General features: G+C 70.4%; 102 protein-coding genes, 1 other RNA gene, 3 pseudogenes and 1 riboswitch (2 of these 107 running past the window's edge). Of the genes and pseudogenes, 50 read left to right on the forward strand and 56 right to left on the reverse strand.

The window, feature by feature from the left end; translation table 11 throughout:
- Positions 1-1,218 carry the 3' portion of a bifunctional glycosyltransferase 87/phosphatase PAP2 family protein gene (locus CP983_RS30405; protein ID WP_150503085.1) on the forward strand. 834 nt of this gene lie to the left of the window's left edge, so the window shows 1,218 of its 2,052 coding nt (coding positions 835-2,052); its start codon lies beyond the left edge, outside the window; its stop codon occupies positions 1,216-1,218.
- On the opposite strand, the gene CP983_RS30410 is transcribed toward CP983_RS30405, so the two are convergent.
- Entirely contained in the window at positions 1,172-2,806 is a 1,635-nt protein-coding gene (locus CP983_RS30410; RefSeq protein ID WP_373309810.1) for a hypothetical protein, read from the reverse strand. The genes CP983_RS30405 and CP983_RS30410 overlap by 47 nt on opposite strands.
- Before the next feature lie 324 nt (positions 2,807-3,130).
- Here CP983_RS30410 and CP983_RS30415 point away from each other — a divergent pair, with 324 nt between their 5' ends.
- From CP983_RS30415 to CP983_RS30445, 7 genes are all read left to right on the forward strand, one after another.
- Positions 3,131-4,288, forward strand: coding sequence for an ATP-binding protein (locus tag CP983_RS30415; RefSeq protein ID WP_150503089.1), 1,158 nt, complete (start codon positions 3,131-3,133; stop codon positions 4,286-4,288).
- Positions 4,285-4,686 carry a roadblock/LC7 domain-containing protein gene (locus tag CP983_RS30420; RefSeq protein WP_107906817.1) on the forward strand — a complete coding sequence of 134 codons (402 nt, stop codon included), beginning with the start codon at positions 4,285-4,287 and terminating at the stop codon, positions 4,684-4,686. Before CP983_RS30415 ends, CP983_RS30420 begins: the two co-directional genes overlap by 4 nt.
- Entirely contained in the window at positions 4,683-5,060 is a 378-nt protein-coding gene (locus CP983_RS30425; protein ID WP_107906818.1) for a DUF742 domain-containing protein, read from the forward strand. The genes CP983_RS30420 and CP983_RS30425 overlap by 4 nt, the downstream gene beginning before the upstream one ends.
- The gene (locus tag CP983_RS30430) at positions 5,035-5,640 is read left to right on the forward strand and encodes a GTP-binding protein (protein ID WP_030949427.1); all 606 of its coding nucleotides are present in this window, start codon (positions 5,035-5,037) and stop codon (positions 5,638-5,640) included. Before CP983_RS30425 ends, CP983_RS30430 begins: the two co-directional genes overlap by 26 nt.
- Positions 5,637-6,971: a cytochrome P450 gene (locus CP983_RS30435; RefSeq protein ID WP_150503091.1), complete on the forward strand. Its 1,335-nt coding sequence runs from the start codon at positions 5,637-5,639 to the stop codon at positions 6,969-6,971. The genes CP983_RS30430 and CP983_RS30435 overlap by 4 nt, the downstream gene beginning before the upstream one ends.
- A 294-nt stretch (positions 6,972-7,265) precedes the next feature.
- Positions 7,266-8,402: a tryptophan dimethylallyltransferase family protein gene (locus CP983_RS30440; protein WP_229914739.1), complete on the forward strand. Its 1,137-nt coding sequence runs from the start codon at positions 7,266-7,268 to the stop codon at positions 8,400-8,402.
- An 89-nt stretch (positions 8,403-8,491) separates the two neighbouring features.
- The gene (locus CP983_RS30445; RefSeq protein WP_125527951.1) at positions 8,492-9,859 is read left to right on the forward strand and encodes a tryptophanase; all 1,368 of its coding nucleotides are present in this window, start codon (positions 8,492-8,494) and stop codon (positions 9,857-9,859) included.
- Here CP983_RS30445 and CP983_RS30450 read toward each other — a convergent pair.
- Positions 9,809-10,273, reverse strand: coding sequence for an ATP-binding protein (locus tag CP983_RS30450; RefSeq protein ID WP_167537784.1), 465 nt, complete (start codon positions 10,271-10,273; stop codon positions 9,809-9,811). The genes CP983_RS30445 and CP983_RS30450 overlap by 51 nt on opposite strands.
- A 92-nt stretch (positions 10,274-10,365) precedes the next feature.
- Between CP983_RS30450 and CP983_RS30455 the strand changes: the two genes are divergently transcribed.
- Together CP983_RS30455 and CP983_RS30460 are read left to right on the forward strand one after the other, a co-directional pair.
- A complete protein-coding gene (locus CP983_RS30455) occupies positions 10,366-11,214 on the forward strand; it encodes a helix-turn-helix domain-containing protein (RefSeq protein WP_150503095.1) in 849 nt (282 codons plus the stop codon).
- A complete protein-coding gene (locus CP983_RS30460; RefSeq protein WP_150503097.1) occupies positions 11,174-11,374 on the forward strand; it encodes a DUF397 domain-containing protein in 201 nt (66 codons plus the stop codon). Before CP983_RS30455 ends, CP983_RS30460 begins: the two co-directional genes overlap by 41 nt.
- Here the strand turns inward: CP983_RS30460 and CP983_RS30465 are convergent.
- Positions 11,358-12,527, reverse strand: coding sequence for a steroid 3-ketoacyl-CoA thiolase (locus CP983_RS30465; protein ID WP_126902369.1), 1,170 nt, complete (start codon positions 12,525-12,527; stop codon positions 11,358-11,360). The genes CP983_RS30460 and CP983_RS30465 overlap by 17 nt on opposite strands.
- Positions 12,528-12,777: 250 nt before the next feature.
- Between CP983_RS30465 and CP983_RS30470 the strand changes: the two genes are divergently transcribed.
- Positions 12,778-14,013 carry a cytochrome P450 gene (locus CP983_RS30470; protein ID WP_150503099.1) on the forward strand — a complete coding sequence of 412 codons (1,236 nt, stop codon included), beginning with the start codon at positions 12,778-12,780 and terminating at the stop codon, positions 14,011-14,013.
- 152 nt (positions 14,014-14,165) lie between these two features.
- On the opposite strand, the gene CP983_RS30475 is transcribed toward CP983_RS30470, so the two are convergent.
- From CP983_RS30475 to CP983_RS30500, 6 genes are all read right to left on the reverse strand, one after another.
- A complete protein-coding gene (locus CP983_RS30475; protein ID WP_189748638.1) occupies positions 14,166-14,582 on the reverse strand; it encodes an aggregation-promoting factor C-terminal-like domain-containing protein in 417 nt (138 codons plus the stop codon).
- Between the two features lie 335 nt (positions 14,583-14,917).
- Positions 14,918-15,751: an ECF transporter S component gene (locus CP983_RS30480; protein WP_107906825.1), complete on the reverse strand. Its 834-nt coding sequence runs from the start codon at positions 15,749-15,751 to the stop codon at positions 14,918-14,920.
- Positions 15,748-17,463, reverse strand: a complete 1,716-nt coding sequence (locus CP983_RS30485; protein ID WP_150503102.1) for an ABC transporter ATP-binding protein — start codon at positions 17,461-17,463, stop codon at positions 15,748-15,750. The genes CP983_RS30480 and CP983_RS30485 overlap by 4 nt, the downstream gene beginning before the upstream one ends.
- A complete protein-coding gene (locus CP983_RS30490; RefSeq protein WP_150503104.1) occupies positions 17,460-18,638 on the reverse strand; it encodes an energy-coupling factor transporter transmembrane component T in 1,179 nt (392 codons plus the stop codon). The genes CP983_RS30485 and CP983_RS30490 overlap by 4 nt, the downstream gene beginning before the upstream one ends.
- Complete coding sequence (locus CP983_RS30495) at positions 18,631-19,296, reverse strand: SCO2322 family protein (protein ID WP_150503106.1); 666 nt, start codon at positions 19,294-19,296, stop codon at positions 18,631-18,633. Before CP983_RS30495 ends, CP983_RS30490 begins: the two co-directional genes overlap by 8 nt.
- Positions 19,293-20,537, reverse strand: a complete 1,245-nt coding sequence (locus CP983_RS30500; RefSeq protein ID WP_150503108.1) for an SCO2321 family membrane protein — start codon at positions 20,535-20,537, stop codon at positions 19,293-19,295. Before CP983_RS30500 ends, CP983_RS30495 begins: the two co-directional genes overlap by 4 nt.
- Positions 20,538-20,661: 124 nt before the next feature.
- A riboswitch (adenosylcobalamin-variant (AdoCbl-variant) riboswitch) is annotated at positions 20,662-20,756 on the reverse strand.
- 583 nt (positions 20,757-21,339) lie between these two features.
- Here CP983_RS30500 and CP983_RS30505 point away from each other — a divergent pair.
- Complete coding sequence (locus CP983_RS30505) at positions 21,340-22,260, forward strand: alpha/beta fold hydrolase (RefSeq protein WP_189748635.1); 921 nt, start codon at positions 21,340-21,342, stop codon at positions 22,258-22,260.
- A gap of 74 nt (positions 22,261-22,334) precedes the next feature.
- On the opposite strand, the gene fxsT is transcribed toward CP983_RS30505, so the two are convergent.
- The 6 genes from fxsT to CP983_RS30535 all read right to left on the reverse strand — a co-directional run bounded on the left by fxsT (position 22,335) and on the right by CP983_RS30535 (position 32,809).
- Complete coding sequence (gene fxsT, locus CP983_RS30510; protein ID WP_150503110.1) at positions 22,335-26,360, reverse strand: FxSxx-COOH system tetratricopeptide repeat protein; 4,026 nt, start codon at positions 26,358-26,360, stop codon at positions 22,335-22,337.
- A 28-nt stretch (positions 26,361-26,388) separates the two neighbouring features.
- Positions 26,389-27,645: a TIR-like protein FxsC gene (locus CP983_RS30515; protein ID WP_150503112.1), complete on the reverse strand. Its 1,257-nt coding sequence runs from the start codon at positions 27,643-27,645 to the stop codon at positions 26,389-26,391.
- Positions 27,642-28,298 (reverse strand): TIR-like protein FxsC, encoded by a 657-nt coding sequence (locus CP983_RS30520; protein ID WP_150503114.1) that lies wholly within the window; start codon positions 28,296-28,298, stop codon positions 27,642-27,644. The genes CP983_RS30515 and CP983_RS30520 overlap by 4 nt, the downstream gene beginning before the upstream one ends.
- Positions 28,264-29,139 (reverse strand): AAC(3) family N-acetyltransferase, encoded by an 876-nt coding sequence (locus CP983_RS30525; protein ID WP_150503116.1) that lies wholly within the window; start codon positions 29,137-29,139, stop codon positions 28,264-28,266. The genes CP983_RS30520 and CP983_RS30525 overlap by 35 nt, the downstream gene beginning before the upstream one ends.
- The gene (locus CP983_RS30530) at positions 29,136-31,322 is read right to left on the reverse strand and encodes an FxsB family cyclophane-forming radical SAM/SPASM peptide maturase (protein WP_150503118.1); all 2,187 of its coding nucleotides are present in this window, start codon (positions 31,320-31,322) and stop codon (positions 29,136-29,138) included. Before CP983_RS30530 ends, CP983_RS30525 begins: the two co-directional genes overlap by 4 nt.
- A 458-nt stretch (positions 31,323-31,780) precedes the next feature.
- On the reverse strand, positions 31,781-32,809 hold the full coding sequence (locus CP983_RS30535) for a Strvi_7410 family MBL fold metallo-hydrolase (protein WP_150503120.1): 1,029 nt from the start codon (positions 32,807-32,809) through the stop codon (positions 31,781-31,783).
- A 175-nt stretch (positions 32,810-32,984) separates the two neighbouring features.
- On the opposite strand from CP983_RS30535, the gene CP983_RS30540 reads away from it, so the two are divergent.
- Both CP983_RS30540 and CP983_RS30545 read left to right on the forward strand, forming a co-directional pair.
- The gene (locus CP983_RS30540) at positions 32,985-34,442 is read left to right on the forward strand and encodes an aldehyde dehydrogenase (RefSeq protein WP_150503122.1); all 1,458 of its coding nucleotides are present in this window, start codon (positions 32,985-32,987) and stop codon (positions 34,440-34,442) included.
- 3 nt (positions 34,443-34,445) lie between these two features.
- Positions 34,446-34,679: a ferredoxin gene (locus CP983_RS30545; RefSeq protein ID WP_125528684.1), complete on the forward strand. Its 234-nt coding sequence runs from the start codon at positions 34,446-34,448 to the stop codon at positions 34,677-34,679.
- Between the two features lie 284 nt (positions 34,680-34,963).
- On the opposite strand, the gene CP983_RS30550 is transcribed toward CP983_RS30545, so the two are convergent.
- Positions 34,964-35,584 carry a TetR family transcriptional regulator gene (locus CP983_RS30550; protein ID WP_150503124.1) on the reverse strand — a complete coding sequence of 207 codons (621 nt, stop codon included), beginning with the start codon at positions 35,582-35,584 and terminating at the stop codon, positions 34,964-34,966.
- A gap of 210 nt (positions 35,585-35,794) precedes the next feature.
- On the opposite strand from CP983_RS30550, the gene CP983_RS30555 reads away from it, so the two are divergent.
- The 3 genes from CP983_RS30555 to CP983_RS30565 are packed head-to-tail and all read left to right on the forward strand — an operon-like array spanning position 35,795 to position 39,026.
- Entirely contained in the window at positions 35,795-37,195 is a 1,401-nt protein-coding gene (locus tag CP983_RS30555; RefSeq protein WP_150503126.1) for a glycosyltransferase family 4 protein, read from the forward strand.
- Positions 37,189-37,959, forward strand: a complete 771-nt coding sequence (locus CP983_RS30560) for a class I SAM-dependent methyltransferase (protein WP_150503128.1) — start codon at positions 37,189-37,191, stop codon at positions 37,957-37,959. Before CP983_RS30555 ends, CP983_RS30560 begins: the two co-directional genes overlap by 7 nt.
- Positions 37,956-39,026 (forward strand): prenyltransferase/squalene oxidase repeat-containing protein, encoded by a 1,071-nt coding sequence (locus CP983_RS30565; protein WP_150503130.1) that lies wholly within the window; start codon positions 37,956-37,958, stop codon positions 39,024-39,026. The genes CP983_RS30560 and CP983_RS30565 overlap by 4 nt, the downstream gene beginning before the upstream one ends.
- Before the next feature lie 14 nt (positions 39,027-39,040).
- Here the strand turns inward: CP983_RS30565 and CP983_RS30570 are convergent, their stop codons facing one another.
- Positions 39,041-39,328, reverse strand: coding sequence for a hypothetical protein (locus tag CP983_RS30570; RefSeq protein WP_107906837.1), 288 nt, complete (start codon positions 39,326-39,328; stop codon positions 39,041-39,043).
- A 160-nt stretch (positions 39,329-39,488) separates the two neighbouring features.
- Here CP983_RS30570 and CP983_RS30575 point away from each other — a divergent pair, with 160 nt between their 5' ends.
- Genes CP983_RS30575 through CP983_RS30585 form a run of 3 tightly spaced genes read left to right on the forward strand, consistent with a single transcriptional unit; the run spans position 39,489 to position 43,145 of the window.
- Entirely contained in the window at positions 39,489-40,826 is a 1,338-nt protein-coding gene (locus CP983_RS30575; protein WP_229914738.1) for a hypothetical protein, read from the forward strand.
- Entirely contained in the window at positions 40,823-42,385 is a 1,563-nt protein-coding gene (locus CP983_RS30580; RefSeq protein ID WP_150503132.1) for a VWA domain-containing protein, read from the forward strand. The genes CP983_RS30575 and CP983_RS30580 overlap by 4 nt, the downstream gene beginning before the upstream one ends.
- Complete coding sequence (locus CP983_RS30585) at positions 42,372-43,145, forward strand: hypothetical protein (protein WP_125528679.1); 774 nt, start codon at positions 42,372-42,374, stop codon at positions 43,143-43,145. Before CP983_RS30580 ends, CP983_RS30585 begins: the two co-directional genes overlap by 14 nt.
- Positions 43,146-43,160: 15 nt before the next feature.
- Here the strand turns inward: CP983_RS30585 and CP983_RS30590 are convergent, their stop codons facing one another.
- From CP983_RS30590 to CP983_RS30625, 8 genes and pseudogenes are all read right to left on the reverse strand, one after another.
- Positions 43,161-44,171, reverse strand: coding sequence for an LLM class F420-dependent oxidoreductase (locus tag CP983_RS30590; RefSeq protein WP_150503134.1), 1,011 nt, complete (start codon positions 44,169-44,171; stop codon positions 43,161-43,163).
- Positions 44,172-44,282: 111 nt separating this feature from the next.
- Complete coding sequence (locus CP983_RS30595) at positions 44,283-45,065, reverse strand: hypothetical protein (protein WP_189748632.1); 783 nt, start codon at positions 45,063-45,065, stop codon at positions 44,283-44,285.
- Between the two features lie 160 nt (positions 45,066-45,225).
- A pseudogene (locus CP983_RS45255) lies at positions 45,226-45,324 on the reverse strand (N-acetylmuramoyl-L-alanine amidase); the annotation flags it as partial.
- A gap of 56 nt (positions 45,325-45,380) precedes the next feature.
- Positions 45,381-46,799: an RNA-guided endonuclease IscB gene (gene iscB / locus CP983_RS30605; protein WP_229914737.1), complete on the reverse strand. Its 1,419-nt coding sequence runs from the start codon at positions 46,797-46,799 to the stop codon at positions 45,381-45,383.
- A 487-nt stretch (positions 46,800-47,286) separates the two neighbouring features.
- Entirely contained in the window at positions 47,287-47,820 is a 534-nt protein-coding gene (locus CP983_RS30610) for a hypothetical protein (RefSeq protein ID WP_150503138.1), read from the reverse strand.
- A 118-nt stretch (positions 47,821-47,938) separates the two neighbouring features.
- Complete coding sequence (locus CP983_RS30615; protein ID WP_150503140.1) at positions 47,939-48,892, reverse strand: N-acetylmuramoyl-L-alanine amidase; 954 nt, start codon at positions 48,890-48,892, stop codon at positions 47,939-47,941.
- A 64-nt stretch (positions 48,893-48,956) separates the two neighbouring features.
- The gene (locus CP983_RS30620; protein WP_030956222.1) at positions 48,957-49,607 is read right to left on the reverse strand and encodes a class I SAM-dependent methyltransferase; all 651 of its coding nucleotides are present in this window, start codon (positions 49,605-49,607) and stop codon (positions 48,957-48,959) included.
- Between the two features lie 123 nt (positions 49,608-49,730).
- Positions 49,731-51,491 carry an MFS transporter gene (locus tag CP983_RS30625; RefSeq protein ID WP_150503142.1) on the reverse strand — a complete coding sequence of 587 codons (1,761 nt, stop codon included), beginning with the start codon at positions 51,489-51,491 and terminating at the stop codon, positions 49,731-49,733.
- Positions 51,492-51,712: 221 nt separating this feature from the next.
- On the opposite strand from CP983_RS30625, the gene CP983_RS30630 reads away from it, so the two are divergent.
- The 3 genes from CP983_RS30630 to CP983_RS30640 are packed head-to-tail and all read left to right on the forward strand — an operon-like array spanning position 51,713 to position 54,598.
- Positions 51,713-53,167: an MFS transporter gene (locus CP983_RS30630; RefSeq protein ID WP_373309808.1), complete on the forward strand. Its 1,455-nt coding sequence runs from the start codon at positions 51,713-51,715 to the stop codon at positions 53,165-53,167.
- Between the two features lie 52 nt (positions 53,168-53,219).
- Positions 53,220-53,762 (forward strand): SigE family RNA polymerase sigma factor, encoded by a 543-nt coding sequence (locus tag CP983_RS30635; protein WP_126904192.1) that lies wholly within the window; start codon positions 53,220-53,222, stop codon positions 53,760-53,762.
- Complete coding sequence (locus CP983_RS30640; RefSeq protein WP_150503146.1) at positions 53,759-54,598, forward strand: hypothetical protein; 840 nt, start codon at positions 53,759-53,761, stop codon at positions 54,596-54,598. The genes CP983_RS30635 and CP983_RS30640 overlap by 4 nt, the downstream gene beginning before the upstream one ends.
- 62 nt (positions 54,599-54,660) lie before the next feature.
- On the opposite strand, the gene CP983_RS30645 is transcribed toward CP983_RS30640, so the two are convergent.
- The gene (locus CP983_RS30645) at positions 54,661-55,293 is read right to left on the reverse strand and encodes a response regulator transcription factor (RefSeq protein ID WP_107907366.1); all 633 of its coding nucleotides are present in this window, start codon (positions 55,291-55,293) and stop codon (positions 54,661-54,663) included.
- 443 nt (positions 55,294-55,736) lie between these two features.
- On the opposite strand from CP983_RS30645, the gene CP983_RS30650 reads away from it, so the two are divergent.
- A complete protein-coding gene (locus CP983_RS30650; protein WP_229914736.1) occupies positions 55,737-56,195 on the forward strand; it encodes an SRPBCC family protein in 459 nt (152 codons plus the stop codon).
- Between the two features lie 226 nt (positions 56,196-56,421).
- Here CP983_RS30650 and CP983_RS30655 read toward each other — a convergent pair whose 3' ends face one another.
- On the reverse strand, positions 56,422-57,642 hold the full coding sequence (locus CP983_RS30655; protein ID WP_150503150.1) for a sensor histidine kinase: 1,221 nt from the start codon (positions 57,640-57,642) through the stop codon (positions 56,422-56,424).
- Positions 57,643-57,944: 302 nt separating this feature from the next.
- On the opposite strand from CP983_RS30655, the gene CP983_RS30660 reads away from it, so the two are divergent.
- The 3 genes from CP983_RS30660 to CP983_RS30670 are packed head-to-tail and all read left to right on the forward strand — an operon-like array spanning position 57,945 to position 60,859.
- The gene (locus tag CP983_RS30660; protein ID WP_150503152.1) at positions 57,945-58,802 is read left to right on the forward strand and encodes a MaoC/PaaZ C-terminal domain-containing protein; all 858 of its coding nucleotides are present in this window, start codon (positions 57,945-57,947) and stop codon (positions 58,800-58,802) included.
- A 29-nt stretch (positions 58,803-58,831) separates the two neighbouring features.
- Positions 58,832-59,908: a Zn-dependent alcohol dehydrogenase gene (locus CP983_RS30665; RefSeq protein ID WP_150503153.1), complete on the forward strand. Its 1,077-nt coding sequence runs from the start codon at positions 58,832-58,834 to the stop codon at positions 59,906-59,908.
- Between the two features lie 12 nt (positions 59,909-59,920).
- Entirely contained in the window at positions 59,921-60,859 is a 939-nt protein-coding gene (locus CP983_RS30670) for a 3-oxoacyl-ACP reductase (protein WP_125528870.1), read from the forward strand.
- Positions 60,860-60,919: 60 nt separating this feature from the next.
- Here CP983_RS30670 and CP983_RS44125 read toward each other — a convergent pair whose 3' ends face one another.
- Both CP983_RS44125 and CP983_RS30675 read right to left on the reverse strand, forming a co-directional pair.
- Positions 60,920-61,072, reverse strand: coding sequence for a hypothetical protein (locus CP983_RS44125; protein WP_167537785.1), 153 nt, complete (start codon positions 61,070-61,072; stop codon positions 60,920-60,922).
- A gap of 96 nt (positions 61,073-61,168) precedes the next feature.
- Positions 61,169-62,383, reverse strand: a complete 1,215-nt coding sequence (locus CP983_RS30675; RefSeq protein ID WP_150503155.1) for a hypothetical protein — start codon at positions 62,381-62,383, stop codon at positions 61,169-61,171.
- A gap of 222 nt (positions 62,384-62,605) precedes the next feature.
- Here CP983_RS30675 and CP983_RS30680 point away from each other — a divergent pair, with 222 nt between their 5' ends.
- The 3 genes from CP983_RS30680 to CP983_RS30690 are packed head-to-tail and all read left to right on the forward strand — an operon-like array spanning position 62,606 to position 65,555.
- Complete coding sequence (locus CP983_RS30680; protein WP_150503157.1) at positions 62,606-63,463, forward strand: Nif3-like dinuclear metal center hexameric protein; 858 nt, start codon at positions 62,606-62,608, stop codon at positions 63,461-63,463.
- On the forward strand, positions 63,460-64,203 hold the full coding sequence (locus CP983_RS30685) for a zinc ribbon domain-containing protein (RefSeq protein ID WP_125528875.1): 744 nt from the start codon (positions 63,460-63,462) through the stop codon (positions 64,201-64,203). Before CP983_RS30680 ends, CP983_RS30685 begins: the two co-directional genes overlap by 4 nt.
- A 38-nt stretch (positions 64,204-64,241) precedes the next feature.
- Positions 64,242-65,555, forward strand: coding sequence for a bifunctional RNase H/acid phosphatase (locus CP983_RS30690; protein WP_150503159.1), 1,314 nt, complete (start codon positions 64,242-64,244; stop codon positions 65,553-65,555).
- Here CP983_RS30690 and eda read toward each other — a convergent pair.
- Positions 65,538-66,161 carry a bifunctional 4-hydroxy-2-oxoglutarate aldolase/2-dehydro-3-deoxy-phosphogluconate aldolase gene (eda, locus tag CP983_RS30695; protein ID WP_150503161.1) on the reverse strand — a complete coding sequence of 208 codons (624 nt, stop codon included), beginning with the start codon at positions 66,159-66,161 and terminating at the stop codon, positions 65,538-65,540. The two genes, CP983_RS30690 and eda, sit on opposite strands and share 18 nt — an antisense overlap.
- A 73-nt stretch (positions 66,162-66,234) precedes the next feature.
- Positions 66,235-67,017 carry a peroxide stress protein YaaA gene (yaaA, locus tag CP983_RS30700; protein WP_150503163.1) on the reverse strand — a complete coding sequence of 261 codons (783 nt, stop codon included), beginning with the start codon at positions 67,015-67,017 and terminating at the stop codon, positions 66,235-66,237.
- A gap of 73 nt (positions 67,018-67,090) precedes the next feature.
- Here yaaA and CP983_RS30705 point away from each other — a divergent pair, with 73 nt between their 5' ends.
- Positions 67,091-68,542 (forward strand): RNB domain-containing ribonuclease, encoded by a 1,452-nt coding sequence (locus tag CP983_RS30705; protein ID WP_150503165.1) that lies wholly within the window; start codon positions 67,091-67,093, stop codon positions 68,540-68,542.
- Here the strand turns inward: CP983_RS30705 and CP983_RS30710 are convergent.
- Complete coding sequence (locus CP983_RS30710) at positions 68,484-69,086, reverse strand: hypothetical protein (protein ID WP_150503167.1); 603 nt, start codon at positions 69,084-69,086, stop codon at positions 68,484-68,486. The two genes, CP983_RS30705 and CP983_RS30710, sit on opposite strands and share 59 nt — an antisense overlap.
- A complete protein-coding gene (locus CP983_RS30715) occupies positions 69,086-69,844 on the reverse strand; it encodes a MerR family transcriptional regulator (RefSeq protein ID WP_150503169.1) in 759 nt (252 codons plus the stop codon). Before CP983_RS30715 ends, CP983_RS30710 begins: the two co-directional genes overlap by 1 nt.
- Positions 69,845-69,949: 105 nt before the next feature.
- On the opposite strand from CP983_RS30715, the gene CP983_RS30720 reads away from it, so the two are divergent.
- The 6 genes and pseudogenes from CP983_RS30720 to CP983_RS30745 all read left to right on the forward strand — a co-directional run bounded on the left by CP983_RS30720 (position 69,950) and on the right by CP983_RS30745 (position 77,657).
- A complete protein-coding gene (locus CP983_RS30720) occupies positions 69,950-70,774 on the forward strand; it encodes an AraC family transcriptional regulator (RefSeq protein WP_150503171.1) in 825 nt (274 codons plus the stop codon).
- A 19-nt stretch (positions 70,775-70,793) separates the two neighbouring features.
- Positions 70,794-71,642: pseudogene (locus CP983_RS30725) on the forward strand (DMT family transporter); the annotation flags it as partial.
- Positions 71,643-71,820: 178 nt separating this feature from the next.
- Positions 71,821-72,224, forward strand: an RNA gene (gene rnpB, locus CP983_RS30730) — RNase P RNA component class A.
- A gap of 376 nt (positions 72,225-72,600) precedes the next feature.
- On the forward strand, positions 72,601-73,134 hold the full coding sequence (locus tag CP983_RS30735; protein ID WP_167537786.1) for a DUF3320 domain-containing protein: 534 nt from the start codon (positions 72,601-72,603) through the stop codon (positions 73,132-73,134).
- A 309-nt stretch (positions 73,135-73,443) separates the two neighbouring features.
- Entirely contained in the window at positions 73,444-75,330 is a 1,887-nt protein-coding gene (locus CP983_RS30740; RefSeq protein WP_150503175.1) for a DUF2075 domain-containing protein, read from the forward strand.
- Between the two features lie 194 nt (positions 75,331-75,524).
- Positions 75,525-77,657 carry a DUF2075 domain-containing protein gene (locus CP983_RS30745; RefSeq protein WP_229914756.1) on the forward strand — a complete coding sequence of 711 codons (2,133 nt, stop codon included), beginning with the start codon at positions 75,525-75,527 and terminating at the stop codon, positions 77,655-77,657.
- 45 nt (positions 77,658-77,702) lie between these two features.
- On the opposite strand, the gene CP983_RS44840 is transcribed toward CP983_RS30745, so the two are convergent.
- Positions 77,703-77,831, reverse strand: coding sequence for a DUF6408 family protein (locus tag CP983_RS44840; RefSeq protein ID WP_229914734.1), 129 nt, complete (start codon positions 77,829-77,831; stop codon positions 77,703-77,705).
- A 476-nt stretch (positions 77,832-78,307) separates the two neighbouring features.
- On the opposite strand from CP983_RS44840, the pseudogene CP983_RS30750 reads away from it, so the two are divergent.
- A pseudogene (locus CP983_RS30750) lies at positions 78,308-79,036 on the forward strand (NERD domain-containing protein); the annotation flags it as partial.
- An 87-nt stretch (positions 79,037-79,123) separates the two neighbouring features.
- Here CP983_RS30750 and CP983_RS30755 read toward each other — a convergent pair.
- The 13 genes from CP983_RS30755 to CP983_RS30815 form a co-directional block, all read right to left on the reverse strand.
- Complete coding sequence (locus CP983_RS30755) at positions 79,124-79,861, reverse strand: hypothetical protein (protein ID WP_150503177.1); 738 nt, start codon at positions 79,859-79,861, stop codon at positions 79,124-79,126.
- 45 nt (positions 79,862-79,906) lie between these two features.
- Positions 79,907-80,422: a hypothetical protein gene (locus tag CP983_RS30760; RefSeq protein ID WP_167537788.1), complete on the reverse strand. Its 516-nt coding sequence runs from the start codon at positions 80,420-80,422 to the stop codon at positions 79,907-79,909.
- The gene (locus tag CP983_RS30765; protein ID WP_150503179.1) at positions 80,395-81,663 is read right to left on the reverse strand and encodes an MCE family protein; all 1,269 of its coding nucleotides are present in this window, start codon (positions 81,661-81,663) and stop codon (positions 80,395-80,397) included. The genes CP983_RS30760 and CP983_RS30765 overlap by 28 nt, the downstream gene beginning before the upstream one ends.
- Entirely contained in the window at positions 81,660-82,985 is a 1,326-nt protein-coding gene (locus tag CP983_RS30770; RefSeq protein ID WP_150503181.1) for an MCE family protein, read from the reverse strand. The genes CP983_RS30765 and CP983_RS30770 overlap by 4 nt, the downstream gene beginning before the upstream one ends.
- Complete coding sequence (locus tag CP983_RS30775; RefSeq protein WP_150506984.1) at positions 82,982-84,085, reverse strand: MCE family protein; 1,104 nt, start codon at positions 84,083-84,085, stop codon at positions 82,982-82,984. Before CP983_RS30775 ends, CP983_RS30770 begins: the two co-directional genes overlap by 4 nt.
- A 26-nt stretch (positions 84,086-84,111) precedes the next feature.
- Positions 84,112-85,272 carry an MCE family protein gene (locus CP983_RS30780; protein WP_150503183.1) on the reverse strand — a complete coding sequence of 387 codons (1,161 nt, stop codon included), beginning with the start codon at positions 85,270-85,272 and terminating at the stop codon, positions 84,112-84,114.
- Positions 85,269-86,309 carry an MCE family protein gene (locus CP983_RS30785; RefSeq protein WP_150503185.1) on the reverse strand — a complete coding sequence of 347 codons (1,041 nt, stop codon included), beginning with the start codon at positions 86,307-86,309 and terminating at the stop codon, positions 85,269-85,271. The genes CP983_RS30780 and CP983_RS30785 overlap by 4 nt, the downstream gene beginning before the upstream one ends.
- Complete coding sequence (locus CP983_RS30790) at positions 86,306-87,547, reverse strand: MCE family protein (RefSeq protein WP_150503187.1); 1,242 nt, start codon at positions 87,545-87,547, stop codon at positions 86,306-86,308. Before CP983_RS30790 ends, CP983_RS30785 begins: the two co-directional genes overlap by 4 nt.
- Positions 87,548-87,555: 8 nt before the next feature.
- Positions 87,556-88,371, reverse strand: coding sequence for an MlaE family ABC transporter permease (locus tag CP983_RS30795; RefSeq protein WP_107906887.1), 816 nt, complete (start codon positions 88,369-88,371; stop codon positions 87,556-87,558).
- Positions 88,372-88,374: 3 nt separating this feature from the next.
- Positions 88,375-89,145 (reverse strand): MlaE family ABC transporter permease, encoded by a 771-nt coding sequence (locus tag CP983_RS30800; RefSeq protein WP_150503189.1) that lies wholly within the window; start codon positions 89,143-89,145, stop codon positions 88,375-88,377.
- Positions 89,142-90,089, reverse strand: a complete 948-nt coding sequence (locus CP983_RS30805; RefSeq protein WP_150503191.1) for an ABC transporter ATP-binding protein — start codon at positions 90,087-90,089, stop codon at positions 89,142-89,144. The genes CP983_RS30800 and CP983_RS30805 overlap by 4 nt, the downstream gene beginning before the upstream one ends.
- An 87-nt stretch (positions 90,090-90,176) precedes the next feature.
- Positions 90,177-91,241, reverse strand: coding sequence for an RNA polymerase sigma factor (locus CP983_RS30810; RefSeq protein WP_150503193.1), 1,065 nt, complete (start codon positions 91,239-91,241; stop codon positions 90,177-90,179).
- 54 nt (positions 91,242-91,295) lie between these two features.
- Positions 91,296-92,366, reverse strand: coding sequence for a lytic transglycosylase domain-containing protein (locus CP983_RS30815; protein WP_229914733.1), 1,071 nt, complete (start codon positions 92,364-92,366; stop codon positions 91,296-91,298).
- A gap of 193 nt (positions 92,367-92,559) precedes the next feature.
- Between CP983_RS30815 and CP983_RS30820 the strand changes: the two genes are divergently transcribed.
- From CP983_RS30820 to CP983_RS30835, 4 genes are all read left to right on the forward strand, one after another.
- Positions 92,560-94,071: an esterase/lipase family protein gene (locus CP983_RS30820; RefSeq protein WP_150503197.1), complete on the forward strand. Its 1,512-nt coding sequence runs from the start codon at positions 92,560-92,562 to the stop codon at positions 94,069-94,071.
- Positions 94,072-94,147: 76 nt separating this feature from the next.
- Positions 94,148-94,888: a response regulator transcription factor gene (locus CP983_RS30825; RefSeq protein WP_150503199.1), complete on the forward strand. Its 741-nt coding sequence runs from the start codon at positions 94,148-94,150 to the stop codon at positions 94,886-94,888.
- Positions 94,889-95,063: 175 nt separating this feature from the next.
- Entirely contained in the window at positions 95,064-96,881 is a 1,818-nt protein-coding gene (locus tag CP983_RS30830) for a flavin-containing monooxygenase (RefSeq protein WP_150503201.1), read from the forward strand.
- Positions 96,878-98,494, forward strand: a complete 1,617-nt coding sequence (locus CP983_RS30835) for a hypothetical protein (protein WP_150503203.1) — start codon at positions 96,878-96,880, stop codon at positions 98,492-98,494. Before CP983_RS30830 ends, CP983_RS30835 begins: the two co-directional genes overlap by 4 nt.
- A gap of 46 nt (positions 98,495-98,540) precedes the next feature.
- Here CP983_RS30835 and CP983_RS30840 read toward each other — a convergent pair whose 3' ends face one another.
- Both CP983_RS30840 and CP983_RS30845 read right to left on the reverse strand, forming a co-directional pair.
- Entirely contained in the window at positions 98,541-98,924 is a 384-nt protein-coding gene (locus CP983_RS30840) for a MazG-like family protein (protein WP_150503205.1), read from the reverse strand.
- Between the two features lie 45 nt (positions 98,925-98,969).
- Positions 98,970-99,527, reverse strand: a complete 558-nt coding sequence (locus CP983_RS30845) for a DoxX family membrane protein (protein WP_107906895.1) — start codon at positions 99,525-99,527, stop codon at positions 98,970-98,972.
- Between the two features lie 133 nt (positions 99,528-99,660).
- Between CP983_RS30845 and CP983_RS30850 the strand changes: the two genes are divergently transcribed.
- Both CP983_RS30850 and CP983_RS30855 read left to right on the forward strand, forming a co-directional pair.
- Positions 99,661-99,987 carry a hypothetical protein gene (locus CP983_RS30850; protein WP_107906896.1) on the forward strand — a complete coding sequence of 109 codons (327 nt, stop codon included), beginning with the start codon at positions 99,661-99,663 and terminating at the stop codon, positions 99,985-99,987.
- 96 nt (positions 99,988-100,083) lie between these two features.
- Positions 100,084-101,067: an aldo/keto reductase gene (locus CP983_RS30855; protein WP_150503207.1), complete on the forward strand. Its 984-nt coding sequence runs from the start codon at positions 100,084-100,086 to the stop codon at positions 101,065-101,067.
- Positions 101,068-101,444: 377 nt separating this feature from the next.
- Here CP983_RS30855 and CP983_RS30860 read toward each other — a convergent pair whose 3' ends face one another.
- Positions 101,445-102,209: an SDR family oxidoreductase gene (locus CP983_RS30860; RefSeq protein WP_150503209.1), complete on the reverse strand. Its 765-nt coding sequence runs from the start codon at positions 102,207-102,209 to the stop codon at positions 101,445-101,447.
- 134 nt (positions 102,210-102,343) lie between these two features.
- On the opposite strand from CP983_RS30860, the gene CP983_RS30865 reads away from it, so the two are divergent.
- On the forward strand, positions 102,344-103,984 hold the full coding sequence (locus tag CP983_RS30865; RefSeq protein WP_150503211.1) for an alkaline phosphatase D family protein: 1,641 nt from the start codon (positions 102,344-102,346) through the stop codon (positions 103,982-103,984).
- On the opposite strand, the gene CP983_RS30870 is transcribed toward CP983_RS30865, so the two are convergent.
- Positions 103,971-105,002: a Gfo/Idh/MocA family protein gene (locus tag CP983_RS30870; protein WP_150506986.1), complete on the reverse strand. Its 1,032-nt coding sequence runs from the start codon at positions 105,000-105,002 to the stop codon at positions 103,971-103,973. The two genes, CP983_RS30865 and CP983_RS30870, sit on opposite strands and share 14 nt — an antisense overlap.
- An 87-nt stretch (positions 105,003-105,089) precedes the next feature.
- Between CP983_RS30870 and CP983_RS30875 the strand changes: the two genes are divergently transcribed.
- The 3 genes from CP983_RS30875 to CP983_RS30885 all read left to right on the forward strand — a co-directional run bounded on the left by CP983_RS30875 (position 105,090) and on the right by CP983_RS30885 (position 108,761).
- Entirely contained in the window at positions 105,090-106,400 is a 1,311-nt protein-coding gene (locus tag CP983_RS30875; protein WP_150503213.1) for a multidrug effflux MFS transporter, read from the forward strand.
- Entirely contained in the window at positions 106,340-107,527 is a 1,188-nt protein-coding gene (locus tag CP983_RS30880) for a serine hydrolase domain-containing protein (protein ID WP_150503215.1), read from the forward strand. Before CP983_RS30875 ends, CP983_RS30880 begins: the two co-directional genes overlap by 61 nt.
- 241 nt (positions 107,528-107,768) lie before the next feature.
- A complete protein-coding gene (locus CP983_RS30885) occupies positions 107,769-108,761 on the forward strand; it encodes a small ribosomal subunit Rsm22 family protein (RefSeq protein WP_150503217.1) in 993 nt (330 codons plus the stop codon).
- 19 nt (positions 108,762-108,780) lie between these two features.
- Here CP983_RS30885 and CP983_RS30890 read toward each other — a convergent pair whose 3' ends face one another.
- Entirely contained in the window at positions 108,781-108,972 is a 192-nt protein-coding gene (locus CP983_RS30890) for a DUF6243 family protein (RefSeq protein WP_150503219.1), read from the reverse strand.
- A 111-nt stretch (positions 108,973-109,083) separates the two neighbouring features.
- Here CP983_RS30890 and CP983_RS30895 point away from each other — a divergent pair, with 111 nt between their 5' ends.
- Positions 109,084-109,728, forward strand: coding sequence for a TetR/AcrR family transcriptional regulator (locus CP983_RS30895; protein ID WP_150503221.1), 645 nt, complete (start codon positions 109,084-109,086; stop codon positions 109,726-109,728).
- Between the two features lie 165 nt (positions 109,729-109,893).
- Positions 109,894-110,628 carry a bifunctional DNA primase/polymerase gene (locus CP983_RS30900; RefSeq protein WP_150503223.1) on the forward strand — a complete coding sequence of 245 codons (735 nt, stop codon included), beginning with the start codon at positions 109,894-109,896 and terminating at the stop codon, positions 110,626-110,628.
- A 13-nt stretch (positions 110,629-110,641) separates the two neighbouring features.
- On the opposite strand, the gene CP983_RS30905 is transcribed toward CP983_RS30900, so the two are convergent.
- The 4 genes in view from CP983_RS30905 to efeO are tightly spaced (at most 10 nt apart) and all read right to left on the reverse strand, a layout consistent with a single transcriptional unit that may run on beyond the window.
- A complete protein-coding gene (locus CP983_RS30905; protein ID WP_150503225.1) occupies positions 110,642-111,634 on the reverse strand; it encodes an SCO2278 family lipoprotein in 993 nt (330 codons plus the stop codon).
- Entirely contained in the window at positions 111,594-112,466 is an 873-nt protein-coding gene (gene efeU, locus CP983_RS30910; RefSeq protein WP_150503227.1) for an iron uptake transporter permease EfeU, read from the reverse strand. Before efeU ends, CP983_RS30905 begins: the two co-directional genes overlap by 41 nt.
- A gap of 3 nt (positions 112,467-112,469) precedes the next feature.
- Complete coding sequence (gene efeB / locus CP983_RS30915) at positions 112,470-113,723, reverse strand: iron uptake transporter deferrochelatase/peroxidase subunit (protein WP_150503229.1); 1,254 nt, start codon at positions 113,721-113,723, stop codon at positions 112,470-112,472.
- 10 nt (positions 113,724-113,733) lie between these two features.
- Positions 113,734-114,777, reverse strand: partial view of an iron uptake system protein EfeO gene (gene efeO, locus CP983_RS30920; RefSeq protein WP_150503231.1) — the 3' portion only. It continues 114 nt past the right edge of the window; 1,044 of the gene's 1,158 nt are visible here — the last part of the coding sequence; the start codon falls outside the window, past its right edge; it ends in the stop codon at positions 113,734-113,736.

Below are 114,777 nucleotides of genomic sequence, written 5' to 3' on the forward strand. Positions count from 1 at the left end.
CTGGGCGCCGGCGTCGCCGCGCTCGCGGTGCGCCGCGCCGTGCGCTACGCCCACGACGGGCAGCTCCTCCTGGCCGTCGCCATCACCGGCTGCGCGGCGATCGTCGTGTCGCCCACCGCCTGGCAGCACCAGCTGCTGTGGGTGCTGCTTGCGGTCGTCGGCCAGGTCGGCAGACGGGCCTCCGACCGGTACGTCTGGCCGGTCGCGATCGTGCTGGTGATGACACTGCCGGCGAAGATGATGGTGCCGGACAAGCTGATCCTGCACCCGCTGCGCGCCGACCTCGTGCTGCTCGCCGCCATCGCCGCGGCGGCCGTCGTGCCGTTCCTCTCACGCGCCTCGCCGTACTGGCAGACACCGGTCCCGACCCGGTACGCCGACAAGGTCCCCGCACGCTTCCGGCACATCCCGCTGGTGCCGTTCCTGCGCCGGGTGATCAGCCGCCCGAACCTGCTCTTCGAGCTGCTGCTGATCCGGGTCACCTACTACGCCTACGCCCAGATCCGGCTGGCCGCGGCCGGTGGCTCCAACTCGGCCGGCCGGATCACCGCCGAGGAGCACGGCGAGGAGATCCACTCCGTCGAACGCGCCCTGGGCATCGACATCGAGCACTGGGCGAATCACGCGGTCGTGCAGGTCGACTGGCTGCGAGGTTTCTTCGACTTCTACTACGAGTCGTTCCACTTCGGCGTCCCGCTGGCGATCCTCGCCGTCCTGTACTGGCGCCGCCCCGTCGACTACCGCTGGGCCCGCACCGCGATCGGCTTCGCCACCGTCTTCGCCCTGATCGGCTTCTGGCTCTACCCGCTCGCCCCGCCGCGCCTGATGCCCGGCCTCGGCTTCATCGACACCGTGCACGGCCCGCAGGACTTCACGCAGCCCGACTACGGCACGCTGACCGAGCTCACCAACCAGTACGCGGCGATGCCCTCGCTGCACTTCGGCTGGTCCCTGTGGTGCGGCCTGGTCATCCTGATCCTCGCCCCGCGATGGTGGATGAAGGCCCTCGGCCTGCTGCACCCGCTGTTCACGGTCACCGCGATCGTCGTCACCGGCAACCACTGGGTGCTGGACGCGGTCGGCGGCGCGGCCGTGGTGGGCGCCGGCTTCGCGGTGACGTATCTGTTCCAGGGCCCGCGCGCCAAGACGGTGACGGCGCGGGCCGAGAAGGTCAGCAGCGACTCCCGGGCTCCGGTGAAGGACCGTACTCCGAGCTGATCCGGTACTCGCCGGGCGCGGACACGGTGAGCCGGGTGAACTCGCCCTGCGGCTTCAGGCAACCGCCGCCGTCGGTGCGCAGCCACTGCGAGTAGGCGATGCGTACGGTGGCGCTGCCCGGCCGTGACATGCGGACGACGACGTCGACGCTGGACGTCGACACGACGGTCGCCGGTTCGCTCACCAGCGGCTGTGCGTCGCGCACCCGGAACACCTTCCAGTGGGCGTCCTGCCACACCGGCTCCAGCCACGCGGGACGGTTCTCGCGCACCAGCTGCGCCTCGACCTTGGCGTACCCGTCGGGCTTGCCCAGCGGCAGCACCACGAACCCGACGGCCCAGCGGTCCAGCCACGCCCGGTAGGTGGTGGCCGAGAAGGACCCGTCGTAGAACAGCCGGGCCCGCTCCATGTCGAGCTGGCGGTTCCAGCCGCGGGCCATGTTCACGTGCGGGGCGAGTCCGCTGGCCTCACGGTGGTTGCGGGCGGGAACGACCTCGACGCGGGTGCGGTCGGCGCCGAGGTGGTCCAGGGCGCGGACCACGCCGTCGGTCTCGGCGGCCCACGCCGGCACGGTGGTGGAGACGTACAGGTCGTCGGCGGTCTTCTTGCCGACCCAGGCGACGGACAGGACCAGGGCGGTGACCAGCAGGTTGCGGCGGACCTTCGCGAGCTGCGGCTGGGCAAGCAGGACGGCGAGGAGCGCGGCGGGCGCGAACAGCTCGGCGAAGCGCTCGACGTTGGTGCCTATGGGGGAGGCGATGAGGTACGTCAGGACGGTCCCCGCCGCGTACACGGCACCGCTGATCCGGGCGACGCGCCAGGAGCGCGGGGCGAGGAAGGTGACGGCCAGGCCGAAGAGGAACGGCGGCCATATTCGTCCGGCGAACATCAGCTGCTCGCCCTTGAAGGGGAACAGCAGGGTGGTCAGGCCGACGGTGAGGGCGGGCGGCAGGAGCAGGGCGAGGGCGCGGGGCCAGTCGCGGGTGACGAGGAAGGCGGCGCCTACGACGACCAGGAACAGCCCGGCCACGGGGCTCGCCATGGTCGCGAGGGCGGCGTAGGCGGCGGCGAGGACGATCCGCCGGTCGCGGGTGAGCATCAGGCAGGCGGCGAGCCCGAAGGCGACGCCGAGCGCGAAGGTGGTGCGGCCGGAGGCCACGTTGCACCACAGGGCGAACGACGCGAGCAGGGCCGGGCCGAGGGGTCTTCGCAGGCCCGCGCGTTCCATGAGCACGGCCGCGAGCCAGGTGGCGGCGATGCCGGAGACGACGGTGAGGGCCCGCACACCGACGGCGGCCATCAAGTAGGGGGATATGAGGCTGTAGTTGGCGGTGTGAGTGCCTCCGTACCAGAAAAGGTTGTAAGCGGAATCACCGTGCCGGGCCGCGAAGCCGGCCCAGGCGTACTGCGCCGCGAGGTCTCCGCCGCCGGTGGCGAGGAACGCCCACCAGATCGCGTACAGGGGGAGCGCGGGGAGCGTGGCGAGCAACGGCACCCTGTGGCGGTGCCACAGGGTGCGCGGGAGCGACTGCCCGGCTTCGGACGCCGGGGGCGCGGGTCTGGTACGCGTGAGTTCGGCAGGGACCATGTGAGCCAAGACGCGGTTTCGGGTCGGGACGTTCATTGGCGGTATCGGCCGCGGGTTACCAGACGCGACAGGCGAGTACACGAATTCTTCATCTCCCGGCACCCGAATCTCCGCCAACTGAGGGCATTGACCAGGTATTTGACGAAGCGTCAGTCAACTCCGGTGATATGCTCCGTGCACTTGCCAGGCAGGCCACGAGCTCCGGGGCGAAACGTCTCGGCGGCAAGGGCGAGCCCCTGTCGGCAAGCCCGTGTGTACTGCCGCCCCCCGGGTCGACCGGGCGGGTTTCCAGCAACGGGGCTTCTGTCGCTCGAAGAGAGTCTTATGACGCAATACGTGATGGATCCGGCGATCTGGGGGCTCGTAGTCGGCGCCCCTGCAGCGGCCACGATCATTGTTCGCCAGCAGAAGGCGATACGAAAGTTACGCAAGCGGAACGACGAGCTCAAGTCCTCGTACGTCGATCTCGAGGGCGGATACGACGCGATCGTCCGGCAGACCGAGGAACGGGCCGGCGAAGAGACCAAAACCGTGCTGAAGTCCGCGATGCGGACACTTCAGGGCCTTGCGGCCGAACAGCAGCTGGTCATCTCCAAGTTGCAGAGCAAATACGGAGATTCACCGATTCTCCGGGATCTGCTGGAGATCGACCACATGAACTCGCAGTTCGGCCGGCGGGCGCAGTCCATCGCCGTTCTGTGCCAGGGCTGGCTCGGCCGGCAGCGTGATCCCGCCTCGGTCTACGACGTGATCCGCAGCGCGCAGGGAAGGATCCGCCACTACCAGCGGGTCGAGATCCTGTCGCAGGTGGACTACGGCGTCACCAGCAGGGCGGTCGAATCGATCGCGCTCGCGGTCGCGGAGCTGCTCGACAACGCCACCAGCTACTCGGCGCCCGAGACCGTGGTCGAGATCAACGTCCGGTCCGTGCCCAAGGGCATCTGCATCGTGGTCGACGACGCGGGTGTCGGCATGAACGAGGAGGAGAAGGCCAGGGCGGCGGAGCTGCTGTCCGGGGAACGCGCGGCGAGCGTCTCCGACCTGGGCAACCCCCCGCAGTTCGGTTTCGCGGTGATCGGCGCGCTCTGCGAGCGCTACGGCTTCACCGTCTCCGTCGACTCCACCTCCCCCTACGGAGGTGTCCGTGCGGTCGTACTCGTTCCGGAGGAACTGTTGACCAGCATGCCGGAGCCCAAGATCCCGAACGCGGCCGTCCACGCCGACGCACAGGCGGACGAACTCGGTGGCGACGCTCCGGCGACGACCTCCGACGGGCTGCCCAAGCGCCGGCGCAAGCAGCGTCCCATGGCCGTCGTCCCGAGCAGTGGCGGTACCGCGCGATCACCGGGTCGCTCCACCGAGGAGACGGCGTCGATCATGAGCGCCTTTCAACGGGGGACCCAGACCGGCCGCGCCGCGCCCCTGGACGCGATGCGCGGGAGCCACGCTGACGGACGCAAGGGACCGGAGACCACCTCGTGAAGAACGACCTGTCATGGATGCTGGACAGTGCCCTGGAGATTCCCGGGGCGCTGCACGCGGTCCTGGTCTCGGCCGACGGTCTGCTGATGGCCCGCACGAAGGACCTCGGGCGGGACTCGGCGGACACGGTGGCGGCCGCGATGAGCGGTGTGCAGTCGCTCAGCCGGTCCCTGGGCTTCTTCGTCGACGGCGAGCACATGCAGTGGCGCCAGACGCTGGTGGAGTTCGACGGCGGCTGGGTCTTCCTGATCTCCGCAGGCGAGGGCGCCTACCTCGCGGTCTCGGCGGCCCCCGAGATCGACATGGCGGACATCACCTTCCGAATGCAGCAACTGGTCGGCCAGTTGGGCAAGGAACTGGCCACATCACCCCGTGAGGACATCGGCCACCGCTCATGACTGACTACACCCCCGAAGAGTCAGAAGCCGCTGAGTTAGTACGGCCGTACGTCATCACACGCGGGCGCCAGCTGCCCGCCGAGGACAAGTTCTCCCTCATCACCCTTGTGACGACGGTCAGCGACGAGCGGCAGCGTCCCACCCGGCTCTCCCCCGAGGAGCAGCACGTCCTGGACATGTGCTCCGGCGGCTACCTCTCGGTCGCAGAGCTCGCCGGGCACACCCAACTCCCCCTGGGTGTGCTCAAGATCCTCCTCAGCTCGCTGGCAGAGGGGGGATACCTGATCACCCGAGCGCCCGTGCCGCGGGCGCGTCTCGTCGACCAACAACTTCTCCAGGAGGTGCTGGATGGACTCCAAGCGCGTTTTGGATGAGGACGCCTATGTCCGGGGCGGCGAGGCGCAGACAGCGGTGAAGATCCTTGTCGTCGGGCACTTCGCCGTCGGCAAGACCACCTTCATCGGCACCATCTCCGAGATCCCCCCGCTGTCCACCGAGGAGGACATGACGCGGGTGGCGGAGGCGGTCGACGACCTCAAGGGCGTGCGGAGCAAGACCACCACCACGGTCGCCATGGACTTCGGGCGGCTGACGATCAGCGACCACGTGGTGCTCTACCTGTTCGGCACGCCCGGTCAGCAGCGGTTCATCCAGATCTGGGAGGACATGGCCCGCGGTGCCCTCGGCGCCCTGGTCCTGGTGGACCCCGAACGGCTGGCGGACTCCTTCGCCGTGATCGACCTGATCGAGCAGTACGGCCTGTCCTACGCCATCGCCGTCAACCGTTTCGACCACACGCCCGAACGCACCGAAGCGGCCCTGCGGGAAGCGCTCGACCTGCTGCCGGACACCCCCGTCGTCGTAATGGACGCACGTGACGAGAACTCATCGGCGCAGGCGCTGATCACTCTCGTTCGCTACCTACAGGAACGCGCCGCTCTGGAGCACGCATGACCAGCGAAGACTTCCCCGCACCGCCGCCCGGTTGCCCGGCGCACGGCAGCGGGCAACGGATACCCATGTACACGGCGGAGTTCGCCGCCGACCCCCAGGCCTACTTCGACTACATGCGCCACCACGGCGCGACGGCCCCCGTCGAGCTGGCCCCGGGCGTGCCCGCGACCCTCGTGACGGACTACGCGGCGGCGCTGGACCTGCTCCAGAACCCGGGGGACTTCCGCAAGGACCCCCGCCGCTGGCGTGACCTCAACGAGGGCCGCATCAGCCCGGACAGCCCGGTCCTTCCCCTGCTCGGCCCCCGGCCCACCTGCATGTTCACCGACGGAGCCGAGCACCTGCGGCTGCGTCAGGCCGTCACCGAGAGCTTCGCCCGGGTCGACAGCCACCGGCTGAGCGTGAACGTCGACCGGATCGCGCACTACCTCCTCGCCCAGTTCAGCACCCGCGGCTCCGCGGACCTGCTCAACGACTACGCCAAGCAGCTCCCGCTGTTCGTCTTCAACGAACTGTTCGGCTGCCCGGCGGAGATCGGCGACCGGGTCATGTTCGGCGTCTCCGGCATCTTCGACGGCATCAACGCCGAGCGGGCCAACGAGGTCCTCATCCAGGCGGTCGGCGAGCTGGTCGCGCTGAAGCGGGCGCGGCCCGGCGACGACGTCACCTCGTGGCTGATGCAGCACCCGGCCAAGCTGGACGACGCGGAGATGATCCACCAGCTGGTGCTGCTGATCGGCGCCGGCGCGGAACCGCTGCGCAACCTCATCGCCAACACCGTGCACCTGCTGCTGACCAACGACCGGTACGCGCAGAACGGGCTGTTGGAGGAGGCGCTCGACGACACCCTGTGGCACAACCCGCCCATCTCCAACTACGCGCCCCACTACCCGGCCAGGGACATGGAGTTCGCGGGCGGCAAGCTCAGCGCCGGCGATCTGGTGCTGGTCGGCTTCCAGGCCGCCAACGCCGCCTCGGCGCGCGCCTCGGCAGGGCAGACCAGCAACCGGGCCCACCTCGCCTGGAGCGCGGGCCCGCACGCCTGCCCCTCCAAGGAGCCGGCCCGCCTCATCACCCTGGCGGCGATCGAGCACCTCTTCAACGAGCTGCCCGACGTCGAACTCGCCGTCCCCGAGGAGAGCCTGACCTGGCGGCCCGGCCCGTTCAACCGCGCCCTGGCGCAGCTGCCGGCCCGCTTCACCCCGACCACCCCGCGCCGCGCGGTGCAGCCCCAGCCGGCCCAGACGGCACAGGGATCGGCCGCCGACACGGACACCAACAAGGAGCGCGGAGGGCTCTGGAGTTCCTTCCTGAAGTGGGTCAGGGCGTAACCCCTGGTTCCGGATCGTGACACAGGTAACAGGCAACTGCCCCTGGCAACTGCATGAACGTTAAAGCGCCGGGGTATGACTGCGCAGGGTATCTGAGTCGTCACATGATGAAGGAGGGGCTGTGGAGTTCAACCCCGCTGCCACTCGTGCCCTGCGCCCCGTCACCCGGACCCACACGTTCATTCAGGAGAAGGACTTCCTCATAGGCCTCATAGGCGTCCAAGCAGAATGGCCCTACGGCCGGATACCCGCCTTCACCGGCGGGTATCTTTTTGCCCCTGCCGGGGAGGTCCGGTGAGCACGGCGAGCACCGCGCCGGTCACCGAGGCACCGGTCACCTACGAGTACACCCCCACTCTCGCCGATCACGTCGTCGGCCAACTGCTGCGTCTGGGCTCGGTCGTGGGCTCCTCGCCGGCGGAGTCGGCGCTGTACGCGCACATCGTCCTGGAGTCCCTCGGGGACGCGTGCGGCCGCTCGCTCTCCGAGCCGCCGGCCACACCCAGTTTCATTTCCGACGATCACACGCCGGTCGAGTTCTCCCTGGCCTTCCGCCCGGGAGCGGCCCCCGGCCTGCGTGTCCTGGTCGAACCCGGCTGCACGGCGGGCGACTTGGCGGGCAACGGCCGCCAAGGGCTCGACGCCATCCGGGAGATGGCCCGCCGCTGGGACTTCTCCACCGCCCAGCTCGACCGCCTCGAGGACCTGTTCCTGCCCTCGAACCCACAAGGCCACCTGGCCCTCTGGTACGCGCTGGAATTACGTCCCGGCGGCGTACCCGGCGTAAAAGTCTACCTCAACCCCGCCGCCACCGGCTCCGAACGGGCCACGGCCACCGTGCGGGAGGCGCTTCACCGACTCGGTCACCGGCAGGCTTTCGAGAACCTGCCCGACACGACCGGGTATCCCTTCGTCGCACTGGACCTCGGCACCTGGGACACCCCCCGGGTCAAGGTCTACACCGCGCATCCGCGCCTCGCGGCATCCGAGGCGTACGCACTGAACCGCGCGCAGCCCGGCCCGGCACGCGAGGACGTGGAAGCCTTCTTCCACCTCGCCGCCGAAGGGCGCCCGCCCACCGTGGCGGGAGGCGGGCCGGAGCAACGACTGGACCGGCGGCCCGTGCTGACCTGCCACTCCTTCACCGACACCGCGTCCGGCCGGCCCAGCGGGTTCACCCTGCACGTCCCGGTCCGTGACTACGTCAGGGACGACGAGGAGGCGCTCGCCCGCGCCACCGCCGTGCTGACCCACTTCGGCATGGACCCCTCGATGCTGCGCCGCGCCCTCGCCGCCCTCAGTACGCGGCAACTCTCCGACGGCGTCGGCCTGATCGCGTACCTGGCACTGGCGCACGAGCGCGACCGCCGACCCCGCATCACCGCGTACGTCTCCTCGGAGGCCTACGCCGTGCGTCCCCCCGCGCAGTGATCCGCGCGTCGTAAGAAAAGCCCGCGCAGCGTCACAAGGCCGCCCGCGCAGTATCGGAATGCCCCGAGCAACATCAGAAAGAAGGAGCCGTGGAGCCCTACCGCATCAAGGTCGTCGAGCCCATCCCGCTCACCACCCCCCAGCAGCGTGAGGAAGCCCTGCGACGGGTCTCCTACAACCTGTTCGACCTGCGTGCCGACGAGGTCACCATCGACTTGCTGAGCGACTCCGGCACCGGCGCGATCTCCGCCGCCCAGCTCTCCGCCGGCATGAACGGCGACGAGTCGTACGCAGGCTCCCGGTCGTTCTACCGCTGGCACGAGACCGTCAGCGAACTCACCGGCTATCCGCACCTCCTGCCCGCCCACCAGGGACGCGCGGCCGAGCGCATCCTGTTCACCTCGCTGCTCACCCCGGGCAGCACCGTGGTGTCCAACACGCACTTCGACACCACCCGCGCCAATGTGGAACTGGTCGGCTGCCAGGCCCGGGACATTCCCTGCCCCGAGGCCAAGGACCTGGACAGCCCGCACCGCTTCAAGGGCAACATCGACCTGAAGGCGCTGGAGCAGATCCTCCAGAACCAGCAGGACTCCCCGGTGGCCGCTGTGGTGATGACCATCACCAACAACGGCGGCGGCGGACAGCCGGTCTCCATGGACAACCTCCGCAGGACCGCCGACCTCTGCCGGCGCCACAGCGTCCCCATGATCCTCGACGCCGCACGGTTCGCGGAGAACGCCTGGCTGGTGACCCGTCACGAGCCCGGCTACCAGGACCGCACCCCGCGCCAGGTCGCCGAGGAGGCCTTCCGCCTCGCGGACGGCTGCATCATGAGCGCCAAGAAGGACGGCATCGTCCACATCGGCGGCTTCATCGGCCTCAAGGACCCCGAGCTCGCCCAGAAGTGCGAGCGCCTCCTCATCGCGACCGAGGGATTCGCCACCTACGGCGGCCTCGCCGGGCGCGACCTGGACATGATGGCCCAGGGCCTGGTGGAGGTCACCGAGCCCTCCTACCTGGCGGAGCGCGCCGACATCGCCGCCCACCTCGCCCAGCGCATCCGGGACGCGGGCGTCGACATCGTCGAGCCGGCCGGCCTGCACGCCCTATACCTCAACGCCGGGCGGCTGCTGCCCCACATCCCGCCCCACCAGTACCCCGGCCACTCGCTGGCCTGCCAGCTCTACCTGCGCGGCGGCATCCGCTCGGCCGAGCTGGGATCCCTCTACCTCGGCGAGGAGGACGAGCACGGCAACCCGATCAAGTCGGCGCCCTACGAACTCGTACGGCTGGCCCTGCCCCGCCGGGTCTACACCCGCAGCCACTACGACCACGTGGCCCAGACCCTGGCGGACATAGCCAAGGACCCCAGCTCGGTGCACGGTTACCGCATCACCGAGCAGTCACCGATCCTCCGCCACTTCAGCATCAAGCTGGAGCCCGCCAAGGGCTGACGGCGAGCCGGTGAATCCCGACCGTGTGGTTCCGCACTCGAACCACACGGTCTTGCCGTCCCGTCGCCCGGCGGTGTCCACGCCCCACTTGTCGGCCACGGCGTCCAGCAGCACGAGCCCCCGCCCGTTCTCGGAATCCAGGTCCAACTCCGCCACAGCGGCCGGTAGTCGGGGGCACCCGTCCGACACCTCGATCCGCACCCTGTCCCGCTGCCGCAGCACCAGCACCTCGCAGCGCCGGTCCGGAACATGCCGTACGACATTGGCGACCAGCTCGGTCACGCCCAGTTCCACGGCGTCGGTCAGTTCACGCATCTCCCACTCGCCGAGCAGCGAGCGCACGACGGCGCGGATGTGCCGGGCCGAGTGGTCACCGGCGGTCAGGCGCAGCCGGTACTGAATGTATCCGTTCACGGTACGAGCCTGACCTCGCACGACTACTTTGGGCTACGGAACGGATACAACGGGTCCCTAAGTGGGCCCAGTTGCGTGAGAGGGAGCTCTGCGTGACCCACATCAACACCCTGGACCCGGGCGCCTCGCCACTCGACTACTACGGCTTCGAACTGCGCCGGTACCGCGAGGAGGCCGGGCTGACGCAGAAGAAGCTGGGGGACATCGTCTACTGCACCGGCTCCCTGGTCGGCCAGATCGAAACGGCGAGAAAGTTGCCGACGCTGCCGTTCAGCGAGCGGGCGGACATCGCACTGGGCACGGGCGGACTGCTGTCCCGCCTGCACGAGCTGGTGATGCGCAGCCAACTTCCGGCGTGGTTCCAGCAGGTGACGGAGCTGCAGGCGCGGGCCATCGAGATCTGTTCGTTCGAGACGCAGATGGTGCACGGCCTGCTCCAGACCAGGGCATACGCGAGTGCTGTGCTGGGCGTACTCGACAAGACCGACCTCGATGACCGGACCGCCGTACGGCTGGCTCGTCAGCGCATCCTCGGAAAGACGGGATCCCCGGTCTTCTGGGCCATCCTCAGTGAAGCCGCACTGTGTCAGGAGATGGGCGGCCGGGCGGCCATGCGGGAGCAACTCGCCCACCTTTTGTCGTTCGAGGGCAATCCCCGGATCAACATCCAGGTGCTGCCGTTCTCGGCCGGAGCGCATGCCGGACTGCAAGGCTCGTTCGACGTCTACCGCTTTGAGAGCGACCCGACCATCGTCTACACGGAGGGCTACGGCAGCGGGCATCCGACCGCCAACCCGGACACCGTCAGGGACTGCTCGCTCCGTTACGATCATCTGCAAGCCGCCGCCCTGCCCATCAAGGACTCGGCGGATCTGATTCGGCGCGTGATGGAGGAACGTTATGGAGAGCACCGAGATGCTGACGGCGATCCAGTGGCGTAAGTCCAGCTACAGCGGTGACCAGGGCGGCAACTGCGTCGAGATCGCCGAAGCGACCGCCTCCGTCGCGATCCGCGACTCAAAGAACACGGCGGGCCCGATCCTCGCCTTCGAGCCCACCGCGTTCACCGCGTTCCTGGACTGGACTACAGCCGCTGAATGATCGTGCCGGTGGCCAGTCCGCCGCCCGCGCACATCGTGATCAGCGCGAACTCCTTGTCCGCGCGCTCCAGTTCATGAAGTGCGGTCGTGATCAGCCGGGCCCCGGTGGCTCCCACCGGGTGCCCGAGGGCGATCGCGCCGCCGTTGACGTTGACCTTCTCCAGGTCCTGCTCGAAGACCTGCGCCCAGCTCAACACCACCGACGCGAAGGCCTCGTTGATCTCGACCAGGTCGATGTCCTTCAGGGACATCCCGGCCTTGCCCAGCACGGCCTTGGTCGCGTCGATCGGCCCGTCGAGATGGAAGTGCGGGTCGGAGCCGACGAGGGCCTGCGCCACGATGCGGGCCCTCGGCCGCAGCTTCAGCGCGCGGGCCATCCGTTTCGACGCCCACATGATCGCCGAGGCGCCGTCGCTGATCTGTGAGGAGTTGCCCGCCGTGTGAACGGCCGTCGGCATGACGGACTTCAGGCCCGCCAGTGCCTCCATGGACGTGTCGCGCAGCCCCTCGTCCTTGTCGACCAGCCGCCACATGCCCTGCCCGGCCCGCTGCTCCTCCTCGGTCGTCGGGACCTGGACGGCGAACGTCTCCCGCTTGAACCGCTCCTCGGCCCAGGCGGCGGCGGCCCGCTCCTGCGAGACGAGCCCGAGCGAGTCGACGTTCTCGCGGGTCAGCCCCCGGTGCCGGGCGATGCGCTCGGCAGCCTCGAACTGGTTGGGCAGGTCGACGTTCCACTCGTCGGGGAACGGCTTGCCGGGCCCGTGCTTGGAGCCCGACCCCAGTGGCACCCGGGACATCGCCTCGACGCCGCAGCTGATGCCGACGTCGATGACGCCCGCGGCGATCATGTTGGCCGTCATGTGCGACGCCTGCTGGGAGGAGCCGCACTGGCAGTCGACGGTCGTCGCCGCCGTCTCGTAGGGCAGGCCCATGGTCAGCCAGGCCGTGCGCGCGGGGTTCATGGACTGTTCGCCGGCGTGGGTCACCGTGCCGCCGACGATCTGCTCGACGCAGTCGGCGGGGATGCCCGTACGGCCCAGGAGTTCGCGGTAGGTCTCGCCCAGGAGATAGGCGGGGTGGAGGTTGGCGAGCGCGCCACCGCGCTTGCCGATGGGGGTGCGCACTGCTTCGACGATCACGGGTTCGGCAGCCATGGGTGCGGGGTCCTCTCGGCTCTCCTCGGCTTTCCGCCAAGAACTAGTACGTGTTCTAGTTCCCCTTGCAGTCTGCTGACGTGATGTCGGTCACCGCAAGGGTCGTGCACGCTCCGGAGTCTTGATCTGCGGAGATCTGCACGAATTCCGCACCGGATTGGGGGTGCCGCGCCTCTTGCCACTTGTAGAACCCGTTACTACCTTCGCGGCAACCCTGTTCTGATGGACCGTCAGATGGCTGGAGCTGCCGATGTCCTGTCCAGCGCTTCCCGACGGGTTCGACTTCACCGACCCCGATGTGCTGCACCACCGCGTACCCCTCCCGGAGTTCGCCGAGCTGCGCCGGGCCGAACCGGTCCGCTGGATCCCGCAGCCGGTCAACGTGGCCGGATTCCAGGACGAGGGCTACTGGGCGGTGACCCGGCACGCGGACGTCAAGTACGTATCGACGCACCCGGAGTTGTTCTCGTCGACCCTCAACACCGCGATCATCCGCTTCAACGAGCACATCGAGCGCGACGCCATCGACGCGCAACGACTGATCCTGTTGAACATGGACCCGCCCGAGCACACCCGGGTCCGCCAGATCGTCCAGCGCGTCTTCACCCCCCGGGCCATCCGCGCCCTGGAGGAGCGCCTGCGGACGCGGGCGCTCAACATCGCCGCGAACGCCCGTGAGCACGCGGGTCCCTTCGACTTCGTGACCGAGGTCGCCTGCGAACTGCCCCTCCAGGCCATCGCCGAGCTGATCGGCATCCCGCAGGACGACCGGGCCAAGATCTTCGACTGGTCCAACAAGATGATCTCGTACGACGACCCCGAGTACGCCATCACCGAGGAGGTCGGCGCCGAGTCGGCCACCGAGCTGATCGCCTATGCGATGAACATGGCCGCGGACCGCAAGGCGTGCCCGGCGAAGGACATCGTCACCACGCTGGTGGCGGCCGAGGACGAAGGCAACCTGGGCTCGGACGAGTTCGGCTTCTTCGTGCTGATGCTGGCCGTCGCGGGCAACGAGACCACCCGCAACGCCATCACCCACGGCATGCACGCCTTCCTCACCCACCCCGAACAGTGGGAGCTGTACAAGAGGGAGCGCCCCGGGACGGCCGCGGAGGAGATCGTCCGCTGGGCGACGCCGGTGGTGTCCTTCCAGCGAACTGCCACCCAGGACACCGATTTGGGCGGGAAGCGCATAAAGAAGGGTGACCGGGTAGGAATCTTCTATGCCTCGGCGAACCACGACCCCGAGGTCTTCGAGAATCCGGACACCTTCGACATCACCCGCGACCCCAACCCCCACCTCGGCTTCGGCGGCGGAGGCCCGCACTACTGCCTGGGCAAGTCCCTGGCGGTGCTGGAGATCGACCTGATCTTCAACGCGGTGGCCGACGCGATGCCCGACCTGCGCCTGGTCGGCGACCCCCGCCGCCTTCGCTCCGCCTGGATCAACGGAGTGAAGGAACTCCGGGTCAGCAGCGGCTGACCCGTCCCGAGGGAGGCAGGAGCACCCCTGTCCCTACGCCCCGTTCCTGCCTCCCCCGCGACGGGGTCAGGCCGTGCGCGGACACGACGAAGACGGCGACCCCGGGGATCGGAGGTCGCCGCCTTCGGTTCAGGTGCGGGGTTCGGCTCGGCTCAGTACCAGCCGTTGGACTGCCAGAAGCCCCAGGCGCCGCACGGGCTGCCGTAGCGGTCCTTCATGTAGTCCAGGCCCCACTTGATCTGGGTGGCCGGGTTGGTCTTCCAGTCGGAGCCGGCGGAAGCCATCTTGTTGCCCGGCAAGGCCTGGACCAGGCCGTAGGCGCCGGACGAGGAGTTCGTGGCGTTGACGTTCCAGTCGCTCTCGTGGTCGACGATCTTGGAGAAGCACTGGTACTCGCTGGAGTCCGAGATCATCTTCTTCGCCGTGGCCTGCGCGGAGGAGGACCCGGTCGTCGCGGCCTGCGAGGGCGCGGCGGCGAACAGCGTGCAGGCGGCGGCAGCGGCCAGCGTGACACCGGCGAGGGCCTTCTTCGGGGCGGAGGCGCGGCGGAGGAGAGAAACAGCGGACACGGGGAGCCTTTCTTCGGGGACAGGGCGTCGTGTGCGTGCCGGAGCCATGCGATGCGAGGCGGTGGCATGCGTCGGCGCCGAGGCCCTGAGGGCACGTCGGCGCCGTGCGACGTCATCCAGAGAAACAGGCCGGGAGGGTGTCCGCAATGAGCCCTTTTGCTAGTTGTGGTCGTATGCGGGGGTCGGGCGACTCGTGTGACGTGGCTCTCTATCCGCAGGTCAGGACACGTGCGGACGCGTGCATGACATCCGATTTGTCCGACTAGGGTGGATCGTAGGTGACGTGGGTCATGTGGGGTGCTTCACCGCGCGAGTGACGGTCCGCGCGTGCGCCCTCACCGTGCGGGTGCGTCGAACGTGACGGGGCTCTCGAAAGCGGCCCGCCGAGTGGCCCGGCGCAGTGCCCGGAGGATCACCGGGCCGAGGAACAGGGTCAGTACGACGGTGGTGACGGCCCGGCCCAGGTCCCAGCCCAGGGAGGTGGCCAGGCAGTACGCGACGAAGCGGGCCAGGTTGACGGACACGGGGGAGTCCGCGGAGAAGGCGATGGACGAGGCCTGCCCCTTCATGAAGGTCCAGCCCGCCAGATTCGTGACGACGCCGTAGGCGAACGCCGCCGGGAAGCCGTACGCGCTCAGGAGCAGGAGTTCCCCCCGGCCGCGCAGCCGGTCGCGGTCCGGGAGCAGCCCGGCCCCCATGGTGAACCAGCCCATCGCGAGCATCTGGAACGGCATCCACGGGCCCACCCCGCCCGTGAGCAGCGCAGACGCGAACATCGTGACCGAGCCGAGCACGAACCCGAAGCCGGGGCCGAGGACGCGGCCGCTCAGCACCATGAGGAAGAACATCGGCTCCAGACCGGCGGTGCCGGCGCCGATCGGGCGCAGCGCAGCGCCGGTCGCGGCCAGCACCCCGAGCATCGCGACCGCCTTCGGCCCGAGCCCCGACTCCGAGATCGTCGCCCCGACGACCGCGACGAGCAGCACGAGCAGGCAGGCGAAGAACCAGGGGGCGTCCTCGCTGTGCGCGATGACGGCCGACTCGGGTGGCGCGAGGAAGGGCCACATCAGGGCGGCGACCCCTACGGCACTGACGAGGGCGAGGGCGGCGATGGAGCGGGGGCCGAGGTCGACGGGGCGGGTTCGGCGCGGGCTCTTCGTGGCGCTCATGCCAGTGCCTTTCGCACCTGCGTGACCGTGAGCCACTCCTGCGGGGCGAGGATCTTGGTGACCTGCGGTGCGAAGGAGGGGGAGGAGACGACGACGTCCGCGGTCGGGCCGTCGGCGATCACTTCGCCCTCGGCCAGCAGGACGACCCGGTCGGCGAGCTCGGCGGCGAGCTCCACGTCATGGGTGGCCAGCACGATGGCGTGGCCGCGGCCGGCCAGGTCGCGCAGCAGGGTCACGAGGCGTTCCTTCGCCGCGTAGTCCAGGCCGCGGGTCGGCTCGTCGAGGAGGAGCAGCGGGGGGCGGGCGGTCAGGACGACGGCCAGGGCGAGCGTCAGCCGCTGGCCCTCGGAGAGGTCGCGGGGGTGGGTGTCGTCGGCGATGCCCGGGAGGAGCTCCGAGACGAGGGCGCGGCAGGTGCCGGGTCCGGCGCCGGCGTCGGCGGCCGTGCACTCGGCGGCGACCGTGTCGGCGTAGAGGAGGTCGCGGGGTTCCTGCGGGACGAGTCCGACTCGGCGGACGAGGTCCCGGGGCGGGGTGCGGTGGGGGACGGTGCCGCCCACGGCCACCGAGCCGGTGGTGGGTTCCACCAGTCCGACGAGGGCGTTGAGCAGGGTGGACTTGCCGGCCCCGTTGCGGCCCATGATGGCGACGGTCTCGCCGGGGGTCACGGTGAGGTCGATGTGGCGGAGGGCTCGGATGTGGTCGCGGGTTACGGAGAGGGCCTTTACCTCGGCGGCATGGGGAGATGCCGGGGCGGTGGGGGTCTGTTTGCGGCGGAACCAGCGGTGGGGGGTGGGGGCGCCGGATGGGGTGGGTGGTGCGGGCTGCCGGCGGCCGCGGGTCGGTTGTGGCTGGTCGCGCAGTTCCCCGCGCCCCTCAGCGGCGATGCTGTCCTGTCCGTCGAGCTGTTGGCGTAGGTCTGCTGCCCTTCGGCGGGCGTCTCTCACCGTCAGGGGAAGCGGGTTCCAGCCTGCCAGGCGGCCGAGGGCCACCACCGGGGGGTAGACCGGGGAGACGGCCATGATCTCCGCCGGGGTGCCCAGGAGCGGGGCCTGGCCGGGGGAGGGCAGGAGGGCGATCCGGTCGGCGTACTGGACCACGCGTTCCAGGCGGTGTTCGGCCATCAGGACCGTCGTGCCGAGGTCGTGGACCAGGCGTTGGAGGACTGCCAGGACCTCTTCCGCGGCGGCCGGGTCCAGCGCCGACGTCGGCTCGTCGAGGACCAGGACGCTCGGGTGCGGGGTGAGGACCGAGCCGATCGCCACCCGCTGCTGCTGGCCGCCGGAGAGGGTGGCGATGGAACGGTCGCGCAGATCGGCGAGGCCGAGGAGGTCGAGGGTCTCCTCGACGCGGCGGCGCATCACGGCCGGGGCCAGACCGAGCGACTCCATGCCGTAGGCCAGCTCGTCCTCGACCGTGTCCGTGACGAAGTGGGACAGGGGGTCCTGGCCCACCGTGCCGACCACGTCGGCGAGTTCGCGCGGCTTGTGCGTACGGGTGTCCCGGCCGGCCACCGTGACGCGGCCGCGCAGGGTGCCTCCGGTGAAGTGCGGCACGAGCCCGCTCACCGCGCCGAGCACGGTGGACTTGCCGACGCCGGACGGGCCGGCCAGCAGCACCAGTTCGCCCTCCGGGACCTCGAAGTCCACTCCCTGGACGGTTGGTTCGGCGGCACCGTCGTACGTCACGGAGACGTTCTCGAAGCGGATCACGACGGCTCCTTGGGGGCGGCGGGAGTGCGAGGCGTGGGGCTGATGAAGGCCGGGAGGAGGCCGAGGAGGACCGCTGCCGCGGGCCACAGGGGGAGAGTGGGGGCGACCAGGGGGATCACGCCGGGGTTCAGGGCTTCCGGGGTGCGGTCCGCGGCCAGCGTCAGCAGGGCGGCGACCGCCGCGCCGGAACCGGCGACCAGCCAGGCGCGGGCGTCCCAGCGGTCGGGGCGGTAACGGGTGCGCGGGGAACGCCGGCTGCCAAGGCGCAGGCCCGCGAGGGCGGCGACGACCCCGGCGAGGAGGACCGGGAGTCCGTAGGTGCCGCCGTCGGCGGTGAGCAGCCCGTACGTCCCGGCGCAGATGCCCAGCAGGCCGCCGAGGGTGAGCGCGGTGGTCGTACGGCGGACGCGGGGCGGGACGTCGGCGGTACGGCCGTAGCCGCGCGCGTCCATCGCGGCGGCGAGGGCGACCGACCGCTCCAACGCGCCCTCCAGGACCGGGAGCGCCACCTGGAGGAGGCCGCGGACGCCGGTGTCGGGCCGGCCGCGCAGCCGGCGGGCGGCACGCAGCCGCTGGACGTCGGCGATGAGATTGGGGGCGTAGGTGAGGGCGACGACGACCGCCACGCCGATCTCGTAGAGCGCGCCGGGCAGGGACTTGAGCAGGCGGGTGGGGTTGGCGAGGGAGTTCGCCGCGCCCACGCAGATGAGGAGCGTCGCCAGGCGCAGGCCGTCGTAGAAGGCGATGAGGACGGTCTCGACGGTGACCTTGCCGCCCAGGCGGATCCCCTGCGCCCAGTCGGGAAGGGGGATCTCGGGGAGGGTGACGATCACGTGCGTGCCGGGGAGCGGGGAGCCGAGGAGCACGGCGAAGACGAGCCGGATGAGGAGGACGGCCAGGGCCAGCTTGAAGAAGACGGAGTAGGAGCGGGCCCAGGGGGCGTTCGGGCGGCAGGTCGCCACGACGTACGCGGAGGTCACGATGAGGAGGGCGAGGAGGAGCGGGTTGGTGGTGCGGGTGGCGGCGGTACCGAGGGCGAGGGCCCAGAGCCACCAGGCGCCGGGGTGCAAGGGAGGGGCGGTAGCGCCCCGAAGGGGCGCGGGGAACTGCGCGATCAGCCACGACGGCGCCGCGGAGGACCAGCCCCCCGTCCGGGGCGCGGTGCGCTCAAGCATCCCCGCGCCGCCGTGCCTGCCAGACCGCCGCCGCCCCCAGCACCACCACCACGGCGATGCCCGCGACCAGGCCGAGCGAGAGCCCGCCGTCCGAGTCGCCCTCGGCCGCGCCGGCACTCCGCCCGGCCGCGGTCGGCTGCCCGGTCTCCCGGCCGCCGCCCGACACCTGATCGCCGCAGCCCTTCTGCGGATACCCGGTGATCGCGCACAACAGGGCGTTGGTGTCGTAGCGCAGGGGCTTGGCTACGGCCGCGAGGGCCTCGGCCGTGGTCGCGTCTGGAGCCACCCGGGCACAGGCCGTACGGCGGGCGGGGGGCGTCTCGCCGGACGGGGCGTCGGCCGCCGTACCGAAGTCGATGACCAGGGCGATCCGCTTCCTGCCGTCCTCGGCGGGCGTCCTGGCGCAGATCACCGCGAACTCGGCCGCGCCCCTGGGCCGTGTCGCGTCCTTCGAGTCCTCGCTCACGGCGAACCGGAAGCCCTGGACGTCGCCGTCGGAGGGGCGGGCGAGGGAGGGGCCCTGGGTGGCGTAGACCCAGGTGTCGCCCTGGCGCTCCCAGAAGGACCAGTAGCGGTAGCCGGCCGCCTGCGCGCCCTGGGCCGCGCCGGTCAGCAGGACCAGCGCGGCCAGGAGCGGGGCGAGCACGCGGCGGATCACGCCTGGGGGCCCTTCTTGCGGCCGCTCAGCAGGAAGCCGATGCCGATGCCGACGACGAGGAAGATGCCGACGTACCACCAGACCCCGAAGGGACTGTCGTCCTTCTTCTTCTCCTCATTCGTGGCCTTTGCCGCGGCCTGCGGGGCGGGGCCGGTGGCGTTGAGCTGCTCGACCAGGTCGGCGCCGCCGAAGTCGCGGGGGTCCGTGCCGGTGGCGTGGGCGGCGAGGATCAGCTGGGCGTAGGCGGCCGGGCCGCTCTGCTTCGCCCACTTCGCGGAGTTCTGCTCCAGCCAGCGCAGCGGCTTCTCGGCGGCGTCGGCACCGGAGAGGGCGGCCAGTGCGACGACCGCGTCGGCGGTGTTGCCGTAGTCGGGCTGGTCCTCGGCGCCGGGGAGGGTGGAGGTGAGGTGGCCGTCCTTGGCGAGGGCTTCGGTGAGGTGGGCGGCGCCGTTGACGGCGGCCTGCTGCGAGGACGGGTAGCCGCCGTCGGTGCAGTTCGCGGCGGGCGTCTCCTTGCCGGGGCTCACGACGAGGCCCTTGCCGAGCGAGCCGAGGACGCCGGCCGCGGTGGCGTCGGCGTTGGCGAGCAGCTTGCCCTTCTTGTCGGGCTGGAAGGCGAACGCGCCGCCGTCGTCGGCCTTGCAGGGCAGGGCGAGCTGCTTGAGGGCGTCGTAGGCCGACTGCCCGTCCTTGCGGACATCCGCGGGCTTCTCACCGGCGGCGGCGAGCGCACCGATCACCACGGAGGTGGAGTTGGTGTCGCTGGCCCCGCCCGGCATGTACCCCCAGCCGCCGTCCTTGTTCTGGACGGACTTCAGCCAGGTCACGGCCTTGGAGGTGGCGGCGTCGTGCCCGCCGAGCGCGACGAGCGCCTGGACGGCGGCGGCCGTGTTGTTGGTGTCGACGAGGGTCTTGGCATCGCAGTCGGCGGCGGCGTCGGCACGGTAGGGCGCGAAGGCGCCGTCCGCGCACTGCTGCGTGAGCAGCCAGTCCACGGCCTTCGGGGCGGGCTTCACCCCGACGGTGTCCTGGGCGAGCATCGCGAGCGACTGCCGCCAGACACCGTCGTAGGTGGGGTCGGTGGTGCCGTACAGCTCGGCGGGGTACGTGGGCTTCGCGGGCGCGGAGGGAGAGGAGTCGGCGGGTGACGCGGACGGGGAGGAGTCGGCGGCTATGGCCGGCGCGGCCGCGCCGATCACGACGGCGGCGGCCAGAACCGCGGCGCTGTGACGGACGTACATGATCGGCGGGTGCCCTTCCCTAAGGGGAACCGGGCAGCACAGGGGAGACCCCGGCGGCTCGGCTCCGTATACCTCGACGGTGCCGCACTCCGGCGGACTGCCGGGGCACGTGAGCCGGTCACTTCCCGTACGCGGCGATCCGGCTCACCGGCCTTCGACGACGACCGGTTCACGGTTGCGGGTCAGCGCCGGATTTGCACCGGCTTTCCCACGTACGGGTGTGATGACGACGGCGACACTCTACCCGGGGGTAGGTGGGGGGTGAGAGGGGGCTGGGGGCGGCGGAGGTGGTCCGGTGCCGAGGGAGGTCGAGGGCGGCCGGTTCGGCTGGATTTCGCCCATGGGTGTTGCAGGGGGTTGCCGAGCTTCGTGGTGAGCGTGTGCATGATCCTGGCCGGGAGGTCGGCCCCTCCTTGCGGACGGATCGGTATCGGCCGACGTCAGGATGCGAGGGGTGTCGGGCGGCCCCATCATGTGGGTACTGCCCTTGGACAGCGTGATCGCCGCCCTGGGGCGTCGCGATCACAGAAGTGTCAAACCAAACATGCATTTTGCGCCGAATGGCTATCGGTGTGGCTGGAATGACCTGCCGGAGGGTGGGAATCCTCTACCGTTTGGTCGGTGCGAGCGGCCCTTCGGGACGCGCAACCGTCACCCCATGACATTGCGTCTTTCGGAAAACCCTTGGTCCGTCGCGAATGACGGCTGGTTTGTGTGTCGACTGGCGCTCTGACGGGCGGGATGCTGATTCTCTGGGTCCTGCTCCGGGCGGCCGCGGCGCTGGCGACGGGAGGCACACCTGGTGTTGGGAAGTGTCAAGAGCGGCGATGGCAGGCTGCTCTTCTTCGAGACGTCGGGGGACCCGAAGGGCCACCCGGTGTTCTTGCTGCATGGCACTCCGGGCAGCAGGGTCGGGCCGCGTCCACGGACCAGCGTTCTCTACAAGCTGGGCATCCGGCTCATCTCCTATGACCGGCCGGGGTACGGGGAGTCGCAGCGGTTAAAAGGCCGCGCTGTGCGTCACGCCGCTGCGGATGTGGCGGCCATCGCCGACCAGCTGAATCTTGGACCGTTCTCCGTGCTGGGCCGTTCCGGTGGCGGGCCTCATGCGTTGGCGTGTGCGGCGCTGCTTCCGGACAGGGTCGCCAGTGCTGCCGTGCTGGTCAGCATCGCTCCTCCCGATGCAGACGGGCTCGACTGGTTCGAGGGGATGGCTCCGTCCAACGTCATCGCCTACAAGGCCGCCAAGGCGGCTCTCCGTGATGGATCCGAGGAGTGCCTGGAAAGACTCAAGGCCAACCTGGCCAGCAACGCGGATGCCATTCGTGACAAGCCGGAGTCACTGCTGGGGTTACTGACTCCGGAGATGCCCATGGCCGACAAGGCTGTCGTGGGACACGGTGGGATCAGAGGCCTGCTCCTAGCCAACTATGAGACCAGTGTGGTGCGTTCCTCGTTCGGGTGGCTCGACGACGTGCTGTCCTTCCGGCTGGACTGGGGCTTCGAGCCAGGCAAGATCGTCGAAGTCCCGCTGCTGCTGTGGCACGGTGAGCACGACACCTTCTCGCCCGTCGGGCACTTCCGATGGCTTGCCGAACGCATTCCCTCAGCGACTGCCGTGCTGAAGCCGGGGGCGGCTCACTTCGCCGCGCTGCCGGCCGTACCGGAAATACTCGCTTGGCTACGTGACCGTGCTCGCGAGCGCTTCGGGGCCGCCGTGTAGCGGGTTCCGGCAGCCCGTCCGTGCCCGCGACGGTGGTTAGCTGTGCTCGCCGAGGCCGGCGAGCACAGCGCAGATCAGATCGGGTGTGGGTCGAACTCCCAGCCCGACCGACTCCACTCGCGCAGGGCCAGAGCGCGGGGATGATCGGCCCCGAGCCGCGCAGTGATCGCGCCCAGCACTTCCTCGCGCAGCCGTTCGGCCGCTTCGCTCTCTCCCAACTCGTTCAGGACCACCGCAAGGTTGGCCGCGCATACCAGCGGGGCGGGGTGCTGGTCGTCGTTCAGGACATCGCGAAGCCGGTCCAGTACCTCCTCGTAGGTAGCGCGGGCCCGTCCACGCTGCCCCAGTGCGGCCTGGGCATTGGCCAGGTTCACCCGGCACATCAGGGTGAACGGGTGGTCGTCGTCGAAGATCGCCGCGAAGACCCTCGCGGCTTGCTCGGCGTGTGCCAGGGAGGAAGCCGCCTCGTTGGCCGTGTAGAGCAGCACGGCCAGGTTCGCGTAGCAGGCTGCTGTGTAGGGGTGTTGGTCCTGGAAGAACCGACGGCAGTCGTCCAGGACCCGGCGGGCCAGCTCGAGGGCCTCTTCGGTGCGACCCTGCGCGCCCAGGATCCCGGCCAGGCCCAGGTGGAGCAGCAACCGGTTGGGCGAGGCCGATCCTTCCTCGGAGGGAAGGTTGGACAGCACCGTGCGTGTCAGGTCCTCCGCTTCCTGGGCCCGGCCCATCTGGTGCAGGGCACCCGACAGAGCCTTGCCCGCGTTGATGGTGGTGGGAGCGGACGGGCCGAACTGCTGATGGGAGAGGCATTGGTCGTAGGTGCGCCGCAACGGAAGCTCGGATCCGGCGTAGTCGCCGCAGTCGAGCAGATCGCGGGCGTAACTGATGGTTGATGCCCGTGTGTAGGCATGTTCCGGGCCGAGGATCTTGTTCCGAGTCTCCATAGTCTTGCGGTCCAGCCTCAGAGCGTCCGTGTACTGCCCCAACACCCGTAGACACACCGCATAATTGTTGGCCGCCATGAGGCTGCGCGGATGGTCTTCGCCGAACAACTCCAGGAACTGCTCGTGGTTGAGCCGGTCGCGATCCAGCGCCTCGCTGTAGCGGCCCAGGCCGCGCAGGTCGGCAGCCACTCCGCCGGACGTCATGAGGATGTGGAGGTCGTGCGGGCTGTCCAGGGCCGCTTCCTGGCGGTGCAGTACGTCCATGTCCAGCTCCAGGGCCTCTTGGTATCTGCCCTGGGCACGAAGGATGTTGGCGATCTGGAAGCCCATGTGCAGCACCCAGCGCTCGTCGGGTCCGCTGTGTTCGAGCCAGCCCTGATGCACGCGCGTGCTCAGGTCGTACGCCTGCTTCAGCTCGCCGCGGCGGCGCAACTGGCGAACTCGGTCGACGATCAGTTTGCGGATGCCGTAGTCGGGCGCTGCCAGGGCCCAAGTAGTTCCCAGGTGAGGCCAGATGATGCGGTAGCGCTCCCAGGTGTTGTGGTCCTCGGGGTCGTCCTGTTCGGGACGGGCGGCCACCAAGGTGCGGAAGACGACGTCCCGCGTGGCCTCCTGGTCTTCCTCCGTCATGTTCAGGCGCACCGACATCTGCACCAGGCGGTGCACACGGAGGCTGCGTGACTTGCGGTCCACCGTCGCGAGCGAGAGTCGACTCAGTTCCTGGAACGCGCGCGCGATCATTTCCGTGCTGTCGAAGGCGCGCGGCCGGAACTCCTGATCACGCGTGCTGTCCTGGCCCGTGAGGGACTGTGCGATCTGCGTGCTTTGCAGCAGATCCATGGAGATCGGCTCAGGGCTGAACCAGGCGGCGAGTTTGAGGAGTTGAACCGCCGGCGGAAAGTTCTTGTTGAGCTGCCCGATGGCCACGCTCCAGGTCTTGGAAACGTCGAGGAGCCGGTCGTCCGGGCTCAGACCGGCCGTGTCGGCAGCGGGCTGGCGCTCCAGGAGCTTGACGTACTCCTGGGTCTGAAGGCCGCTCTCCTTGAGCACGGCGGCCGCGTGCTCGACGGCCAGCGGAAGATCGCCGAGGGCGGAGGCCACCTCGTCGGCCTCTTCGGTGCTGCACTCGGTGAGCCGGCGCTTGAGGTGCGCCACGCTCTCCTCGCGCTCGAACACTCCGACATCGGCGATCTCCGCGTACCGTTCCCAGCCCTCGGAGCGCTGACTGGTGATCAGGACGTGGCCTGCCTTGCTGCTCACCAGCAGATCGGACAGATCGTTCACGTGCTCGACGTTGTCGAGGATCAGCAGCCAGCGGCTGTAGGGCCGGCCCAGACGCAGCGCATCCTTGACCGCGGCCGCCGTCGCCGTCGGGTTCTTGCGCTCGGAGACCTCCAGATGGCCTGCCAGCCCCGCGAACTGCTCCACTGCGAGGTTTCGCTGATCGGCCTGGATGTGCCAGACGACGTCGTAGTCGCCTTTGAAGCGGTGGGCGAACTCCAGGGCAAGCATGGTCTTGCCCACGCCACCCATGCCGCGCAGAAGCACCGTGCCGTTACCGGCCCGCAGCCGATCGCGCAGGTGCCCGAGCAACTCCTCGCGTCCGGTGAAGGACGGGTTTCGGATCGGCAGGGAGAACACGAAGGGTTCGGCCCCGGGGAAACGCGGGCCTCTGTCGCTTGCGGCGGCCGGGCTGAACAGCGGCTGCGTCGGGGCCTCCACGGCATTCAGCAGCGCCTGTCTCGCCGCCTCCTCATTGGGACCGCAACGGGCCAGATCGGCGGCGGCGCGATCGGAGAACGGAGGGCTCATCCGTACGTCGTCCACGCGCACGGTCACCAGGGTGCGCCGATTGCCCAGACCGTCGACAGCGTCGGTCGTCTCCCACGCCGCTCGTGCTTCCGCGGAGTCCCGGTAGGCGTGGGACAACACCGCGAGAGTTCGGGTGGCCGACTTCCCTGTCGGATCAGGGGCGGAGCGTTCGGACGGGTGGGTCGTACCGCTGGACAACAGATGCACCTGGAAACCCACGGACTTGAGCGTGAACTCGATCCAGTCGGCCCAGGTGCGATCCTCTGGGACAAAGCTGACATGGATGTCGGTGTTCTGCAGCGGCCTGGGCCGCTTGTACAGCGCGAGGACCCGCTTACGCTCCGCGTCATCCAAACGGGGGAACGCGGTGACGTCGCCGCCGGAGATGACTTCCGTCAGCCGCTCGCACGCGGCGAGCATGGAGGTAGGGCTGCCGGGGGCGTCCCTGAAGGGGGCCAGTAGTTCCTCGTAGGCGTAGAAGGGACGGTAGGGGATCTCCACCTTGCCCCAGTACTCCTGGGAGTCCAGGGAGCAGTGGCGGCGCACGATGTCGGCGAACTTCGCCCGCATCTGCTCCCGTGCCGCCTCCAGCCGGTCGGCCTCACCGTTCGCGTCCTCCACCCGCATGGGGACCGGGATGATACGGATCCCCCGATACCCGTAGAGGCTGTCGATCTTCTGCGCCACGGCCTGTGCGCCGTCCATCCCCTGACTGCTGGGGGTGAAGGCGACGACCAGGACGTCCGGCAGCAGCACGGTGCACACATCGGAGACGTCGCTCAGGCCGGTACGACTGTCGATCAGGACATAGTCGTAGTTCTGGGTGAGTTCCTGCTTCAGGGCTTCGACGAAAACCGGCCCGTGCCAGGTGTGGTCAAGGAAGCGCATCCAGTCGAACTGCGAGTACGCCGACAGATACTCCTTGTTCTGTGTACCGGGCGAGACGTAGTCCAGCCGGCCACCGTTGGGAAACGACCAGTCGATCGGGATGACGCAGTGATTGAAGTGGGCCTGTGTGGCCACCCAGGCGGCTTCGGCGGTCTCCCACTCGTCCTGTGCGTGTGTTTCAGGCTGCCTGCGTTGTTCCATCACCGTCTGGTTGAAGTGCAGGAAGAGGTCGATGATGCCTTGCGCGGTCCGTAACCGGTCCTGGTCAAGGAAGGGATGCAGGAAGCGGTCGAGGCCGGGTGCGTCCAGGTCCCAGTCGACGACCAGGACCCGCTTGCCCCCCGATGCCAGGATCCAGGCGGTGTTGGCGAGGGACATGGTGCGGCCGGTGCCGCCCTTGTAGGAGTAGAAGGTGATGACCTTGCCTCGGGTCGTTTCCTCCGGACCCGAAGTAGGCATCCCCGCCACTGCACCCGCGCCGTTCTCGTCAGTCACTGGTTGGCCTCCGAACCCCGTGACTCCGCGCCGGGTCGGACGACGGGCGCGGGGAAACATCCTGGATGGAATCGAGATACCGCAAATAGCAGCTTTTCGCCAACTCCGCGAACAGCCAGGCGAAGGCATCGGCCTTCCGGATGCCTCGTGCGGCGGTACCGCGAGCGGTGTGGGGCATCTCCCGCAGATGCCGGTGCCGGGACAGAGTCGTCTCCAGCAGCGACTGCAGCCGCGCCTCGTCGCGCTGGGTCTGTGGGTCGTCCTCGGCCAGCACTGCCATCACCGCCAGCCAGGGCCGGTTGGCCCGGACGATGTGCTGTAGCTGCTCAGCGATCCGGAGATCGCCCAGCACCCACGCGTCTACCACGAGGACTGAGGGAGCGATGGGCCTGGCGGGTTCTCGCACGGAGCCTTCGTGGGCAATGCTCTCGTAGGCCTTCTCGATCGGGACCAGCTCCGGCTCGAATCCGAGATTGCGGGCGAGAGCGAAGGCCTGCTGGGTCAGCGTTCCGTGCGCTGTGCGATAGGGCCGCCATGACTCGGTGTCTGGTCCGTAGGAGGCTGCCTCACGCCCCGGCGGGAGTCGGCTGGCGGTCGGCGCGACCACCGTGATGCGCAGCGTCGGTTTCGACGGTTGGAGCGCGAAGGCGTCTACCAGGCCACGCCGATCAGTCAGCCGCTCGATGCTGACCGGTCGCGGAGGCGTGTCCTCCCAGGCCCGCGCGATGCGCTGAGCCAGTCGTCCCAGGACCGCACGGTAGGCGCGCTGGTCGTCGTCCTCGATCTCCATGAGCTGGTAGAGGCCGGACTCTGCGTAGCGGTCCTGGGCGTGCTGTTCCTCGTCCCCGCCCTCGCGCGGCAGATGAGGAGGGATGTCCAGGGCGGCCATCGGCAGTGTGGTGCCCTGCCGGTGCGGGATCCAGAGGACGGGGACCACGGCCCGGCCGTAGTCGGGGCCGACGCGTCGCTTGAAGGCAGTCCACTGGCGGCCGCAGAGCGGATCGGTGAAGTAGCGCGGTGCGTACAGTGGGACGAAGACACTGCTGGCCGTCAGCTTCGAGAGCCATCCATCCGACGCGGTGTCCGGACGGTCCACATGGCCGGCTTGCTCTGCGGGCACGCCGGTCAGGCTGGCCACTTGCTCCCCGAGTTCTTTGAAGAAGGAGAAGACCGGCCGATCGGCTTCGGCACCCTGGGGCCCCGGGGTGCGGGCGTAGCTGAGGAAGAAGACCGGAGTCGAGTCCGTCATGAGTCCCCCTGAGTACGTGGCGCGAAGACGTTGCTCAGACCGTCGAACAGGCTGACGTCGCAGGATTTGAGCTGGGCCGCCGTGGCGACGTCGACGATTCGCTCGGCGAGCCGCCACACGGTTCGCCGGTAGACGCCCCACTTGCCCGCCTCCATCAGCCCCAGCAGCCCCATGCTCCGGTAGTCGTCTCCGAGATCGAGGTTGTACCACTGGAACGCCTCGACGACCTCGGGCAGCACGATCCTGCCGGGAGACGTCCACAGCACGGGGACGATCGCGCTGACGGTGTAGCGCTCACTTCGGTGGTGTTCGGCCTGTCGTCGGAGGAAGCCGTCGAACTCGACCCCGCACCAGCGACTGGCGAAATAGCGAGGCGAGTACACGGGCATGAAGACCCTGCAGGTAGCCAGTGCTTCCTTGAGGTGCTTCTCCCACTCGCCGCCCAGGGGCATGCGTTTGTCGAGAAAGCCGATCGGGGTTTCGCCCTCGTGTGTGGTCAGTTGCAGGACGAACTGGCACAGCAGCTTATGGAACGCCTCCTGCCGTTCGTCCGGTGCGCGCAGGCCGGCGGCGCCGGGCACCTGTGCGTAGCTGTGGAAAAAGTACAGATCCTGGCTGTCAGCCGGGCGGCCCGATAAGTGTGATTCGGTCACCTGCGCTGCCCCCTCCAGCCGTGCGGTGTTCCTTGAACCATTCCACAGCCAAGTCCACCGAATGAGCCATAGGGAGGAGCCGGGCAATTCCTCCGCCGACCCGACCGCGCCGCACGATGCTCGCCCCGGTGTCCGAGCGTCGGCGCTCCAGCCAGGCCCCCAGGTGCGCGAAGTCCCCGTCGTCCAAGGCCACATCCTCGAACGACAGCCATTGCCGCCCGGGTTCCCCGCCCGCCTGTCGTCCGTGGGCGACCACACAGTCGTAGCGACGCAGAGGAGGATCGGGCAATCGGTACTCGCCGAGGTGGAAAGCCGTGCACGACTCGAAGCCCACGCCCAGCAGCAAGATACGGGCGTCGAGCCGATAGAGGTGTCCCAGCGGAGAGGCCTCGCCGAGGTGGCAGGTGAGCAGGTGGTCCCGAGTCAGGACAGCGGCCATTGGGCCCGACGCGGCCAGCGACGTCTGCGGGTGAGTGCTGCGCCGCGCCCCCGGCGTACGGCGTACCCACTCGGCGACCGCTCCCATGCCATCGCTGGGCGTGGTGGCTGCGTCGAACCCGGGCATCGTCTCCCGGAACGCAGCGATCTCCGACTGAGTCATGCCCTGGATTCGTTTGCGGTAGGTGGAGGAGGACAGTGAGTTGGCCGCCGTGAACGTCGGCACGACGACGGTGCCGGCAGGGCCGATGACGGCTCGCAAGCCTTCGACGACCGTCGCCGCTCCGTGTTCGGTACGGCCGATGCGGCGCAGCGAGGAATGCACCAGGACGATGTCGCCCGACCGCAGTCCGAGTGCCTGTAGGTCGTCGGCCAGCCCGGAGCCCGTGTACGGCGTCGTCATGGGCCGGTCGCCAGTGAGTATGTGGCCGTCCTGATGTCCGTAGCCATGCGCAGGCCGGCTGGGGTGGGGGCGTCGGTCTCGGCGGCGAAGGCGTCCAGCGCGGCGAGCGTCTGCTTCCCCCAGAGTTCCGCCTCGGCCCGGGCGGCCTGTCCTTGACGGGCACGCCATGCTCGGGCCACGGCCAAGCGGGCGTACGCCCGTCGCAATGCCGCCTCTTGGCCTGTGCCGCCAAGGTCGAGCAGATCGCGGAGGGCTGCGAACTTCGCGTACTGCCACTCTCGGAGCATGGCCGCGACGAGGTCCTGCTCGGTGTCGGTCGGCGCCAGCGCCAGAGCGCCGAACGGCGGGCGGGAGGCGTCCTCCGACGGAGCGCTGTCGAGTAGCACCAGCGTGTTCACCCCGGCCGCCAGCGCTGCGGCTTGGTGCGGGTGCCGACGGGCAAGAACGCCCCAGGCAGCTGCCAGAGACCTTCGCCAGTTCGCCGTGAGTCGGGCCCGCGGGCCGCTGTCTCTCGTGCGGGGATCGTTTTGCTGCAGTCTCACCTCCAACCCCTCGCTCGACAGGCGTTGCACGGGTTCCCAGCTCGCCATGCCGCCGTCGGCCCGCCACACGCGCCCGCCGCTCGTGCCCAACCGGACTCTGTCCCCGACCACGAGGGAGCCGCTGTCGGGCAGCAGACGCAGTCGACCGACCGACGGCAGAGGCACGACGCCATCCGTGCCCACTCGGACCGCGAGCTCCAGACGACGTCGTGCGCGGACGGCTGTCGCCAGAGCCAGCCCTTCGAGCAGTTCGGTGTCCGGCACTGCCTGCCCATGTGCGTCGGAGGAGCAGGCCGCCACCGCCCAGGAATGGACCGCGGGGTCAGCGAGCACGAGGTCCAGGTCCGGACCGTCCAGCTCAAGCAAGGCTTGCCAGGTGTCCTCCGAACCGATGCCGGCGCGGAGAAGGTAGGCCAGCATTGCGCGGCGCAAGTCCAACTGTGCTTGCGACAGACGCAGTACGGCCGCGTGCTCCAGCGCACCGCCGATGGTGAGCGCGCCGATGTCTGCCGGCGGCACGGAGTGTCGTTGTGTCTTAGGAGCGGTCGACTGGATGTGCTGGATGAGTTTGAGCAAGTCGGCGCAATACACAGAGGGGTTGACGAATCCGGTGCCGGTGCTGAACCGGTGCCCGTAGAGACCGCCGCCGCAGATGCTCACCACCGGGCATGCCCGGCATTGCGCGGACAGCCCGTCCAGGCCCAGGCTCCGGGCCTGGAAGCCGGGGTGTCGAGCGGCCTCGTCGAAGCTGTTGACCAGGACGTGATAGCCGGTCTCGGGGGCACCCTCGGCCACCGTCTTGAGCCAGTCGGCCTGTTCGATCGCTCCGTCCGTCTCTATCACCAGGAGGTCCGGACTGCCGAGCCCGAGTGCCTCGGTGAAGCCGGGCTCGCCCGTCGCCGCAGCCTCCACCGACTCGAACACGCGGATGCTGAACGGCCGGCCGTCCGCGTTCCACCGCTCGTACGAGGTGATCAGCCAGTCCGCGTAGTCCGTGCTGCCGCGCGGCCGGGCCGGCGGGTTGTCCCATGTGGCATGAGGGAGGAGGAAGTCCACGCGTGGAGGCCGCACTTCGGCCAACGCGTCATAGACCGCGTCCGGGTCGTTGTTCACGTCCACGGTGCACAACAGGCCCGCGAACGCCGGACGGTGGGCGGGCTGTCCCAGCAGTCGCAGCGCCCGCACCGTGTCGTCATAGCTGCCGGATCCGTCGGCCCGCACCCGGTGACGGTCGTGGGAGACCCTGTCTCCGTCCAGGGAGACACCCGCGTGGATGCGCTCACGTACCAGGAGTGCGCAGAATTCGTCGTCGAGAAGTAGTGCGTTGGTCTGCATGCGGAGGTCGAGCACCGCGATGCCGTCCAGCGAACGGCGCAATTCGTGTGCCAGGGCAGCCAGTCGTTCGGGGCCGGCGAGTAATGGTTCCCCGCCGTGCAACACGACAGTGACCCGCTTGAGCCGGTGCGCCCGGGCATGCTCGGCGATGCGCTCGGCGGTGGCCCTGACGACGCGCGGCGCCATTACCCGGGGACGGCGGCGCCAGCTCTGATCTGCGTGTTTGTAGACATAACAGTGGTCACAGGCCAGGTCGCACCGACTGTGAACCTTCACTACGAACTGCCGGAAGGGCCGTGCTGCCATTGGCGCCGGCACGTCGTCCCGCTCCGTTTCAGATGTGGGAGTTGAATCCTGCGGAGGCGTTGTCGCCGATCGACGTGGCGCGCATGACGACCGACTCACTTCGGAGACTCAGTGTCGTGAGCTGCTCGCGACCGGGGTGGTCTGCCTTGCACGCGGCACGAGGGGCTTCACCCACTGCGCGTGCGGCGGCGCGGATCTCTACGTCGCTGTGCATGACAGTTCCCCTCGGGTGATGCGCCCCGGAGCACCTTGAAAACCCGCATTGTGTCGCGTCCCGTACTGGGTATTCCGGCAGCGGCGTCGGCAACTCGACACCTTCATGCTGCATTCACGCAAGGCCCATGGCAAGACGACCTCCGGCCAACCCCGTTCGAAGGGAACGGCCTTGTGAGCGCAGGTAAGAGCACTGCTGTGCGACATGAGCACAGCGGGCCTGGTACCCGGCAGACCTTCTGTCCTCACACCGCCACATAAGCCACCGGCTCACCCCCCGCCACCGCCTCCGCCCTCCCCAGCTTCACAAGTCGCCTCAGATGTGCCTCCGCCTCCGCGATCGCGATGTTGCGGGAGGGGTACGGGATCTGGGACCAGGGGCGGTTCCACTCCATGCGTTCGGCGAGTTGCCAGGGGGTGAGCGGCGTGGCGAGGAGGGTGAGGAGGTCGGTCAGGCGGTCCTCGTGGTGGGTGAGGAGCTCGCCTACGCGGGCGGGGGCGTCGGTGAATGTGTGCTGGTGGGCCGGGAGCACCTCCGCCGGGGTCAGCGCGGCGATGCGTTCCAGGGAGGCCAGGTAGTCGCCGAGGGGGTCGGTGACTGTCGTGTCGTCGGGGTCCTCGTACAGGCCGATGTGCGGGGTGATCCCGGGGAGCAGGTGGTCGCCGGAGAAGAGGCGGCCGTGGCCCGGGAGTTGCGCGGGGTGGTCCTCCTCCAGGTGGAGGCAGACGTGGCCCGGGGTGTGGCCCGGCGTCCAGATCGCGCGCAGGTGGCGGCCGGGGAGGTCGAGGAGTTCGCCGGGGACGATCTCGCGGTCGGGGGCGGCGGGTGTGAAGCCCGGCATCGTGCTGGGGCGGCGGGCCGTGCGCAGCGGGGCCACGTGGTCCTCGGGGGCGCCGGCCGCCGTGAGTTTGGCCGCCATGTAGGTGAACCAGCGGTCGGGACGGGTCGTCCGGGTGCGCCGTACGATCGCCGCGTCCGCCGCGTGCATCGCGATCCAGGCGCCCGACGCATCGCGCACCTTGCCCGACAGGCCGTGGTGGTCGGGGTGGTGATGGGTGATCACCACGCCGTGGATCTCGCCGGGCCCGGTGCCGCACGCCGCCAGGCCCTCGGCGAGGGTGTCCCAGGACGTCGGGTCGTCCCAGCCGGTGTCGACGAGCACCGGGCCCCGGTCGGTGTCGACGACGTACACCAGGGTGTGGCCCAGGGGGTTGTCGGGGATGGGGACCCGGATCGACTTCACGCCGCCGCCGTGGTCGTACACCTGCGCCATGGGTTCCCCAATCGCCGCGACACGTTCCGGCCGACCGGATCACTATAACTAGAACAGGTTCCGATGGGAGCCCGAGTCATCTACGTGCGGTCCGTGGACTACTCCGGGCGGAACTGGTATCAGTGCCGTAGATCTGATGGATCGTCAGAGTCACGCACCGGGAAGGCAGTCGGCCATGACCGAGCTCGTGGAACACGGACAGCTGTTCATCGGCGGGGAGTTGACCGACCCCCTGGGCAAGGACGTCATCGAGGTGATCTCGCCACACACGGAAGAGGTCATCGGACGCGTGCCGCACGCCTCGCCCGCCGACGTCGACCGCGCCGTCGCGGTGGCCCGCAAGGCGTTCGACGAAGGGCCCTGGCCGCGGATGAGCCTCGACGAGCGGATCGAGGTCGTCACCCGCATCAAGGACGGGATCGCCGTTCGGCACGAGGAGATCGCCCGCGTGATCTCCTCCGAGAACGGCTCCCCGTACTCCTGGAGCGTTCTCGCCCAGGCCCTCGGCGCGATGATGGTCTGGGACGCGGCGATCACGGTCGCCCGGAACTTCACCTACGAGGAGACACGCGACGGGGTGCTGGGCAAGATCCTCGTGCGGCGCGAGCCCGTCGGGGTCGTGGCGGCCGTGGTCCCCTGGAACGTCCCGCAGTTCGTCGCCGCCGCCAAGCTCGCACCCGCGCTGCTCACCGGCTGCACGGTCATCCTCAAGCCCTCGCCCGAGTCGCCGCTCGACGCCTATCTGCTCGCCGAGATAGCGAAGGACGCCGGGTTGCCCGAGGGCGTGCTGTCCGTCCTTCCCGCGGACCGTGAGGTGAGTGAGTATCTCGTCGGGCACCCCTCGATCGACAAGGTCTCCTTCACCGGCTCGGTGGCCGCCGGCAAACGCGTCATGGAGGTCGCCGCCCGCAATCTCACCCGTGTGACGCTGGAACTGGGCGGCAAGTCGGCGGCCGTCGTCCTGCCGGACGCCGACGTCGAGGCGACCGTCGCCGGTGTCGTGCCGGCGGCCTGGATGAACAACGGCCAGGCGTGCGTCGCCCAGACCCGCATCCTGCTCCCGCGCTCCCGCTACGACGAGTTCGCCGAGGCCTTCGCCGCCGCGGCCGGCGCGCTGGTGGTCGGCGACCCGCTCGACCCGGCGACCCAGGTGGGCCCGCTGGTCGCACGGCGGCAGCAGCGCCGCAACCTCGACTACATCCGCATCGGGCAGGAGGAAGGCGCGAAGATCCTGGTCGGCGGCGGGCGTCCGGCGGGGCGGGACAAGGGCTGGTACGTCGAGCCGACGCTCTTCGGGGACGTCGAGAACTCCATGCGCATCGCCCGCGAGGAGATCTTCGGACCGGTGATCTGCCTCCTTCCCTACGGCGACGAGTCCGAGGCCGTGAAGATCGCCAACGACTCCGACTACGGCCTCAGCGGCAGCGTCTGGACCGCCGACACCGGGCACGGCATCGAGATCGCGCGGCAGGTCCGTACCGGGACGTACTCGGTGAACACCTTCAGCCTGGACATGCTGGGCCCGTTCGGCGGCTACAAGAACTCCGGCCTGGGCCGGGAGTTCGGGCCCGAGGGCTTCGGCGAGTACCTGGAGCACAAGATGATCCACCTCCCGGCCGGCTGGGAGGCGTAGGGGATGGGTGACCGCTGGCAAGTCGAGGTCGACCGGTCGGTGTGCATCGGCTCGGCCCAGTGCGTCCACCACGCCCCCGACGGCTTCCGCCTCGACACCGGCCGGCAGTCCCATCCGGCCGACCCGGAGACCGACGCGAACGAGCGGATCCTGGCGGCGGCGGAGAGCTGCCCCGTCGAGGCGATCGTGATCACCCTGCTCGGGAGCGGGGAGCCGGTGTTCCCGCCCGAGGAATAGCACCAGAAATCTTCCTCTGGACGGGTTCATTTCCGGGCATTCGTTCTATTCTGGAAGTCGGCCTACGAGGTGAGTGAGGGAGTCCGACCGGAGTAGCCGACTCTGGCGAGAGACACAGGGTTTCCGCCGGTGCCGACGTCGACGGTCGGGCTGAGAGGCCGGAAGGTCGTACGCGGCGTACGACCGGAAGGCGACCCCCATCACCTGATCCGGACCATGCCGGCGAAGGGAACCCGTCTCGTAGGTCCTTCTCGTGCCGAGAGGGCCCTTCTATCGCGCAGGCCCTACTCGCGCCCCTCCGGGCTCGTCAGGTCGATCAAGCGGCACACCGTCTCGATGTCGATCTTCACCTGGGCGATCGAGGCGCGCCCGGACAGCCAGGTGATCAGGGCCGAGTGCCAGGTGTGCTCGATGACCCGGACGGCGGAGAGCTGCTCGGGCGTCGGGTTCTCCAGGCCCATCGCGTCCAGGATGATCACCGTCGTCTGGCGGGAGACCTGGTCCACCTCGGGGGAGACGCTGCGGTCGGCGAAGGTCAGCGCGCGGACCATCGCGTCGGCCAGATGCGGCTCGCGCTGCAGGGCCCGGAACGCCCGCATCAGGGTCTCCGCGACCCGCTCTGCGGCGGTCGCGCCCTGCGGCGGCTTCTTCCGGAGCGTGCCGTGCATGTGCTCCAACTGGTCCTGCATCGTGGCGACCAGCAGATGCACCTTGGACGGGAAGTAGCGGTACAGCGTGCCGAGCGCCACCTGCGAGGACTCCGCGACCTCGCGCATCTGAACGGCGTCGAAGCCGCCCCGGCTGGCGAGCTGCGCGCTGGCGTGCAGGATGCGTCGGCGACGGGCCTCCTGCCGCTCGGTGAGAGGCGGTGAGGAGGGGCTCGCGCTACTGGCTTCCGCAGGCATGGATCCCGTTCCGTGACAGTCGGTGAGGGTGAGTGACCGGACAGAGCATGCCAGGGCCTCGGTCGTGGCGTGAATCACCTGATCCATCGCTCACAGCGGCGCTACCTGCCGGTAGATTCAGAGCCTCTTGAACGATCAAGTCTGAAACTTGTTCTAGATTAGCGTCCCGGCGTAATCTCGCGGGACAGTGCAGGGAGAAGGGGGTCCGGAGTGACCGCTGGGGCCAGGGAGGCCGCGGCCTCGGAGGACCTTGCCGCCGACGGCGAGCGACCGCTCGACATCGCGCTTCTCACCTACAAAGGGAACCCGTTCTGCGGCGGCCAGGGCGTCTACGTACGTCATCTCTCCCGCGAGCTGGCCCGCCTCGGCCACCGCGTCGAGGTCATCGGCTCCCAGCCCTACCCCGTCCTCGACGAGGGCGCGGAGTACGCCGGCCGGCTGACCCTCACCGAGCTCCCCAGCCTCGACCTCTACCGCCAGCCCGACCCCTTCCGCACGCCCGGACGCGACGAGTACCGCGACTGGATCGACGCCCTGGAAGTGGGCACGATGTGGACCGGCGGCTTCCCCGAGCCGCTGACCTTCTCGCTGCGCGCCCGCCGCCTGCTGCGCGCCCGCAGCGGCGACTTCGACGTCGTGCACGACAACCAGACCCTGGGATACGGCCTGTTGGGCGACGTCGGCGCCCCGCTCGTCACCACCATCCACCACCCCATCACCGTGGACCGCCAGTTGGAGCTGGACGCGGCGGACGGGTGGCGCCGGCGGATGTCGGTGCGGCGCTGGTACGCCTTCACCCGGATGCAGAAGCGTGTGGCGCGCCGCCTGCCGTCCGTCCTCACCGTCTCCGGCACGTCCCGTCAGGAGATCGTCGACCACCTCGGCGTCGCCGGGGACCGCGTCCACGTGGTGCACATCGGCGCCGACACCGACCTTTTCTCGCCGGATCCGTCGGTCCGGCGGATCCCCGGCCGGATCGTCACGACCTCCAGCGCGGACGTCCCGCTCAAGGGCCTGGTCTTCCTCGTCGAGGCGCTCGCCAAGGTCCGCACCGAGCACCCCGACGCCCATCTCGTCGTCGTCGGCAAGCGGCCCACCGAGGGTCCGGTCGCGCAGGCCGTCGAGCGCTACGGCCTCGAAGGCGCCGTCGAGTTCGTCAAGGGCATCTCCGACGCCGAACTCGTCGACCTGGTCCGCTCGGCCGAGGTCGCCTGCGTGCCGTCGCTGTACGAGGGCTTCTCCCTGCCCGCCGCCGAGGCCATGGCCACCGGGACGCCGCTCGTCGCCACGACCGGCGGGGCGATTCCCGAGGTCGCCGGACGCGACGGCGAGACGTGTCTGGCGGTGCCGCCGGGGGACGCCGGGGCGCTGGCCGCCGGGCTGAGCCGGCTGCTGGGCGACCCGGAGCTGCGAGTACGACTCGGTTCCGCCGGACGTGAGCGGGTGCTGCGCCACTTCACCTGGGCGCGAGCCGCCGAGGGGACGGTGGCCCGGTACCGGGAGGCGGTCGCCCGCTCCGCCGGCCCGACACCGGACCGCTCCGCGGCCCCCCAGACATTCGCCCCCAAGCAACTCGCCGCATCCAACCCCGAAGGCAGGGCCTCGTGCTGACCGTCGACTTCTCCCGGTTCCCGCTCGCCCCGGGCGACCGCGTCCTGGACCTCGGCTGCGGTGCCGGCCGGCACGCGTTCGAGTGCTACCGGCGCGGCGCCCAGGTCGTGGCGCTGGACCAGAACGGCGAGGAGATCCGCGAGGTCGCGAAGTGGTTCGCGGCGATGAAGGAGGCGGGCGAGGCCCCCGAGGGCGCCACCGCCACGGCGATGGAGGGCGACGCGCTCGCGCTGCCCTTCCCCGACGAGTCCTTCGACGTCGTGATCATCTCCGAGGTCATGGAGCACATCCCGGACGACAAGGGCGTACTTGCCGAGATGGTGCGGGTGCTCAAGCCGGGCGGCCGGATCGCCATCACCGTCCCGCGCTACGGCCCCGAGAAGGTGTGCTGGGCGCTGTCCGACGAGTACCACGAGGTCGAGGGCGGCCACATCCGCATCTACAAGGCGGACGAACTGCTCGCGAAGATCCGCGGTGCGGGCCTCAAGCCGTACGGCACCCACCACGCCCACGCGCTGCACTCGCCGTACTGGTGGCTCAAGTGCGCGTTCGGCGTCGACAACGACAAGGCGCTGCCGGTGCGGGCGTACCACAAGCTGCTGGTCTGGGACATCATGAAGAAGCCGCTGGCCACCCGGGTCGCCGAGCAGGCGCTGAACCCGCTGATCGGCAAGAGCTTCGTGGCGTACGCGACCAAGCCGCACCTGCCGCGGCTGTCCGAGACCCCCGAGACCTCCGAGACCTCCGAGGCGGCCGCCAAGTGACCACCCCCCGGACAGAACACCTCGTCCTGCCCGGGGTCCTCACCGCCGAGGAGGCCGCCGCGACCGTGGCCGGCATCCTCGCGGTGCAGCGGGAGGACGGGGCGATCCCGTGGTTCCGCGGGCACCACCTCGACCCCTGGGACCACGTCGAGGCCGCGATGGCGCTGGACACCGCCGGTGAACACGCGGCGGCCGAGCGGGCGTACACCTGGCTGGCGACGCATCAGAACGACGACGGCTCCTGGTACGCGGCCTACGCGGACGGTGCCTTCGACGACGTCACCGACACCGGGCGCGAGACCAACTTCGTCGCCTACATCGCGGTGGGCGTGTGGCACCACTACCTCTCCACCGGCGACGACACCTTCCTCGACCGCATGTGGCCGTCCGTCCACGCCGCCATCGAGTTCGTCCTGCAACTCCAGCAGTCCGGTGGGCAGATCGGCTGGCGGCGCGACGAGGACGGCACGGCGAACCCGGACGCGCTGCTCACCGGTTCCTCCTCGATCCACCACGCCCTGCGGTGCGCTCTCGCCATCGCCGAGCAGCGCGAAGAGCCGCAACCGGACTGGGAGTTGGCCGCGGGCGCGCTGCGGCACGCGATACGCCGGCATCCGGAGCGGTTCCTCGACAAGGACCGCTACTCCATGGACTGGTACTACCCCGTGCTGGGCGGCGCGCTCACGGGCGCCGAGGCCAAGTCCCGTATGGAGGAGGGCTGGGAGCGGTTCGTCGTGCCCGGCCTCGGGGTGCGGTGCGTCGTACCGAACCCGTGGGTGACGGGCGGTGAGTCGGCCGAACTCGCCCTGGCCCTGTGGGCGATGGGCGAGTCCGACCGGGCGCTGGACATCCTGCAGTCGATCCAGCATCTGCGGGATGCCGAGAGCGGGCTGTACTGGACCGGGTACGTCTTCGAGGACCAGGCGATCTGGCCCCGCGAACTGACGACCTGGACCGCCGGTTCCCTGCTGCTGGCCGTCGCGGCGCTCGGCGGGCACGAGGCGACCTGCGCCGTGTTCGGCGGAGACCGCCTGCCCGCGGGGCTGGACCCGGACTGCTGCGGCTGAGGGCCCGGGTCGCCTCAGTGGCGGTGCACTCGGCCGGCGATGGCGTGACCCACGAACAGGTACACGACCGCGGCCAGCCCGTAACCGGCGACCACCCTCGCCCACTCCTCGTCGAACGTGAACAGGTCGTGCGACCAGCCGGCCAGCCAGCGGGCCGCGTCATGGACGAACTGGACGAAGTCGTTCGCCGGGTTCGCGTCCAGGAGATACATCAGAATCCACAGGCCCAGAATGAGGGCCATGACATCGGCGACGATCGCGATGACCCGGCCGGCCTGGTTGGAGCTATATCGAGGGGACATGCCCTCCGGGTTGCCCTTGATGCGTGAACGAAACCTGTCGCGCGGGGCGGAGCGCCGAGACGTGAACGGGTCGCTACGTTCAACTGGCGTTCCCCGCAATGTCGTTCACCGGTCATCATGATCATCGACGATCCTCCTCCCGGAGAGGGCAGGAGAGCCGGTGTCCGAAGCAGACAGACCGCACGCCACATCCGAAGCCGACAGACCACGCACCGCGCAGGAACCACGACTGCGCACCCGTGACAGGAACCGCCCCCGCGCACGCTTACCGGTCCACGTCCTTCTCGCCCTTCCGCTCGCCCTGGCCGGGCTGATCGCCCTGTTGGTCACGGGCAACGCGCTACGGCCGTTCGACCGGGTCGTCACGATCGAGGCCAGGATGGCCTCCAAGTCCGACTACTTCAAGGACCCCGAGGTGCAGCGGCTGCTGCTGAAGCACGGCCTGCGCGTCGACATCCACCGCCTCGGCTCCCGCGGCATCGCCACGCAGTCCCTGACGGGCATGGACGCCGTCTTCCCGTCCGGCCAGCCCGCGGCCAAGCTCATCCTCGACCGGCAGGACCGCTCGGTGCGTTCGGTGCGCCCCTTCGTGACACCGCTGGTGCTCGGCACGTTCCGGGCCTACGCCGAGACCCTGGAGAAGATGGGCGTCGCCACCGCCCAGCCCCCGGCCGGCGGCGGCAGGGCGCTCTACTACGACCTCGACATGGACCGTTTCATGGGCCTGCTCGACGGCAGGACCGGCACCAAGGACCAGACCCTGACCGGCGATCAGGACCGGGACGGCGTCACCGAACGCGCCGACACCTGGAACGGCATCGGCTTCGACCGGCCCGGCGGACGCAGCAACAGCGGCCGGGTCCTGGTGCGCACCTCCAGCGTCTGCGAGTCCAACTCCGCCGGCGCCTACCTGAGCATCCTCGCCTTCGTGGCCAACGGCGACAGCACACCCGGCGCCGGCCAGGCCGACGAGACCAAGGCGATGGAGGAGGCCCGGACCGTCGCCCGGAAGATCAAACCCCTCATCGACCTCCAGGGCATGTGGGCCGACGAACAGGCCGACAGCTACCTCTCCGACCTCGGCGAGAGCATCGCGCCCATCTCCCTGATCTACGAGCACCAGTACCTGGCCCACCAGATCGCCCACGAGCGCGAGCACGGCGAGGCCGACACCGACCGGGTCCTGCTCTACCCGACGCCCTACGCCCTCACCGAGCCCCAGCTGATCTCCCTCAGCGGCGAGGGCGACCGGCTCGTTCGCGTCATCCAGGACGACCCCGAACTGCGCCGGCGCGCCATCGAACTGGGCTTCCGCGTCCGCTTCTCCGGCGAGGACGGCACCAGCGACCAGCTCAACGCCTACCTGGCCGACCACGGCATCCAGGTGCCGAGACCCAACCGCGACGAGACCAAGGTCTACGAACCCGACCTGGACGTCCTGGAGGAGATCATCGACTCCGTGGGCACCTGCCCCCCGGCCGTCCGGGACACCCCGTGAAGCGCCGCACCCTCACCGCCTGTCTGACGCTGACCCTGCTCGCCGCCCTCACCTCCTGCGGCGGCGGAGACGAGGACATCACCCTGCGCGTCCTCGCCAGCCCCGAACTCGCCGACCTGGAACCACTGCTGGGCGACCTGAAGGACGACACCGGCGTCGAGCTCGACATGGACTACCGGGCCACGGCCGACCTGTCCGGCGCCCGCGGCTCGTCGTACGACCTGGCCTGGCCGGCCTCCGACCGCTCCTTCCTGCTGCGGCTCCAGGACAAGGGCGAACGGGCGGCCCGCCCCGAGTCGACGCCGATCATGCGCTCGCCCGTGGTCGTCGGCCTCACCCCGCGGACCGCCGACACACTCACGGCCCGGGCACCGGACGGGCGGCTGTCCTGGGCGGACATCGCGGACGCGGCGGCCGACGGCACCGTACGGTTCGGGATGGCCGATCCGCGCAGCAGCGACACCGGGCGCGCGGCCCTCGTCGGCGTCGCCACCGCCGCCGCGGGCACCGGCAGCGCACTGCGCGAACAGGACGTCTCCTGCGACCGGTTGCGCGGCTTCCGCTCCGGCCAGACCCTCACCGGCGCCAGCTCGCGCGAGCTCATCGCCGCCTACCCGGGCCATCAGGGCGAGGCGAACGCGCTGATCGCCCACGAGTCGGAGCTGCTGTCCCTCAACGCCTCCAAGAAGCTCCGCGAACCCCTGCGGATCGTCCACCCCGACGACGGCATGGTGCTGTCCGACTTCCCGCTGCTCCTCCTCGACGCCGACGAGCGGGGCGCCTACCGCAAGGTCGTCGACTGGCTGCTGAAGGACGACGTGCAGCGCGAACTGATGCGGCGCACCTGGCGCCGCCCGGTCAACCAGGACGTCACCCCGGCCGAGCCGCTGCGCGAGGCGGTCGGCAACGCCCTGTCCTACCCCGACCGGCTCTCCATCGTGGAACGGCTCGTCGCCGACTACGGCGATCCCGCGAGCGCCACCACCGACCAGGTGGTGTTCCTGCTCGACTTCTCCGGCTCCATGCGCGGCGAGCGGATCGCCGGCCTGCGCGCCGCGTTCGCCGGGCTCAGCGGCGCCGACCCCACCTCCACCGGCAAGTTCGCCCGCTTCTACCGGGGCGAACACCTCACCGTCGTACGGTTCGGCGAGCGGGTCCTCCAGGAGCGCACGGTCACCGTGCGCGGCGACGGCGACCTGCGCGCCCTCGGCAAGGTCGTGGCCGCCGGCTCCTTCGACGACTTCACCGCCGTCTGGTCCGCCCTCGACCGCGGCTACCGCATCGCCACGGACGCCGTGCGCGAGGCACCCGAACGGCCCGTCGCCATCGTGCTGATGACAGACGGCGAGAGCAACGCGGGCATCTCCTACGCCGAGTTCCTGCGCCGGTACGAGCGTCTGGGCGCCGACGCACGCGAAGTGCCCACCTTCCCAGTCCACTTCGGCGAGGCCGACGCGGCGGCGCTGGACAAGGCCGCCCGCGCGACCGGAGGCCGAATGGTCGACGCCGACGAGTCATCCCTCTCCGACGCCTTCAAGGAGATCCGTGGGTGTCATTGACAGTCAGTGGTGGAGCCTGCGGTGGCCCTGGATGGTCGTCTGGCTCCTGACAGCGGTGTGCGTCGCCGTGGTGGCGCAGTACGTGGTGGCCCGCTGGGTGGCCGCCCGGCGCAGACGGCGGGTGCGGGACGGCCGCATGTTCTCCGGAATGTGCATCTATCTCCACGAGACACGGGTCGAGGGCGTCGCGGACATCCTCGGCATACCGAAGGCCGACGTGAACGTCTCCCACGAGACCAGCGTCTCCACCGGCTTCGGGCTGTTCGGCCGCTTCACAGTCGGCGGCCGGGCCGAGCGTGACACCAACACGCAGACGCGCAGGGAGTACTGGGAGCCCAACACGCCCATGAAGACGATCCGTCTGATCATGGACCGGCTGCGGGCCCGGGACATGGTGGTGGACGCCGACCTCGCGACCGGGCAGCTCTTCCTCACCGCGGCTCTCGCCGACGAACTGCGCGGCGCCGAGGCCAGGGGCACCCCGCTGACGGCGGTCAGGGGGACGTACGTCTCGGTCTCCGGCCTGTTCACCGTCCGCAGGGACGGCGAGGACGTCGTCCTGCACGCCCGCTACGGCACCGGCGAACCGCGCGCCCAGGTGAAGATCACCTGCGAGACGTCCTGGGTGCGCGAGGAGGAGTTCCGGGTCGACCGCTACTCGGCGGACGAGGAGTTCCCGGCCACCTGCCTGGGCCGGGTACGCGCCTGGAACGCCACGACGGGCGAACTCACCCTGGACCCCATCTCGGTCTTCCAGTGAACTCTTCCTGTGCGACTACGAGTTGAGTTCGGCGAGCAGGCGCAGCGTGGGCCGGTCGGGCGAGAGCACCAGCAGATCGGTCACCGGCCCCTTGCGCCACAACTCCAGCCGCTCGGCGATCCGTTCACGCGGCCCGACGAGCGAGATCTCGTCGGCGAACGCGTCCGGCACGGCGAGCACGGCCTCCTCCTTACGACCGCTGAGGAACAGCTCCTGGATCCGCCGCGCCTCCTCCTCGTACCCCATGCGCGCCATCAGGTCGGCGTGGAAGTTGCGGGCCGCGTGACCCATGCCGCCGATGTAGAACCCGAGCATGGCCTTGACGGGCAGCAGCCCCTCGGAGACGTCGTCGCAGACCTGGACCCGGGCCATCGGCGCGACGACGAAACCCTCGGGCAACTCGGCGACTGCCTCCCCGTACACGTCGGGCCTGCTCGGCGACCAGTACAACGGCAGCCAGCCGTCGGCGATCCGGATGGTCTGGGCCACGTTCTTCGGCCCCTCGGCACCCAGCAGTACGGGCAGGTCCGCCCGCAGCGGATGCGTGATCGGCTTCAGCGCCTTCCCGATGCCGGTGCCGTCCGGCCCGCTGTACGGGTGGGAGTGGAATCGCCCGTCCAGCGCCACCGGCCCCTCGCGCCGCAGCACTTGGCGTACGACATCGACGTACTCCCTCGTCGCGGTGAGCGGCGACTTCGGGAACGGCCGCCCGTACCACCCTTCCACCACCTGCGGCCCCGACAGCCCGAGCCCCAGCATCATCCGCCCGCCGGAGAGGTGGTCGAGGGTGAGGGCGTGCATGGCGGTGGTCGTGGGGGAGCGGGCGGCCATCTGCGCGACGGCGGTACCGAGCCTGATCGTCGACGTCCGGGCGGCGATCCAGGTGAGCGCGGTGAAGGCGTCCGAGCCCCAGGACTCGGCGGTCCACACGGAGTCGTAGCCGAGCCGCTCCGCCTCCTGGGCGAGCGGTACGTGGTCCGGGGAGGGGCCGCGCCCCCAATACCCGAGTGCGAGCCCGAGCCGCATAAGCCTGCCTCCTACTGACGGATCGTCAGGTCCTTGGACCGGAGGGCGACTGTACGACAACGGCCCCTCACCGGGAAGGGTGAGGGGCCGCGGTACGGCTTGCCGTGCGACTCAGCCGCGCTGAATGCCCGAGGTGTCCTGCAGCACACCACGACGACCGTCCTGCGTCTGCGCGACCAGCGTGGCGCCACGCTGCTCGACGGCCAGGTACCAGGTGCCCGGCGCCAGTTCGGCGATCGGCGACGGCGAGCCGTCCTCCGCGAACAGCGGCCGCGGCACGGGCACGGCGAACCAGAACGGGGAGAAGTCCCCACCGGCGGTCGGCGCGGGAGCCTGCGGCTGCCCACCCCCGAACGGCTGCCCGGCCTGCGGCTGCCCACCGTAGGGCTGCGGCTGCTGGGCGCCCGGGTACCCGTAACCACCCTGCGGCTGCCCGCCGTAGGGCTGCGGGGCGGAGGGACTGGGGGCCGGGAGAAGGGCGGCCTGGAGGGCGGGGACGAGGGGGGTGGCGATGGCGCCGCCGGCGAGGATCAGGGCGGCGAGGAAGCCGAGGATGAGACCGGCGCCGGCGTTCTCGGCGTCGATCAGGTTCCACAGCATGATCCATGCGGTCAGGAGGGTCAGGGCGACGCCGGTCGGCCCCAGCTCCAGGCCCGCGACCTTGCGAGGGGCGGGAAGAAGACGCGCAACCACGATCAGCGCGGCACCGATCACGCCGCCCATGTACACACCGAGACCGAGCCCGATGCTGTCCCATGCATTCGGGATCTCGTACGAATCACAGATGTTGCCCGGAGCGTCGCAGCCGGCCAAGCCGAGGAATGACGCGATGAACAGCAATACCGCTGCTCCGATCACCACGCCGTCGCCTCGAGTGAGGGAGCGGATATTCACTTCAAAGGTCCTTCGTCGGTCGTCTCGTCGTCGGTAGAGGCGTCGCTGTCACCATGTCGCCGCAAGGCCCCTGTGTGAAGCGCGGGGGTGGCCCCTCATCGTACGGCCGACCTTATCGTCCGACCGACGAGGTTGTCCGCCGGGATCAGTCCGTGGACCACTACCCCCGCAGGAAACTCACGATCCCTTCAGAGACTCCACGCCCGCACTTGCGGCGCCCCACGCCGCTGGTCAGCAGCGCCGCGTTCTTGTTATCGCGCCGCTGCGCGAACAGCCGTATGACTTGGAAACCGTTGACGGATTGATACGTACAGGTCAGGCATGTGCGACTTCGGCCCGTGTGGTGTAGGCGTAGCCGTCGGCTCGTTGGAGGAGGCGGACGTGTCGGTGGTTGACGCCCTGGACCAGTCCATGGCGGGTCTTGATGTTGAAGTTGCCGGTGACGCGAACGGCGACGCGGCCCGTGTGGTTGCCCTGCCGCTTGCCGTTGGGGACGTTTGCGCGCACGAGGTCGCCGGTTGCGTAGCCGAAGTATTGCTTGGTGCGGGGCAGGGCGAGGCGAGGGAAGCCGTATCGGTCGGGGGCGGTGCGACGATAGGTACCGCGTCCAGTTGCCGTCACCACTTGAATGGCTTTGGGGTGACGCACCACGCTTGCCAGAACTCCGACGCACAGCGCGTCAAGGGTGTGACTTTTGGGCGTTGAGGTGCGTCGACGATTCCATCTTGTCCGGCCACCGGTGGACGGCCGTACGTCTGGGTGTAGGGCCTTGAGCGCTCGGAGCACTGCGCAACGGGTCGCGTTCATCGCTGCGGCGTCGCGCAGTGGAGTCTTCGCCTGTTGAAGAATCTTTGAGAGCACAGCGGGCTTCTTCTTGAGGAAGTCCTCGACCGGCATGTTGCTTTTCCGCTTGTTGCAGGGAAGGCAGGCGAGGGTCAGGTTGGAGACACGGTCGGATCCGCCTCGCGATCGCGGATGGATGTGGTCGATGTTGAGAGGGGTGCTCGTTGCTCCGCAGTAGGCGCACGCCCGGTTCCACTTCATCAGTAGGTACTCACGCACCTCCATTCCTTGTAGCGTGCCGCCTCGATACTCGGCAACGGATGCAGACGTGCCCGCGCTCATGGCATGAGGATCGAAGACGGAGAGTTCTACATGCACCGCGCGCACAGGAGCCCAGCGGGTCATCCTGTTCACCCACGCGGTGATGGTGTCGACCCGGTGCCTCAAGGACGGAGCGAGCCAGCCTTCTGGCCGTGCGCGGTTGTTGAAGCGGGGTGCTCGATAACGGAGGTTCCGCTGCCTGCGTGCCCGCCTGAGCGTGGCCCGGGAGGTAAGCCTGACGCTGATCGGTCCGCCTCGGTGTACGAGCTCGATCGCGAACAGGCCGTGGCGGACGGATGCATCCGCTTCGTCGACTGCCCGGAACAGGGCGATGCCGGTGAATCTGCTGCCTGGGTCGATACCCAGCTCAGCGCCGGTCACTTCCGAGGTGGCGGCAGTACGGTCTTTGAGGCGGATTACAAATGGGGTGTGACGATGCACGACGGCTCGCCCGTGACTGAGGAGTTTTGCGGGCACGGGCCGGCGTACATGGCATGAGCGGTTGGTGGTGTCTGTCCAGAACGAACACCGCTGGATGACCCTCACGGGTCTCGCCCTTCCCCGCTGAAGCGGGGGCGGGGTGACGTCCTGCCAGATGGGTGCCCGCCGACAGGATCTCCCCTCGCCCATGTTCAGCACCCGTGCCCGGCACGGTGGCCGGGGGTCCGCAAGCCGTTTCGTCCCTACTCCCAGGGGTGTCTGCTCCTGCGGATTCCAGAGCGCGCCGCTGAGGAAGCACGGCGCGGTGGGTCTTCTCACGTGAACTGAACGTAGTCATCGGATGCACCTCCTTGTGGTGATGACTGGGGCTGGTCAAACGTGGGCGTGACTCTCAACCAAGAGCCACGCCCCGGCCTTCAAGGCCGGAGAGCGAATGACTTCAGGTCCTTCGTTTCGTGCTGAGCCTCGCCGCTGCACGTATGAGAAGACGACATCGCCGGTGATCGTCGTGTGTTCGTGATGCGGCGCCGACATTTTCGATCAAGTTTGGTCGGTCAGGTTCAAGGGGACTTTGAGATGCATCGCGGACTGCAGCACCGGGCACACGACAAGAAGCGGCCCGCCGGCATGCTTGCCGGCGGGCCGCTCGAGAAGCTGGCTGCGACTCGCGACTCGGCTAACGCTCGCTGTACTTGAAGCAGACGCCGATCGGCTTGTAGGCCGTCTTGTTCCTCTGGACGATCCACTTGTCGCCCTGAGGTACGAGCATGGCCTGCACGTCGAACTTCTTCCCCGAGTACTTCACGAAGGCCGTCAGCGTTCCGTGCTTGCCCCGAGGCACTTCTTTGGAGCCGCTCACGGTGATGCTTCGTGACTTCGACACGTCCCATCCGACACCCGCACTGATGACACCCTTCGAGGCGTCGATGTGCTTCGAGAGCACCGTGCCGGTGGATCGGGTGTCATCAATGCGCAGCGTCATCCTGCCCCGGCCCGAGGCCATCGCAACGGGCGTCTTCCCGCACTTGGTCCCGATGGAGCGTACGTGGATCAACCGCTTGGCGATGATCGCGCGGTTCCCACTCGCGACTTCGGAACTCTTTGCGCTCGGGGTTGCCTGTGCTGAGGTGCCCATGCCGAGCAGGCTCACGGACAAGCCAGCAATGATGACCCCGCGCTGGGCTGTTTGGAAATTCAACTGATCCCCCATGATCATAAGAAGGCATCAGGGCCTCCGGTCGAGAACAGTTGATCAAGGGGTGTGTGCTTCTGCAACAGTCTTGAGATAGATCTGAGCGTGTGCGTGATGGCTCTGGGGTGCTCGGGATCTACTTGACGAGGAAACTCACGATTCCCTCAGAGATCCCTTGCGCCGCCTTCTGGCGCCAGGCTCCGCTGGTGAGCTGTGCCGCGTCCTTGCTATCGCGCATGTTGCCGCACTCGATGAACACCTTCGGAACCGTTGACAGATTGAGACCGCCGAGGTCCTTACGCGTGACGAGACCGGTGCCGTCGCCGATGTAGTTGGAGGGGGCGTCGCCCGTGACGCGGACGAAGGAGCCCGCGATGCGTTCGCCGAGGGCGCGGGAGGGGGCCACGATGGGGCCGGTGTTCGCGGCGCCCTCGTCCACCTTGCCGGGGAGGATGACGTGGAAGCCCCGTTGGCCGGAGCCCGCGCCGTCGGCGTGGATGGAGACGACCGCGTCGGCGTGCGCCTTGTTGCCGATCTCGGCACGCTCGTCGACGCACGGTCCCCAGGAACGGTCGCCGTCCTGCGTGAACTTGACCGTGGCGCCCTGCTTCTCCAGCAGCGTGCGCATGCGATGGGCGACGTCGAGTGTGAACTCGGCCTCGGAGTAGCCGTCGTTCGTCGACGTACCCGTCGTGTCGCACTCCTTCCAGTTCGTGCCGATGTTCACCTTGCGGTTGATCTCGGACGTGTGCCGGAAGTTGTTCGGGTTGTGGCCCGGGTCGATGACGACGACCTTGCCGTCCAGGGACCCGGAGCCGGAGCCGGCCGGCGCGGACGTGGAGTCCGTCGTCGGCGTGGGGCCCGGTGGTTTGTCGTCGCTCGTGGTGGAGTCCGTCGGCGCCTGGTCCGAGGGTGCCTGCGACGGCTGTACGGCCGCGTTGCCGGAGCCGCCTCCGTCGCCGCCCACCGCCTCGTACATCACCCAGCCGAGCAGTGCCCCGGGCACCAGCGCGGCGAGGCCCACGGTGAGGACGCGGCGACGGCCGCGGCGGGGCTGGGGAGGATCGAAGTCCGGACCTACGTACGACACGCCTGACACCTTACGGGCCGACCGCGGCCGGTGCGGGAAGGCCACGGCCGAGCCGCGCCGCAGTTCAGATTCCCGTGCCCGTCCGCTTCAGCACCCGCAGCGAGTCCGTCACCGACACCTCCGTGAACGCGCCGGACTCCAGCGCCCGGAGGTAGACCCGGTACGGGGCCTGTCCCGTGAACTCGTCCTCCGGTTCGGGGAACACGTCGTGGATGACCAGCAGCCCGCCCTCGGCGACATGCGGGGCCCAGCCCTCGTAGTCGGCGTTCGCGTGCTCGTCGGTGTGGCCGCCGTCGATGAAGACCAGGCCTAGCGGGGTGCCCCAGACCTTCGCGACCTGCGGGGAACGGCCGACCAGGGCGATCACGTGCTCCTCCAGACCCGCCGCGTGCAGCGTGCGGCGGAACGTCGGCAGCGTGTCCATGAGGCCGATCGCCGGGTCGACCGTCTCCGGGTCGTGGTACTCCCAGCCCGGCTGCTGCTCCTCGCTGCCGCGGTGGTGGTCGACCGTGAGAGCTGTCACACCGGCCTCGCGGGCGGCGTCGGCGAGCAGGATCGTGGAGCGGCCGCAGTAGGTGCCGACCTCCAGCAGGGGCAGCCCGAGGCGGCCGGCCTCGACCGCCGCCGCATGGAGCGCGAGCCCCTCGCCCGTGGGCATGAAGCCCTTCGCCGCCTCGAACGCGGCCAGGATCTCGGGCTTGGGGGCCGGTGCCATGGGGGTCCTTCCGGTTGCACACGGGCGGGGCGGTGGGTCGGTCGTACGACCGTACGGGCGCCCATCGTGCACCACGCCCCCCGTCATGTGGACGACGGGGGGCGTGGGCGGGCGGCCGGTGCGTCAGGCGGTGACCGTTTCTCCCGGCAGCGACAGGTCCAGGTCGACCGGACTGTCGTCGCCCGTGTGGGTGGCCGACGAGGCGAGCGGGGCGTGGCCGTCGGCCCGCGCTGCCAGGACGTAGGCGCCCTGGGCGGGGACGGCGAGGGCGTAGCTGCCGTCGTCGGCGGAGAGGGTGGCGCCGGCCTGGCGGCCCCGGCGGTCGATCAGGGTGACCTTGGCGCGGGCGACCGGGGTGCCCCCGGCGTCCAGGACACGGCCCCGGAAGCCGCGCAGTGCTTCTTCGGCGCGCTCCAGGTTGGCGTCCTCCTCGCTGCTGGCGCGCAGCTGCGTGTGGGCGGCCGGGCGCTGCTTCGGCAGGAAGAGGGCGAGGAGGAGGCCGACTGCGACGGCGGCGGTCGCGATCAGGAAGGAGACGCGGAAGCCGTGCATGGTCGGGATCGCCACCCCGCCGACGTTGTTCGCGGTGTTGGCCAGGACCATGCCGATGACGGCGCTGGAGACCGACGTACCGATGGAACGCATCAGGGTGTTGAGGCCGTTCGCCGCGCCCGTCTCGGAGGCGGGGACCGCGCCGATGATCAGGGCGGGCAGGGAGGAGTAGGCGAGGCCGATGCCCGCGCCGAGGACCACCGCGATGACCAGGCTCTGCCAGGCGGCGCTCATCAGGCCGAGGCCGGCGCCGTAGCCGATCGCGATGATCAGCATGCCGAGGATCAGGGTGGTCTTGGGGCCGTACTTCGCCGAGAGCCGGGCGTAGACGGGGGCCGTGAACATCATCGTCAGGCCGAGCGGGGCGACGAGCAGGCCCGCGACGACCATCGACTGGCCGAGGCCGTAGCCGGTCGCCTTCGGCAGCTGGAGCAGCTGGGGCAGGACCAGGGAGACGACGTAGAAGCTGACGCCGACCATGATCGACGCGAGGTTGGTGAAGAGGACGGCCGGGCGGGCGGTGGTGCGCAGGTCGACCAGCGGGGCCTTCGAGCGCAGCTCGTAGACGCCCCACAGGAGCAGGACGGCCGCCGAGCCGGCGAACATGCCGAGCGTGGTGGCCGACGTCCAGCCCCAGTCGCTGCCCTTGGTGATCGGCAGGAGGAAGAGGACGAGGCCGACGGAGAGGCCGAGCGCGCCGAGGCCGTCGAAGGTGCCTTCCGCGCGGACCTTGGACTCCGGTACGACGAGGGGGGTGAGGGCGATGGACAGGACGCCGAGGCCGGCGGCGCCGTAGAAGAGGGCGTGCCAGTTGCTGTGCTGGGCGACCAGGGCCGCGGCGGGCAGTGCGAGGCCGCCGCCGACGCCGATCGAGGAGCTCATCAGCGCCATCGCCGAGCCGAGCTTCTCGCGGGGCAGCATGTCGCGCATCAGGCCGATGCCGAGCGGGATCGCGCCCATGGCGAAGCCCTGGAGGGTACGGCCGACGATCATGGGGAGGAGGGCGCTGGTGAACGCGCTGATCAGGGCGCCGACCACCATCACCGACAGGCTGGCTATCAGCATGCGCCGCTTGCCGTACAGGTCACCGAGGCGGCCCATGATCGGGGTCGCCACGGCGCCCGAGAGCAGGGTGGAGGTCAGGACCCAGGTGGCGTTGCTGGGCTCGGTGCCGAGCAGTTGCGGCAGGTCCTTGATGACCGGGACGAGCAGGGTCTGCATCACCGCGACAACGATGCCCGCGAAGGCGAGGACCGGGACGAGGGCGCCGGAGGGGCCCGGGGTGCCGGTGTCCGCTCTGCCGATGGGCTGTTCGTTCGTCGTTCGTGTCATGTGTACATCGAACTCCGTCTGCCTGGGCAACTATTCCGATGCTTTGGGTCACTAACGAATTCTTGACCTTCTCTTGGGAATGGCCGGCCTGGATGGGGGCGCTGCCGGTGCCGGGGCGTGGGGCGCCGCCGCTGTCGGGGACGTGGTCCTAGGTCCACCGGGGCCGGGCCTAGGCCGAATTCCTGATGCCAGGAGCGTCGGTCGTTGAGAGCATGACACCCATGCTCGAAGCCGCCGACGTCACCCGTGCCCCTCGCCGACCCGCGCCCCCCACCTGGCTGGTGGTGGCGCTCGCCTGCGCCGGACAGTTCCTCGTCGTGCTCGACGTGGCCGTCGTGAACGTGGCGCTGCCGTCGATGCGGGCCGATCTGGGAATGGACGCGCAGGGCCTGCAGTGGGTGGTGAACGCCTACGCCATCGCCTTCGCCGGGTTCATGCTGCTGGGCGGGCGGGCCGGGGACCTGTACGGCCGCAAGCGGATGTTCCTCGTCGGGCTCGGCCTGTTCACCCTGGCCTCGCTGGCCGGCGGGCTGGCCCAGCAGGACTGGCAGCTGCTGGCCGCACGGGGCGTGCAGGGGCTGGGCGCGGCGGTGCTGGCGCCCTCGACGCTGACGATCCTGACGGCGGCGGTGCCGGAGGGAGCGGCCCGGGCGCGGGCGATAGGGACGTGGACCGCCGTCGGCGCGGGCGGCGGTGCCGCGGGCGGTCTTGTCGGCGGGGTCCTCGTGGACCTGCTGTCCTGGCGCTGGGTCCTGCTGATCAATGTGCCGGTGGGTGCGGTGGTGCTGGGCGGCGCGGTGCTGTGGCTGGCGGAGAGCCGGGCGGGGGAGGGGCGGCGGCTGGATCTCCCGGGAGCCGTGCTGGTGACCGCCGGGCTCGCGACCCTGGCGTTCGGCATCTCTCAGACCGAGGCCGCGGGCTGGACGGCACCGGACACGGTCGTGCCGCTGCTCGCAGGTCTCGCGCTGATCGGCGCCTTCCTCGCCGTCGAGGCGCGTACGGCGGCCCCGCTGATGCCGCTCGGGCTGCTCAGGGTGCGGGCGGTGGCGTCGGCGAACGCGGCGATGTTCCTGTGCGGGTCGGCGATGTTCTGCATGTGGTTCTTCATGACGCTGTACTCCCAGAACGTGCTCCACTACACCCCGCTTGAGGCCGGTCTGGCACTGGCGCCGAGCTCGCTGGCGGTGGTCCTCGGTTCCAAGCTCGCGCCGCGGCTCATGCGAGGGGCCGGGCCGCGCGCCGTGGCGGTGACGGGGACACTGGTGGCGGCCGTCGGCTTCGGCTGGCAGTCGATGCTGAGCGTCGACGGCGGATACGTCACCTCGATCATGGTGCCGGGGATCCTGATGATGCTGGGCGCGGGCCTGGCAACGCCCCCGCTCGCGTCCCTGGCCATGTCCGGGGCGCGGCCCGAGGAGGCGGGACTGGTGTCGGGGCTGGTCAACACCTCCCGCACGATGGGCGGTTCCCTGGGCCTCGCGGTCATGTCGACGATCGCGGCGGCCCGTTCGGAGGGGAGCGGGGCGCCCGGCGCGCTGACCGAGGGGTATGCGCTGGTGTTCCGTACGTCGACCGTGGTGCTGCTGGTGGGGGCGGTGCTGATGCTGGTGTGGCTGCCGAGGAAGACGGCCGCGGTCTCGCCCGAGGCCGCTTCCGTGAGTTCCTCCGCGAACTGAGGCAACGATCCGGGGGCTCCATGGACTCCTTTGAATATCTAGGGAGGTGCCCATGGGGGATCGCAAGGCGGCTCGGGACTCGGAGTTCCAGAGCTTTGTCATCGGCCGCTGGCCACGCCTGCTGCGGACGGCATTTCTCCTCACGGGGGAACAGCACGCGGCGGAGGACCTGGTCCAGTCGACGCTCGAACAGGTCTATGTGGCCTGGCGCAGGGTCGGCTCGGCCGACGACCCGGAGGCTTATGTACGGCGCGTGATGATCAACGCGCACGCACGCAAGCACCGCAGAAGGCTCAGGGAGTTCCTGGCGCCCAAGGACGACTCGGGACTGGCGCGCGAGGTGCCGGACACCGGCGACCGCATCGCCCAGGCCGAGGACCGCGACGCGTTGCTCACGGCACTGGCCCAACTGCCGCCACGGCAGCGCGAGGCGGTGGTCCTGCGCTACTGGGAGGACCTGACCGAGACACAGACGGCGGAGGCGATGGGCTGTTCCGTCGGCGCGGTGAAGAGCAACGCGGCCAAGGGGATCGCGAAACTCCGCGCCATACCGGGACTGGCCGAGATGGTGACGCAGGGAGGACGCAGCCGATGAGCGCGGACCGGGAGACGAACCACGGCATGACCAGCCACGACATGACCCACACGGACATCGCCCTGCTGCTGGCCGACGCCGCGGACGAGGTCGAGATCGGTATAGCCCCCTACGACGCGGTCCTTCGGGGCGGCCGCCGCCGCAGGGCCCGCCGCTGGGCCGTGGCCACGGCGACGGCCCTGGTGCTGGTGGGCTCGGCGGGCACGCTCGCGGTGGCGGGCATCCCGGGCGGGGACGGCGACCGGGGCGCCACACTGGCGACCAGCCCGCCCACCGAACCGGCGCCGGACGTGCGCACACCCGCGCGGACCCTGCTCGCGCTGGGGACCGACGCCGGCAAGGACTGGCGGGTGTACCTCGACGTCTGGGAGGCGCCGCGCAACGAGCGCGAGGCACGGGAGGAGCGGGGCGCGATGGCCGAGTTCGGGCACATCCCGTCGGACCTGCGCGATGCCTCCGACCTGATCGGCAGGAGCTCGTACTTCGTGCGGCGCGAGTACGGGGACGCGACGAGCGACCAGGTGCTGATCGAGGACGCCTTCACCGCGGAGGACAACATGTCCGGCAAGGACATCGAGGCCGTCTCGGTACCCCTGGAGCCGGGTTCCGGGAGCGGCCCGGAGCGACTGGTCGTGGGCCAGGTCGCGGTGACCGCCCGCAGCGTCAGCTGCACCTGGCAGGACGGCTCGAAGACCGAGGTCCCCGTGGTGTCCGAGGCGGGTGACTACAACAGCGACGACTTCGTGATCCGCCCGGCGGACGGCTCCCCGGTGAACTGGTTCGTGTGCCTCGCCCCCAAGGGGACGGAGTACAAGTCGGTGGCGGTGACGAGGTAGGCGGCGGTGCCGAGTAGGGGGAGCGGCTCGACTCGGCTCGCCGGCAGGGGCGGCTCCCGGGGTCAGAGCCACCCCTGCTGGCGGGCCTCCCGCAGCGCCTCCATCCGGTTGCGGGTGCCCGTCTTGCCGATGGCGGAGGAGAGGTAGTTGCGGACGGTGGACTCGGACAGATGGAGCTTGCCGGCGATGTCGGCGACCGTCGCGCCCTCCGTCGAGGCGTTGAGGACGTCGCGTTCACGGGCGGTGAGCGGATTGGGGCCGGCGCTCAGGGCGGCCGCGGCGAGGGCGGGGTCGATCACCGTCTCACCGGTGAGCACCCGGCGTACGGCGACGGCGAGTTCCTCGACGGGGCCGTCCTTGACCAGGAAGCCGGCGGCGCCCGCCTCCATGGCCCGGCGCAGATAGCCGGGGCGGCCGAACGTCGTCAGGATCAGCACCCGGCAGTCGGGGACCTGGTCGCGCAGCTCGGCCGCGGCGTCGAGGCCGCTGAGACCGGGGAGTTCGATGTCGAGAAGGGCGACGTCGGGGCGGTGGGTGAGAGCGGCGTCCACGATGGTGTCACCGGCCGAGACCTGCGCCACGACCGTGATGTCCGGCTCCATCCCGAGCAGTAAGGCGAGAGCTCCGCGCATCATCCCCTGGTCCTCGGCCAGCAGAACCCGAATGGACTTGGTGGGCCGATGATCCCGCGGCATCTCGTTCACGGGCCAAGCGTAGGACGCACAGGGCTGATACGGACCTCAGGGTCACCACGCAAAAGCGGGCTGCTCTCCTGACGATTCCGCGCGGCGCGGCAACTGAGGTATTCGCTTTCGGCAGGGTCTGGAAAGGAGTGGAGATGACTCTTGGAAACGTTGACGCTCTTCCGATCTTCATGAGGTCTGGGCTGTCTGCCGCAGGTAGCGGCCGTTGCGGGCGCGGGCTGGTGGCGTCGTCGCCAGTCGGACGGCGAGCGGAGTCCACGCCATGGCCTGCGGCCTCCGTCTGATCTTCGTTCGGCCACACGTCACGCGATGATCAACGGTTGCCGTACCTGTCTTCACGTTGCCCCTGACCAGCAAGATCGCGGCCTATGGCTGGGGTACTTAGGATGGGTGCGGTAGTCAATCTCGACGCCTTCGGTTGGAGGAGGTTCGTGATGACGCACGATGGCGGGCTGAGACTGCATCTGCAGCGTGTCTTCCGCGCACGGCGCCCGGTCGTATTCCGAGCCTTGACCGAACCGCTGGAACTCACCAAGTGGTGGGGACCTGACGGATTCGTCATCACCAGTGTGGAAAGCGACCTTCGGCCGGGAGGTGGTTATCGGATCGCGATGCAGCCTCCGGAAGGCGATCTGTTCTACCTGGTGGGGGAGTTCCTTGAGGTCGACCCTCCGGCACGTCTGTCCTACACCTTCCGGTGGGAGGATCCCGATCCCGAGGATCGGGAGACGGTGGTGACGCTGTCGCTTCGCGACATCGGTGGTACACGGGCTGAGTTGGCCATCAGCCAGGGCGACTTCGCCACCGAGCGGCGCCAAGCGCTCCACGTGGAGGGCTGGACGCAGAGCCTCAACAAGCTGGAGGAGCTGATGTCGTCGGCTGCGCCGGCCTGAGATCCTGCCGCAGGGGAGCGGCCCCGCCGGTGTCCGCGCCTGTCTTCATATCGCCCTGACCAGCAAGATTGCGATCTACCGCTGGAGTACTAGGGGGCGGGACTCCGTGAGCGACGGCGGGTGCGGGGCGTGGGGGCTGGTCGCGCGGTTCCCCGCGCCCCTGAGGTCGGCTCCGGCGTCGCCTGCTCACCCCGCGAGGCTTCGACGCGCAACCCCGGCGGCCGGCTCAACCCACCGGACTGCCCACACCCACCTCGACCCGCTCCTCCACCAACCCCCGCGCCTCCACCGGCAATTCCGCCGTCACCACGAACCCCTCACGCGGCCCACTCCCCGCCGTCAGCGTGCCCCCGGCCGCAGCCAGACGCTCCGTCAGCCCCTTCAGCCCGGTGCCGGCACCAGCACCAGCACCAGCACCAGCACCGATGCCGCTCCCGGCGCCCCGCTGCCCGCCGCCACCCCCGTCATCCGTCACGGTCAGCCGAACCCGCTCCCCACCACTGCCCGCCACGACGATCTCGCACCGCGCCGCGCCACTGTGCCGGACGACGTTCGTGACCGCCTCCCGCACCACCCACCCCAACAGCGCCTCGGTCTGCGGTACGAGCGGCGATCCCGAGCGGCGTACGACGGGCTCGATCCCGGCGGCCCGCAGGGCCGACTCCGCGCGGTCCAGCTCGTCGCGCAAGGTGCCCTGCCGGTACCCCGTGACGGCCTCACGGATCTCGGTCAGCGCCTGCCTGCCGACCGCCTCGATGTCGTTGAGCTGCGCCTGCGCCGCCGCCACGTCCCCCTCGGCGAGCCGCCGCGCCGCCTCCGACTTCACCACGATCACCGACAGCGTGTGGCCGAGCAGGTCGTGCAGGTCCCGGGAGAACCGCAGCCGCTCCTCCTCCACCGCACGCCGGGCCAGCTCCTCGCGGGCCGTGCGCAGCTGCCGTACCGCCTCCGACAGGGACAGGATCGCCGCCGTCACCATCGTCGAGATCCACGTGGCGTACGCGATGTCGAGGCCGCCCCAGCCGTCGTGGAACACGGAGACTCCGCCCGCCAGCACCCCCACGACCAGGCCGACCGGACGCAGCTGCGGCATCCGCACGGCCGCGCCCGTGGCCAGCCCGAGCAGCGGGAAGAACAGCAGCCAGTTGCCGCCGTACGCCAGCGCCAGCGCGCAGGTGACCAGGCCCAGCAGCGCCAGTGCCACCCGGGTCGAGGTCGCCTCGCGCGTTTCCTTCGCGAAGGAGCGGAACGACACGTAGACGTAGAGCGAGTTGAAGGTCAGCAGCCCGAGCCCGCCGATCCACGGATCAGGGGTCTCCCCCTGGAACAGGTTGGAGAAGGCGCCCATGCCCATCAGCAGCCAGGGCAGCAGACTGAAGCCGTTGGGGCTCCGCTCGTCCCTGAACGTCTCGCACGAGGTCCCGCGGGTCTTGCGCAACCAGGCCATGCCCTGCCCCCTGTCGGATGAGAACCGATGACACCGACGGTACGGACCCGGGGCGCCGCGCGGCAGTGGCGGCCGTACGCGATACGGCAGGACAAATGTCACCGCGCGCCGATCCGGCGAACCCGATCTGATGCCGCGTCAGGAGCCTTCACAACTGCGGTGCGCTCGGCTATACAGAGGTCGCCGGACTGGAACGCGTTCTAGAACGGCCCGTGACGACCTCGGTGCGGCCGACGGTGCGGACGGCCGTACCGAGGTCTTGCTCCGCCACTCGCAGGAACTCCGCAAATGTCAGGAGCCGTATGCCCATCGACGCAGCCAAGGCCCTCGCCGCCGAACCCCGGACCGGCGAGATCTCCTGGAACTCCAAGGACGTCCAGCTCTACCACCTCGGCATCGGCGCCGGCCTGCCCGCCACCGACCCCGACGAACTGCGGTACACCCTGGAGTCCCGGCTGCACGTCCTGCCGAGCTTCGCCACCGTCGCCGGCTCCGGATCGCCCGGCGTGATCAGCGGCCTGTCCATGCCCGGCATCGAGGTCGACCTCGCCCGCGTCCTGCACGGCGGCCAGAGCATCGTGCTGCACCGGCCCATCCCCGCGACGGGCACCGCCACCGCGACCAACCGGATCGCCGCCGTCTACGACAAGGGCAAGGCGGCCGTCCTCGTGCTGCGCACCGAGGTGTCCGACGCCGACGGCCCGTTGTGGACGAACGACTCCCAGATCTTCATCAAGGGCGAGGGCGGCTGGGGCGGCGACCGGGGTCCCTCGGCCCGACTCGAACCCCCCGCCGGCGATCCGGAACGGACCGTCGAGCGCTCCGTCCGCGAGGACCAGGCCCTGCTCTACCGCCTCTCCGGCGACTGGAACCCGCTGCACGCCGACCCGGAGTTCGCCAAGGTCGCCGGTTTCGAGCGGCCCATCCTGCACGGTCTGTGCACCTACGGCATGACCCTCAAGGCGGTCGTCGACACGCTGCTCGGCGGCGATGTGACCCGGGTGCGCTCGTACGTCACCCGGTTCGCCGGGGTCGTGTACCCGGGGGAGACCCTGCGGATCCGCATGTGGCCCGGCGAGGGTTCCGTGCGGGTCGCCGTGAGCGCGGTCGAGCGGGACGACGCGCCCGTCCTCGCCGACACCGTCGTCGAACACACCTGAGCCCGTACGCCCTGGAGGGGAGCCGCACCATGCGCGCAGCCGTACTGCACGAGATCGGCCAGGACAAGCTGGAGGTCCTCGACGACGTCGAGGCGGTGGGCTTCGGCCCCGGGAAGGTGCGGGTCCGGGTGCGGGCCACCGGACTGTGTCACTCCGACCTGTCCGCGATGAACGGCGTCCTGCCCCAGCCCGCGCCCTTCGTCCCCGGACACGAGGGAGCGGGCGAGATCCTCGACGTCGGGGAGGGCGTACGGAACCTCAAGCCGGGCGACCGGGTCGTGCTGTGCTGGCTGCCCGCCTGCGGCGCCTGCCCCGCGTGCAAGCGCGGCCAGACCGAGCTGTGCCTGGCCGGGTTCATGAACGCCGGCACCCCCAACTTCAAGCGCCCCGGCGGTGACCTGTTCGGCTTCGCCGGTACCGGCACCTTCACCGAGGAGGTCGTGGTCGACGCGGGCTGCGCGGTGCCGATCCCCGATGACGTGCCCTTCGACATCGCGGCCCTGATCGGCTGCGGCGTCACCACCGGGCTCGGCGCGGCCCTCAACACCGCCGATCTGGAGGCCGGTTCGTCGGTCGCCGTCATCGGCTGCGGGGGCGTGGGCATCTCGGCGATCCAGGGCGCCAGGCTCAGGGGTGCCGCCGAGATAGTCGCTGTCGACCCGGTCGCCTCCCGCCGGGAGGCCGCGCTGAGGTTCGGCGCCACCAGCGCCGTCTCCCCGGACGAGCTGGCCGACGCCAAACAGCAGGTCACCGCTGGTGAGGGCTTCGACTACGTCTTCGAGGTCGTCGGCAGGTCCGCCACCGCCCGCACGGCCTATGAGAACACCCGGCGCGGCGGCACCCTCGTCGTCGTGGGCGCCGGCGCCATGGACGACTTCCTCCAGCTCAACATGTTCGAGCTGTTCTTCGACGAGAAGCGCATCCTGCCGTCCATGTACGGCGGCGGTGACGTGCTGCGTTCCTACGAGCGGACGATCGCGCTGTGGCGCGCGGGCCGTATCGACCTGGACGGCCTGATCACCCACCGGGTGCCGCTGGCCGAGATCAACGAGGCCCTGGACCAGATGCGCACGGGCACCGCGCTGCGTACCTGCATCGAGATCTGACGGGGGTATCTCGTGTCGTTGCCACTGGAAGGACTGTCCGCCGTCGTGACCGGTGCCGGCCGGGGCCTGGGCCGGGCCGAGGCGCTCGAACTCGCCCGGCTCGGCGCCGCCGTGGTCGTCAACGACTTCGGGCAGCCGGGCCGGGACGGATCGGGCGAGGCCTCCGCCGCTCCCGCGGAGGAGGTCGCCGCCGAGATCCGCGCGGCGGGCGGGAAGGCGCTGTCCCACACCGGAGACGTGGCGGACTTCCGGCAGGCCGGGGAACTGATCCGGCTGGCGATCGCCGAGTTCGGGAAGCTGGACGTCCTCGTCAACAACGCGGGCATCCTGCGCGACCGCATGGTCTTCTCCATGACCGAGGAGGAGTGGGACTCGGTGATCCGGGTCCACCTCAAGGGCCACTTCAACACGACCCACTTCGCCGCCGCACACTGGCGGGAGCGCTCCAAGGCTGCGGGCGGGGCGGTGTACGGGCGGATCGTGAACACCTCCTCGGAGGCGTTCCTCGCCGGATCCGCCGGTCAGCCCAACTACGCGGCGGCCAAGGGCGGCATCGTCGGCCTCACCACCTCCACCGCCCTCGCGCTCGCCAAGTACGGCGTCACCGCGAACGCCATCTGCCCGCGTGCCCGCACCCGGATGACCGAGGACGTCTTCGCGGGCCTGGAGCGGCCCGAGGGCGGGCTCGACCCGCTCGCCCCCGAGCATGTCGCCCCGCTCGTCGGCTATCTGGCGTCCCCGGCCGCCGCGCGCGTCAACGGGCAGCTGCTCGTCGTGCACGGCGGCATGGTCGCCGTCGTCGAACGGCCGCGGGTGGCCGCCAAGTTCGACAGCAAGCAGGACACCTTCACCTACGACGAGCTCGACGCGCTGCTGACCGCGCACTACGCGCAGCAGCCGGCGGGGGAGACGTTCGCGGCGGCCGAGGTGCTCGGCCTGAAACGGGGCTAGGCAGGCGAAAGGCCCTGCTCCTCCGTGAGGAACAGGGCCTTTGCCGTGGCTCGCGCGGCGTCAGGCCGCCTGCTCGGTCTCCTCGACCGGCTTGCGGTGACGGCCGCGAGGGGCCGTCTCGCTGTCCTGGCCCGAGACCGGGCCGCGGTGCCTGCCGTGGCCGGCGGACTCCTGGACGTCGGACGACGACTGGGTCGTGCTGGCGTTGCTCATCGGTACAGCTCACCCCGTAAACATGATCCTTCTAACAGCCGGGCGAGTTTAACCGGCCCACCACGGGCCCGATCCAGGCGGCCACGCCAACCGGCACTACTTCGTTACAAGACCGCCCAACGGCGCCTGCTGCAACGGAACGGGCCGGGGTGTGACGGGACCCGGAGGGTCCGTTTCCGCGCCCGTGGAAGCAGCCGATTCCGCCGCCGATGCCGCCGTCCCCGGCCCTGCGTCCACGGCACCCCGCACCCCCGCGGCCTCCACCCGGGCCACCCCGCACGGCACCTCCTCGGTGGCGTACGGCAGTTGCAGCACCCCCTCCCGCGTCCACAGCCCGGCACCCGCCAGCCACCCCTCGGGCGCCGCGAGATGCCGCAGCTGCCGCTCGGCGGGCCGCCACACCGCGACCCAGCCGGCGAGCGGCCCGTCGATGCGCAGCGCCACCCCGCAGCTCTCCGGCGTCAGCACCTGCCCCGGCTGGATCGCGAACGGCGTCACCACGCACTCCGGCATCCGCAGGCACTCCGGGAAGCGCACCGGCAGGGTGCTGCCCAGCACCCCCCAGCCCAACCGTTCCTGCCCGGGCGAGGGCGCGTCCGAGCGGATCAGCAGCAGCCCGCTGTCCGGGTCGGCGAGCAGCACCCGGTCGTCGCTGTCGGCCGTGATCTGCAACAGCGGCGACACCTCGCCGCCCCGCTCCAGATCGACCACCACGGCCTTGGTACGGCCCTCCGACTCCCGGTCGAGGGCCAGCATCCGCCCCTCCCGGTCCAGCCACACCCCGCCCGAGCAGCGCCCCGGGGTCCGCGCCACGTGCTCCGGCCCGAAGGCGCCGCCCGCCACCAGCCACACCGTGCTGGAGCTCGGGCCCACCGCGAGGGCGTACGCCTTGTCGCCGCCCGGTGCCGGCGGCAGCATCCGCAGCCGGGTCCCCTCCTGCGGGCACTGGACCGCGCCCAGCGCGAGCTCGCCGGTGCCGGGCCCGGTCGGATACAGCAGCGAGAAGACGTGCCGGCCGTCGGTCGGGCGGTGGATGAGGACCCGCCCGTCGCCCATCGGCTGCACCTCGGTGCCGGGCTCCTCCGGCTGATGCGAGGGCAGCGGCACCGCGTACGGCTCGGGGCCGTCCAGGGTCCAGCGCTCCGGGAACCAGCAGTCGCCGTCGAGGGCGAGACGGGCGGCGTAGGAACCGTCCGCCGTGATGGTGCATTCCGTACGAGGCGCGTCGCCGCCCTCGTCCGCCGCCACGGGCGGTGGGGATCCCTCCTCCTCGAACGGGGTCGAGAGCTCAGGGGACGCACTGGCCGTCATGGTCCGGTCACCTCCGGTGACGAAGCTAGTTTTCGCACGCACAGGCGTGGGACCGGGGACGTTCCGCTTCACACAAAGGGATGGCAGAGGAACGATTCGCCTGAGGAAACAGGGGGGTGTGTGCTGAGCGGAGCGGCCGGTGCGCGGGGGCCGGGCGGCGGGGCGGGCGAGCGGCTCCGGCGCCGGTACATCCGCGGGGACCAGCCAGGTAGCCTTGCCCTCGTGCCCCGTCTGTCTGAAGTCATCGCCGCGCTGGAGAACCTGTGGCCCGCCGAACGGGCCGAGTCCTGGGACGCGGTCGGCACCGTCGTGGGCGACCCCGACCAGGAGGTCTCCCGGGTCCTGTTCGCCGTCGACCCGGTCCAGGAGATCGTGGACGAGGCGGTGAAGCTGGACGCCGACCTGCTGGTCACCCACCACCCGCTCTACCTCCGCGGTACGACGACGGTCGCGGCCTCCACCTTCAAGGGCCGCGTCGTGCACACCCTGATCAAGAACGACATCGCCCTGCACGTGGCGCACACCAACGCCGACACCGCCGACCCCGGAGTCAGCGACGCCCTGGCCGGGGCGCTGGACCTGCGCGTCGTCGGCCCGCTGGTGCCGGACGCGGCGGACCCGTCGGGCCGCCGTGGTCTGGGCCGTATCTGCGAGCTGGACCACCCGCTCACCGTGCGCGAGCTCGCTCTGAAAGCCGCCGAGCGGCTGCCCGCCACCGCGCAGGGCATCCGCGTCGCCGGCGACCCCGAGGCGACCGTCCGCACCATCGCCGTCAGCGGCGGCTCCGGCGACAGCCTCTTCGACCAGGTGCGGGCCGCCGGCGTCGACGCCTTCCTCACCGCGGACCTGCGCCACCACCCGGTCTCCGAGGCCCGCGCCCACAGTCCTCTCGCGCTGCTCGACGCGGCGCACTGGGCCACCGAATGGCCCTGGTGCGAGCTGGCGGCCACCCAGCTCGACGAGATCTCCGACCGCAACGGATGGGGACTGCGCGTCCACGTCTCCGACACGGTCACCGACCCCTGGACCGCCCACGCGGCGTCCAACCCGCCCACTAGAACCACGGGAGCCCCCAACTGAACGCCGCGCCGGCCGACCAGATCCGACTCCTCGACGTCCAGGCCCTCGACGTCCGCCTCCAGCAGCTCGCGCACCGGCGGAAGTCGCTGCCCGAGCACGCCGAGATCGAGTCGCTGACCAAGGACCACACCCAGCTGCGCGACCTGCTCGTTGCCGCGCAGACCGAGGAGAGCGACACCGCCCGCGAGCAGACCAAGGCCGAGCAGGACGTGGACCAGGTGCGCCAGCGCGCCGCCCGCGACCAGCAGCGCCTCGACTCCGGCGCCGTCACCTCCCCGAAGGACCTGGAGAACCTCCAGCACGAGATCACCTCCCTCGCCAAGCGGCAGGGCGACCTGGAGGACGTCGTCCTGGAGGTCATGGAGCGCCGCGAGTCCGCGCAGGAGCGGGTCGCCGAGCTGACCGAGCGGGTCGGCGCGGTCCAGGGCAAGGTCGACGACGCGACCGCCCGCCGGGACGCCTCCTTCGAGGAGATCGACGGCGAGGTCGCCTCGGTCACCAAGGAGCGCGAGGTCATGGCCGGTTCGGTCCCCGCGGACCTGCTGGGGCTCTACGACAAGCTCCGCGCGCAGCAGGGCGGCATCGGCGCGGCCAAGCTGTACCAGCGCACCTGCCAGGGCTGCCGCCAGGAGCTCGCCATCACCGAGCTGAGCGAGGTCCGCGCGGCCGCGCCCGACACGGTGGTGCGCTGCGAGAACTGCCGCCGGATCCTGGTGCGCACGGCGGAGTCCGGTCTGTAGGACCCGGTAGGCAAGGGGCTCGGTAAGGGGCGTTGATCGTGCGGGAGTTCATCGTCGAGGCCGACGGCGGGTCACGGGGCAACCCGGGGCCCGCGGGCTACGGCTCGGTCGTCATCGACGCGACCACGGGGCAGACGCTGGCCGAGGCCGCCGAGTACATCGGCGTCGCCACGAACAACGTCGCCGAGTACCGCGGCCTCGTCGCGGGCTTGCGCGCCGCGCACGAACTCGACCCGACGGCCACGGTGCACGTCCGCATGGACTCCAAGCTGGTCATCGAGCAGATGTCGGGCCGCTGGAAGATCAAGCACCCCGACATGAAGCCGCTGGCCTTCGAGGCGTCGAAGGTCTTCCCGGCGCCCCAGGTGACGTACGAGTGGATCCCCCGGGAGCAGAACAAGCACGCGGACCGGCTGGCCAACGAGGCGATGGATGCCGGGAAGCGGGGGGAGCAGTGGAGCGCGTCGGCCTCCACGGCGGAGTTGGAGGCGGCTGACGCGCGGGCCGCGCGGGCGGTCGCCGAGCCGAAGCCGGCCGGCCCGCCCGGAGATGCTGCTGCGGGCGCGGCCCGGGCGCGTGCGGCGCTGGCGGACGGGCGCGCCGATACGGCCCCCTCCGCAACCTCCGCCAAGTCCGAGGCCCCCGCCCCCGCCAAGGCCGAAGCCGATGTACGCGCCGCGCGGACCGTCGCCGCGCCCTCCACCGGCTGGGGTCCCGCCGACATGGGGGCGCCCGCCACCTTCGTGCTGCTGCGGCACGGGGAAACACCTCTGACGCCCCAGAAGCGATTCTCCGGGAGCGGCGGGACCGACCCCTCCCTCTCCGACGTCGGCCGCGAGCAGGCCGAGCGGGTCGGCGCCGCCCTCGCCAGGCGCGGCACGGTCCAGGCCGTCGTGGCGTCGCCGCTCACCCGTACCCGGGAGACCGCCGGCATCGTCGCGGCCCACCTCGGCCTGGACGTGACCGTCGACGACGGCCTGCGCGAGACGGACTTCGGCGCCTGGGAGGGCCTCACCTTCGGCGAGGTCCGCGAGCGCTACGCCGACGACCTGGGCGCCTGGCTGGCCGACCCCGAGGCCCGCCCGACCGGCGACGGCGAGAGCTTCGCGGCCACCGCGACCCGGATCGCCGCCACCCGCGACAAGCTGGTCGCGGCGTACGCGGGCCGCACGGTCCTCCTCGTCAGCCACGTCACGCCGATCAAGACGTTCGTACGCCTCGCCCTGGGCGCCCCGCCCGAGTCCCTGTTCCGCATGGAACTCTCGGCGGCCTCCCTCTCGGCGGTCGCGTACTACGCCGACGGCAACGCCAGCGTCCGCCTCTTCAACGACACCTCACACCTGCGCCCGTAGCCCCGCCGCTTCCCGGGCCAGCGCCTCGACGCGCCCCCAGTCCCGCGCGGCGACCGCGTCCGCCGGGAGCATCCAACTGCCGCCCACACAGCCGACGTTGGGCAGCGCGAGATAGTCGGGCGCGGTAGTCGGACCGATCCCGCCCGTGGGACAGAACCGGGCCTGCGGCAACGGCCCGTTCAGCGACTTGAGATACGCCGTGCCGCCCGCCGCCTCGGCCGGGAAGAACTTCATCTCCCGCACCCCGCGCTCCAGCAGTGCCACCACCTCGGACGTGGTCGACACCCCCGGCAGATACGGCACCCCGGAGGCCCGCATGGCCTCCAGCAGCAGGTCCGTCCAGCCGGGGCTCACCAGAAAACGCGCCCCCGCCGTGACGGCCAGCTTCACCTGCTCCGGCGTGATCACCGTGCCCGCGCCGACCACCGCGTCCGGCACCGCGTCCGCGACGGCACCGATCGCCTCCAGCGCGGCCGGCGTCCGCAACGTCACCTCGATCGCGGGCAGCCCGCCCGCGACCAGCGCCCGGGCCAGCGGTACGGCGTCGGAGGGATCGTCGATCACGACCACGGGGACGACGGGCGCGAGATCCAGGACTGAGGTCATGGCCTCATCCTGCCCACGAGATGCAGCCTGCGCAAAGGGCGTTGCGCAGGCTGCAATAGGAGGGGTGGGCCGGTCAGTGGATCTCGTCCACCAGCACGTCCAGCGTCCACGCCTTCCCGGCCCTGGCCGGCGCCTCCACCTCGACCTCGTACCCGAGGTCCCGCAGCGCCTCCACCAGCTCCGCCGGCCCCTGGGGCACGGCACCCGCCGTCAGCAGGCTCCGTACGATCCGCCCCTTGGTCGCCTTGTTGAAGTGGCTGACGACCTTCCGCGTCGGCGCGTGCAGCACCCGTACCGAAGCCGTCCGCCCGGCCACCTCGCCCTTCGGCTTCCACGCCGCCGCGTACGCCGACGACCGCAGGTCCAGCACCAGCCCGTCCCCGGCCGCCTCGGGCAGCACGTCCGCCATCGGCGCCCGCCAGTGCGTCCCGAGCGCCCCGAGGCCCGGCAACTTCACGCCCATCGAGCAGCGGTAGGAGGGGATGCGGTCGTTGACGCGCACCGCGCCCCACAGCCCCGAGAACACGAGCAGCGACCGGGTCGCCCGGCGCTTCGCCGCGGCGTCCAGCGACGCCAGGTCCAGGGCGTCGTACAGCACCCCGGTGTAGATCTCCCCGGCCGGCCGCGCGCCCGCCGTCGGCAGCCCGGCGTTCTTCGCGACCTCGCCCCGCAGGCCCTCGCTCAGCCCGAGCACGTCCCGCGCCTTGTCCTCGTCACCGGCACACAGCTCGACCAGCTCCCGCAGCACCGCCTCCCGGGCCTCGCCCAGCCCCGGCAGGGACAGCGACTCCAGCTTCAGCGGCGCACCACGACCGGACGAGGCCTTGCCTTCGGACGGCGGCAACAGGACAAGCACACGTACTCCCTCACTCGAACTCCGCCACAGCGTACGGCGTGCCACCCGGCGACCCTCGCCCTACGCTCGACACATGCCCCGCCGCCACATCCGCGTGACCGGCGCCCCCGAGGCCCCCCTCCGGGCCGCCCTCACCGCCCTGCGCCACGAGCTCGGCGTCCCCGCCGGCTTCCCGCCCGAGGCGCTGGCACAGGCCGAGGAGAAGGCGAAGGCCCCGGCCCTCCCCTCGCACGACGCCACCGACCTCCCCTTCCTCACCATCGACCCGCCCGCCTCCACCGACCTCGACCAGGCGATGCACCTCTCCCGGCACGGCACCGGCTACCGCGTCCGGTACGCCATCGCCGACGTCGCCGCCTTCGTCGTACCGTCGGGCCCGCTCGACCAGGAGGCACACCGGCGGGTGACCACCCTCTACTTCCCGGACCTGCGCGTCCCGCTGCACCCAGAGTCGCTGAGCGAGGGCGCGGCCAGCCTGCTCCCGGACCAGGACCGGCCCGCCGTGCTGTGGACGGTCGACCTCGACGGGGACGGCCGTACCGTCGCCGTCGACGTCACCCGGGCCCTGGTGCGCAGCCGGGCCAGGCTGGACTACGCGGGCGTGCAGAAGCAGATCGACGCGGGGACCGCCGAGGAGCCGCTGGCGCTGCTGCGGGAGATCGGGCTGCTGCGGGAGAAGCTGGAAGTGGAGCGCGGCGGGATCTCGCTCGGCGTACCCGAGCAGGAGATCGTCGAGCACGACCACACCTACGAGCTCGCCTACCGCGCCCCGCTGCCCGCCGACGGCTGGAACTCCCAGATCTCCCTGCTCACCGGCATGGCCGCCGCCGACCTGATGCTCTCCCTCGGCACCGGCATCCTGCGCACCCTCCCCGCCGCCCCCGACGGCGCGGTCGGCCGCCTGCGCCACACCGCCCACGCCCTGCACATCGACTGGCCGCACCACGTGTCGTACGCCGAACTCGTCCGCTCCCTCGACCCGCACCGCCCCCGCCACGCGGCCTTCCTCCAGGAGTGCACGACCCTGCTGCGCGGCGCCGGCTACACGGTGTTCCGCGACGGCGCCCTCCCGCCCATCACCACCCACTCCGCCGTGGCCGCCCCCTACGCCCACTGCACGGCGCCGCTGCGCCGCCTCGTCGACCGGTACGTGTCCGAGATCTGCCTGGCGGCCACCGCCGGCCGGCCGGTGCCCGAGTGGGTGGCGGCCGCCCTGGACGCGCTGCCGGCCCGGATGGCCGAGGGCAGCCGGCGCGCGGGCACGGTCGAGCGGGAGTGCCTGGACATCGTGGAGGCGGCCCTGCTGAAAGACCGGGTGGGCGAGGTCTTCGACGGCTGCGTGGTGGAGGTGGAGGAGCGCAGGCCCGCCGTCGGGACCGTGCAGTTGGAGTCCCCGGCGATCATCGGCCGGATCGAGAACACGGACGGGGAGCGCCTGCCGCTGGGGGAGCGGATCAGGGTCCGGCTCACCCAGTCGGATCCGGGATCGGCGAAGGTGCGCTTCGAGCCCGCGCGATCGCCTTGACGAGGCCGTCGGCGTCGTCGGCGTGGAAGCGCACCAGCCGGATGTCCTGACGACGCCCGAGGAAGGTGAAGTGGGCGACCGGCTCGGTGAGTTCGAGCGTCACGGTGGTCTGCGAGCCGATGGCGAGGTTCAGCTCGCCCTCGGTCCGCTCATGGGTGGTGCGCAGCTCGCGGCGGGCCCGGGCGACCTTCTCCAGCGGTATGCGCAGATCGACGTGCGCGGCACGCCGGACGCGCAGGACGCGGTCGTCGAGGACGTGCGGCCGTACGACGGAGGCGGCGTGCATCCCGACGATGAGCACCAGGGTGTACACGTCCACCGTGAACCACGCCCGCTGCACGGCGGGATGGTTGCGCAGCAGGATCGACATCATGATCGACTCGATCACGATCACGAACCCGAATCCCAGCATCATCGGGCCCTGGCCGCGCGAGTACCCGAAGGCGGCCCCTTCCCCTGTTCGGTGCCGCCGCCGGGCCACCCACAGCCCGATGCTCGCGAGGAGCCGCAGCTCGTGCCGGACGAGGACGAGAGCGGTGCGCATCACGGTCCGTCCCTTTCCATCAGGAGGTGGAGTGTGCGGCGGATGGCCGCCGCCTGGGCCGGGGCGAAGTCGGCGTAGAAGGCCCGCAGGAAGCTGCTGTCGGGGTCGACGTCCAGCTTCTCGGGCAGCAGGTCGGGGGAGAGGCAGTCGACCAGGGCGCGGGCCGCGTCGTCCACGCGCGGGTCGGCGGGGTCGGCGTCGGCGAGGTCGTCGAGCAGCGCGTAGGCCGCGAGGACCTGCTCCTTGGCGCCCGGCCGGGTGAACGCCTTCTCGAACGCGCCCACGAGCTGGTCCCGGCCCTCCGCTCCGGCCGTGGTCTCGATCAGCGCGAGCATCTCCCGGTCCTTGACGGCCATGGGCGAGTCGGAGACCTGCCCCATGTCCCGGAAGAGCGCCGCGAGCTGGGGCGACACGGGCCCCTCGGCGGTCACCGCGCCCTCGGTCTCCAGCAGCGTCCGCAGCCGCTGCCGCCGCTCCCGGATCGCCGCCTCCTGCCGCGCGAGATCCTCGTCCAGCTCGGTGAGCACCTCGGCGAAATCCTTGCCGGCGTCCTCGGCGAGCACGTCCCGCACCTCGGCGAGCCCCAGCCCCAGCTCCGTCAGCCGCCGGATCCGCGCCAGCACGACGGCATGCCGCAGCGTGTACTCCCGATAGCCGTTCGCCCGCCGCTCCGGCTCGGGCAGCAGCCCCTGATGGTGGTAGTGCCGCACGGTCCGAGTGGTGACACCGACCGCGGCGGCGAGTTCTCCGATCCGCATGGCACCAGTAGAGACGTTGACGTTGCGGCAAGGTCAAGCGGACGCCGCCCGGGCATGAAAACGGGTCGGCCCGGTGTTGAGCCCCTACAGGAGAGGGGGCGTGAAGTGGGCGAACAGGCACTGTGGACCAGAGCGCGGCTGGGCCGGGACGGCCCGCCCCTGGACCTGCTCACCGCCCGCTTCGACCGGCACGTCTACGCCCCTCACGCCCATGACGAGTTCACCATCGGGGTCTGCGTCGGCGGCAGCGAGATCATCGACTACCGGGGCGGCCACATCCGTCCCGGCCTGGGCTCCATCGTCGTACTGGCACCCGGAGAGATGCACACCGGCGGCCCCGGCGAGTCCGGCGGCTACGCCTACCGCGCCCTGTACGCCGAGCCGTCGCTGCTGACCGACGGCACCCTGGGCACCGGCACCCCGCACTTCCACGAGCCCCTCCTCGACGACCCCCAGCTCTCCGACGCCCTGCGCCTCACCCACGCCGAACTCGCCGCCTGCCCCGACCCCCTGGAGGCCGAGTCCCGCATTCCGTGGCTGATGACGGCCCTCACCCGCCGCCACTCCACCGCGCGGGCGACGGACGACACGGTCGCGGGCGCCGACCACATAGCGCGGGCGGTCCGCGACCGCCTCGCCGACGAGCTCACGGCCCCACCCTCCCTCGCATCCCTTGCCACCGACCTGGGCCTCTCCCGCTACCAGCTCCTGCGCGCCTTCCGTACGACGATGGGGATACCGCCGTACGCCTGGCTGGCCCAGCACCGGGTGACCCGGGCCCGCGGTCTGCTGGAGACCGGCCTGCGCCCCGCCGAGGTCGCCGGCCTGGTCGGCTTCGCGGACCAGGCACACCTCACCCGCTGGTTCCGCCGGGTGCTCGGGGTGACCCCGGCGGCGTACCGCAACAGCGTTCAAGACAGCGGACGGTGAGGGGGCCGAAACTCGCCGCATGACTGCACGCGGCTGGTTCCTGTTCGCCCTGATGAGCGTGATCTGGGGCGTTCCCTATCTGATGATCAAGGTGGCGGTGGACGAGGTCTCCCCGTCCATGGTGGTGTTCACGCGCTGTGCGCTGGCCGCAGCCCTCCTGCTCCCCTTCGCACTCCGCCAGGGCGGCCTGCCCCGGACGATACGGACGCACTGGCGCCCCATGCTGGCCTTCGCGTGCATAGAGATCATCGGCCCCTGGTGGACCCTGACGGACGCCGAACGCCACCTGTCCAGCTCGACGGCGGGCCTGCTGATAGCGGGCGTCCCGATAGTCGGGGTGGTTCTGTCCCGCTTCTTCGGCGCCACGGAACACCTCGGCGTCCGCCGCCTGACCGGCCTGATCCTGGGCCTGGCCGGAGTGGCGACCCTCACCGTCCCGCACCTGACGGGCGGCGACGCCCGCTCCCTGGCGGAGGTCCTGCTGACGGTACTGGGCTACGCGACGGCTCCCCTGATCGCCGCCCGCTACCTCAAGGACATCCCGTCCCTCCACCTCACCGCGGTCTGCCTGACCTTCGCGGGCCTGGTCTACGCCCCCGCGGCGGTCCTGTCCCGCCCGGCGTCACTGCCCTCGGCCGAGGCCCTCACGGCCCTCGCCGCCCTGGGCGTCCTGTGCACGGCGGTCGCCTTCGTGGCCTTCCTGGAACTGATCAAGGAGGTGGGCCCGACGCGGGCGACGGTCTTCACGTACGTCAATCCGGCGGTGGCGGTGGCGGCCGGCGCGATCTTCCTGGACGAGCCCCTCACAGCAGGCGTCCTGTCGGCCTTCGCGCTCATCCTGGCGGGCTCGGTACTGGCGACGAGCGGCGGGACGAAGGGCGGACCGCGCGGTGGAACAGCTGAGGGACCGGGCGGTGGGACAACTGAGGGACCGCGCGGTGGGACAGCTGATGCACCGGGCGCTGTCACGAGCGATGGACTGGGCGGCGCACCGAGCGATGGACCTCGGAAGACCTCTCGCCCGGTACCATGGTCGACACGGCAGACGAGCCGGGCGGACGGCCGCGTGGAGTCCCCTTAGGGGCTTCCCGAGGAACGTCCGGGCTCCACAGGGCAGGGTGGTGGCTAACGGCCACCCGGGGTGACCCGCGGGACAGTGCCACAGAAAGCAGACCGCCGGGGACCTCGGTCCTCGGTAAGGGTGAAACGGTGGTGTAAGAGACCACCAGTGCCCAGGGTGACCTGGGCAGCTAGGTAAACCCCACCTGGAGCAAGGTCAAAAGGAGCGCCGTAAAACGCGCTCTGCGGGGACGATCGAGGGCTGCCCGCCCGAGTCCCCGGGTAGACCGCACGAGGCCGGTGGCAACACCGGCCCTAGATGGATGGCCGTCTCCCCGGCCGCCGCGAGGCGACCGGGCGACAGAACCCGGCGTACAGCCCGACTCGTCTGCCGTCACTTGCGGCTTTGCCTTGGAAGGGCCTCTGATCTGCGACGGAGGCCCTATCCGATCTTTCGGAGGTTTGCCGCGTTACGCCGCAGGTAGTCCCTCGGGCAGCACTGAATGCCCTGAGGAGTGCGCGCTCGGCGAAACGCACCGCGAGTATGCCCGGGCGGACCCGACGGCCGACGGAAAACGGAGGGGAAGCCGTGGCTCGGATCGGGCGAGGCGATGAACAATGCCCGGGCGCTCGTGGAGGTGGGCGGTAGTGGCGGCGACCTTGGCAACGGTGACAGCACGGCGGAGGCCGTGGACAGCCCTCTGAGCGCAGGGGGCGGAGAACCTGTAGAAGTGACAGGTGGTCCGGCAGCCCCGCGAGTGGAGTTCGTGACCGTCGACGCCGGTCCTGCGCCGTGGAGCCGTCCCTACCAGGGGGTCGAGCCTGACCTGTTGGCAGAGGTACATGACAGGTCGAACAGCCAGCGGGGCATGTGGGGCGTGGAGTTGCTGGACCCCGATGTCCTCGACGTGGTGGCGGACGTGGCGCTGTGTGTGGTCGAGGTGGAAGGGCCCGCAGAGAAAGAGGTGATCTACACCCGGGTCCGTCTCGCGTGGGGCCTCGGACGAGCCGGCCAGGTGGTCCGCGACCGCATCGTCCGGGCTCTTCGCCGTCTACTCAAGCAGGGCAAGATCGTCCACGGCGGTACGGCCTACGACAGGCCCGGCCGCGAGACGGAGTTCGCCCGCACGCCCACTGAGCGTGCGCCCGACGAGTGGCGGAGGTTCCTGCGGCGGAGCGGCAGCTCGTGCTTCGCGACGTGGTCGACGAAGGACCGGGCATGCACCGCGAGGACCTGCTGCGGGAGGCTGCTTGCTTCTTCGGATGGGCGCGGCTCGGCGCCGATATCCGGGAAGCGTTGACTCGTGACATCGACGCGTTGATCGCCGCCGGGCACTTGATCGAGTCGGAGAGCGGCCTGATGCCTGCGGACGGTGGGTCCTGATCCAGAGGGCGGAGGCCATGCGTTCCGGCGTCCGGACGCCGGTAGGGGAGACCCGGCACGGCGTTCGCTGCCGCCACTGGGATCACCGGTACGGCTGTCAGGACCGCCAGGTACCCTCAAACACATCGTCAACGCGGCCCGACGGGCTTCCGCTCCACTCCGGTGGAGTCTCGAAGGAAATGCCCCCACCCGCACGAGTCTTTTCGTGCTGCCTGGGGGAAAGTCCTTGCTGTTCCGCGCGTCCGCGAAAACGGTCGCCGTCATGGCACTCGACGGTTCGCTGTTCCTGCACCTCACCGACCAGTTCGTCCACATGCACGGCTACCGGCCTGGGGCCTCGGAGGTGCGTTCCTGGGAGCGCAGCATCCCCGTGCTGGCCGCCGCACTCAACGACGCCGGTCTGGGCGACGTGGAGGTCATGCTGGAGTACGCGCTCCCGCTGAACAGCAAGCGCGCCGACGTCGTCCTCGCCGGAGTGCACCCGGTCACGGGAGAGCCCTCCTATGTCGTGGTGGAGCTGAAGCAGTGGAGCCAAGCACTGCCTCACGAGGACGACCCCACCCTGTGTCATGTCGACGTCTATGCCCATCCGGTGCTCAACCCCATCGAGCAGGTGCGCCGCTACTGCGAATACCTCGTCAATTTCAACGGGGCGGTGGCCGAACACGGGCACCGGGTGGCCGGAGTGGCATATCTGCACAACGCCACCGAGTTCGGAGTGACCGGGCTGCGGGAGATCGAGCGTGACGGCCACGGACTGCTCTTCACCGCGGAACGCCGAGGCGCCTTCCTAGACCACCTTCGTGCGAGGCTGAGCGACAAGCACCCGGGGGCCCGGACGGCGGACGAGCTCCACGCAGGCGCCACGGTGCCGTCGAAACAGCTCATGTCCGTGGCCGCTGAGGAGGTGCGCGAGCGCACACAGTTCGTTCTCCTCGACGAGCAGCAGGTCGCGTACCGCATGGTGCTCAACGCGGTGGAGAAGGCGAAGCGCGCCGACCGCAAGGAGGTCGTCATCGTCACGGGCGGCCCCGGCACCGGCAAGAGCGTCATTGCTCTCCAACTGCTCGGTGAGCTCTACAGGCGCGGGGTTTCGGCACTGCACGCCACCGGCTCACAGTCGTTCACGAAGACGATGAGGAAGGTCGCCGGAGCCCGCAAGCGCGAAGTCCAGGACCTGTTCAAGTATTTCAACAGCTTCATGACGGCCGAAAAGAACAGCCTGGGTGCCCTGATCTGCGACGAGGCGCACCGCGTCCGGGAGACTTCGGCCAACCGCTACACGCGCGCCGCGCACCGTACAGGCAAGGCACAGATCGACGAACTCATCGACGTGGCCTACGTGCCTGTTTTCTTCCTGGACGAGCACCAGGTCGTCCGCCCTGGTGAGATGGGCACGGTGGCCGAGATCAAGGCGGCAGCGGCGAAGCGGGGCATTCCCTGCAGTGTCGTCCCGTTGGACAGCCAGTTCCGCTGCGGTGGCAGTGACGCCTACCTGCGCTGGGTGGTCCGTCTCCTCGGCCTGGAGCCGGGTGGGCCGGTCGTATGGGAACCTGACGACCGCATGCGGTTGCTGGTCGCCGACAGTCCGCAGGAGATGGAAGCCTTCCTCGAAGCGCGCCGGGCCCATGACTACGGCGCTCGCATGTCCGCCGGCTACTGCTGGCGTTGGTCCCCGGAACCCAAGCCCGGCGACCCGCTCCCGCCCGACGTCGTCATCGGCGACTGGGTCCGTCCCTGGAATCTGCGCGGCGACCGCGCCGTCGCCGGCGCGCCACCGGCAGCCCTGTGGGCCACCGACCCGGCCGGCTTCGGTCAGGTCGGGTGCGTCTACACCGCTCAGGGCTTCGAGTACGACTGGTCCGGTGTCATCATCGGCCCCGACCTGGTCTGGCGAGGCGACCGCTGGGTCACGGACCGCACGGAGTCCAAGGATCCGGTCTTCAAGCGCTCGACGCCGGATGCCGACGTGGACCGACTGATCCGCAACACATACAAGGTGCTTCTGACCCGCGGAATGGTCGGCACGGTCGTCTACTCCACGGACCGGGAAACCCGCGAGAAACTACGGGAGTTGGTGGGTGCTGAGCGGCGCGTGGCTGTCACGACGTAACGATCGGCCTGAACCCACAGCTTTTCCGCCAACTTGCCGCTGATATGCCGTGAGTTGGGCGGGAGGAGCTCGCATGAGCTGTAGCGCTCCCTAAGATCGCCCGTACCAATTGCGGCCCGACGGGCTTCCCCTGCGCCAGGACACGCCCCCACCCGCACGAGTCACTCGTGCCCTGGGGGAACCACCTCGTGTCCATGCTCCTGCTGAGGCTGTCTGCGCAGGACCTGCTCACTCTGAACTCGAGGCGCCGGATGGTGCCCCACCTCGCGGCGAGGTGGAAGCACTTCCGGAAAACCGAAGCCTCGCTCTCCGAACGAACCGCCTGGGCGGAGAGTCTCGTTGAACTGGCCCAGGACCTCATCGAGGCGGGTCGCGGCAACGTGGAGATGATCGTCGAATGCGGTGCGACCGCCGACGAACCCGAGAATCCCCACGACCAGCGCCTGATCGACGTGGTGCTCGCCGGGCACCACCCCGAGACCCACCGCCCGTCGTACCAACTCGTGGAGCTGAAAAGATGGTCCACGGTAACGCGAGTCGAGGAGGCCACTGCCGAACTGGTCCATGTTCCGGGAATCTGCGAGCCGAAGCGACACCCCGCCCTGCAACTGCGCGAGTACTACCAGCTCTTCACGGGCGACGAGGGCCCGCTGGCCGGACACCGCATCGAATGCGGCGGCTTCACGTATCTCCACAATGCCACGGAGGAGTCCGTAAGGCCGCTGTTGTCCGTCGATGCACCCATGGGCCCCTACGCGCGCACCTACACCAAGGACCGTCGCAACAGGCTGCTTGCCGACTTGAACAAGCACTTCGCGGAAGAAGGCGGTGCCTCGGCAGCCGAGCTGCTGCTGCAGGGCCTGAGCCTCCGCAACACGCCGCTTCTCGACGCCATGATCAAGTCCCGTGGTGAGGACACCGTGTTTGCGCTGCGGGGAAAGCAAAAGGAGGTCGCCGAGGACGTACTGGAGAAGGCTTCGTTCATCCTTGGCGATCCGGACCAGCCGGGCCTCATACCGGATGACCGCCGTGCCGTGTTCATCATCACGGGTGGCGCGGGCACGGGGAAAAGCGCTGTAGGACTGGAACTCAAGGCAGAGTTCGAAGCTGCCGGGCGAACGGTGAAGTATGCGAGCGGCAGTCGAGCCTTCAACGGGGCGCTGCAGGAGCACGTGGGTTACGGCGACAAGGAATTCAAGAAGAGCTTTACCTACTTCAGCAACTTCGTCACACCACCCGAGCCGCCTCTTGATGTCCTCATCTGTGATGAGGCCCACCGCATGAGGGACCGCACCACCAACCGCTACCTGCCCGCAGAGCGGCAGGGAACGAAACCTCAGGTGGAAGAGCTGCTGGACGCGTCCCGTCTCACAGTGTTCTTTCTCGACGGAAGCCAGACTGTTCGTCCGAATGAAGTGGGCACGGTCGACCTGATCGAGAACGCCGCCAAGGCCCGAGGCCTCCTGCCGGGCCGCCACGAACTCACCGACCAGTACCGCTGCGGGGGGAGCGACGGGTATGTGCGCTGGGTGCAGGACCTTCTGGGACTGACAGGAGACGAACTGCGGACGTGGACACCTGACGGGCTGATGCATGTCGAGGTCGCCGACAGCCCGGAGGAGCTGGAGCGGATCATCAGGACGGAGTCCGAGGCCGGTGCCTCGGCGCGTATGGTCGCCGGCTTTTGCTGGCCCTGGTCCAAACCGCGAGGCAAGGGAAAGGGCAGATGGCTGGAGGAGGACGTGCGCATCGGCGGCTGGCATCAGCCCTGGAACGCCGACAGCGGCAGTTGGTGCGAGAACGGGACAGTGCCTCCTTCAAAGATCTGGTCGGTGGACCCGGCAGGCATCAACCAGATCGGCTGCGTTTACACCGCCCAGGGCCTGGAGTGGGACTGGTGCGGCGTGATCATGGGCAAGGACATGGTGCGCCGCGACGGCCGTTGGATCTTTCGGCGCGGCAAGACGCGCAAGGACCCGGAAACAGGGGTCAAGCGCGTCGCGGTCCCCGGTTCCTTCGACCCGAGGCTGCGATGGAAGAACCTGAGCGAGGAGGACTTCGGGCGGTGCATCCGGCACGCTTACCACGTCCTCATGACACGGGCGAGCCGCGCGACCGTCCTCTACTCCACGGACGAGGAGACGCAGGCATATCTGAGGGAGGCCGTCGGTGACGTGCAGATACACGGCCTGCGGCCCACGTGGGACAACCTTCCACCCATAGCCAGGGTCCCTCACCTTCCCCGCCCTACGGGGAAGCGCAACCGTTCACGCAGCCGGAAGTCGAAGCAGAACCAGCCCCACTCCGAGCAGCGACCCCTTTTCTGAGGATCTGAGGAGTGGCGGGCTCTCCGGGCCCGCCACATGCCTGCCTCAGACGAGCAGGTGCGCTGCCGCCGCCAGCGCCTCCAACACAAGGTTGGAGACGACTCCGGCGGCGGCGCCGACCAGGATCTCGCGGATCCAGGGGCGACGCGCAGGCTTGTACTCGACCGGTTCCATGAAGGGCCACTCCAGGTTGTGAGTTCGGAATGGCAGGGATCGCCCTACCGGGCATCCGCCCTCACCGAAGTGAGGTCCACATGGTGGATTCACCATCCGTCACTCACGACCAGCGGACTGGACCGCGGCTCCGCCTCGTACCCTCCGGGAAGGTGCGCAGCGAGTGACAAGCCTAGCGCACAGCCCAGACACCGAATCAGAGCAAGTCCCATGCAATCGGAGGGAGTTAGAGTGCGTGATCGGCTCAGACGGTCTTCCCTGCAGGACCCCTGATTGTGGCGGTGCTTGACCTCTGAAGGGGTGTGCCTGCGGTGACGTGCGCGAATGTCGTGTATGTACTTCCTTTACTGAGGCTTCTCATGTCAGTGCCAGCCACTAGGTTCGACGCACCTGGGGGTTTCGCCTTCCCGTGGCGGGTAGCTCCCGAAGCATCTGATGGGGTGGGTGGACGGTACGACTGGCGGGGACGGCGTGAGATGCGGGAAGGCGGCCGGTGGAAAACGGTCACCGAGTCTGAGTTCGACCATGAAGGTCGCGGCTTGGAGGCGATCCGGAATGAGCTTCCGGACTCCGACCCGTGGCGGGTCTGGTCGAACTTCATGTTCACTGCGGACACCGGGCATGTCCGCGAGGTAGATCTGCTGGTCGTCGCGCCGGGCGGCATGTGGATGATCGAGCTCAAGAACTGGCACGGCTCGCTCACCTCCGAGAACGGCACCTGGGTACAGACCACCCCGGGAGGCAGGCGCTGCACCCACGGCAACTCCAGCACCTGGTCAACAAGAAGGCCAAGGAACTGGCCGTTCTGCTGGCGCAGAACGGTAAGCGGGTGTGGGTGGGCGAAGCCGTTTGCTTCACCGACGGCGCGCTGCGGGTGCGCCTGCCCGCTCACGACCAGAACGGTGTGTACGCCGTCCGCCAGCCCTCCGGTTACGCGGTCGGCCCCGCGCTGATCTTCGACTACCACCCGGACACCCTGAAGCTGGACGAGTACCTGATCCAGTACGGCGAGAAGCTGGACTTCCACGGCCGGATGGCGCCGGTCCGCCAGCTCGCCGAGAACACGCGCTCCACGCACTCCAGCCGTATCCACCACCGGGCGCTCGCCGCCCGCTCCGTGCTTGTCGTCCCCCGGCCGCGCGGCAGGAAGGGGCCGGGCCGTGGGGGAGGAAGCCGCCTGGCTCACCCCGCGCCTCCAGATCTCCGCTGTTACGACTGCCGTCCGGTGAGCATCAGGTCCCGGTCCGTCTCTTAGCAACACCCGCACGTGAACGACGTGCACCCCGCGGACCTCACAGCGCGTCGACCCCGCTCACCTTCCACCCCCCGTCCGTGTGGGTCATCGTCATCCGCACCCGGTTCAGGTCCACCCGAGCCCCCGAGACCTGTGTGCTCTCGGTGACCTGGTTGATGAAGAGCAGGACCACGACCTTGTCCAGGGATGCCGATACGACGGAGGCGGCCGGGGTTCCGGTGGCGGGGGCGGCGATCGTGGCCTTTACGACGGCCCGGTACTTCTTGGCCGTCGGGCCGACCACGGCCTTCGTGGTCTTGCCGTACTCGGCGCGGAAGCCGCCCGTCAGGTGGGTGCGGGCGCTCGTGAAGTCCTTGTCCAGGTGACGGTAGTCGTAGGAGAGGACGAGCGGTGCGGCCTTCTGCGCGGCGGTGAGTGCCTGGGTCCGGGCGCTTTCCGTCCGGTGTCCGTCCCGGTACTGCCAGCCCAGTACGGCGGTTGCCACCAGGGCGGCCAGCAGGAGGACGCCGAGTACCAGCGTGAGCAGGCCGCGTCCACGGGGGTGCACCTCGGCCTCGGCCTCGTCCTTTGGCGGCGCGTCCTCCTCGAACGATTCGAGCGACGGCTCCGGCGGGTCCTCCCAGCCGTTCTTCGGGGCCTCGATGAGCACCGTGCGGCCGGCGACGGAGGCCTCCGGCGCCGGTACGCGGTGGCCGCGCTCCGCTCGCTTGGCCGCGGCACGGGCGGCCGCCGTCATGGTGCGCCGGGTGCCGGTGCTCGGGGTCGTCTTCGGCATGGTCGTACTCCTCTGTGGTGCTTGTCAGCCGAGCTGTGGTGCTCGTCAGCCGACGAACTCGACGTCGGACGTCAGCCAGCGCCCGTCCCGGTGGACCAGGTCCAGTTGCAGGCGGTACGTGCGCGCCTCTCCTTGGGGCACAGCCGTGTTCGTCACCTTGCTGTCGGCGACCACCAGTACTCGGGCCGAGTCCTCGGCGGAGCGGACGATGCCTGCCTCCAGGACCTGGCCCTCCGAGACGGACTTGTTCGCCGCTACGAGCCGCGTCAGTTGCCGCGTCTGTGCCGCGAACTGCTTCTTGAAGTCGCCCGTCGCGCCCGCCAGTACGTTCGCGCTGTCGCGGTCGTAGTGGCGGTAGTCGAGGGAGGTGAAGTTGAGTGCTGACTGGCGGGCCGCGGCCAGGATGTCCTGGTGGCGCTGGTCCGATTCGTGTTGTGCGTGGAGGCCCACGGCCAGCCAGATCGTGAGTGCGGTGGTCAGGACCGTCGCGGCGACGAGTCCTGCCGTCACCGCCCTGGAACTCCGCCAGTTCTTCATGCCATCGGGCCGACGAGCAGCCATTGCCACGACTCCTTTCCGAACACGGCCTGCTGGCCGCCCTTCGAGCCGATCTCGACGGCCCTTCCGTCCGGGCCGGTGGTGGTGCCGGTCTCCGGGTCGTACGGGGTGACGTACGCCGCCCGATCTGCCTCGTCGGCAGCTCCTGGAGCGTTCTGCGCTCCCCGCACCGACGACTCGCTGCCCCGCGGCAGCGTGCAGCGGGCCTGCCTATTCGCCTCGCGCGTGCTCGTGTCGGCAGGGTCGCGGCGGGCCGTGCCGTAACCCTTCGTGCAGGCCGGCGGGTCGTCGGCGTTCACCACCAGGCCGAAGTGGGTGGTGCCGTCGCCCGGGATGACCGTGTAACTGCCCGCCACCATCACCGGGAAGGTGACCAGGGCCTGTTCCACGCCGGGGAGGCGGGCCAAGGTCACCTGGCCGCCGCTGATCAGGTTCGCCAGCAGGACCGACAGTTCGGGGCCCACCGACTTCAGCAGCGAGTTCACCTCCTGCGCCGCCGGTCTCGCGTTGCCGATCAGCCTTCGCAGGTCCCCGTCGCTCGCCTTCAACTGAGCCGTCAGCGCTGCCAGATCGCTCGCGAATGATTTGATCGACGAGCCCTGGTCCGCCTGTGTCTTCAGTACCTTCCGCGAGTCCTCGATGAGCGCGATCGTCTCCGGCAGCGCCTCCGACGCCGACTCGATCAGCACGTTCCCCGAGTCCACCAGACGGCTCAGGTTCGGGCCCGTGCCCGCGAACGCCTTGCCCAACTCGTCGACCGTGACCCGCAGATCCTTCTTCCCCACCGAGTTCACCAGGCGGTCCAGGCTGAGGACCAGGTCCGTCGTCGGCAGCGGTACGCGTGTGCTCTCGCGCGGGATCGTGCCGCCGTCCAGCAGATACGGACCCTTGGACGTACGGGGTTGCAGGTCCACGTACTGCTCGCCCACCGCCGAGCGGTTCGCCACCACGGCGAGTGTGTTCGCCGGGATGCGCGGTGCCCCGTCCTCGATGTCCAGGGCGACCGAGACGCCGTCCGCGCCCGTCAGATGCAGCGCACCCACCCTGCCCACCGGCACCCCGCGATACGTCACCTCGGCGCCGGGGAAAATCCCCCCGGACTCGGCGAAGTCCGCCCGGACCGTGTAGCCGCGGTCCAGTACCTCGTCCACCAACCCGGTGTACTCGGCGCCGACGTACGACACCCCTACGGCGGTGATGGTGGCGAAGGCGAGCAACTGGGCCTTGACCGTCCGTGTGATCACGGCTGGACTCCCTTCAGCATCAGCTCGGCCAGGGCGAGGTCGATCCCCTTCGGCCCGTCGCCCCCGGCGCCGTAGCCGCCGCCGTACTCGCCGTAGCTGCTGGTGCACACCGGCGGGCACAGCGGGTCGCCACCGCCGTCGGAAGGGGCCGAGGGGGACGACGGCACGCCCGGTGTGCTCGGGAGCGCGGTGGGTGCCGGGACGGTCGGCGGGCTCGGGAGATCCGATACGTCCGGGAGGTCCGGGGTCTCCGGAAGTCCGGGTCCCTGGGGCTTCCCGTCGCCACCCCGACCGCCGCCCGGCTTCTCCGTCAAGTTGCCGTAGATCCCGGCCAGGTCGAGGTCGGCCGTGATGTGGAGATTGACGTAGTCACCCTTGATGGCGTCCACCGCGTTGCGCGGGAAGGGGTAAGTCGTCAGCAGTTCCAGGGAGTTGGGCAGGTCATCGCCCGCCTTGTTGAGTTGTTGCAGGATCGGGCGCAGCTGTCTCAGGTTCGCGACCGTGTCGTCGTGCGACGCGTTGACCACCCTGGTGCCTGTCTTGCCGAGCTTCGACAACGACGTGAGCATGCGCGTCAGGTCCCGCCGCTGGTCGGCCAGGACCTTCAGGGCCGGCGGCATCGCGTCCACGGCCTCGGCGATGGTCCTCTTCTCCCGGCCGAGGCGCTTGGCCAGCCGGTCCACCGCCTTCAGCGCCCGGACGATGTCCTGCTTCTGCTCGTCCAGGCCGCCCAGGAACACGTTCAGCTCCTTCAGCAGGGACCCGACCCGGTTCTCCCGTCCCTCCAGCGCCTTGTTCAGTTCCACGGTGATCGTCTTGAGCTGCGCCACACCACCGCCATTGAGCAGGGCGGACAGGGCGGACAGCACCTCCTCGATCTCCGGGTTGCGGCCGCTGCGGGACAGGGGGATCGCGTCGCCGTCCTTGAGGCGTCCGACCGGAGTGGTGTCCGTCGGCCTGGACAGCGCCACGTACTTCTCGCCGAGCATGCTGGTCTGCCGCAGCTCCGCGATCGCGTTGGCGGGCAGTTCGACCGAGTCGGCGACCCGGAGTCGTACGCGTGCGTGCCAGCCGTCCAGCTCCACCTTCTCGACGGCGCCCACGGTGACGTCGTCGACCTTCACCGCCGACTGCGGCACCAGGTCGAGGACGTCACGGAACTCGACGGTGACGTGGTAAGCGTCGCCGTCCGAGGCCGCTCCGCCGGGCAGCTGGACGTCGTACCAGCCCTTGAACTCGCAGCCGGACAGGAGCAGCGAGCCGACGGCCGCCCAGGCCGCCACCTTGCCCTTGCGCAGCGCGCTCGCGCGCGGCACTCTCATGCGTTCGCCTCCAGGATTCCGCCGAGGGTGCGGTCGACCGTGCCGGTGACCGCCGGGCCCCGTGGGACCTCGGGCAGGGAGTCGAACAACTCCTTCAGCTCCTTGCAGTCCGGGTTCCTTCCGCCCTCGTCCCCGGTCGTCCTGAGCACCGAGCACAGCAGCGAGGCCGGGTCCTGTGCCTGATCGGCGTTGTTGCGGGTGTCGAGGGTGCCGGCCGACGGGTTGTAGGCGTTGTTCAGGTTCGACATGCCGGTCGGCGCCACCTCCAAGAGCTCCTCCAGCGCGGCCCGTTGGGTGACGAGTACCTTGGTGACCTTGCTCAGGCCCGCCACGTTCGAGGTGAGCGACTTCTTGTTCCGCTTCACGAAGCCGGACACGTCGCCCAGTGCCGTCCCGAGGTTCCTCAGCGCCGCCGCCAGGTCCTTGCGCTCGCCCGCCAGCTGCTCGGCGACCTTCGCGAGGCTGCTGTTGAACGAGCGCACGCTCTTGTCGTCGGCCGCGAGCGCCGCCGTGAAGACCTGGAGGTTGCGGATCGTGCCGAACAGGTCCGTGCGGCCGTCGGACAGGGTCGTGACCGCCTTCGAGAGGTCCTCGACCGTCCGGTTGAGGTTCTCGCCCTGACCGTCGAGGTTGTCCGCGCTCACCCCGAGCAGCCGCGACAGGGAGCCGTCCTTGTTGGCACCCTCCGGGCCGAGGGCCTCGGCCGTGCCGTGCAGGCTGTCGAAGACGCGGTCCAGCTCCACGGGTACGGCGGTGCGCGACTCGGGGATCTCGTCCCCGTCCCGCAGCACCGGACCGCTCCGGTACACGGGCAGCAGCTGCACATAACGGTCGCTGACCACCGAGGAGTTGATGATCGCCGCCTGCGCCTGCGCCGGGACCTTGCGGCCGGCGTCGTACTCCAGGTCGACCCGCACACGGTCGCCCTCCGGCGTGATCTTCCTGACCTCGCCGATCCGGACGCCCAGCACCCGCACGTCCGAGCCGGGGTAGATGCCGACCGTGCGCGGGAAGTACGCCGTGACGCGGACCGGCTCGGGGCGCGGCCACAGGACGTAGGCGAGGGCGGCGACGAGGGACAGTGCGGTGAGCAGGGCCAGGGGCTTTCTCAGCCTGACGGGGAAGTTCACTGCGATCCTCCCGTCCGTGGCACCACGGGAGCGGCGACGAGGTTCTGGACGTAGGAGTCGAACCAGCGGCCGTTGCCGAGGGTGTTGGTGAAGAGGCGGACGTAGGGCGCCAGGAGCTTGATGCTGCGGTCCAGGCTGGACTGATTGCGCTCGAGCATCGTCACCACCTGGTTCAGGCCCTTGAGCGCGGGCCCGATCTCCTTGTCGTTGTCCTGGACCAGGCCGGAGAGCTGGATGCCGAGCGCGGCGGAGCTCTTCAGGAGCTTGTGGATCGCCTCGCGCCGCTTGCTGATCTCCTTGAACAGCTTGTCGCCGTCCTTGACCAGGGCGGTGAAGTCACCGGAGCGGTCGGCGAGTACGTCCGTGACGCCGTTGGCGTGGCCGAGCAGCTCGCGCAGCGCCTTGTCGCGGGAGGCCACCGTCCGGGAGATCCGGGACAGGCCCTTGAGGGATGCCCGTACCTCTTCCGGTGAGTCCTCGAAGGTGGCGGAGATGGTGTCCATGGCCTTCGCCACGCGATCGGTGTCGATCTTCTCCGATGTCGTGGTGAGGTCGCTGAAGGCCTGTACGACGTCGTAGGCGGGGACCGTGCGCTTCAGCGGTATCTCGCTGCCTGGAGCCAACTGGCCCCCGCCCTCGGGGTGCAGTGCGAGGTACTTCGCGCCGAGGATCGTCCTGACCCGGATGGACGCGCCGGTCTCACGGCCGAAGCCCGGCTCGCCCTTGATCTTGAAGGTGACCTTGACGTGGTCGCCGTCCAGGTCGACCTCCTCGACCTTGCCGACCTTGACTCCGGCGATCCGCACCTCGTCACCGGGCTTGAGCCCGCCCGCCTCGGCGAAGGCCGCGCTGTACGTCTCGCCGTCGCCGATCAGCGGCAGGCTGTCCGCGTTGAACGCGGCCAAGGCCAGCAGTGCGAGGGTGGTGAGGCCGACGGCACCGATGACGACGGGGTTGCGGTCGCGGAACGGGATGAGGCGTGGGCGACGGAGCCGTATCCCCGGCAGCCTGGGCGGCTCGACGCGCACTTTGAACAGCGGTTGCGGGCGGGGCCTGCGACGCGGCAGGAGTTGTGCCTTCGGCAGACGTATCCTCGGCAGCCTGGGCGGCTCCACCCGCACTTTGAACAGCGGCTCGGGACGTTGCTTACGGCTCATCCCGCGCACCTCGCCCTCGCCACATGCAGCTCGGGTGTCAGTACCTGCTTCGTCTTCGGCAGCACGATCCGCCCGTCGAAGTCGCAGAGGTAGAAGTTGAACCACGAGCCGTAGGACGCCGTCCCCGTCAGCTTGTTGAGCTTGTTCGGCAGCCGCTTCAGGACGCCCTCCACGGTCTTCTCGTTGTCGTTCAGCGTTCCGGTGAGCCCGGTCAGCTCGGCGATGTCGTCCTTCAGCGGCGGACGCGCGTCCTTCAGCAGCCCCGAAGTGGCCTCCGTCAGATCGCCGATGTTCACCAGCGACCGCCCGATGGGCTTACGGTCGGCGGCCAGGCCCGAGACGACCCGGCGCAGTTGCTTGAGGAGGCCGGAGAAGCGGCTGCCCCGCTTGTCCAGCGTCTCCAGCACGGTGTTGAGGTTGTCGATCACCGAGCCGATCAGCTGGTCGCGGTCGGCCAGGGTCGAGGTGAGCGACGCCGTGTGCACGAGGAGGCTGTTGACGGTGCCGCCCTCGCCCTGGAGGGTCCTGATGATCTCGGTGGCGAGCTGGTTGACGTCCTTCGGGCTCAGTGCGGCGAACAGCGGCTTGAAGCCGTTCAGCAGGGCGTTGAGGTCCAGCGCCGGTTGTGTGCGCGACAGCGGGATCGTCCCGCCGGGCCGCAGCAGCCGGGACCCGTCGCCCGTGCCCTCGGTCAGCGCGACGTACCGCTGCCCGACCAGATTGCGGTACCGGACGACCGCGCCCGTGCTGGTCAGCAGCGGTCGGTCCCGGCCGACGGTGAAGGTGACCTCGGCCAGCGTCCGGTCCTTGATGCGGATGTCCTCGACCTCGCCGACCCGCACCCCGGCCACGCGGATGTCGTCGCCCTCCTCCAGGCCGGTGACATCGCTGAACACGGCGCGATAGCGATCCTCCGGGGTGAGGGAGATGTTCACGATCGTGGCGGCGAGGAGGGCCGTCGCCAGGATGGTCACCAGCGCGAAGACGCTGAACTTGACGAGGGGAGCAGCGGTCTGCCGCGCGCCTGCGGTCCTCATGCCACACTCACCGCCGTCCCACGTGCCAGCGGCCCGAACAGCAACGTCGCGACCGGCGGCACCTCGTCGGCGGGCACCCCCAGCGCGGGCGCGACGAGTGAGCCGACGGCCCTCTGCTCGGCTCGCGTCGCGGACACGTCGAGCGGGCCACCCGAGGACGAACCCCCGGCCTTCGAACCGTCGTCGAGGTGGGCACCGGGCGCCGGCACCGGCGGACCCGGCAGATCACGGCAGTCGGGACCCGACCGCTCGCCGTACCGCGGCTCCTCGCCCGGTTCGTACGCCCCCTGCGGCTGTACGACCTCCAGCGTGATGTGCATTTTCCCGCCCCGGAACGCTTCCTCCGAGGCCTTCTCCTGCCGGACCAGACCGGCCAGCAGACAGGGGTACTCGGGGGAGTAGCGGGCGAACAGCTCCAGCGTCGGGCGGGAGACCCGGCCGAGGGCGATCAGCCGGTCGCCGTTGGTGTCGAGGAAGTCCTCCGTGGTGCCGGCGACGGTCGCCGTGGTGCGCAATGCCGCCGCCAGCCGGTCCTTCTGCTCGACGATCGTGCGGCTGGTGGTGACGGTGTTGCGCAGGATCTCCATCAGGTCGGGCGCCGCGTCGCCGTAGATCTCGGCGACCTCGGCGAAGCGGGCGATGTCCTCGGTGAGGGAGGGCAGGTGGGGGTTGAGGCGGCGCAGGTAGGCCTCCAGGCGAGTGAGGTTGCCGCCGATCCGGTCGCCGCGGCCCTCCAGGGCTGTGGCGAACGCGGAGAGGGTGGCGTTGAGCTTGCCGGGCTGGACGGTCCGCAGCAGGGGCAGCAGGTCGTTCATGAGCTGCTGCACCTCCATGCCGACCCGGGTGCGGTCCTGGGTGATGACGTCGCCGGCCCGGATCGGGCGGGCGGACGAAGCGGCGGACGGCACCAGGTCGACGTACTTCTCGCCGAACAGCGTCTTGGGGAGCAGCCGCGCGTGCACGTCCGACGGGATGTACGCGACGTGCTCCGGCTTGAGCGCGATGTCGAGCCGCGCCTTCGTCCCGTCGGCCCGCACCTCGCGCACCTCGCCGACGAGCAGCCCGCGCAGCTTGACGTCGGCCCGTGGATCCAGCTGGTTGCCGAGGCTGTCCGCCTCCAGCGTGATCCGCACGACCGGCGTGAACGCCTGCCGGTACACGGCGACCGACAGGGACAGCAGCAGTGCGAGTACGGCGATGAAGACGACGCCGTACAACCGCAGTCTCAGCACCCTCATCCGGCGGCTCACCCCGCGATCCGTACGGTCGTACTGGCGCCCCAGATGGCGAGCGACAGGAAGAAGTCGAGGACGTTGATCGCCACGATCGAAGTCCGCACCGCACGGCCCACCGCCACGCCGACGCCCGCGGGCCCGCCGCTCGCGTAGTAGCCGTAGAAGCAGTGGACGAGGATGATCAGGACGGCGAAGACGAGCACTTTCCCGAAGGACCACAGCACGTCGACCGGTGGCAGGTACTGCTGGAAGTAGTGGTCGTAGGTGCCGGCCGACTGGCCGTAGTAGCCGGTGGTGATGGTGCGGGCGGCCAGGTAGGAGGACAGCAGCCCGATCACGTACAGCGGGATCACCGCGACGAACCCGGCGATCATCCTCGTCGTCACCAGGAACGGCAGCGAGGGCACGCCCATCACTTCGAGCGCGTCGGTCTCCTCGCTGATCCGCATCGCCCCCAGCTGGGCCGTGAACCCGGCGCCGACGGTCGCGGACAGCGCGAGCCCGGCCACCAGCGGGGCGATCTCACGGGTGTTGAAGTACGCCGAGAGGAACGCCACGAAGTTGGAGGTGCCCAGCTGATTGAGGGCCGCGTAGCCCTGGAGACCGACCTCCGTGCCGGTGAAGAAGGACAGGAAGGCGATCACACCGACCGTGCCGCCCACCACCGCGAGCGCGCCCCGGCCGAAACTCACCTCGGCGAGCAGCCGCAGGATCTCCTTCTTGTAGCGGCGCAGGGTGCGGCCCGTCCACGCCAACGAGCGGCCGTAGAAAGCGAGTTGCGCGCCGAGGTCTTCGAGTGAGCGCAGCGGGCGTCGGAGAGGTCTCATCGGCTAACCCCTCTGCGGGACGACCTGGAAGTACACCGCGGTCATCACGAAGTTGGTCACGAACAGCAACATGAAGGTGATCACCACCGACTGGTTCACCGCGTCGCCCACACCCTTCGGGCCGCCCTTCGCGGTCAGCCCCTTGTACGAGGCGACGATCGCCGCGATCGCGCCGAAGACGAGCGCCTTGACCTCGGCCGCCCACAGGTCGGAGAGCTGGGCGAGGGTGGTGAAGGAAGCGAGGTAGGCGCCTGGCGTGCCGTTCTGCAGGACGACGTTGAAGAAGTAGCCGCCCGCCACGCCGACCACCGACACCAGGCCGTTGAGCAGCACCGCCACCAGCATCGACGCCAGTACGCGCGGTACGACCAGCCGGTGGACGGGGTCGATGCCCAGCACCTGCATCGCGTCGATCTCGTCGCGGATCTTCCGCGCCCCGAGGTCCGCACAGATCGCCGTGCCGCCGGCGCCCGCGATGAGCAGCGCGGTGACGATCGGCGAGGCCTCGCGCAGCACGGCGAGCACGGAGGCGGCACCGGAGAAGGACTGCGCGCCCAGTTGCCGCGTCAGGCTGCCGATCTGCAGGGCGATGACCGCGCCGAAGGGAATGGAGACCAGGGCCGTCGGAAGGATCGTCACGCTCGCGATGAACCATGCCTGCTGGATGAACTCCCGTGCCTGGAACGGGCGTCGGAAGACCGTCCGGGCGACGTCCAGCGCCATCGCGAACAGGCTCCCCGAGTGCCGCAGCGCTCCGATGGGTGACAGGCTCATGCGCCGACCACCGCCCTCGGGTGCAGCGCGGCCTCGCGGCGGGCGATCGCCTCCCAGCGGGGTGGCCGGGGGATGCCAGGACCCGGCAGCAGGCGGGGAGTCAGAGCCTTACTGCCGGGGGACTCGGTGCCCTTGGCGGTGTCGCCGAGGGCGGCCAGCTCCTGCTCGACCTGCGCGGCGTCCTTCTCCTCGGCCATCCCGATGGGGCCTTGCATGCGGCCGTTCAGGAACTGCCGTACGACGGGCTCGTCGCTGGTCAGCAGCTCCTCGCGGGGCCCGAACATCACCAGCTCGCGGCGGAACAGCAGCCCGATGTTGTCCGGGACCTGGCGGGCGGAGGCGATGTCGTGCGTGACGATCAGGAAGGTCGCGTCGATCTGGGCGTTGAGGTCGACGATGAGCTGGTTGAGGTAGGCGACGCGGACCGGGTCGAGGCCGGAGTCGGGTTCGTCGAAGAGGATGATCTCCGGGTCGAGCACCAGGGCCCGGGCCAGTCCCGCCCGCTTCCGCATCCCGCCGGAGATCTCGCCGGGCAGCTTTCCCTCGGCGCCGATCAGCCCGACCATGTCCATCTTCTCCAGGACGACGCGCCGGATCTCGCTCTCGGACCTACGGGTGTGTTCGCGCAGCGGGAAGGCGATGTTGTCGTACAGGTTCATCGAGCCGAACAGCGCGCCGTCCTGGAACAGCACGCCGAAGAGCTTCCGTACCTCGTACAGGTCGTGCTCGCGGAGCCTGGTGATGTCCTGGCCCTGGATCGTGATCGAGCCGCGCTCCGGCTTCAGCAGGCCAACGAGCGTCTTGAGGAACACCGACTTGCCCGTGCCCGAGGGGCCGAGCATGACCGAGACCTCCCCGGCGGGCAGTGTCAGTGAGACGTCCTGCCAGATGACCTGGTGACCGAAGGACTTGGTCAGCCCTTCCACACAGATCTCGACACCCATCCGGTCCACCCTTCGGCCCCTGGAGCAGCTCTGACATCTGCTCTACGGGGAGGGGCGGGGCGTCCGTCGCTCGGGTCGTGGATTTTTTTACGGCAGTGGGGTCGCCGTCGGAAGGGGCAGCGAGGCGGATGGCACGTCAGAGGGCTCGACCGGCAGGTCAGGGGTCTCGGGCAGGTCGGAGACTCCGGGCAGTTCCGGCACCTCGGGCACATCTGGCACCTCCGGCGCGGACAGCACCGGCAGCGGGGACACCGAGACCTTCGGCACCGCCACTTCCGGCACCGCCACTTCCGGCACCGCCACCTCCGGCACGGCCACGTCCGGCAGTGACGGCACGGACAGCGGCCGGAACGATTCTTCCGGCGGCGACCCGGCCTCGTCCGGTCCAGCTGCCGAGGCCGTCGGCCGGTTCCCCCGCGGAGCCCTGTGCCCGGCGCCGCTGTCGGGCCGCAACGCCTCCGCACCCGGCGAGGCGACCGCGGGCCGCGGAGCACCGCCCTCACCCCCGCCCCCGTCGAAGGTGTGGGGCAGCACGAACCCGGCCACCACCAGCGTCGCCGCCGTCGAAGCCACCGCCACGGCCTGCACCTTGCCGCCGCCGCGCGGCCGTCCCCACCCGATCAGGAACAGCGCGCACCCGAGCGTCGCGGCCAGCGACTGCCGCAGGGACCGGCGCGCCCTGGCTAGCAGCGACTCGACGGTCCGGTAGCTCAGCCCCATCCGGACGGCGACCTGGCCGACGTCGAGGTCCTCCGACTTCAGCCGCAGCGCCTCGGCCTGCCGAGCGGGCAGCTCACCGCTGCGGACCGCCAGCCACTTCGCCTCGGCCCGGTCGCACACCGCCTCCTCGACGGGCACCGGGCCGGGGGCGATGAGCGTCGGGCTGGTGCGTACCTCGGCCTCCCGGTTCACCTGCCGGTAGCGGTCGACGCACAGCCGCATCGTCACCGTCGTCAGCCATGCCGCGAGCCGCTCGTCGTCCAGGTCGGGGCGCTCGGCGGCCCGCAGCATTGCCTCGTGCACCGCGTCCTCGGCGTCCTCCGCGCTCATCGACCTGCGCCGGGCCACCTTGAGCAGTTGCTCGCGGTGGCTCCACATCTGCTGCCAACGGTCGTCGGAGGCTTCCGTCTCCGCGGACATGTCCGTCGCCATGAGGGCCCCTTCGCTCTCACCCACCGGTGTCGTCCCGTCCGGCGGGGCGCGACATTACCGCTCGGTATCGGCGGTTGTGGAGGGGGAGGCGGTCATCGAGTCCGCGCTGTTACTGGTCAGCGCCGCGCTGCCGGGCAGCAGGTCGTCGCCGGAGAGCCCGATGTCCGGGGCGGGAAGGGGGAGTTGCGGATTCTCTGTCTCCTCGGGGTCGGCGGCCGGACGCGATGCGGTGTCGGCCGGCGAGGCGGGGGTCGACGGCGTGCGGGTCGGGGAGGCGCTCGGACGAGCGGAGGGAGTCGGCGAGGACTGCTCCGGCTTCGAGGGCGACCGCGACGGAGATGGGCCTGGAGAGGGGCCGGCGGTGGCGTCCGGCACCACGCTGTGCCCGTCCAGGAAGTACGCGTACCAGGCCCTGACCGTGCGCAGATAGGCCGACGAGTGGTTGTAGCCGAGGATCGCCAGGTCCAGCTCGGCGGGGACGGACAGGTCCCTCCCGTCCGCGCACAGATAGCGTCCGGCGGCGAGCGCGGCGTCGAAGACGTTGTGCGGATCCGTGCGTCCGTCGCCGTTGCCGTCCGCTCCCCAGCGGGCCCAGGTCGAGGGGATGAACTGCATCGGCCCGACCGCGCGGTCGTACACCGTGTCCCCGTCGTGGGCACCGCCGTCGGTGTCCCGGATCAGTGCGAAGGCCACGCCGTCCAGCCGTGGCCCGAGGATCGGCGCCAGGGTCGTACCGTCGCCGGTCACCCGGCCGCCCCGTGCCTGCCCGGACTCGACCTGCCCGATCGCCGCCAGCAACTGCCACCGCAGCCGGCAGCCGGGCGCCTCCTGCGCAAGCCGCCGCTCCGCTCGCCGGTAGGCGGCGAACACGCTCGCGGGCACGGCGGCACCGACCCCCGCCGGGGCCCCGACGCCGTCCCGCTTCGCGGTCCGCAGCGGCGGCAGCTCGGTGCGGTACGGGGTGTCGCCGGACACGCTCGGACCGTGCTGCGCGGGCGGCTGCCCCGCCACCGACGCCGAGACCCGTGCCGGGACCGCCCCCGGCGCCTGTGACGCGGTCAGCGCCACCAGTGCCACCGCCGCGGCCGCCGTACCTCTGGCGGTTCTGACTCCCTGCCCTGCCACTCCCTGTTCCCCTCCCTGCAGACGTCCGCCTGTGTCTGCTCTACGGGGCAGGGCGCCGCGTCCGTCGCACGGCTTGCGGAACATGCCGCTCCCGCTGATTCCGGATCGTCACCCTTTCTGCCTATTCCTGGAGGCCGGAGTTCCGGGCTTCCTCTACTCAGGAGGAGAGGACCCTGGTCTCTGGAGGCAAGCCGTGGATGACAACCGCCGACTTCCCATCGTCTATGTCCGTGGCTTCGCCGGTGGCACGCGCGGTATCGACAAGGCCGTCGACGACCCCTTCTACGGGTTCAACGAGGGCTCCGTCCACGTGCGGGTCGGTGCTGACAACCAACCCCTCTTCCATCAGTTCGAGAGCCCCCTGCTGCGTCTGCTCCGGGAGGAGGGATACGAGCTGCTCGTGAAGGGGGACCAGGCCGCCTACCTCGCTCACCACACGGAGATTCCCGCCAACACCATCTGGATCCACCGGTTCTACGACCGTTCCGCCACCACCTGGGGCGGCAGCCCGCAGGAGTACCGGCTGGAGAACGCCGCCGTCGACCTGCTCGACCTGGTCGACCGGCTCCGGGAGAAGACCGGCGCGCCGGCCGTCTACCTCGTGGCGCACTCGATGGGCGGGCTCATCTGCCGGTGCCTGCTGCAGAAGGTCCTGCCCGACCGGGGGCGCGCCGCCGACGACTGTGTCGCGAAGTTCTTCACCTACGGCACCCCGCACGGCGGCATCACCTTCGACCTCGGCGGCGGGCTCCTGGAGCGGATGCGGGACCGGATCGGCATCCAGGGCGCGGACATCTTCGGGCCCCGGCGGATGTACGAGTTCCTCACCCCGCAGGCCGAGACCGACCCCGACGGGCCGCCCGACGGCTGGGACGCCCGCCCGATGCCCCAGGGGCCGGGGGCCCTGCCGCTGGAGCGCGTCTTCTGTCTCGTCGGCACCAACCCGACGGACTACGACGTCGCCCTCGGTCTGTCGTCCGCCGCCGTCGGACCGCACAGCGACGGGCTCGTGCAGATCGAGCGGGCGTACGTGCCGGGTGCCCAGCGGGCCTACGTCCATCGCAGCCACAGCGGGCGCTACGGCATGGTCAACTCCGAGGAGGGCTACCAGAACCTGCGGCGGTTCCTGTTCGGGGACACCCGGGTCGAGGCCTCGCTGGTCGGCTACCGGCTGTCCGGCGACGACGACCTGGTCTGGCAGGCCGAGACCCGGCTCGCGGTGCGCGGGCTGCCCGTCCCCATGCACGAACGGTTCGCGGCCCACTGGAGCCCGATCCAGCTCGACCCACCCCCGGACGGGCAGGAGACGTCGGTGCCGCTGGCGACCACGTTCCTCAACAGCGGTCTGCGGGCAGCCGAGGGCGAGCCCATGCGGTTCATCCTCGATCTACGGCTGATCTCCCTGCGCGAGAAGGGCGGCATCCTGAACCTCTTCGACCATCTGGAACAGTCCGCCGACTTCGCCGACACGCTGGTCATCGACGTGGGCACACCCGAGGGCGATCCCGAGGTCGAGGGGATCCGGGCCGCCTGGAACTCGGAGATCGAGGGCGCCATCCGCGACCACAGCGCGGCCGCCACGCCCCGCGCCGACGAGGACCCCGCCCCCGGCCGCTGGGTCGCCCACATCCCACTGCCCGCCATCGCCGCCTCTCTCGTCGGCCCCGACGCCAGGATCCGGCTCGTCGCCACGCCCTGGACGTGAAGAGGTGGACATGGGCCTGTGGCCGGACCCGATCGGCGTTTACTTGCCTCAGGCAACCCGCAGGTAGAGTGACCGCATGCCGAAGCCGCCGTCGACCGACGCGGTCCCGGCGATACCGGATGTCCTGCTCGTCGTCGGTGAGCCACGCACCTCCGAGCCGCTCTCCGCACTGCTGGAGCTGGCCGGCTACCGGACCGTCGTGGTCGACCGCGCCACCCACGCCGGCCCTCTCCTCACCGAGCGCCGATTCGATCTGGTCATCCTCGACGTGACCCTCCCGGACACCGCCGCCCTCAGACACAGCCGCCGTCTCCTCGCCCCCGACCGCCCCGCCGTCCTCCTGCTCACCGGGACCGGCGAATTCCTCGGCAGCCTGCCCGGCGGCGGAACGGGCCGCAGAAGGGGCGTTGGACCCGGATCCGGCACCGGCGGGCAGCCGGCAGCATCCGGCCGGGTCGCCGAAGTCCTCGCACGTGCCCGGCAGTTGGTGGGCAGCCAGGAGCCCGCCGGATGGGACGGCGCCCTCCGCTACGGCGACCTCGTGCTCGACGACGCCACCCGCCGGGCCCGCCGCGGCGAGCGCACAATCGAGCTCACGCCCGCCGAGTACCGGCTGCTGCGCTGTCTGCTGGTCAACGCCGACCGCGTGCTGTCCAAGGAGCAGATCGGCCGGCACGTCTGGACCGACCCGCCGACCGACAGCGCCATCGAGCGGCTGGTCTCGCGGTTGCGCCGCAAGGTCAACGGCGAGCAGCCGGCCCTCATCCACACCCGGCGCGGCTTCGGCTACTGGCTCGGCGGAACCGTCCAGCCGTAGCGCCGCCGGTCATGGAGCCAATAGCTCTGTGTGCCGTGGCTCACATCCGCCGGGTGTCCGGGATATGTCTGGGAGCTGTCAGCCCGATTCGCTTCACTGACCCCGACCTCCTGCTTCCCCTGTCCCGGCCCGCTCCGGCGGCGTCGGCCCCCCCACGACCGAGGAGACCGCACCCATGGAGCTGGATTTCGATCCCGAGGCGGAGCTCGGCTTCGACCCCGACGCCCTGCGCGCCAAGTACCGTGCCGAGCGCGAGCGCCGGATCCGGCCCGACGGCAACAGGCAGTACCAGCGAATCGCCGGTGAGTTCAGTACGTACGGTCACGACCCGTACGCCGACACCGAGTTCACCCGCGAGCCCCGGCACGACCGCGTAGAGGCGCTGGTCGTGGGCGGTGGGTTCGGTGGGCTGCTCGCCGGGGCCCGGCTGCGGCAGGCGGGCGTGAAGGAGATCCGGGTCGTCGAGAAAGGGGGCGACTTCGGCGGTACCTGGTACTGGAACCGCTACCCGGGCATCCACTGCGACATCGAGTCGTACATCTATCTGCCGCTGCTCGAAGAGCTCGGTTACGTCCCGAAGTGGAAGTACGCGCCCGGCGAGGAGATCCGCGAGCACGCGCGGGCCGTCGCCCGCCACTTCGGCCTGTACGACGACGTCTGCTTCCAGACCCAGGTCACCGAACTCCGTTGGGACGAAGGGGAGTCGGAGTGGGTCGTCGCCACCGACCGCGGTGACCGGATGCGGGCCCGGTACGTCGTCGTCTCCAGCGGCACCCTCAGCGAGGCCAAGCTCCCCGGCATCCCCGGCATCGAGACCTTCCGCGGGCACACCTTCCACACCAGCCGCTGGGACTACGACTACACCGGCGGCGATGCCGATGGGGGCCTGCACCGACTCGCCGACAAGCGTGTCGCCGTCATCGGCACCGGCGCCACCGCCATCCAGGTCTTGCCGCACCTCGGGGCGGACGCGGCGCACGTGTACGTCTTCCAGCGGACCCCGTCCTCCGTCGACGTACGCGGCAACCGGCCCACCGACCCGGAATGGGCCGAGTCCCTGGAACCCGGCTGGCAGCGGCGCCGGCGGGACAACTTCCTGAGGGTCGTCACCGGCGTCCGCGCGACGGAGGACCTGGTGGACGACGCCTGGACGTCCACCGCCCGGCTCCAGGAGAAGCTCATCCCGACCAACGCCTACGCGGACGTGCCGGCCGAGGAACGCGAACTCGCCTACGAGATCGCCGACTTCCAGAAGATGAACGAGCTGCGGTCCCGGGTCGAGGCCACGGTCGAGGACCCGGGGACCGCCGAGCGGCTCAAGCCCTGGTACCGCTACATGTGCAAGCGGCCCACCTTCAGCGACCACTACCTCCAGACCTTCAACCGGCCCAACGTCACCCTCGTCGACACCGCCGACACCCACGGCGTGGAGCGGATCACCGAGAACGCCGTCGTCGTCGGCGGGACCCGGTACGAGGTCGACTGCATCGTCTTCGCGACCGGCTTCGAGGTGGGTGTCTCGGGCGTGCTGTCCGGGCGGCTGCCGGTGTACGGCCGCGGCGGCGCCGATCTGCTGCGGACCTGGATGAGCGGCGGCCCGCGGACCCTGCACGGGTTCTACAGCGAGGGCTTCCCCAACCTCTTCCACCTCGGCCCGCTCCAGAACGCCTCCGCCGTGAACTACGTCCACATCCTCGATGAGCAGGCGACCCACGTCGCCGAGGTCGTCGGGGAGGCCCGCAGGCGCCGGATCCGGTGCGTCGAGCCGACCGCCGAGGCGCAGGACGCCTGGGTGGCGACGATCCGCCGCAAGGCCGCCGACCTGCACAGGTTCCAGGCCGAGTGCACGCCGGGCTACTACAACAACGAGGGCCGGCCGAGGGAGCGCAGCGAGTCGTACGGCGACGGCCCGGTCGCCTTCCACGAACTGCTGCGGCGCTGGCGCGAGGAGGGCGGCATGCGCGAGGTCCTGACGGAGGGCGGCGAGGCATGAGCAGATACGGCAACCAGCCTGTCGACAGCGTCCGTTGGGCGCCGCGGCGGCTCAACCCGCCCAACCCGCTGTGGGGTTCCAACGGCGTCGCGTTCGGGCCCGACGGGCGGCTGTACGTCGCCCAGTTCCTCGCCGGGCAGATCAGCGCCGTCGACCCGGCCACGGGGGACGTCGAGGTGGTTGTACCGATGGACGGTCCCGTCCAGTCCCCGGACGATCTCGCCTTCGGCGCGGACGGCTCGATGTACATCGCCGACCTGGTGCCGGGGCGGGTGTGGCGGCGGAGCCCGGCGGGGGAGTACACGCTGGTCTCCGGCGATGTGGCCAACCCCAACGGCATCACCTGCGTGGGCGACCGGCTGTTCGTGAACGAGATGAAGCCCGACGGCCGGCTGCTGGAGCTGTTTCCGCAGGGTGGCGACCCGCGGGTCCTGACGGAGGGGCTCGCGCTCGGCAACGCCATGCAGCTCGGCCCCGACGGCCACCTCTACTACCCGCACATGATGAGCGGCCCGAACCCCCTGCTCACCGGCCAGGTCTGGCGGATCCCGCCGGACGGGGGAGTGCCCGAGGTCGTCGCGGACGACGTCCATCAGCCGGTCGCCGTGCGGTTCGACCGGGGCGGGGTGCTGCATGTGCTCTCCCGTGGCCCCGAGGGCATCGTCACCCGGATCGACCTGCACGGCGGCGGCTCGCGGACCCTGGTCACCAGCGGGGTCGTCGGCCTTGACAACGCCGCCTTCGATGCCGAGAACCGCATGTTCGTCTCCAGCTACGCCAGCGGCGGCGTCACCGAGATGCACCCCGACGGCCGTACCCGCGAGATCGTGCCGCGGGGCCTCGACGGGCCGTACGGCGTGACCGTCGACCTGGGCGGACGGGTGTACGCCGCCGACCACTACCGCGTCGCGAACCCCGAGCCCTCACGGGAGGGCGGGGTGACCACCCTGTCCCTGCTGCACTTCTCGCACGGCATCGTCGCCGACGGCGAACTGCTGCACCTCACCTCGCAGTTCGGGCAGGTCCAGACGTACGACCCCCGGGACGGGACCACACGGGAGCGGGCCGACGGGCTGCGACGGCCGCTCGGCATCGCGGTCGCGCCGGACGGCTCGCTCGTCGTCGCAGAGTCCGGCGCGGGGCGGGTGGTGGCCGTCGGCGAGGACGACGCGATCCGCGTCCTGGCGGACGGGCTCGACCGGCCCGCGGATGTCGCGTTCGACGGCGAGGGGCGCTGCTATGTGAGCGACGAGGGGGCCGGCACCGTACTGCGGATCGAGGCGGACGCGCCGCCGACCGTCGTCGTGGACGGCCTCGACGCTCCGCAGGGCCTCGCGGTGCTGGGAGAGGAGCTGTTCACGGTGGAGACGGGACGGCGCAGGCTGTGTGCGGTGTCGCCGGTGACGGGGGAGACGCGCATCGACGCGGAGGACCTGCCGGTCGGGGCGCCGCCGGGGGTGGTGCCGGGTCCGGAACCCGCCCTCTTCGCCCAGGGGATGCCGGGGATGGCCCGGCGGTTCGCGGGGCTGGCGGTCACGCCGGAAGGGGCGTTGCTGCTGTCGGCGAACGGAGAGGGTACGGTGTTGAAGCTGACCCCGGTTGGGCGGTCGTGACGGATCTGCGGGCCGGTGGGGGCTGGCCGCGCAGTTCCCCGCGCCCCTAAAGGGGCGTCGAGCCCAAGGACCGCTTCGTCACCCTCTCCAGATGCCGGTCGAACACCTCACGCGTGTCCGGGGTCAGCGTGCGCAGGGCGACCAGGGCCGTGATCACCACGTCGCACAGTTCGCCCTGTACGTCCTCCCAGGTGTGGGTGACCCCCTTGCGCGGGTTCTGGCCGGTCGCGCCGATGACCGCCTGGGCGACCTCGCCGACCTCCTCCGACAGCTTCAGCATGCACAGCGCCATGCCCTCGCGGCCGCCGATCGGCTGGTCGGTGTCGAGCCAGGTCCACAGGGCGTCGATGGCGGCCCACAGGTCGGCGGTGGTCTCGGAGGGCACGGTTTCGGAAGGCACGGTCTCGGAGGGCACCGTCTGATCGGTCATGCGGGCAGCTTGGCACAGGGGCCGCGACGCGTTCGGACGAGGCCGTCACTCCTCGAACAGCGGCTCCTGCCCGTCGAACTGCTCGTCCTTCTCGGGCTTGTCCAGCCTCCGCTGCCGCGCGCCCACCACCAGCGCCGTGACCGCGGCCGTCGCCGCCAGTGCCGTGGGAACCATCCAGCCACGGTCGAAGAAATGCCCCATGGCGTGGTCGAGGGAGAGCCGGCCGGGGCCCGTGACGGCGAGGCCGGCCGCGGCCAGGCCCAGGGTCGCCGCGGTCTCGTAGCCGCCCTCCTGGGCGAAGAAGCCGTTCGGGGCGTGCACCGCGGACGCCCCCGCCATGCCGCCGGCCGCCGCGGCGCCCGCGAGCGGGGTCGCAAGGCCCAGCGCCAGCAGCGTGCCGCCGCCGGCCTCGGCGAGGCCCGCCGCCGTGGCGCTCGCCTTGCCGGGCCGGTAGCCGATCGACTCCATGAACTGGCCGGTCCCCTCGATGCCGTGCCCGCCGAACCAGCCGAACAGCTTCTGTGTGCCGTGCGCGGCCAGTACGCCGCCGGCACCCAGCCGGAGCAACAGCAGGCCCAGATCACGTCGGTCGTAAGCACTCACAGCGACTCCCGGTGCAGTCAGCAGGAACAGATCCCCTCCCGCGTATCCACCGTCGCACCCGCGGCACCCGACCGGCCTGCCTTCGCCGCCGTTCGGGTGGCGGGCCGCGGAGCCCGGTGTGAGGCTGACCGGTATGACGATTCAGACGTCCAAACTGAGCGACCCCGCCGTCCGTGCCTTCGTCACCGCCGTCAACGCCCACGACCGCGAGGGCTTCATGAGCATCCTCGCGCCCGGCGCGACCATGGCGGACGACGGCACCGACCGTGACCTCGCCGACTGGATCGACCGGGAGATCTTCTCCTCGAACGGTCACATGGAGGTCGACAACGAGTCGAACAACGGCCGCGACCTCCTCGCCAGCTACCGCAACGACACCTACGGCGAGATGCGCACCCAGTGGCACTTCCAGGTGGAGCAGGACGGCCGGATCTCCCGCTTCGAGACCGGCCAGGCGTGACCGGCCAGGCGTGACCCGTCAGGTGTAACCGGTTTCCCGGAGTCGGGCCCCGGGGGCTTGCCTTCGTGTGCGCTTCAACTCCTAACGTCCCACCCCATGGAGACCAAGAGGACTTTGGGACGGACCGGCATCGGGGTAAGCGCTCTCGGCTTCGGGTGCTGGGCCATCGGCGGTGAGTGGCAGTCCGCCGACGGGCAGCCGCTCGGCTGGGGCAAGGTGGACGACGAGGAGTCGGTACGGGCGGTCCGGCGCGCCCTCGACCTGGGCGTCACCTTCTTCGACACCGCGGACACCTACGGGGCCGGCCACAGCGAACGCGTCCTGGGCCGTGCCCTCGGCAAGCGCCGCGCGGACGTCGTCGTCGCCACCAAGTGGGGCAACGTCTTCGACGAGGACACTCGCACCCTCACCGGCGCCGACGACACCCCGGAGTACGCCCGCCGCGCGCTGACCGCGTCCTTGAGACGCCTGGACACCGACCACATCGACCTCTACCAGCTGCATCTGTCGGATGCGGACCCGGCGCGCGCCGCCGAACTGCGCGATCTCTGCGAGGAGTTCGTGCGCGAAGGGCTGATCCGGGCGTACGCGTGGAGCACCGACGACCCCGCCCGCGCCGCCGTCTTCGCCCGCGGGAAGCACTGCGCCGCCGTACAGCACATGGCGAACGTGCTCCAGGACGCGCCCGAGATGTTCGCGCTGTGCGAGGAGCTGGGGCTGGCCAGCATCAACCGCAGCCCGCTCGCGATGGGCCTGCTCACCGGCAGGCGCAGGAGCGGGCAGGCCCTGGAGGCCGGGGACATCCGCAGCCGGCCGCCCGAGTGGCTGCAGGGCTTCGAGGCCGGCAGCGCCGATCCGCGGTGGCTGGCCCGCGTCGACGCGCTGAAGGACGTCCTCACCAGCGGCGGCCGCACCCTCGGCCAGGGCGCCCTCGCCTGGCTGTGGGCCCGCAGCCCGCACGCCGTACCGATCCCGGGATTCCGTTCCGTCGCCCAGGCCGAGCAGAACGCGGGCGCCCTGGAGAAGGGCCCGCTCACGAGTGAGCAGCTGACGGAGGTCGACCGGATCCTGGAGCGCTGAACGCTCCGCTGTGAGTGCCGCGACGGTCGTCTCGCGGCTGCGGCGCCGTCGTGGCTGGTCGCGCCCACGTGGCGGTAGCCGCACATCGATGCAGCCCCGCGCCCCTTTAGGGCGTTGCAGAACCGCCGTAATGCCAAGACGGCAGCCGTTCCACGCACCGGTGCGTATCCCGCGGTCCCGCGCGAGATCCACCCCCACCCGGTGTCGTGGAACGGCTGCCGTCCACCCCCCTCGGGTTGGTCTGCGGAAGCACCGTGCTCCAAATGTGAAGCTCCGGTGCAGGCGAAGTTGAGCATAAGTCGTCTAACAGTACCGACGCAGCGGAATTTCACATTCCACTTGTGCAAGTTGTGCAGGCAACAACCGGCCGTCGACTCTCAGCCACGCCCCACGTACGGCATCGCCGTCGCCAGTACGGTCGCGAACTGCACGTTCGCCTCCAGCGGCAGCTCGGCCATGTGCCGCACGGTCCGCGCCACGTCGGCGACGTCCATCACGGGCTCGGGCGCCACCGAGCCGTTCGCCTGGAGGGCGCCGGTCTGCATGCGGGCCGTCATGTCGGTCGCCGCGTTGCCGATGTCGATCTGGCCCACCGCGATGTCGTACGGCCGCCCGTCCAGCGAGAGCGCCTTCGTCAGGCCGGTCAGCGCGTGCTTGGTCGCCGTGTAGGCCACCGAGAGCGGGCGGGGCGTGTGCGCGGAGATCGAGCCGTTGTTGATGATCCGGCCACCGCGCGGGTCCTGCTCCTTCATCTGCCGGAACGCCGCCTGCGCACACAGGAACGCCCCGTTGAGGTTGGTGTCCACCACGTGCCGCCAGGCGTCGTACGGCAGCTCCTCCACCGGCACCCCGCCGGGCCCGAACGTCCCCGCGTTGTTGAACAGCAGGTCGATCCGCCCGAACCGCGCCACGGTGGCGGCGAACAGTGCGACCACGTCCTCCTGACGTGAGACGTCGGTCCGTACGGCGAGAGCGGCGCCGCCGGGCACCAGCGCCGCCGTCTCCTCCAGCGTCTCCACGCGCCGCCCGGCCAGCGCCACCGACCAGCCCGCGCGCAGCAGTTCCGTCGCCACCGCCCGCCCGACGCCGGAGCCGGCGCCCGTCACCACGGCGATCCTCGTGTCCGTTTGCCTGTCATTCATGGGGTCGCAGGCTACGCGACCGTCCGCCATTCGGAACTCATCTGTCTGCCATCTGGGTGTTGTGTACGCGCCAAGAGAGTGTCGTCACCGGCCACTCCAATGCCTCATGCATCCATCAGCAAGGGGAGGACCGGATGACCACCACGACAGACCTGCCCCAGCACAGCCCCGAACTGCGCGCGGCAGCCCGCCACATCGGGCGCCGCCGCTTCCTGACCGTCACCGGCGCGGCCGCCGCGCTCGCCTTCGCCGTGAACGTGCCGGCCGCGGGCACCGCGAGCGCCGCCCAGTTCGACGCCCGCAAGATCACCGACAACCCCTTCACCCTCGGCGTCGCCTCCGGGGACCCGCTGCCCGACTCGGTCCTGTTGTGGACCCGCCTCGCCCCCGCCCCGTACCAGCCCGACAGCGGACTGCCCGCCCAGCGGATCACGGTGCACTGGGAGCTGGCGCACGACGAGGGGTTCACCAGGATCGCCAGACGCGGCGCGGCCATCGCCTACCCGGAGTTCAACCACACGGTCCACGTCGAGGTCGCCGCCCTCGAAGCGGGCCGCGTCTACTACTACCGCTTCCGCGCCGGCACCTGGATCAGCGAGACCGGCCGCACCCGCACCGCCCCCGCCCGGACCGCCGCGGCGAGCTCCCTCACCCTCGCCGCCGTGTCCTGCCAGGCGTACACCGACGGCCACTACACGGCCTACCGCCATCTCGCGCAGGACGACGTCGACGTCGTCTTCCACCTCGGCGACTACCTGTACGAGTACGCGGTCAACTCCGTCGGCGGCTACCGCAACTACACCGACCGCACGCTCCCCGCGCTCTTCAACCGCGAGACGACGACCCTGGAGGACTACCGGCTGCGCTACGCCCTGTTCAAGTCCGACCCGGACCTCAGGGCCGCACACGCCGCGCACCCGTTCGTCGTCACCTGGGACGACCACGAGACCGAGAACAACTACGCCGACGACATCCCGGAGAACAGCGTCCCGCCGGAGGAGTTCCTGCTGCGCCGGGCCGCCGCCTACCGCGCCTACTGGGAGAACCAGCCCCTGCGCCTGCCGCAGCGCCCCACCGGCCCCGACATGCAGCTCTACCGGCGCCTGCACTGGGGCCGGCTCGCCCAGTTCGACGTCCTGGACACCCGCCAGTACCGCTCCAACCAGGCCTACGGCGACGGCTCCCAGATCCCCGGCCCCGAGGTCGACGACCCGGCGCGCACGATGACCGGCGCCACCCAGGAGCGGTGGCTGCTCGACGGCTGGCGCGACTCCGCGGCGCTGTGGAACGTCGTACCGCAGCAGGTCACCTTCGCCCAGCGCAAGTTCGACCTCACCGAGCCGTCACGGGTGTCCATGGACGCCTGGGACGGCTACCGCGCCTCCCGCCGCCGGGTCCTGGACGGCGCCAAGGCCGCCGGCGTCGAGAACCTGATGGTGCTCACCGGCGACGTCCACGTCGGCTACGGCTTTGACATCAAGGACGACTTCGACGCCCCCGACTCCGCCACCCTCGGCACCGAGATCGTCGCCACGTCGATCACCAGCGGCCGCGACGGCAGCGACCGGCCCGCCAACTGGGACACGTACATGAGGGCCAACCCGCACATGCGGTTCTACAACGGGCGGCGCGGCTACGTGACCGTCGCCCTCGGACAGCAGCTCGCGCGGGCCGACTTCAAGACGGTGCCGTACGTGACCACGACCGGGGCGCCCATCGCGACGGCCGCCTCCTTCGTCACGCAGGTGGGGGCGCAGGGGCTCACGCCGGCGTGAGTTCCGGCGCCTCGCCGGCGGTCTCCTCGCCCGGGTAGCGGACGCCGACGCGGTCCCGGATCGCGTCGAGCGTCCGCATCACGGCGAGCGTGCCCTCCAGCGGGACCAGCGGCGACTCGCTCTCGCCGGCCCGCAGGGCCCGCATCACCTCGGCGGCCTCGTGGCGCAGGGTGTTGCGCGGCCCGTCGGCCGGGTCGGCCGTGAACTCCTCGGGGTCACGGCCGTCCCGGTGCAGCACGAAGCGCTCCGGGAAGAAGAAGCCGCCGGGCACGTCGATCCGGCCGGCCGAGCCGGTGATCGACGCGGCGGTCGCCGTACCGCCGACGATCGAGCAGTGCAGCGAGGCGAGCGCGCCGTCGTCCCAGGACAGCAGGGCTCCGGTCTGGAGGTCGACCCCCTCTGCGGACAGCGTCGCGCGCGCCGTCACGTCCGACGGCTCCCCGAGCAGCAGCTGCGCGAAGGAGACCGGGTACACACCGAGGTCCAGCAGCGCGCCGCCGCCCTGCGCCGGGTCGCGCAGCCGGTGCGAGGGCGGGAAGGGGCCGGCCAGCCCGAAGTCGGCCTGGACATGGCGCACTTCGCCGATCGCGCCGTCGTCGACCAGGGCCTTGAGCCGCCGCACCAGCGGGTTGCAGTACATCCACATCGCTTCCATCAAGAAGCTGCCGCGGGCCTTCGCCAGCGCGACCAGTTCCGCGGCCTCGCGCGCGTTCAGCGTGAACGCCTTCTCGCACAGCACATGGCGGCCGGCCTCCAGGCACAGCCCGGCGGCCTCGCGGTGCGCCGAGTGCGGGGTGGCGACGTACACGACATCGATGTCGCCGTCCTCGGCGAGCGAGGTCCAGTCGCCGTAGGCCCGGGGGATGCCGAACCGCTCGGCGAACGCGTCGGCGGACTCCTGGCGCCGCGAGGCGACGGCCACCACCTCGGCGTCGGGCAGGTCCACGAGATCCGCGGTGAACGCGGCGGCGATCCCGCCGGTCGCCAGAATCCCCCACCGCACCTTCTGCTCGGCCATCGCGGCCCGCCCCTCGCTCATGTGTCCCCAGGCACTGTGTACGAGCTGAGAGCATAGAGGGCGGATCACTCGGAGAGGGAGGGGCGCATGGGCGACCGTGGGGGGCCGATACCGGACGTCTCGCAGCCGGCGGTATCGAGGACGGACCGACCGCCTGCCCGTACCCTGCGCACCACCGGGCTCCTCGTCACCTTCATCCTCGGCGGGCTGACGGCCACGCCCCCGCTGGCGATGGACATGTACCTCCCGGCGCTGCCCGAGGTCACCGGTTCCCTGCACGCGCCCGCCGCGACCGTCCAGCTCACCCTCACCGCCTGCCTCGCCGGCATGGCGCTCGGGCAGCTGGTGGTCGGCCCGATGAGCGACCGCTGGGGCCGCAGACGCCCGCTGCTGGCGGGCCTCGTGGTCTACGTCGTGGCCACCGCGCTGTGCGCCCTCGCACCCACCGTCGAGTCCCTCGTCGCCTTCCGGCTGGCGCAGGGACTCGCGGGCGCCGCGGCGATCGTGATCGCACGGGCCGTCGTGCGCGACCTCTACGACGGCCTGGCCATGGCCCGCTTCTTCTCGACCCTGATGCTGATCTCCGGGGTCGCGCCGATCGTGGCGCCGCTCATCGGCGGGCAGATCCTGCGGGTGACGGACTGGCGCGGCGTGTTCGTCGTACTGACGGTCGTCGGGGTGCTGCTGACCTGCCTCGTCTGGCGCAGGCTCCCCGAGACCCTCGCGGCCGAGGACCGGCACGCCGGCGGGGTGGGCGAGGCGCTGCGCGCCATGCGCGGTCTCCTCTCCGACGGCGCGTTCGCCGGATACACGCTGACGGGAGGCTTCGCCTTCGCGGCCCTCTTCGCCTACATCGCGGCGTCCCCCTTCGTGATCCAGGAGATCCACGGCGCCTCCCCGCAGACCTTCAGCCTGCTGTTCGGGCTCAACTCCGTCGGCCTTGTGGCCGTCGGCCAGATCAACGGCAAGGTGCTCGTCGGACGGGTCGGCCTGGACCGGGTGCTGGGCGTGGGCCTGGGGATCGTCATCCTCGCCGCGACCGCGCTGCTGCTGATGTCCCTGGGCGTGTTCGGCGAGGTCGGACTGGTGCCGGTGGCCGCCGCGCTGTTCGTGCTGATGTCCGCGATGGGCATCACGCTCCCCAACACCCAGGCCCTCGCCCTCCAGCGCACCAAGCACGCCGCCGGGTCCGCCTCCGCGCTCCTCGGCACCTCCTCCTTCCTCATCGGCGCCGTCGCATCGCCCCTCGTGGGCATCGCCGGCGAGGACACGGCCGTCCCGATGGCCGTCGTCCAACTGGCCGCAGCACTGGTGGCGCTGGCCTGCTTCATGGGAATGTGCCGTCCTTGGAACAGACGTGCGGATGGCCGCGCGGTCGCGGAGGGAGCGGGGAGCTGAGCGCGCCGAGACTGCGCGGGGACACGCCGGAAAGGGCCGGACTCGACCCCGAGGAGATCCGACATCTCGTCCGCGAGGTCCACGACCTCACCACCGGCACCCGTCCCTGGGCGGCCGGAGCGGTGCTGATCGTGGGGCGGGGGCCGTACCTGGCCGTCGAGGAGGCGATGGGCTGGGCCGTGCGGTACGCCTCCTACGACGAGGAGAGGGACTCGGGCAGGGAACTCCCGCCCGACTCCCGCGTCCCGATGACCACCAGCACCGCCTTCGACCTGGCCTCCCTCACCAAGCTGTTCACCTCGGTCGCGGCGGTGCAGCAGATCGAGCGGGGCACGCTGGGCATCGACGCGCGGGTCGGGGCGTATCTGCCGGACTTCCGGGCGGCGGCGTACCACGACATCACGGTGCGCCAGCTGCTCACGCACACCTCCGGGCTGCGGCCCGAACTCCCGCTGTACGACTGCGCGGACGACGCGGAGCGGCTGGAGATGCTACGCGCGGAGGCGCCGGTCGGTGTCCCCGGCACGTACTGCTACTCCGACCTGAACATGCTGCTGCTCCAGCACGTCCTGGAACGCATCACCGGCCGCGGCCTCGACGTCCTGATCCACGACTGCATCACGCGTCCGCTGGGCATGACCGCGACCCACTTCGGCCCCTGCCCCGGTGCGGCGGCGACCGAGGACCAGCGCCGGCCCTGGGCCAAGGCGGACCGGGGCATGCTGCGGGGGGTCGTCCACGACGAGAACGCGTGGGCGCTGGGCGGCGTCGCCGGCCACGCGGGCCTGTTCTCCACCGGGCGCGACCTCGCGGTGTTCTGCCGCGCCCTGCTGTCGGGCGGCGCGTACGGCCCCGCCCGGGTCCTGGGCCCCGACTTCGTGGAACTCCTCCTCACCTCACCCGGCTTCGGCTTCGCCGTCGACCAGCACTGGTTCATGGGGGAACTGGCGGGCCGGGGAGCGGCCGGGCACACGGGCTTCACGGGGACGTCCCTGGTACTGGACCCCACCACGGACACGTTCCTGATCCTGCTGGCGAACACGGTCCACCCACGACGCCGGGATGCGGACAGCCGCCCGAGGGCACGGGCGGGGACACGGGTGGCTCGGGCGGTACGGGGCCGCTGACAACCTTCCTCGCCCCCGCCGCCCCTACCCGTCCCGTCCCAGGGGGCTGCCGCCCCCGGACCCCCGCTTCGGCCTGAACGGCCTCGTCCTCAAACGCCGGACGGGCTGGGTATGTCAGCCCCTCCGGCGTTTGAGGAGCGGGGTCTGGGGCGGAGCCCCAGAAGGATGGGACGGGTAGGGGCGGCGGGGGCGAGGGAAACCGGGTCCCCGACCACCGCACCCGCCCTCATAGAATCGCCGGGTGAACGCCCCCGTCCCCCCGTCGGCCGAGACCCTGCGCATCGCACTCGCCACCCTCCTCGACGACCTCCCGCCCCGCCAGGCCGCCCAGGCCGTCGAGCGCCTGATCGCCAACTACCGGGGCGCCACACCCACCGACGCCCCGATCCTGCGCGACCGCGCGGACGTGGCGGCCTACGCCGCCTACCGCATGCCGGCCACCTTCGAGGCGGTCCACTCCGCACTGGAGGCGTTCGCCCGGACCGTCCCGGACTGGACCCCTGCGACCCACACCGACGTGGGCGGCGGCACCGGCGCGGCGACCTGGGCCGTCTCCACCACCTGGCCGGGCGAGCGCGACGTCACCGTGCTGGACTGGGCCGAGCCCGCCCTGGCCATCGGCCGGGAGATCGCGGCGGCCGACCCGACGCTGGACAAGGCCCGTTGGCAGCGCGCCCGCATCGACTCGACGCTCACCCTGGACCCCACGGACCTGGTCACCGTCTCCTACGTCCTCAACGAACTCACCGCCCGGGACCGCGCCACCCTCCTCGACACCGTCGCGTCCGCGGCCCGGACCGTGGTGATCGTCGAACCGGGCACCCCCGACGGCTACACCCGCGTGATCGAGGCCCGCGACCGCCTCATCGCCGCCGGCTTCCGCATCGCCGCCCCCTGCCCGCACAGCGCCGCCTGCCCCATCGTCCCCGGCACCGACTGGTGCCACTTCTCGGCGAGGGTCAGCCGCTCCTCCCTGCACCGCCGCATCAAGGGCGGCTCCCTCGCCTACGAGGACGAGAAGTTCAGCTACGTCGCCGCCACCCGCCTCCCCGCCACCCCGGCCCCCGCCCGGGTCGTCCGCAAACCCCAGATCCGCAAGGGCCAGGTCCTCCTCGACCTCTGCGAGACCGACCCGTCCCTGCGCCGCACGACGATCACCAAGCGGCACGGCGACCTCTACAAGGCGGCTCGCGACACGGAATGGGGCGACCCCTGGCCGCCGGAGGCGCCGTGACGCCCCCGGCGGTACCCGGCTAGGACGTCTCCTCGTCCTGCGTCCCCGCTTCCGCCCGCCTCTCCTGGAGCTTGCGCAGCAGCTCCCGTTTCTGGGCCTGAGGGTCGAGGCCGCCGCCGATCCTGCCGTCCCGTCCGCCGCCGCGCAGGGCCTTGCGGCCGAGGTTCCGGCGCGTGCCGCCGACTCCGAGCATGTTTCCGCCTCGGGACATGCGAGGCTCCTTTCGGGATCAGAGATTAAACGAGACGTATCGTCTCGCAAGATGGAGCCCTCCCAGAGTCCGGCGAGACGCTCCGTCTTGTCAACCTGATAAATTCGAGTCATGGCAGCCCAGAAGTCCGCCCCCAAGTCCGAGGCGCCCGCGCCCAGCTCCACCCGTCGCAGTGAGAAGTCCCGGCGGGCCATCTACGACGCCGCCCTCGCGCTCGTCGTGGAGGTCGGCTACCCCAGGACCACCATCGAGGGCATCGCCGCCCGTGCCGGGGTCGGCAAGCAGACGATCTACCGGTGGTGGTCGTCCAAGGCCGAGGTGCTGATGGAGGCGTTCCTCGATCTCGGGGAGGAGGCCGCGAAGGCCGCCGGGGAGGAGCCGTACGCCATTCCGGACACCGGAGACCTCGCGGCCGATCTGAAGGGTGTGCTGCGCGCCACCATCGATCAGATGACCGACCCGCGCTTCGCCGCCCCGGCCCGCGCCCTCGCCGCCGAGGGCCTGGTCAACGAGGCGCTCAGCCGGGAGTACGTCGCCAAGCTCCTCGAACCCTCGCTCCAGCTGTACGTCGAGCGGCTGCGCGCCGCGCAGGAGGCCGGCGACGTGCGCCCGGACATCGACCCGCGCATCGCGCTGGAGCTCTTCGTCTCGCCGCTCGCCCAGCGCTGGCTCCAGTACACGGGCCCGATCTCGTACGAATACACGGACACCCTCGTCGACTACGCCCTGCACGGTCTCGCGCCGCGCGCCCGGTAAGTCGGGTAAGTCCGCAAATTCTGCCAAAGTGGCGCATAACCCCTGATCGCGGGGCTGCACACACCTCGTCCCACCTGGCCCGGTTGTCCGCTACGGCCCCCCGAGGCGCACGATGGTGGGACCATGAGGCATGCTGTTCCGCACGACAGCGAGGCGAGGGGATAGATGAGCGCGGAGTTGGGCGGCCGGACCGGACTGCAGGGCAAACTCACCCAGTGGCTGCGCGGACGCCGCCCCAAGGACACCGCCGACGACGGCGGCCGGGAGGCCATGCTGCTCGCCACGGCGGCGGCGGGACTGCCGCTGGCCCCCGCGGCGCACCCGGCCGGCTTCCGCTGCTCCTGCGACCGGGTCGGCTGTCCCACCCCGGCCAGGCACCCGGTGTCCTTCGCCTGGCAGACGCAGTCGACCACCGATCGAGGCCAGATCGAGCGCTGGGCCCGGCATCAGCCGCAGGCCAACTTCATCACCGCCACCGGCATGGTCCACGACGTGCTCGACGTCCCCGTCGAGGCCGGGCGCGAGGCCCTGGAGCGGCTGCTCGACGCCGGCATCGAGGTCGGACCCGTCGCCGAGAGCGACGACGGCCGCCTGCTGTTCTTCACCGCCACCCGCGGCACCCCCGAGGACGAGGACGAGTGGTGGCCCTGTGAGCTGGACTGCCACCCCGAGACCATGGACGAGCACCCGGGACTGCGCTGGCACTGCCGCGGCTCCTACGTCCTCGTACCGCCCGCCCAGCTGCCCGGCGAGAACCGCACCGTGCACTGGGTGCGCGGCCCCGAGCACCCGCTGCCCGACCCGCTGAGCGTGCTGGAGGTCCTCACCGACGCCTGCGCCCGCCATGCCGGCGCTGAGCCCGACCACGCATCCGCGGCCTGGCCCCTGCGCCGCCACTGAGCGGGCGCGAGGATCACTCGCCCTTCGCGGACGTCAGTCCCTGGATCCGGCCGAGCACGTCCACCTTCCCGGAGCCCTTCGGATCCAGTGCCACCTCGTTGGAGACGAACTCCATCGTCAGCGACTGCTTGATCTCGCCCTCCGTCAGCGCCTCCACCGCCTTGCCCGGTGAGGGGACCGAGGTGCCCGCGTACGCCGTCCGCTTCTCGTAGTAGCGGGTGGTGAAGAACACCAGCGCGCCGCCGTCCGCGGTGCGCAGCGCCAGCGGGGCGTAGTCGCCGTCGGTGAGCGGCTTGTCGATGAACTGGCTGACCAGGCCCGGCCGTTTGGCGTCCTTGTCCCGGTCCGCCCGCCAGGTGCTGGTGTGCGGGCCCGGTGTGAACGTATCGCCGCCGTCTTTCAGATAGCCCGCGTAGTCCTTGCTCAAGTCCCCGGGCGGAACGGCCAGTTCGGTCGAGTTGGCGGGCACGGCCTCGGCCCAGCCGTCCTTGTCCGTCTTGAACTTCGGCATGTCGCCGGGAGCCATCAGCGTCAGATACGCCGCCTCCCACGCGTCGTCCAGGCCGCTGCGGGTGAACACGAAGACCCAGCGCGCCCTGCCGCCCTTGTTCGCGGCCGTGTCGGCGACGAACCAGCGCGGCCAGCCCGCCTTCTTGGGGATCGTGATCCTGGCGTCCGACAACTCCAGCGGGGTGTGTGCCGCGTTGCCCTTGGGGCTCAGCGCCTTGCCCGCCTTCAGCCGAGCCCCGTCGATGTCGCTCAGCGCGCCGGTGACATGGTCGGCGTAGAGGGAGTTGTCGTAGGCCTTGTCCGCCTTGTTGTATGCGGTGGTGAACTCCTTGAGGGCCTCTTCGGCTTCAGCCTTGGTGGCCGAGGGGAGGATCTCCCGCTCCCCGTGGACCACCACGCATCCGCTCGCCGTCAACGACAAAGCGGTCGCACCGGCCGCTATCAGTGCCCTCCGGTCAAGCCTGCGGAGCCTTCGAGGGCCGCGATCCCTGCTCATCAGGTGCCTTCACCTTCCCCTTCCCGGAGGCGAACCCTACCGGGGCGAGGAACAGCGCGAGCGTCGGGACCAGGTACAGCAGCCACACCGTGACCTGGAGGACGGTCGGGTCCGGCTGGAAGTTGAACACGCCCTTCAGCAGGGTGCCGTACCAGCTCGACGGGTCGATGGTGTCGCTGATGTCGAACGCTTTGTTGCTCAGGCCCGGCACCCAGCGCGCCTCCTGGAGGTCGTGGAAGCCGTACGCCAGCACACCCGCCGCCACGACGACCAGCATGCCGCCGGTCCAGGTGAAGAACTTGGCGAGGTTGATGCGCAGGGCGCCCCGGTAGAACAGCCAGCCGAGGACGACCGCGGTGGCGATGCCGAGGGCCGCGCCGATCAGCGGGCGCGGGGTGCCGTCGCCGGCCGCGCGCACCGACGTCCACACGAACAGGGCAGTCTCCAGGCCCTCCCGGCCCACCGCGAGGAACGCGGTCGCCACCAGCGCGCCGGTGCCCATCTGAAGAGCCGCGTCCAGCTTGCCGTGCAGCTCGGCCTTCAGGTGCCGCGCGGTGCGCCGCATCCAGAACACCATCCACGTCACCAGGCCCACCGCGATGAGCGACAGGGAGCCGCCGAGGGCCTCCTGTGCCTCGAACGTCAGCTCCTGGGAGCCGAATTCGAGCGCGCAGCCGAAGCCGAGCGCGAGAACGAGGGCCACGCCGATGCCCGTCCAGACGGGCTTCAGCGCGTCCCGGCGGTCCGTCTTGACCAGATAGGCGATGAGGATGCAGACGACGAGGCTGGCCTCCAGGCCCTCGCGCAGTCCGATCAGGTAGTTGGCGAACACGGGCTACGCCTCCTTGCCGAACAGCGTGCTGCCCCACCAGTCGTCCTTGCCGCGGACGCCCGGCGGGACGGCGAACAGCGCCGAACCCACGTGCTGGATGTACTCGTTGAGCGAGTCGATGGCCAGGTTGCGCTGGATCCGGATGAACCCGGAGCGCGGGTCGCGCTGGTAGGCGAGGAAGAACAGGCCCGCGTCCAGCCGGCCGAGGCCGTCGGTGCCGTCGGTGAAGGAGTAGCCGCGGCGCAGGATCGTCGCCCCCTCGTTGGACTCGGGGTGCGCGAGCCGGACGTGCGCGTCGGGCAGCATCGCCTTCAGGAACGGCTTGTCACGCTCCTTGGCCTTGCCGACCGGGGCGCCCTCGCCCTTGTCGCGGCCGATGATGTCCTCCTGCTCCTGGAGGGAGGTGCGGTCCCACGTCTCGATGTGCATCCGGATGCGCCGGGCGACGAGGTAGGAGCCGCCGGCCATCCACTCGGGCCCGTCCTTCTCGCCGACCCACACGAACTTCCTCAGCCGGTCGGTCTCGGTGCCCGCGATGTTGCGGGTGCCGTCCTTGAAGCCCATGAGGTTGCGCGGGGTCTGCTCCTCGGGAGTGGTCGAGGAGGTTTTCCCGAAGCCCAGCTGGGACCACTTGATGACGACCTTGCCGAAGCCGATGCGCGCCAGGTTGCGGATCGCGTGCACGGCGACCTGCGGGTCGTCCGCGCACGCCTGCACGCACAGGTCGCCGCCGCTGCGGTTCTTGTCCAGGTTGTCGCCCGAGAAGTGCGGCAGCTCGACGAGGGCCTCCGGCCGCTGATCGGCGAGATCGAACTTCTCGAACAGCGACGGACCGAACCCGATGGTGAGCGTCAGCCGTGACGGCTTCAGACCCAGCGCCTCACCGGTGTCGTCCGGCGGCGCCTCGGCGAGACCGCCGTACGCGCCCTCGCCGACGGCCTGTCCGGCGGCCATCCGGCGCGCGGCCGCCGTCCAGTCCTTCAGCATCTGCACGAACTCGGCGCGGTCCTCGGTCTTCACGTCGAACGCGGCGAAGTGCAGCCGGTCCTGCACCGGAGTGGCGATGCCCGCCTGCCGCTCGCCGTGGAAGGGGATCGCGGCGCCCGTCTCGGCGGCGGCCGGATCCACGTCGTCACCGGTGCGTGTCATCGCCACGGCACCGCCGGCCGCGACGGCGCCGAGCGCGAGCCCGGCACCGCCCCAGCCGATCAGCGAACGCCGGGAGGGAGTGACAGTGCCTTCGGTCTGTTCCGTCATGACCGTGCCCCTACTTCACGACTACGGCGGCGGCGAGCTTGGACAGCGGCTCCGCGAGCGCGTTGACGCCGTCCGACAGCTCCTTCTGCTGGGCCTTGGTGACCTTGTCGTACGAGGTGAAGTCGTACGACGACTTGTCCGCGCGGTACTTGTCGAGCAGCGTGTTCAGCGCGCCGAACTGCTTGTCCAGCTCGGTGACGAGGGCGGGGTCGTTCTCCTGGGCGACCGGCTTCAGCAGCGCGTACGCCTTCTCCGCGCCCTCGACGTTGGCCTTGAAGTCGACGAGGTCGGTGTGCGAGTAGCGCTCCTCCTCGCCGGTGACCTTGCCGGTGGCGACCTCGTCCAGCAGCTCCTTGGCGCCGTTGGCCATCGAGGTCGGGGTGATCTCGGCCTTGCCGACCCGGTTCTGCCAGTCCTTCAGGTCAGTGATGAGCTGGTCGGCGAGCTCCTTCTCACGGTCGCCGATCTTCTTGTCCTGCCACAGGGACTTCTCCAGCCGGTGCCAGCCGGTCCAGTCCGTGGCCGGGTCCTGGCCGTCCTCCAGGCCGTCCTCGCGCACGTCGACCTTCGGGTCGATGTCGCCGAAGGACTCGGCGACCGGCTCGGTGCGCTCCCAGCCGATGCGGGAGGTGGCGTAGGCCTTCTTCGCGGCCTCCAGGTCGCCGTCCTTGACCGCCTTCGCGAACGCCTCGGCGAGCGGCAGGGTCTCGTCGGCCTGCTCCTGGGCGTACTTGCGATAGGCGGCCACGGCCTCGTCCAGGCGCGGGTCCCGCTTGGCGGCGGCGCCCTTGCCGGTGGCCTTGACGGTCTGCCGGATGCCGTCGCCCTTCATGCCGGGCTTGCAGGCGATCGTGTAGTCGCCCGCCTTCACCTCGGCGGTGACGCGCTGCTTGGTGCCGGGGCCTATGTTCTCGCGCTCGGTGACGATGCGGTCGTCCGGGAAGAGGATGTAGACCTCGGTGACCTTGGAGCCCTTGTTCTCGATGGCGAGCTCGACGTGGCCGGCCGGGAACTCCTTCTTCGACACCTCGCACTTGTCGTCCGTCGAGGTCAC

The sequence above is a fragment of the Streptomyces chartreusis genome (assembly GCF_008704715.1).
In the GTDB taxonomy this organism is placed as follows: domain Bacteria; phylum Actinomycetota; class Actinomycetes; order Streptomycetales; family Streptomycetaceae; genus Streptomyces; species Streptomyces chartreusis.

Coding starts and splice junctions, on each gene's coding strand:
- CP983_RS30410 (WP_373309810.1), bottom strand. CDS start 2,806: ATGGTCCCTGCCGAACTCACGCGTACCAGACCCGCGCCCCCGGCGTCC.
- CP983_RS30415 (WP_150503089.1), top strand. CDS start 3,131: ATGACGCAATACGTGATGGATCCGGCGATCTGGGGGCTCGTAGTCGGC.
- CP983_RS30425 (WP_107906818.1), top strand. CDS start 4,683: ATGACTGACTACACCCCCGAAGAGTCAGAAGCCGCTGAGTTAGTACGG.
- CP983_RS30430 (WP_030949427.1), top strand. CDS start 5,035: ATGGACTCCAAGCGCGTTTTGGATGAGGACGCCTATGTCCGGGGCGGC.
- CP983_RS30435 (WP_150503091.1), top strand. CDS start 5,637: ATGACCAGCGAAGACTTCCCCGCACCGCCGCCCGGTTGCCCGGCGCAC.
- CP983_RS30460 (WP_150503097.1), top strand. CDS start 11,174: ATGGAGAGCACCGAGATGCTGACGGCGATCCAGTGGCGTAAGTCCAGC.
- CP983_RS30465 (WP_126902369.1), bottom strand. CDS start 12,527: ATGGCTGCCGAACCCGTGATCGTCGAAGCAGTGCGCACCCCCATCGGC.
- CP983_RS30470 (WP_150503099.1), top strand. CDS start 12,778: ATGTCCTGTCCAGCGCTTCCCGACGGGTTCGACTTCACCGACCCCGAT.
- CP983_RS30480 (WP_107906825.1), bottom strand. CDS start 15,751: ATGAGCGCCACGAAGAGCCCGCGCCGAACCCGCCCCGTCGACCTCGGC.
- CP983_RS30490 (WP_150503104.1), bottom strand. CDS start 18,638: ATGCTTGAGCGCACCGCGCCCCGGACGGGGGGCTGGTCCTCCGCGGCG.
- CP983_RS30500 (WP_150503108.1), bottom strand. CDS start 20,537: ATGTACGTCCGTCACAGCGCCGCGGTTCTGGCCGCCGCCGTCGTGATC.
- fxsT (WP_150503110.1), bottom strand. CDS start 26,360: ATGCCTACTTCGGGTCCGGAGGAAACGACCCGAGGCAAGGTCATCACC.
- CP983_RS30515 (WP_150503112.1), bottom strand. CDS start 27,645: ATGACGGACTCGACTCCGGTCTTCTTCCTCAGCTACGCCCGCACCCCG.
- CP983_RS30525 (WP_150503116.1), bottom strand. CDS start 29,139: ATGACGACGCCGTACACGGGCTCCGGGCTGGCCGACGACCTACAGGCA.
- CP983_RS30530 (WP_150503118.1), bottom strand. CDS start 31,322: ATGGCAGCACGGCCCTTCCGGCAGTTCGTAGTGAAGGTTCACAGTCGG.
- CP983_RS30535 (WP_150503120.1), bottom strand. CDS start 32,809: ATGGCGCAGGTGTACGACCACGGCGGCGGCGTGAAGTCGATCCGGGTC.
- CP983_RS30540 (WP_150503122.1), top strand. CDS start 32,985: ATGACCGAGCTCGTGGAACACGGACAGCTGTTCATCGGCGGGGAGTTG.
- CP983_RS30545 (WP_125528684.1), top strand. CDS start 34,446: ATGGGTGACCGCTGGCAAGTCGAGGTCGACCGGTCGGTGTGCATCGGC.
- CP983_RS30550 (WP_150503124.1), bottom strand. CDS start 35,584: ATGCCTGCGGAAGCCAGTAGCGCGAGCCCCTCCTCACCGCCTCTCACC.
- CP983_RS30570 (WP_107906837.1), bottom strand. CDS start 39,328: ATGTCCCCTCGATATAGCTCCAACCAGGCCGGCCGGGTCATCGCGATC.
- CP983_RS30590 (WP_150503134.1), bottom strand. CDS start 44,171: ATGCGGCTCGGGCTCGCACTCGGGTATTGGGGGCGCGGCCCCTCCCCG.
- iscB (WP_229914737.1), bottom strand. CDS start 46,799: ATGGGCGAGGGGAGATCCTGTCGGCGGGCACCCATCTGGCAGGACGTC.
- CP983_RS30610 (WP_150503138.1), bottom strand. CDS start 47,820: ATGGGGGATCAGTTGAATTTCCAAACAGCCCAGCGCGGGGTCATCATT.
- CP983_RS30620 (WP_030956222.1), bottom strand. CDS start 49,607: ATGGCACCGGCCCCCAAGCCCGAGATCCTGGCCGCGTTCGAGGCGGCG.
- CP983_RS30625 (WP_150503142.1), bottom strand. CDS start 51,491: ATGACACGAACGACGAACGAACAGCCCATCGGCAGAGCGGACACCGGC.
- CP983_RS30630 (WP_373309808.1), top strand. CDS start 51,713: ATGCTCGAAGCCGCCGACGTCACCCGTGCCCCTCGCCGACCCGCGCCC.
- CP983_RS30635 (WP_126904192.1), top strand. CDS start 53,220: ATGGGGGATCGCAAGGCGGCTCGGGACTCGGAGTTCCAGAGCTTTGTC.
- CP983_RS30640 (WP_150503146.1), top strand. CDS start 53,759: ATGAGCGCGGACCGGGAGACGAACCACGGCATGACCAGCCACGACATG.
- CP983_RS30645 (WP_107907366.1), bottom strand. CDS start 55,293: ATGCCGCGGGATCATCGGCCCACCAAGTCCATTCGGGTTCTGCTGGCC.
- CP983_RS30650 (WP_229914736.1), top strand. CDS start 55,737: ATGACGCACGATGGCGGGCTGAGACTGCATCTGCAGCGTGTCTTCCGC.
- CP983_RS30655 (WP_150503150.1), bottom strand. CDS start 57,642: ATGGCCTGGTTGCGCAAGACCCGCGGGACCTCGTGCGAGACGTTCAGG.
- CP983_RS30660 (WP_150503152.1), top strand. CDS start 57,945: ATGCCCATCGACGCAGCCAAGGCCCTCGCCGCCGAACCCCGGACCGGC.
- CP983_RS30665 (WP_150503153.1), top strand. CDS start 58,832: ATGCGCGCAGCCGTACTGCACGAGATCGGCCAGGACAAGCTGGAGGTC.
- CP983_RS44125 (WP_167537785.1), bottom strand. CDS start 61,072: ATGAGCAACGCCAGCACGACCCAGTCGTCGTCCGACGTCCAGGAGTCC.
- CP983_RS30675 (WP_150503155.1), bottom strand. CDS start 62,383: ATGACGGCCAGTGCGTCCCCTGAGCTCTCGACCCCGTTCGAGGAGGAG.
- eda (WP_150503161.1), bottom strand. CDS start 66,161: ATGACCTCAGTCCTGGATCTCGCGCCCGTCGTCCCCGTGGTCGTGATC.
- CP983_RS30705 (WP_150503165.1), top strand. CDS start 67,091: ATGCCCCGCCGCCACATCCGCGTGACCGGCGCCCCCGAGGCCCCCCTC.
- CP983_RS30710 (WP_150503167.1), bottom strand. CDS start 69,086: ATGCGCACCGCTCTCGTCCTCGTCCGGCACGAGCTGCGGCTCCTCGCG.
- CP983_RS30715 (WP_150503169.1), bottom strand. CDS start 69,844: ATGCGGATCGGAGAACTCGCCGCCGCGGTCGGTGTCACCACTCGGACC.
- CP983_RS30745 (WP_229914756.1), top strand. CDS start 75,525: ATGCTCCTGCTGAGGCTGTCTGCGCAGGACCTGCTCACTCTGAACTCG.
- CP983_RS44840 (WP_229914734.1), bottom strand. CDS start 77,831: ATGGAACCGGTCGAGTACAAGCCTGCGCGTCGCCCCTGGATCCGCGAG.
- CP983_RS30755 (WP_150503177.1), bottom strand. CDS start 79,861: ATGCCGAAGACGACCCCGAGCACCGGCACCCGGCGCACCATGACGGCG.
- CP983_RS30760 (WP_167537788.1), bottom strand. CDS start 80,422: ATGGCTGCTCGTCGGCCCGATGGCATGAAGAACTGGCGGAGTTCCAGG.
- CP983_RS30770 (WP_150503181.1), bottom strand. CDS start 82,985: ATGAGAGTGCCGCGCGCGAGCGCGCTGCGCAAGGGCAAGGTGGCGGCC.
- CP983_RS30780 (WP_150503183.1), bottom strand. CDS start 85,272: ATGAGCCGTAAGCAACGTCCCGAGCCGCTGTTCAAAGTGCGGGTGGAG.
- CP983_RS30785 (WP_150503185.1), bottom strand. CDS start 86,309: ATGAGGACCGCAGGCGCGCGGCAGACCGCTGCTCCCCTCGTCAAGTTC.
- CP983_RS30790 (WP_150503187.1), bottom strand. CDS start 87,547: ATGAGGGTGCTGAGACTGCGGTTGTACGGCGTCGTCTTCATCGCCGTA.
- CP983_RS30795 (WP_107906887.1), bottom strand. CDS start 88,371: ATGAGACCTCTCCGACGCCCGCTGCGCTCACTCGAAGACCTCGGCGCG.
- CP983_RS30800 (WP_150503189.1), bottom strand. CDS start 89,145: ATGAGCCTGTCACCCATCGGAGCGCTGCGGCACTCGGGGAGCCTGTTC.
- CP983_RS30805 (WP_150503191.1), bottom strand. CDS start 90,089: ATGGGTGTCGAGATCTGTGTGGAAGGGCTGACCAAGTCCTTCGGTCAC.
- CP983_RS30810 (WP_150503193.1), bottom strand. CDS start 91,241: ATGGCGACGGACATGTCCGCGGAGACGGAAGCCTCCGACGACCGTTGG.
- CP983_RS30825 (WP_150503199.1), top strand. CDS start 94,148: ATGCCGAAGCCGCCGTCGACCGACGCGGTCCCGGCGATACCGGATGTC.
- CP983_RS30830 (WP_150503201.1), top strand. CDS start 95,064: ATGGAGCTGGATTTCGATCCCGAGGCGGAGCTCGGCTTCGACCCCGAC.
- CP983_RS30835 (WP_150503203.1), top strand. CDS start 96,878: ATGAGCAGATACGGCAACCAGCCTGTCGACAGCGTCCGTTGGGCGCCG.
- CP983_RS30840 (WP_150503205.1), bottom strand. CDS start 98,924: ATGACCGATCAGACGGTGCCCTCCGAGACCGTGCCTTCCGAAACCGTG.
- CP983_RS30850 (WP_107906896.1), top strand. CDS start 99,661: ATGACGATTCAGACGTCCAAACTGAGCGACCCCGCCGTCCGTGCCTTC.
- CP983_RS30855 (WP_150503207.1), top strand. CDS start 100,084: ATGGAGACCAAGAGGACTTTGGGACGGACCGGCATCGGGGTAAGCGCT.
- CP983_RS30860 (WP_150503209.1), bottom strand. CDS start 102,209: ATGAATGACAGGCAAACGGACACGAGGATCGCCGTGGTGACGGGCGCC.
- CP983_RS30865 (WP_150503211.1), top strand. CDS start 102,344: ATGACCACCACGACAGACCTGCCCCAGCACAGCCCCGAACTGCGCGCG.
- CP983_RS30870 (WP_150506986.1), bottom strand. CDS start 105,002: ATGGCCGAGCAGAAGGTGCGGTGGGGGATTCTGGCGACCGGCGGGATC.
- CP983_RS30875 (WP_150503213.1), top strand. CDS start 105,090: ATGGGCGACCGTGGGGGGCCGATACCGGACGTCTCGCAGCCGGCGGTA.
- CP983_RS30890 (WP_150503219.1), bottom strand. CDS start 108,972: ATGTCCCGAGGCGGAAACATGCTCGGAGTCGGCGGCACGCGCCGGAAC.
- CP983_RS30895 (WP_150503221.1), top strand. CDS start 109,084: ATGGCAGCCCAGAAGTCCGCCCCCAAGTCCGAGGCGCCCGCGCCCAGC.
- CP983_RS30900 (WP_150503223.1), top strand. CDS start 109,894: ATGAGCGCGGAGTTGGGCGGCCGGACCGGACTGCAGGGCAAACTCACC.
- CP983_RS30905 (WP_150503225.1), bottom strand. CDS start 111,634: ATGAGCAGGGATCGCGGCCCTCGAAGGCTCCGCAGGCTTGACCGGAGG.
- efeB (WP_150503229.1), bottom strand. CDS start 113,723: ATGACGGAACAGACCGAAGGCACTGTCACTCCCTCCCGGCGTTCGCTG.